Raw genomic sequence first — 91,625 nt, 5'->3', positions numbered from 1 at the left:
CGGAAACCCCGCACCGGAAACGGTGCGGGATTTTCTGCGTTCAGGGGCCTTTTCAGGGGGCCGAGGGCGGGAATGCCCCCGGCGGTCAGAGGCGGCCTGCTGTCTTCAGCTCCAAGTAGGCGTCGGCCAGTGCCGGGGCCAGTTCGTCCGGGGTCGCGTCGACGACCGTGACGCCATGTCGGCGGAGTTGGTCGGCTGTGCGCCGGCGCTCGGACTGGGCCTGTGCCGCCGCCGCTGCCTCGTAGACGGCGTCCGTGTTGCCGCGGGCCTCGGCCATGCGGGAGATGTGCGGGTCTGCCACCGACGCCACCAGGACCGTATGGCGCTGCGTCAGCTGGGGCAGGACGGGGAGGAGCCCATCCTCGATCGGTGCCGCGTCGAGTGTCGTGAACAGTACGACCAGGGAGCGGCGGGGGGCTGAGCGGAGGGCGGTGGCGGTCAGGCCGCGCGCGTCGGTCTCGACCAGTTCCGGTTCCAGGGTCGCCATCGCGTTGACCAGGGACGGAAGCACGTCGCTCGCCGGGCGACCCTGTACGAGGGAGCGTACGTGGCGGTCGTAGGCGAGGAGATCGACGCGGTCGCCCGCGCGGGAGGCGAGGGCGGCCAGGAGCAGCGCGGCGTCCATGGAGGCGTCGAGGCGGGGAGCGTCGCCCACGCGGCCGGCGGAGGTACGACCGGTGTCGAGGACGAGCAGGATGTGGCGATCGCGTTCCGGGCGCCAGGTGCGTACGGCGACGGCGGACTGGCGGGCCGTGGCGCGCCAGTCGATGGAACGGGTGTCGTCGCCCGGGACGTACTCCCGCAGGCTGTCGAACTCCGTGCCCTGGCCGCGGGTGAGCAGGCTGGTGCGGCCGTCGAGTTCGCGCAGGCGGGACAGCTTGGCGGGGAGGTGCTTGCGGCTGGCGAAGGGGGGCAGGACGCGTACCGTCCAGGGGACCCGGTGGGTGCCTTGGCGGGTGAAGAGGCCCAGAGGACCGTACGAGCGGATGGTGACGCGATCCGCCTGGCGGTCGCCGCGGCGGGTGGGGCGTAGGCGAGTGGTGACGCGTCGGCGTTCGCCCGCGGGCACCGACAGCCGGTGGCGGGAGGCCGCGGCCTCCGTGCCGGCGTGCCACGCGCTCGGCGGCCAGGCGTCGCGGAGGAGGGCGCGCAGTGGGCGGCTGGACGGGTTGGTGACCGTCAATGTGACGTCGGCGGTCTCGCCCAGACGTGTGGACGTGTCTCCGGAGCGGGTCAGGCGGAGGCGTCGTACCGGGGCGGCCAGGGCGAAGTCGCAGGCGCAGGCCGCGGCCAGCGGGCCGTTGACCGCGAGGAGGCCCGTCCAGCTGGGGTCCCAGATGCCGATGGGTACGGAGCCGATGGCCGCGAGGAGCGCGGCGCGTCCGGTGAGTGCCATCAGCGGGGGACGGGGACGTGGGCGAGGATCGCGTTGATCACGGAGTCCGTGGTGACGCCCTCCATCTCGGCCTCCGGGCGGAGCTGGACGCGATGCCGGAGGGTGGGGAGGGCCAGGGCCTTCACGTCGTCGGGGGTGACGTAGTCGCGGCCCGTGAGCCAGGCCCACGCGCGGGCTGTCGAGAGCAGTGCCGTGGCTCCGCGCGGGGAGACGCCGAGGGTGAGGGAGGGCGACTCGCGGGTGGCGCGGCAGATGTCGACGACGTAGGCCGTGATCTCCGGGGCGATGGTCGTCTTGGCGACCTCGGCGCGGGCGGCTTCCAGGTCGGCGGCGTTCGCGACGGGGCGTACGCCGGCGGCGCGCAGGTCGCGCGGATTGAACCCCGAGGCGTGCCGCGTCAGGACGTCGATCTCGTTCTGGCGGGAGGGGAGGGGGACGGTGAGCTTGAGGAGGAAGCGGTCCAGCTGGGCTTCCGGGAGGGGGTAGGTGCCCTCGTACTCCACCGGGTTCTGGGTCGCCGCGACGAGGAAGGGCTCGGGGAGCGGGCGGGGGGTGCCGTCGACCGTGACCTGGCGTTCCTCCATGGCCTCGAGGAGGGACGACTGGGTCTTCGGGGGCGTGCGGTTGATCTCGTCGGCCAGGAGCAGGTTGGTGAAGGCCGGGCCCGGCTGGAAGGAGAACTCGGCGGTGCGGGCGTCGTAGACCAGGGAGCCGGTGACGTCGCTCGGCATCAGGTCGGGGGTGAACTGGACGCGCTTGGTGTCGAGTTCCGTGGCGGCGGCGAGGGCGCGGACCAGGAGGGTCTTGGCGACGCCGGGGACGCCTTCGAGGAGGACGTGGCCGCGGCACAGGAGCGCCACGACGAGACCGGTGACGGCGGCGTCCTGGCCGACCACGGCCTTGGCGATCTCGGCGCGCAGGGCCTCCAGGGCGGCGCGGGCGTTGCCCTGGGCCCCGGTCTGCCCGGCGTTGTCAGTGGTCGGGTCCATCATGGACGACGTACCTGCCTTTCGAGGGCGTCGAGTTGGTCGGCGAGGGTGATGAGGGCCGCGTCGTCGCCGGGCGGCGGGCCGAAGAGGAGGGTGTGCAGGGGCTGTCCGCCGGCGTGTCGGCCGTTTTCGCCGGGGGTGTGGGCGGACAGGGCGGAGAGCAGCGCCTCAGGTGTGTGCGCCTGGGCGACGGGGACGCCTACGAGGGGGGCGAGGCGAGTGCGGGTGGCGGAGCGAAGAGCGGCGGCCGCGCGGTCGCGGGCGTCGGCCTTGCGGTAGAGGCGGGCGCGGCCTTCGGCGGTTTCGGAGGCGCGGATCGCCACGGGGAGCTTTTCGGGCACCAGGGGGCCGAGTCGGCGTGCCCGCCACAGGGCCGCCAGGGCCGCGGCGATGAAGAGCTGCAGGGTGCCCCACAGCCAGCCGGAGGGGAGCAGGTCGAAGAAGCCGCGCTCGTCCTCCGGAGCGGTGGTGTCGGTGAGCGAGGGGAGGTACCAGACCAGGTGGTCGCGGGAGCCGAGGAGTTGCAGGGCGAGCGAGGCGTTGCCGTGCTCGTCGAGGTGGTCGTTGTACAGGATGTCGGGCGCGCCGAGGACGACCGTGTCGCCCGGGGTGCCCTCCTGGGGTGCCGCCGAGGCGTCGGGGATGCGGAGCAGGGTGGCCAGGCGTCGGCTGGGGTAGCAGGCGTCGGCGGTGAGATGGCCGCTGCTGTAGCGGATGCCACCGGTGTCGGCGGTGCCGGCGCGGCGGGCGGCGGGCAGGTCGCACGCGGGTGCCAGCGCGGAGTCGTAGCTGAGTGCCGGGTCGGCGGTGACGCCGGGGGCGAGCCGTTCGACGGCGGGGCCGCCGGGGGCCACGAGGAAGGTCCGGCCGCCGGAGCCCTCGGTGGCGGCGTGCAGGCGGGTCTGCTGGCGTTCGGTCAGGAGGTCCGGGGCGGCGACCAGCAGGGTGGTGTCCGGACCGGTCGCGGCGCGGGCCTCGTCCAGGGTGGTGACCACCCGCGTGGACACGCCGCGGTCGGCGAGGAGTTCGGCGACGGCCCGGCTGCCGTAGGGGTCCGCGGAGCGCGGGTCGAGTTCGCCGTGCCGGGCGTCGGAGCGGACGAGGGCGATCGCGACGGCGGCGGCGAGCAGCACGGCCAGGGCGAGCGCGATGCCGCGCGTGCGGGTCCACACCTGGCGGGCGGTGGGAGAGGCCGAGGTGGTGGGGAGCGTGACCTCGGTGGTCATCGGGCGGCTCCCCGGCGGGTGGTGCGGTCCGCGTCGTCGGGGGCGCCGGCGGTCGTGGTGCTCGCCAGGTGCGGCTTGGCGCGTTCCAGGTCGTGGTCGAGTTCGGCGAGGCGCCGGTACGACTCCTCGGTGCCGGGGCGGCCGCCGTACGTGACGTCGTCGAAGTCCCGGGCGGCGGCGCGCAGCCGGTCGCGGTCGCCGGGGAGGGCGCGGCCGGCTTCGGTGGCCGCCTCGTCGGCGGTGCGTCCGGGGCGCGGGTCGAGGAGGGCGCGCTCCTCCAGGGAGCGGACCAGGGCGCGCGTGCGTTCCTGGACGGCCTGGTTCCAGTGGCCCTGGGCGGCGTGCGCCTCGGCGGCGGCACGGTGTTCGGCGGCGCTGCGGGGGCGGTCGTCGAACAGGGCGGGGGCCGAGGCCGGTCCCCGGCGCGGGGTGCCCAGGCGCCACCAGAGGGCGCCCAGCACCGCGACGACGGCCACGATGACGACGACCAGGCCGAGCGTCCCTCCGGGCGTCGCGGTGGACGCTCTGCCGAACAGTTCGTCGACCCAGTCCCAGAAGGTGTCCAGGGCACGCTGGAACCAGCTGGGGTCGTTCTCGTGGTACATCCGCTTGGACAGCTCGTCCCGGGCGGCCTCCCGCGCGGGGTCGCGCGGGATCGTCACCGGCGGTTCGTCAGCGGAGCGCGCCGACGACCGTAGGAGGACGTCGCCGGAGCCCGCCACCGCGCGTGCGGCTGCGTGTGACCACACCTCTGTGAGAACTCCCCCCGCCGGGCTCACCGCATCAGCTCCCCGGGGTGGTGCCGGGGGCGCCGGAGCCGGGGAGTCCGGCGGCACGCGCCAGTTCGAGGTCGAGGGCCTCGCGGCGGATGCGCTGGTCGATGTAGAGCAGCACGGTGACGCCCGCGGTGATCGGCAAGGTGATCATGGATCCGATCACCGAGCCGATTCCGCTGATCACGAGGAAGGTCCAGCCGAGGCTCCCGGTGCCTTCGAGGAAGCCGCTGACGCCGTCGCCGCTGAGGGCCGCGGCGAGGAAGGTGAAGGGGATGATGATGATCGACGCGACGACGTTCGCGATGATCGTCGCGAGGAGCTGGATGCCGAAGACCCGCCACCAGGAGCCGCGCACCAGCCTCATGGAGCGGCTCATCGCCTTCTTGATGCCCTGCTTCTCCAGCATCAGCGCGGGGGAGGCGAGCGAGAGGCGGACCATGAGCCACGCCGCGACGACTCCGGAGGCGAGGAAGCCGAGGACGGTCAGCGCCACCGCGGCGTCACCGCCCGCCGTGGCCGAGACGATGAGCCCCGGCGCCATGCCGACGGTGACGATGCCGGCGACGATGAGCAGCAGCAGGACGATCAGTCCGAACAGCTTCAGCACTTGGGGGCGGGCGTCCCGCCAGGCCTCGGTGGTGGTCACCGGCCTGCCCAGCACGGCGCGACTGGTGACGGCCGTCAGCAGGGCGGTGGCCAGGACGGTGCCGATCAGGGAGATCAGGAAGATGACACCCGTGTTGATGGTGGTGTCGGTCAGGGCGTCACCGAGCTCGCCCAGGGTGGCGTCGGGGTCGTTGAGGGCCTCGGAGCTGGTGTCCTCCAGGACGAGTCCCTGGAGCAGCACGACGATGATCTCCGTGAAGACCGCGACGGTCAGCGAAATGCCGAGGACCGTGCGCCAGTAGGTGCGCATGGTGGAGACCGCGCCGTCGAGGATCTCACCGACGCCGAGCGGGCGGAGCGGGATCACGCCGGGCTTGGCCGCGGGCGGGGGACCGCCCCAGCCGCCTCCCCAGCCACCTTGCCAGCCGCCGTGCCCGCCAGGGCCGCCGTAGCCGCCGGGACCTCCGGGGCCGCCGTAGCCGCCGGGGCCGCCGTAGCCGCCGCCGGGTTGGCCGGGGGGCGGGGTGCCCCAGCCCTGGTTCGGCGGCGGGGGAGGAGGGGCCTGGCCGGGGCCGGACGGGGCCGACCAATGGCCGGGGGGCGGCTGCTCCTTGGACCACTTCGTGCCGGGGCCCGTCGGTTCCGCGCCCGGCTGGTCCGCGCCCGGCTCATCCGCGGGCCGCGCGGGCTGATCGGGGCCGCCCGGGCGGTCGGCGGGGCCGGACGCGCCGGGCTCCCGCCCGTCGGACGGGGCGGATCCGGGCGAGGCCCAGCCCGGAGTGTCGTTCATCGTCGCTCCTTCACGGTGCCCGTCCGCGGTCGCGGCGGCTGGTTGGCAGCCATCGTGCCATGGGGTGCTCGGGTGCGGACCGGGCGCGGTAGGCGCTGCGCACCTTCAATTGTCCGCCCGGCACGGGGCAGACTGACCGCATGGCTGATCAGGACGCGCACAGCGGCGAGGACAAGCGGCCGACCGAGATCCCGGCACTGCGCTGGGAAGAACCACCAGAGGGCCCGGTGCTGGTCCTGCTGGACCAGACCAGGCTGCCGGCGGAGGAGGTCGAGCTGGTCTGCACGGACGCCTCCGCGCTGGTGGAGGCGATCCGCTCGCTCTCCGTGCGCGGGGCACCGCTGCTCGGCATCGCGGGCGCCTACGGCGTCGCGCTCGCCGCCGTGCGGGGCTTCGACGTGGAGGAGGCCGCGGCATCGCTCGCGGGAGCCCGCCCCACCGCGGTGAACCTCGCCGTCGGCGTACGCCGGGCCCGGGACGCCCATCAGGAGGCGCTCGCCAGGACCGGCGACACCCGCCAGGCGGCCGCGGCAGCGCTGGCCGCGGCGCGGACGCTGCACCGGGAGGACGCCGAGGCCAGCGCCAGGATGGCCGCGCACGGGCTGGCGCTGTTGGACGAGCTGCTGCCCGCGGGCGGGCACCGGGTGCTCACGCACTGCAACACCGGTGCGCTGGTGTCGGGAGGTGAGGGAACGGCCTTCGCGGTGGCGCTCGCGGCGCACCGGTCGGGCCGGCTGCGGCGCCTGTGGGTGGACGAGACGCGTCCGTTGCTGCAAGGCGCTCGCCTGACGGCGTACGAGGCGGCGCGCAACGGCATGGCGTACACCCTGCTCACCGACAACGCGGCCGGTTCGCTGTTCGCGGCGGGTGAGGTGGACGCGGTGATCATCGGTGCCGACCGCATCGCGGCCGACGGGTCCGTGGCGAACAAGGTGGGAAGCTATCCGCTCGCCGTGCTAGCGCGGTACCACCACGTGCCGTTCATCGTGGTGGCACCGGTCACGACCGTGGATCCGGACACTGCGGACGGGGCGTCCATCGAGGTCGAGCAGCGCCCGGGACATGAGGTGACCGAGGTCACAGCACCCCAGGTGCCGGTGGCGGGAGCGGGGGGCGGGATTCCGGTGGCACCCCTGGGGACCCAGGCGTACAACCCGGCGTTCGACGTGACGCCGCCCGAGCTGGTGACGGCGATCGTCACCGAGGAGGGCGTGATTTCGCCCGTGACCGCGGAGGCGCTGGCGGAATTGCGGGCCGGGTCGCGCCGGGAGGCGATCGGCTGACGGGCGCGGCGGGCGCCCCTGCCGGGGTGCCCGCTTTCCCGGCCGTGACCGCAGCCCTGCGTAGCGCGTGGTGAACGCATCGTGAGAGCGGCTCGCGGGAGAACCGCCGACGGCCCGGACCCGGGGCCTCCGGGCAGACAGTGACCGCCCGATACGACTATCGTCACAGGCCAGTGACCTCGCTCACCAGCACCTCTGTCGTCGTTATAAGAATGGGATGATGTCGTTTATGAAGGGACGAGTCCTTGTCGTCGACGACGACACCGCACTGGCCGAGATGCTCGGCATTGTGCTGCGTGGTGAGGGTTTTGAGCCGTCTTTCGTAGCCGACGGCGACAAGGCGCTGGCCGCCTTCCGGGAGACCAAGCCCGACCTGGTGCTGCTCGACCTGATGCTGCCCGGACGGGACGGCATCGAGGTGTGCCGCCTGATCCGGGCGGAGTCGGGTGTGCCGATCGTGATGCTGACGGCGAAGAGCGACACCGTCGACGTCGTGGTGGGTCTGGAGTCGGGCGCCGACGACTACATCGTGAAGCCGTTCAAGCCGAAGGAACTGGTGGCCCGGATCCGGGCCAGGCTGAGGAGGTCCGAGGAACCGGCGCCGGAGCAGCTCGCCATAGGCGACCTGGTCATCGACGTGGCCGGTCACTCCGTGAAGCGCGAGGGGCAGTCGATCGCGCTGACGCCGCTGGAGTTCGACCTGCTGGTGGCGCTGGCCCGCAAGCCGTGGCAGGTGTTCACGCGTGAGGTGCTCCTCGAGCAGGTCTGGGGCTACCGGCACGCGGCCGACACCCGGCTGGTCAACGTGCATGTGCAGCGGCTGCGCTCCAAGGTCGAGAAGGACCCGGAGAAGCCGGAGATCGTGGTGACCGTCCGCGGCGTCGGGTACAAGGCGGGACCGAGCTGACATGAGCAGGGACAGTGCCGCTTCGGCGCCCGGCCGGTCCGGGGCCCGCGCCGGACGGCCTGTCGGCCCCCCGCCCGCCGGCTCCCGCTGGAGCCGTCTGCTGGAGGGCGGGCTGCTGCACGGCGGGGTGCAGGGCAGCCCGGTGCTCCGCCTCTTCATGCGCTGGATCCGCCGGCCGCTGCTGCCCGTGATGCGGCTGTGGCGGCGCAACATCCAGCTCAAGGTCGTCGTCACCACGCTGCTGATGTCGCTGGGTGTGGTGCTGCTGCTCGGCTTCGTCGTGATCGGGCAGGTCCGCAACGGGCTGCTGGACGCCAAGGTCAAGGCGTCCCAGAGCCAGGCGACCGGCGGTTTCGCGGTGGCCAAGCAGAAGGCCGAGGAAGCGGCCAGCGTGACCGGCGACGACGGCACGCCCGTCGACGGCCGTGCCCCGCAGAACGTCATCCAGTGGATGAGTGAACTGGTGAAGTCGCTCTCCAGCGGCGGCCAGGGCGCCTTCGACGTGGTCACCCTGCCCATGGGTGGGGACAGCGGCAGCGGCCGCGGGCCGCGCGCCTCCGGCCTCGTCAACTGGTCGGCCAGCGTGCCCGAGGACCTGCGCGAGCGGATCGACGGCAGCACGGCGGCGGCACAGAGCTACACCCGCATCGTCTACGACTCCGACCAGGCGTCCCAGCCGGGGCTGGTCATCGGCAAGCAGGTCAACGACCCGAACGGCGAGCCGTACCAGCTGTACTACCTGTTCCCGCTGACGCAGGAGGAGGAGTCGCTCAACCTGGTCAGGGGCACGCTGGCGACGGCCGGGCTGTTCGTCGTCGTCCTGCTCGGGGCCATCGCCTGGCTCGTCGTGCGCCAGGTCGTCACGCCCGTACGGATGGCGGCGAGCATCGCCGAGCGGCTGTCCGCCGGCCGGCTTCAGGAACGGATGAAGGTCACCGGCGAGGACGACATCGCGCGGCTCGGCGAGGCCTTCAACAAGATGGCGCAGAACCTCCAGCTGAAGATCAGCCAGCTCGAGGACCTGTCGAGGATGCAGCGGCGGTTCGTCTCCGACGTGTCGCACGAGCTGCGGACGCCGCTGACCACCGTACGGATGGCGGCCGATGTCATCCACGACGCGCGCGTGGACTTCGATCCGGTCACCGCGCGGTCGGCGGAACTGCTCGCCGACCAGCTGGACCGGTTCGAGACGCTGCTCGCGGACCTGCTGGAGATCAGCCGCTTCGACGCGGGCGCGGCGGCCCTGGAGGCCGAGCCGATAGACCTCAGGGAGGTCGTGCGCCGGGTCGTCAGCGGCGCCGAGCCGCTCGCCGAGCGCAAGGGCACGCGGATCCGCGTCGTCGGCGACCAGCAGCCCGTCGTCGCCGAGGCGGACGCGCGGCGCGTGGAGCGCGTCCTGCGCAACCTCGTCGTCAACGCCGTCGAGCACGGCGAGGGCAACGACGTCGTCGTCAAGCTCGCCGCGGCCGGCGGCGCGGTCGCCGTCGCGGTGCGCGACTACGGCGTGGGGCTCAAGCCGGGCGAGGCCACCCGGGTCTTCAGCCGCTTCTGGCGGGCCGACCCGGCACGCGCGCGTACCACCGGCGGTACGGGGCTGGGGCTGTCGATCGCCCTGGAGGACGCGCGGCTGCACGGTGGCTGGCTCCAGGCGTGGGGCGAGCCCGGCGGCGGCTCGCAGTTCCGGCTGACGCTGCCCAGGACGGCGGACGAGCCGCTGCGGGGCTCGCCGATACCGCTGGAGCCGACGGACTCGCGGCGCAACCGCGGCCTCCACGACGCGGGCCTCGACGACGCCGGCGGGCGAGGTGCGGGCAAGGCGGCCACCGTCCCGGCGCAGGCATCGGCCGGCCAGGCACCTCCGGTGCCCGGGCGGGGCCCGATCCCGCCGAGGTCGGCAGCGGTCGCCACGGCCGATCCGACGGCGCTGCCCGGCAACGGCGCGCGCGTGGTGCCGCGGCCCGTGTCGAGCGCCCGGAGACAGGACGACGGGCCCGCGCCGGAGGCGGAGAGCCGTCCGGACGCCGGGCCGGACGACTCGAGCAGGCAAGGGGAGGCATCTCGTGGGCGCTGACCGCGAGGGGAGCGGTCGGCGGGGGCCGGCACGCGTGGTGGCGTACGCCGTCTGCGGCGTCGTACTGCTGGCGGGGTGCGCGTCCATGCCCGACAGCGGGGATCTGCGGGGCGTGGAGTCCACGCCGCGGCAGGACCCGCAGGTGCGCGTGTTCGCCATGCCGCCCCGGGAGGACGCCCCGCCCACGGAGATCGTGCAGGGCTTCCTGGAGGCGCTGACCAGCAACGACCCGCACTACGAGACGGCGCGCAAGTATCTGACCGGTGAGGCCGCGAGGACCTGGCGGCCGGAGCGGTCCACGACGGTGCTCGCGGGCGGTCCGGGGACCGAGTCCGACCACTCGGCGAGCCGTGAGGAGGTCAACGACTACTCGGTCACGCTGACCGGCACCCGGGTCGCCACGGTGGACGGGCAGCAGTCCTACGCGCCGGCGAACGGCCAGTACCGCGAACCGGTCCACCTCACGCGGGACGGCAAGAGCGGCCAGTGGCGCATCGACGTGCTGCCCCAGGGCGTCATCATGGGCAAGTCGGACTTCCAGCGCACCTACATGTCCGTCAACAAGTACTACTTCGCCTCGAACACCGAGCCCACCACCCGGGCGGGGACGAGCCGGCAGCCGGCGGCGGTCGCCGATCCCGTCTACGTACGGCGGCTCGTGGACCCCATGACCCAGGTGGTGCGGTCCCTGATCAGCGGGCCGACGAGGCTGCTGGGGCCCGTGGTCAGGTCGAGTTTCCCGACCGGTACGGCGCTGGCGAAGGACGTCGACTCGCTCACGCCCGACGACCACAACAAGCTGACGGTGCGCCTGAACGACAAGGCGGCCGGGGCCGGCCGGGACAAGTGCGACGAGATGGCGGCCCAGCTCCTGTTCACGCTGCAGAACCTCACACCGGTGGTCGACGAGGTGGAGCTGCGCGCGGGCGGTGAGCAGCTGTGCTCGCTCACCGAGGACCGGGCCGAGGCGGTCGCCACGCGCGGATCGGCCCAGCGGCCCGACTACCTGTACTTCATCGACGACGAGGACCGCCTGGTGCGCATCGCGGCGGGCAGCAACGGCACCCGGCCGGAGCCCGTCCCCGGCGCGCTGGGCGAGGGCACGGTGGCCCTGCGGTCGGTGGCGGTGTCGCGGGACGAGCACAGCGCGGGCGGGATCGGGCTCGACAACAAGTCGCTGTACGTCGGATCGCTGGTGTCGGGCGGTTCGCTCGGCGACCCCGTGCTGGTCAGCAAGGGCAAGACGGAGGCGGACCGTCTGACGCCGCCCAGCTGGGACGCGGAGGGCGACCTGTGGATCGCCGACCGCGACCCGGCCGATCCCCGGCTGCTGCTCCTCCAGGAGGGCAAGGGCGAGCCGGTCGAGGTGCGGACGCCCGGTCTGGACGGCCGGGTGCAGGCCGTGCGGGTGGCGGGCGACGGCGTGCGGATCGCGCTCATCGTGGAGAAGGACGGCAAGCGGTCGCTGCTCATCGGGCGGATCGAACGGGACGGGAAGGCCGGTGAACCGGCCACGGTCACGGTCCTCGAACTGCGCTCCGCGACCCCCGAGCTGGAGGAGGTCACGGCCATGTCCTGGGCCGGGGACAGCCGGCTCGTGGTGGTCGGGCGGGAACGCGGGGGCGTGCAGCAGATCGGGTACGTCCAGGTCGACGGCTCCACGCCGGAGGCCTCGGTGCCCGCCGCGCTGACGGGGGTCAAGGAGATCGCCGCGACCGAGGACGAGCGGCTGCCGCTGGTGGCGTACTCGGAGGACCTGATCGTGCGGCTGCCCTCCGGGTTGCAGTGGCAGAAGGTGACGGAGGGGGCGGCGCCGGTCTATCCGGGGTGAGCTGGTCCGGGCCGCCGGGGGCGTGCGGGGCGACCGGACTTGTCCACAGGGCGGTCACCGAGGTTTTCCACAGGCCTGGCCGCGTCGCGCGGGCGCGGGCACAGTGGTGCCGTGCGGGAATGGTGGCGGGACCTCATGGACCTGGTACTGCCGGCCGAGTGCGGGGGCTGCGGCAGTGCTCGCGCCGTGCTGTGCCCTCGGTGCCGTACGGCTCTGGGCGGGGCCGCGCCGCGCCGGGTGCGGCCGGTGCCCGAGCCGCCCGGGCTGCCGGTGGTGCACGCCGCCGCGCGGTACGCGGACGAGGCGCGGGCCGCGCTGCTGGCCCACAAGGAGCGCGGCGTGCTGGCTCTCGCGGCGCCGCTGGGGACGGCTCTGGCGGGGGCGGTGCGGGCGGGGCTCCGGGAGGCGCGGTCCCGCTCCACGGGGTCCGTACGGGAGCGGGGGCCGGTGCTGCTCGTGCCCGTGCCGTCGGCGCGGCGGGCGGTACGGGCACGCGGTCACGACCCGGCGCGGCGGATCGCCCTCGCCGCGGCGGGGCGGTTGCGGCGGACCGGCACGCCCGCCCGGGTGCTGGCCGTGCTGCGGCAACGGCACCCCGTGGCCGATCAGTCCGGGCTGGACGCCCGGCAGCGGCTGGACAATCTGGCCGGCGCCCTCGCGGTGGTTCCCGGCGGCGGCCGCCTGCTGTCCGGGGGCGGGGCGGTCGTCCTCGTCGACGACCTGATGACCACGGGGGCGTCGCTGGCGGAGGCCGCGCGTGCCGTGCGCGCCGCGATGTCCGGGGCGGCCCTGTCGGGGGCGGGCGATCGGACCGGCTCGGCGGTTGAGTGGAGAACGGGGCCGGACGCGTACTGGACGGCGAGATCGGCTGTGTATCCGGCGGCGGCAGGGGAAGGCAGAGAAGAACGGAAGCCAGGGACCCGAATGGCGGGTCGGAACAGAGGTGACGGTGTGGTCCTCGACGCGATCTTCGCGGCAGTGGTCGCCGCGTCACCTGAGGCCTTCGAAATAAACCGGAACTGACTGAGAAGTTGCGTCGTTGCAGGTAATGAGAGGGGTTATTCACCGGAACGGAGGTACGCCGCAGTAGAGGGTGACGACTTCCGTCCGGGCGAGATATGTTCGGTTGTGAGGCATAGCCGCAGGCCACACCTCTCACATCCGAATGCCGTGCTGTGGGTTTTACCGTCATCACCCGCACCGGTGGAGTGGAGATCCCGCCCGCGGGGGAGGAGGTGGAAGTCACCGAGTCCGAGGTTCCGGAATCGACCGGGACCTGGTGCAAAAGGGAGATGCTCCGCCGTCGCAGCGGAGCGATCCGGGAACGGAGTTCTGCGTGGACATCGTCGTCAAGGGCCGCAAGACCGAGGTGCCCGAGCGGTTCCGGAAGCACGTGGCCGAGAAGCTGAAGCTGGAGAAGATCCAGAAGCTCGATGGCAAGGTGATCAGCCTCGACGTCGAGGTGTCCAAGGAGCCGAACCCCCGGCAGGCCGACCGCTGTGACCGAGTGGAGATCACGCTCCGCTCCCGCGGTCCGGTGATTCGGGCGGAGGCAGCGGCGAGTGACCCGTACGCGGCGCTCGACCTGGCGGCGGAGAAGCTCGGTGCCCGGCTGCGCAAGCAGCACGACAAGCGTTTCTCGCGTCGCGGTGCCCGCCGGATCACGGCCGCCGAAGTCGCCGACCACGTCCCCGGCGCGGCGACGCTCAACGGGAACGGTGAAGTCGTCCCGACGGAGAAGCAGGACGGCGTACCCACCAAGAAGATCGGCTCGCTCGAGGTGCAGGGCGACGGGCCGCTCGTCGTCCGCGAGAAGACCCACGTCGCCGCACCGATGTCCCTCGACCAGGCGCTGTACGAGATGGAGCTGGTCGGGCACGACTTCTACCTGTTCGTCGACTCCGAGACCAAGGAGCCCAGCGTCGTCTACCGGCGGCACGCCTACGACTACGGCGTGATCCACCTCACGACGGACACCATGGTCACCCAGGCGCACGCTCCCGAGGCGGGCGATGCGCTCGGCGGCTGACGACGCCGGGTGACAGCCAGGACCGACAGCCGTGACCGGTGCCCCTGGAGCGCGTGTGCGCCCCCAGGGGCACCGGTGTGCGACGGTGCGCGTGGGCGTGCGACCCCTCGTGCCCCGCTCGGTCACCTCGGTGTCGGCCAGGCATGGAATCATGGCGGTAACGGCCCAACCGGTGGGCCGTTGCTCTGGGTTGGCGATGGCTCAGGACCAGGGGCCACAGCCTTCAGGGGGAGGAACGATGGCGGACAGTTTCGGACCGATGCGGGGCGAGGGCGTCGACGACGGGATCCACGAAGGGACCCGCGACGGTGTCGCCGGCATGGGCCCGGACGGGGGCTCCGCGCGCGAGGAACCGATCAGGGTGCTGGTCGTGGACGACCACGCCCTGTTCCGCCGCGGCCTGGAGATCGTGCTCGCGGCCGAGGAGGACATCCAGGTCGTCGGGGAGGCCGGTGACGGCGCCGAGGCCGTGGAGAAGGCCGCCGACCTGCTGCCGGACATCGTCCTGATGGACGTGCGCATGCCGAAGCGGGGCGGGATCGAGGCCTGCACCTCCATCAAGGAGGTGGCCCCCAGCGCGAAGATCATCATGCTGACGATCAGCGACGAGGAGGCCGACCTCTACGACGCGATCAAGGCGGGGGCGACCGGTTATCTCCTCAAGGAGATCTCTACGGACGAGGTTGCCACCGCCATTCGCGCGGTGGCGGACGGGCAGTCGCAGATCAGTCCGTCCATGGCGTCGAAACTGCTCACCGAGTTCAAGTCGATGATCCAGCGCACCGACGAACGCCGGCTGGTGCCCGCGCCCCGGCTCACCGATCGCGAGCTGGAGGTCCTCAAGCTGGTCGCCACGGGAATGAACAACCGGGACATCGCCAAGGAACTGTTCATTTCCGAGAACACCGTGAAGAACCACGTGCGCAACATCCTGGAGAAATTGCAGCTGCACTCCAGGATGGAGGCCGTGGTGTACGCGATGCGGGAGAAGATCCTCGAGATCCGGTGACGGTGGAAGGCCGTCGGCCGACGGCTGTGGGCCGGCGGCCGGCGCGGGTCAGGCGAGCAGGCGGGCCAGCTCCGTCGTGAGGGGTTCGCGCAGCTCTGGTCCGTCCACCCGTTCCACGCGTACGTCCGTACAGCCCACCCAGCCGGCCGCCTCGACCAGGGCCTGAGCCGCCGCGGGGACCGCCCTGGGACCGTCCAGCGTGATCTGCCGGGCGACCAGGGTGCGACCCTCGCGCGCCGGGTCCACGCGGCCGACGAGCCGACCGCCGGCCAGCACCGGCATCGCGAAGTAGCCGTGCACCCGCTTCTGCTTCGGCACGTAGGCTTCCAGCCGGTGGGTGAAGCCGAAGATCCGCTCCGTGCGCGCACGCTCCCAGATCAGGGAGTCGAAGGGGGAGAGCAGCGTCGTGCGGTGACGGCCGCGCGGGGGCGTGCGCAGGGCCGCGGGGTCCGCCCAGGCCGGTTTGCCCCAGCCCTCCACCGAGACCGGGACCAGTCCCGAGTCGGCGATCACGGCGTCGACCTGCTCGCCCCTCAGGCGGTGGTAGTCCGCGATGTCCGCGCGCGTGCCGACGCCCAGGGACTGGCCGGCCAGGCGGACCAGGCGGCGCAGGCATTCGGTGTCGTCCAGGTCGTCGTGCAGCAGCGGGGCCGGGACCGCGCGCTCGGCCAGGTCGTAGACCCGCTTCCAGCCGCGGCGCTCGACGCACACCACCTCGCCGTACATGAGCGCACGCTCGACGGCGACCTTCGTGCCCGACCAGTCCCACCACTCGCTGGTCTTCTTCGCCCCGCCCAGGTCCGTGGCCGTGAGCGGGCCCTCGGCGCGGAGCTGCTTGACGACCTGGTCGTAGACGCCTTCGGGGAGGTCGTGGTGCCAGTGCGGGCGGCCGCGGTAGGCGCGGCGGCGGAACGCGAAGTGGGGCCACTCCTCGATGGGGAGGATGCAGGCGGCGTGGGACCAGTACTCGAAGGCGTGGGGTCGAGCGGGAGGTGTGCCGGTGGAGGCGGGGGTCCAGTAGGCGTTCTCGACCGTGGTGCGGCCCACCGCGCCGAGACGGGCGTACGGGATGAGTTCGTGGGAGCGGGCGAGGACCGAGATGGTGTCGAGTTGCACCGCGCCGAGGTGACGGAGGACGCCGCGGACGCCTGCGCGGCGGTCGGGGGCGCCGAGGAAGCCCTGGGCGCGGAGGGCGAGGCGGCGGGCCTCGTCCGCGGACAGTTCCGTTTCGGGGGGCGGGAGGGTCGTCATACGTCCGCACGATAGGGGGTGGGTGTGACAGTGGGGGTGGGGTCGGGGGCCGGGGGTTGGGCGGGCGCCGGGAGGTACGGGGACGTGGACGGGAGGGAGAGGTCGGAGGGGAGGAGGGAGCCGATCCAGCAGTCGCGGCGTACGCCCTTGTTGTTGATCGCGGAGCGCAACGTGCCCTCCATGGTGAAGCCCGCGCGCTGGGCCACCGCGCGGGAGGCGGTGTTGCCGACCTCGGCGCGCCACTCCAGGCGGTCGATCGCCCGGTCGGTGAAGGCCCAGCGGGAGACGGCTGCGGCGGCCTCGGTGACGTAGCCGCGGCCGCGGTGCTCCTTCGTGCCCCAGAACCCGATCTCGCCGACGCCCAGGGAGACCATCGTGACGCCGAGCATTCCCACCAGGTCGCCGGCGGGGAGGAAGAGGCCGAAGGTGAACATCGAGCCGTTCGCCCAGCCGTCGGGGACCATCCGCTCCGTGAAGCCCCGCGCGTGCTCGGGGAGGTAGGGCGAGGGGATCGTCGTCCAGCGCTGGATGTCGGGATCCTGTGCGGCGGCGTACACGGCGTCGGTGTCCTGGGGGCCGACCGTGCGCAGGACGAGGCGTTCGGTGGTGAGCGTGAGGGGTTCCATCGGCCGATTCTGCTCGGGGGCCGTCCGTGGACGCCATCTTTTTGCCCTGCGTGAACACGCGGTCACTTATCGCTCGATTCGCCGGTGGGCGCGGCACCATCGGCGGGGCCCGGACGTTGAACCCATGACGGCGGACCGGAAGCTGGATGAAGGAGCGCACGGTCCCGATACGCAGGCTCCCGGGGCGGCGGGGTCCTCGCATACGATGGCCGTTGCTCAGTACGTCACAGGAAAACGACCGTCCCAGGCCCGACCGGCAAGGAGACCAACCCCCGTGTCCGTCCTCTCGAAGATCATGCGTGCAGGCGAAGGCAAGATCCTGCGCAAGCTGCACCGCATCGCGGACCAGGTCAACTCCATCGAAGAGGACTTCGTCGACCTCTCCGACGCCGAGCTGCGGGCCCTCACCGATGAGTACAAGCAGCGGTACGCCGACGGTGAGAGCCTGGACGACCTGCTTCCCGAAGCCTTCGCCACCGTCCGGGAGGCCGCCAAGCGCGTCCTGGGCCAGCGGCACTACGACGTGCAGATCATGGGTGGCGCGGCCCTGCACATGGGCTACGTGGCCGAGATGAAGACCGGTGAGGGCAAGACCCTCGTCGGCACGCTGCCCGCCTACCTCAACGCCCTGTCCGGCGAGGGCGTGCACATCGTCACGGTCAACGACTACCTGGCCGAGCGCGACTCCGAGATGATGGGCCGCGTCCACAAGTTCCTCGGGTTGAACGTCGGCTGCATCCTCGCCAATCAGACGCCGGCCCAGCGCCGCGAGATGTACGGCTGCGACATCACCTACGGCACGAACAACGAGTTCGGCTTCGACTACCTGCGCGACAACATGGCGTGGTCCAAGGACGAACTCGTCCAGCGCGGTCACAACTTCGCCATCGTCGACGAGGTCGACTCCATCCTCGTGGACGAGGCCCGTACGCCGCTGATCATCTCCGGCCCGGCCGACCAGGCCACCAAGTGGTACGGCGACTTCGCCAAGCTGGTCACCCGCCTGAAGAAGGGCGAGGCGGGCAACACCCTCAAGGGCATCGAGGAGACCGGCGACTACGAGGTCGACGAGAAGAAGCGCACCGTCGCCATCCACGAGTCCGGCGTCGCCAAGGTCGAGGACTGGCTGGGCATCGACAACCTCTACGAGTCGGTGAACACGCCGCTGGTCGGCTACCTGAACAACGCCATCAAGGCCAAGGAACTCTTCAAGAAGGACAAGGACTACGTCGTCATCGACGGCGAAGTCATGATCGTCGACGAGCACACCGGACGTATCCTCGCCGGCCGCCGTTACAACGAGGGCATGCACCAGGCCATCGAGGCGAAGGAAGGGGTGGACATCAAGGACGAGAACCAGACCCTCGCCACGATCACGCTCCAGAACTTCTTCCGCCTCTACAAGCGCCACGACCACGAGGGCAAGGAACTGCCCGGCCTGTCCGGCATGACCGGTACGGCGATGACCGAGGCCGCCGAGTTCCACCAGATCTACAAGCTCGGCGTGGTGCCCATCCCGACCAACCGGCCGATGGTCCGCAAGGACCAGTCGGACCTGATCTACCGCACCGAGGTCGCGAAGTTCGAGGCGGTCGTCGACGACATCGAGGAGAAGCACCGCAAGGGCCAGCCGATCCTCGTCGGCACCACCTCCGTCGAGAAGTCCGAGTACCTCTCGCAGCAGCTCAGCAAGCGCGGTGTGCAGCACGAGGTGCTCAACGCCAAGCAGCACGACCGTGAGGCGACGATCGTCGCCCAGGCGGGCCGTAAGGGGGCCGTGACGGTGGCCACCAACATGGCCGGCCGTGGTACGGACATCAAGCTCGGCGGCAACCCCGAGGACCTCGCCGAGGCGGAGCTGCGCCAGCGCGGCCTCGACCCCGAGGAGCACATCGAGGAGTGGGCCGCGGCGCTGCCCGCCGCCCTCGAGCGTGCCGAGCAGGCGGTCAAGGCGGAGTTCGAAGAGGTCAAGGAGCTCGGCGGCCTCTACGTGCTGGGCACCGAACGGCACGAGTCGCGGCGTATCGACAACCAGCTGCGCGGTCGCAGCGGCCGCCAGGGCGACCCCGGCGAGTCCCGCTTCTACCTCTCGCTGGGCGACGACCTGATGCGGCTGTTCAAGGCCCAGATGGTCGAGCGCGTCATGTCGATGGCGAACGTCCCGGACGACGTGCCGATCGAGAACAAGATGGTCACGCGCGCGATCGCGTCCGCCCAGTCGCAGGTCGAGACGCAGAACTTCGAGACGCGCAAGAACGTGCTGAAGTACGACGAGGTCCTCAACCGGCAGCGCGAGGTCATCTACGGCGAGCGGCGCCGTGTGCTGGAGGGCGAGGACCTGCAGGAGCAGATCCAGCACTTCATGAACGACACGATCGACGCCTACGTGCAGGCCGAGACCGCCGAGGGCTTCCCGGAGGACTGGGACCTCGACCGGCTGTGGGGTGCCTTCAAGCAGCTCTATCCGGTGAAGGTCACCGTCGAGGAGCTGGAGGAGGCGGCCGGCGACCGGGCCGGACTGACCGCCGACTACATCGCGGAGTCCATCAAGGACGACATCCAGGAGCAGTACGAGGCACGCGAGGCGCAGCTCGGCTCCGAGATCATGCGCGAGCTGGAGCGCCGGGTCGTGCTGTCGGTCCTGGACCGCAAGTGGCGCGAGCACCTCTACGAGATGGACTACCTCCAGGAGGGCATCGGCCTGCGCGCGATGGCGCAGAAGGACCCGCTGGTCGAGTACCAGCGCGAGGGCTTCGACATGTTCCAGGCCATGATGGACGGCATCAAGGAGGAGTCCGTCGGCTACCTGTTCAACCTGGAGGTCCAGGTCGAGCAGCAGGTCGAGGAGGTTCCGGTCGAGGACAAGGCGCCGTCGCTGGAGAAGGGCCCGCAGGACGCCGTGCCGGCCCAGACGGGCGCCCGTCCGGAGATCCGGGCCAAGGGTCTCGACGCGCCGCAGCGCCGGGGCCTGCACTTCTCCGCACCGACCGTGGACGGCGAGGGCGGTGTCGTCGAGGGTGACTTCACCACCGACGAGGAGCCCGCGCGGTCCCAGTCCGACGGGCTCACGCGCGCGGAGCGCCGCAAGCAGGCCAAGGGCGGACGCCGCCGCAAGAAGTGACGGTGCGGTGCCCGCGGGCACCGTGGCGGTGGAAGGGCCGGACGCCTGCGGGTGTCCGGCCCTTCGGCCTGTCCCGGCCCCGGCCCGGGGGTACCGGGGCCGGGGTCCCGGGGCGGTCAGTCCTCGTCCGTGTGCGGCCTGCGGGGCCCGCCCAGTTCCACGGCGGTGCAGCGCCAGCGGAGGTCCCGCCACTGCTCCAGCCGGAAGGCCATGGCCCGCACCTGGTCACCGGCGCCGATGCGGGCGAAGACCTCCAGGGCGCCGGGGCGCGGCTCGAAGTAGCCGATGTCGCGGACCACGGGGAGGGCGCCGCGGGTGCGCAGGGGGCTGCGTTCGGCGAGGCGGGCCAGCTCGTCGTAGGCCCGGCCGGCGGTGTGGCGGAGCATGGAGTGGACGGGACGCCGGCCGCTGAGCACGTGCAGGAGCAGCTCGGCGAAGTGGTCGGTGGGGTGGAACCGCGGTACGGGGCGGCGCGGGGTCTGGGCGGGGACGACAGGCGCTGCCGGGCTCTGGGCGGCCCGGTGCGCGGCCGGTACGGCGGGGCCCGTCACAGGGGCGCCCACCACCGTGCGCGGGCCCGTCCTGGTGGAGCGGCCCGGACCGGACGCGGGAGGGCGGGTGTCCGCCGGCCTCGTGCGGGCCCGCGCGGACCTGCCCGGGGAACCCGGCGGCCGGCCTCCGGGCGCCGCGGCCCGCCCTGCCGCTCCGCCGGGTCCGCGGGGCGGCGCACCGCCGGGAGAGGCGGGGCGGGAGGTGGGGAGGGCGCCGACCGGCCCGAGGGGCGGGGCGGAGTGGGGCGTGCTGGGCGGTCGGAGCTGGGTCCTGGTCATGACCTTGCGCATCGATGGCTCCCCGTGCGGCGGCCCGGACGATACCGGGCAGTAACTTCGTGGTCGGTGATCTTGTACGGGGTGCCGGGGCGGGGAGGCAAGGAGCGGGGCGGCCCGGGCGAGGGGGTCGCCGGGTTCACCTATCAGAGGGACCGGGAGGGCCGGAGGGCCCGGGACGGAGCGGGCGTACCGGGTGAGTTCCGGGGCCGGGAGTGGACGCTCCGGGGGTCGGGGAGGGGGCCCCGAAAGGGGACACCACACGTATCCTGAAAGCCACCACCGGCCACCACCGGCCACCACCGGCCCCCGGGCCACCACGGCCCTTCACGGGCCACCACAGCCGACCAAAGCCACCACAGGCCACCCCGGTCCCCCCGGACCGCGGCGGAACCCGACCACGAAAGCGGCAGCCCCATGCGCGTCTACGTCCCCCTGACCCTTCCCGGTCTCGCCGAGGCGCACAGGACGGGACAGCTGGGGACCGGACCGCTCGTCGCCTACGCCGTCACGCCGGCCCTGCGCGAGTGGTACGTCTCGGACGACATCGAGGAGCTGGAGTACGCCGCCCTGAACCGGGCCGCGCTGGCCTCGCTGCGGCTGCTCGCGGCGGATGCCGGTGCGGCGCGCCGCCGGGTCGTGGTCGCCGCCGACGTGTCCGACGGCGCGGCCTCGGCCGATCCCGGCCGGGGGCTCGATCCGGCGGCACTGGGAGAGGTCCGCCTCGCCGGGCCGCTGCGGCTGCCCAAGGCGGCCTCGGTGCACGTCGACTCCGCCGACGCCGAGGCGGACGTGACCGCCGCCGTCGAGGCGCTCGCGGCGGCGGACGGCGGTGACGACGACGCCCAGTTCGTCGTGGACGGGGCGGAGGACCACGAGCTGCTGTGGTTCGCGACGCAGGAGATCCCGAACCTGGTGGCGGCCGACGGCTGACGCCCCCGGTCGGGCCGTCCGTCGTGATTGTCAGTGGCGGCGGGTACGTTTTCCGGCATGGGGATGCAGACAGGGGCGCACATCGTCTGGGACTGGAACGGGACGCTGTTCCACGACAACGACGCGGTCATCGGCGCGACGAACGCGGCCTTCGCCGAGCTGGGGCTGACGCCCATCACGCTGGAGCAGTACCGGTCGCTGTACTGCGTGCCGGTGCCGAAGTTCTACGAGCGGCTGCTGGGGCGGCTGCCCACGGACGCCGAGTGGGAGGTCATGGACGCGGCCTTCCACCGCCACTACACCGAGCACCGGGTGCGGTGCGGGCTGGCCGAGGGCGTGGCGGAGCTGCTCGCGGGCTGGCGGTCGGCGGGGCACAGTCAGTCGATCCTCAGCATGTACGGCCATGACGAGCTGGTTCCGCTGGTCAGAGGGTTCGGGATCGAGACGCACTTCATACGGGTGGACGGGCGGACCGGGCCGTCCGGGGGGAGCAAGGCCGAGCACATGGTGCGGCACATCGCCGAGCTGGCGGGCGCGTCCCGGGTGGATCCCGCCCGGACGGTGGTGATCGGGGACGCCGCGGACGACGCGGTGGCCGCGGCTCATGTGGGCGCGCGGGCGGTGCTGTACACCGGGGGGTCGCACAGCCGGGCCAGTCTTGAGGGGGTCGGGGCACCGGTGGTGGACACGCTGGCGGAGGCCGTGGCCGAGGCGGAGCGGCTGGCCGGGGCCAGGTAGAGGGTCGGTGCGGTGCGGGTGCCCTCGGCCGGATCGGGCGCCGGGGGAGACGCGACTGCCCGCGGCCCCGGCGGGTGTCTCTGTGCAGAACGTCAAAGTTTCGCCCCCGGTTTTGTACACATACGGCTCGTGACGAGGGCCCCGCGAGGAGCGATAGCCTTGTGGCGTGATCAGCGCGATAGCTCGCGGAGGCACCGGTGCCTCCGCCCTGCGCCCGGTACGCACGGACGACATCCGTGTCCGGGCGGCGGTCGCTGGTCTTCGCGGGCGGGACGGGGCATCGAAGGCCCCCGGTACGGCGCCGCGTACTCCCCGGACGGCGACGGCGAGAGCGACGTCACACGGGGCGAACGCGGCGACATTGGCTGATATGCCCCCGCTCCTCTCACCTTGCGGCATAGCGTCTGAACAGACCGGACACCCCGCGTCTCGACGTCACGCCGGAAGGCAGGAGACCGTACTTCCTTCTACGTCACGCAACGGCGCGCGACAGGAGCCAGAGGACAATGCAGACCAAGCTGGACGAAGCAAAGGCCGAGCTGCTCGAAAGGGCTGCGCGGGTAGCTGAGAACAGCCCGGTCGGGGGGCACCTACCGACTGGGACGACGGACGAGGGCACCCCGGAGACCCCGGGCACCCCGGCCCCGGACCACGCATCCGTGTTCGCGTTCCTGAGGCGCTACTACCGGCACACCGCCCCGGAGGACCTGGCCGACCGCGACCCGGTCGACGTCTTCGGAGCCGCCGTCTCGCACTACCGGCTGGCCGAGAACCGCCCGCAGGGCACGGCGAACGTCCGGGTGCACACCCCGACCGTCGAGGAGAACGGCTGGACGTGCAGCCACTCCGTCGTCGAGGTGGTCACGGACGACATGCCCTTCCTCGTCGACTCCGTCACCAACGAGCTGACCCGGCAGGGCCGCGGCATCCACGTCGTCGTCCACCCGCTGATCGTGGTGCGGCGCGACGTCACCGGCAAGCTCGTCGAGGTGCTCACCGGCCCGCCCACCGGCGACCTGCCACACGACGCGCACGTCGAGTCCTGGATCCACGTCGAGATCGACCGCGAGACCGACCGGGGCGACCTGAAGCAGATCACCGCCGACCTGCTGCGCGTCCTCAACGACGTCCGCGAGACCGTCGAGGACTGGGGCAAGATGCGCGACGCGGCCGTCCGCATCGCCGAGGAGCTGCCCGCGGAGCCGACCCCCGGCGACCTGCCCCCGCGGGAGCTGGACGAGGCGCGCGAGCTGCTGCGCTGGCTGGCCGACGACCACTTCACCTTCCTCGGCTACCGCGAGTACGAGCTGCGCGGCGACGACTCCCTCGCCGCCGTCCCGGGCACGGGCCTCGGCATCCTGCGCGCCGACCCGCACCACGCCACCGACGAGAGCCACCCCGTCAGCCCCTCCTTCGAGCGGCTGCCCGCCGACGCCCGGGCCAAGGCCCGCGAGCACCGGCTGCTGGTGCTGACCAAGGCCAACAGCCGGGCGACCGTGCACCGGCCGTCGTACCTGGACTACATCGGCGTCAAGAAGTTCGACGAGCAGGGCAACGTCGTCGGTGAGCGGCGCTTCCTCGGCCTGTTCTCCTCCGCCGCCTACACCGAGTCCGTCCGCCGGGTGCCGGTGGTCCGGCGCAAGGTGGAGGAGGTGCTGGAGCGGGCCGGGTTCTCGCCCAACAGCCACGACGGGCGGGACCTGCTCCAGATCCTGGAGACCTACCCGCGCGACGAGATGTTCCAGATGCCGGTCGAGGAGCTGGAGCCGATCGTCACCTCGGTGCTCTACCTCCAGGAGCGGCGCCGTCTGCGGCTCTACCTGCGCCAGGACGAGTACGGGCGCTACTACTCCGCCCTCGTCTACCTCCCTCGCGACCGCTACACCACCGGGGTCCGGCTGCGGATCATCGACATCCTCAAGGAGGAGCTCGGCGGCACCAGCGTCGATTTCACCGCCTGGAACACCGAGTCGATCCTGTCCCGGCTGCACTTCGTGGTCCGGGTCCCGCAGGGCACCGAGCTGCCGCAGCTCTCCGACGCCGACAAGGAGCGCATCGAGGCCCGCCTCGTCGAGGCCGCCCGCTCCTGGGCCGACGGCTTCGGGGAGGCGCTGACCGCCGAGGTCGGCGAGGAGCGGTCCGCGGAACTGCTGCGCCGCTACGGAAACGCCTTCCCCGAGGGCTACAAGGCCGACCACGGACCGCGCTCCGCCGTCGCCGACCTGGGGCACCTGGAGCGGCTCGACACGGAGAAGACCTTCGCGCTCAGCCTGTACGAGCCGGTCGGTGCGGCGCCCGAGGAACGCCGCTTCAAGATCTACCAGAAGGGCGGCTCGGTCTCCCTGTCCGCCGTCCTGCCGGTGCTCAGCCGGCTCGGCGTCGAGGTCACCGACGAGCGGCCCTACGAACTGCGCTGCTCGGACCGCACGACGGCCTGGATCTACGACTTCGGCCTGCGCATGCCGAAGTCGGTGGCCGGCGGCGCCGACTACCTCGGCGACGACGCGCGCGAGCGCTTCCAGGACGCCTTCGCCGCGACCTGGACCGGCCAGGCGGAGAACGACGGCTTCAACGCCCTGGTGCTCAGCGCCGGGCTGACCTGGCGGCAGGCCATGGTGCTGCGGGCGTACGCCAAGTACCTGCGGCAGGCCGGGTCGACGTTCAGCCAGGACTACATGGAGGACACCCTCCGCAACAACGTCCACACCACCCGCCTGCTCGTCTCCCTGTTCGAGGCGCGGATGGCGCCCGCGCGCCAGCGTGCCGGGCGGGAGATCGTCGACGCGCTGCTCGAAGAGGTCGACGCGGCCCTCGACCAGGTGGCGAGCCTCGACGAGGACCGCATCCTGCGGTCCTTCCTCACCGTCATCAAGGCGACGCTGCGGACCAACTTCTTCCAGGAGGCGGCGGGCGGCAAGCCGCACGAGTACGTCTCCATGAAGTTCGACCCGCAGGCCATCCCCGACCTCCCGGCGCCGCGCCCGGCGTTCGAGATCTGGGTGTACTCGCCGCGCGTCGAGGGCGTGCACCTGCGCTTCGGCAAGGTCGCGCGCGGTGGTCTGCGCTGGTCGGACCGCCGGGAGGACTTCCGCACCGAGATCCTCGGCCTGGTCAAGGCGCAGATGGTGAAGAACACCGTCATCGTGCCGGTCGGCGCCAAGGGCGGCTTCGTCGCCAAGCAGCTGCCCGACCCGAACGCCGACCGCGACGCCTGGATGGCCGAGGGCATCGCCAGCTACCGCACCTTCATCTCGGCGCTGCTCGACATCACCGACAACATGGTGGCCGGCGAGGTCGTGCCCCCGGCGGACGTCGTGCGGCACGACGAGGACGACACCTACCTGGTCGTCGCCGCCGACAAGGGCACCGCGAAGTTCTCGGACATCGCCAACGAGGTCGCCGAGTCCTACAACTTCTGGCTCGGTGACGCCTTCGCCTCCGGCGGCTCGGCGGGCTACGACCACAAGGGCATGGGCATCACCGCCCGCGGCGCCTGGGAGTCCGTCAAGCGGCACTTCCGGGAGCTGGGCGTGGACACCCAGACGCAGGACTTCACGGTCGTCGGCATCGGCGACATGTCCGGCGACGTGTTCGGCAACGGCATGCTGCTCAGCGAGCACATCCGCCTGGTCGCCGCCTTCGACCACCGGCACATCTTCATCGACCCGGCCCCGGACGCGGCCACCTCGTACGCCGAGCGCCGCCGCCTGTTCGACCTGCCGCGCTCCTCGTGGGAGGACTACGACACCGCGCTGATCTCGGCGGGCGGCGGGATCTTCCCGCGCACGGCGAAGTCGATCCCGGTCAACGCCCACATGCGCGAGGCCCTCGGCATCGAGGCCGGCATCACCAAGATGACCCCGGCCGAGCTGATGAAGGCGATCCTCACCTCCCCGGTGGACCTGCTGTGGAACGGCGGCATCGGCACCTACGTCAAGGCGTCCACCGAGTCCAACGGCGACGTCGGCGACAAGGCCAACGACGCCATCCGCGTCGACGGCAAGGACCTGCGGGTCCAGGTCGTCGGCGAGGGCGGCAACCTGGGCCTGACCCAGCTCGGCCGGATCGAGTTCGCGCTGCACGGCGGCCGGATCAACACCGACGCCATCGACAACAGCGCGGGCGTGGACACCTCCGACCACGAGGTGAACATCAAGATCCTGCTCAACGGTCTCGTCAAGGACGGCGACATGACCGTCAAGCAGCGCAACAAGCTGCTCGCCGAGATGACCGACGAGGTCGGCGCGCTGGTCCTGCGCAACAACTACGCGCAGAACACGGCGATCGCCAACGCCCTGGCCCAGTCCAAGGACATGCTCCACGCCCAGCAGCGCTTCATGCGCCACCTGGTGCGGGAGGGCCACCTCAACCGGGCCCTGGAGTTCCTGCCCACCGACCGCCAGATCCGCGAGCGCCTCGGTGCCGCACAGGGCCTGACCGGCCCGGAGACGGCCGTGCTGCTGGCGTACACGAAGATCACGGTCGCCGAGGAGCTGCTGCACACCTCGCTGCCCGACGACCCGTACCTCAAGGGCCTGCTGCACGCCTACTTCCCGACGGCGCTGCGCGAGCAGTTCCTCGACCGGATCGACGGCCACCCGCTGCGCCGCGAGATCACGACGACCGTCCTGGTCAACGACACGGTCAACACGGGCGGTACGACGTATCTGCACCGCATGCGCGAGGAGACCGGCGCGTCGCTGGAGGAGATCGTGCGGGCGCAGACCGCGGCCCGGGCGATCTTCCGCTCCTCCCCGGTGTGGGACGCGGTGGAGGCCCTGGACACCAAGGTCGAGGCCGCCGTGCAGACGCGCATCCGTTTGCACTCGCGCCGCCTCGTCGAGCGCGGCACGCGGTGGCTGCTCAACAACCGGCCGCAGCCGCTGGAGCTGGCCGAGACGGTCGAGTTCTTCGCCGAGCGCGTCGAGCAGGTCTGGTCGCAGCTGCCGAAGCTGCTGCGCGGGGCCGACGCCGAGTGGTACCAGCACATCTACGACGAGCTGACCGCCGCCGGCGTGCCGGACGAGCCGGCCACGCGGGTGGCCGGGTTCTCCTCGGCCTTCCCGACGCTGGACATCGTGTCGGTGGCCGACCGCATGGGCAAGGAGCCGCTGGACGTCGCCGAGGTGTACTACGACCTCGCCGACCGGCTCGGCGTCACCCAGCTGATGGACCGCATCAGCGACCTGCCGCGCACCGACCGCTGGCAGTCCATGGCCCGCGCGGCGATCCGCGAGGACCTGTACGCGGCGCACGCGGCGCTCACCGCGGACGTGCTGGCGGCGGGCAACGGCACGTCGACGCCCGAGCAGCGGTTCAAGGCGTGGGAGCAGAAGAACGCGGCGATCCTCGGCCGGGCGCGCACCACGCTGGAGGAGATCCGGAACTCGGAGGAGTTCGACCTGTCCAACCTGTCGGTGGCGATGCGGACGATGCGGACCCTGCTGCGGACGCATTCGTGACGTCGTAGGGGCGGCCTAGCCGTATGAGGTGCCCGGGTCGTACGGCCCGGGCACCTTTATGTCCGGGTTGCCGGAATGGCCCGTATACAGTGGCCGGGTGACTGGGCGTCTTAGGACGACACGCGTCGCCGCGCTCGTCCTCCTGCTGCTTCTTCTCCTGCTCCTCCTGCTCCTCCTGGTCGTCGTACGGCTGCCCTGGGCCGGTGACCTCGGCATTCACGCGGCCACCGTCGAACGCCTCCGGCACAGCCTGCTCGACCCCGGGAACCCGCTGGTCGACGCGGACACGCCGAGCCCGTACTACTCGCCGTGGACGGTGCTGCTCGGGTGCGTCGCCAAGGTGACCGGGTGGTCCGTCTTCGTCGTGCTGCGGGCCGGGGCGCTGGTGGCGCTCGGGGTGCTGGTGACGGGGGTGTGGCGCTTCGTGCGGGTGCTGAGCGCGCGGCCGGCGGCGCCCGCGCTCGCGCTGTTGTGCCTGGTGCTGCTGTGGGGCACGGCTCCGTTCAGCTGGAGCGGCTTCCTCGGGCTCCACTCCCTCGCGCTGACGATCGCGTATCCCAGTGTGCTCGCGCTCGGGCTCGCGTTTCACCTGTGGGCGTGGCTGGGGCGGGCGGTGCGCGAGGGTGGTGGGTGGCCGGGTGGGTCGTCGGGTGAGTGGTGGGGTGGGTGGTGGGGGTGGCTCGGGTGCGGGGTGTTGTGGGCGGTGGTACTGCTCGTCCATCAGTTCTCCGGCGTGGTGGCCTCGTTGGGGGCGCTCGCCGTCATGGTCTCGGCGCGGGCCGGGCGGCGGGTGTGGGGGCGGCTCGGGGCGGGGGTGGCGCTGGGGGTCGGGGTGCTGTGGGTCTGGCCGTACTACGACTTCTTCGCGCTGCTCGGTGCGGGGGACGGGATGGACGCGGTGCACCGGTCGCTGTACCGGGATCTTCTCGGGCGGTACTGGCTGGTGCTGGTGGGGGTGGTGGCGCTGGGGGTGCGGTGGTGGCGGGACCGGTGGGACGTGCTGGTGCTGTTCTTCGTCCTGGGCGCGGTGGTGTTCGCGGCGGGCGGGGTCAGCGGGCACTGGTCGTGGGGGCGGGTGCTGCCCGCCGCGCTGATTCCGGCGCAGCTCGCGGTGGCGCTGGAGGCGGCGGACCGCGGGGGGCGCGTGGTGCGGGCCTGGCGGGCGGGGGCCTGGCGGCCGCGGGCCGGGTGGGGGTGGGTGCTGGGGGTGGCCCTGGTGGTGGGGGCGTGGGCGCAGGCGGGGGTGCTCGGGTACGTGGTCGAGCGGGGGGTGCTGCCGGGGGTGGTCGAGGCGAAGTACCGGGAGCCGTGGGCGGGGTACCACTGGATCACGCCGTGGGTGGCGTACGGGGACGTGGTCATGGCGCGGGAGTTTCCCTCGCGGCGGATTCCGGCGTACGGGGCGTACACCGTGGCTCCTGGGTATCCCGACTTCTTTCTGCGGGACGAGGAGGCTCGGGGGGTGGCGGTGCGGCGGTACTTCTCGGAGGGGGCGGTGGGGAGTGTGCGGGCGGGGATCGTGCGGGAGTACGGGGTGCGGTGGGTGGTGGACCGGGGGGAGCTGCTGCGGCGGGGGGTCGAGGGGTTGCGGGTGGTGGCTCGGGGGCCCGGTGGGGAGGTGCTGTACGCGGTGGTGGGGGATGGGGCGCGGTGAGGGGTGGGGCGCGGTGAGCGGTGCCTCGTGAGGGCCGGGGTGTCGGGGCGGGCCGGGGGTGGGTCGCGCGGCCCGGCGCTCCGGGGTGCCGCTGCGCCCACCCGTGCCGCCCCAGCGGCACGACTGCCCGCAGCTGCGGGAGGGCGGCGGGGTGCCGGTGCGGTCAGGTGCGACTGCCTGCGGCTGTGGGAGGGCGGCGGGTGCTGGTGCGGTCAGGTGCGACTGCCTGCGGCTGTGGGAGGGCGGCGGGTGCTGGTGCGGTCAGGTGCGACTGCCTGCGGTTGCGGGAGGGCGGCGGGTGCTGGTGCGGTCAGGTGCGACTGCCTGCGGTTGCGGGAGGGCGGCGGGTGCTGGTGCGGTCAGGTGCGACTGCCTGCGGCTGCGGGAGGGCGTGGAGGGGTGGCGGCACGACTGCCCGTGGCCGAGGAGTTCAGCGCAGGAGCGCTGCCGCCATGCGGGTCGCTCGTCTGACCCGGGGGGTGGCCAGGCGGCGGGCCAGGGGGCGGATCACGGTGGCCGTCGGGCCCACCGGCTGCCAGCGGAGCTGGAGGCGGCCCGGGTTGTGGCCCTCCGGTTCCAGCGTGACCCGGTGAGGGGTGACGTCGGCGCGGTAGGGGACGCGGGCGGTGAGCGGTGGGAAGGACAGGGGGGCCAGGAGGAGGCCCGTGTGGGTCTGGCCCTGGTGGCGCAGGCGGAGCACGGGATGGCGGACGCCCTCGAAGCCGTGGAGGGGGAGCGGGGCCGCCGCCACGTCCAGGCGCACGCGGCCCTCGAAGACGCCGGGGCGGACGGGGCAGAGGCGGAAGGGCACCGTGAGGCGGCGACGGCCGGGGGAGAGGTGCAGGGTGGCGCGTTGCGGGCCGACGGGGAGACGGAGGGCCGGGTCGTAGGTGCGGACGGTGAGGTCGACCGACGCGCCGGGGCCCCGCGCGATCCCGGTGATCTCGTGGCGCAGGAGGGCGCTGAAGAACGGGCGGGTGTCCAGGTCCAGGTCCGTCAGGTCCAGCTCGCGGCGCGCCGGTCCGGAGTCCGGGAGGTGATCGCCCCAGTAGGTGCGGCCGTCCGTCGTGTCCGGTGTGACGGCGCGCGGGGCGACATCGTGGCCGAGACCCCGGGCGGCGACGCGCAGGTCGGACAGGCGGCGGTCGCGGACCAGCTGGAGCACGACCCGCTCCGGGCGGGGGAGGCGGGCGTAGGCGCCCGGGGCGAGGCTGTCGAGGTACGGGGTCATGATGTCCGCGAAGGACGCGAGCCAGGCGTCGTCCCGGTAGGGGAGGTCGCCGGCGTACATGCGGAAGTCGTGCTTGAGGAACTTGAAGTCCTTGTCCTCACGCAGCGACTCGTGCCCGCTCTCGGCCAGGAACGCGTCGATGAGGCGCTGCACGTGGACGCGGTCGCGGACGTTGGTCAGCAGGTGCCGCTGGTTGGAGATGGAGGCCGCCTCGGAGGCGGCGTACGGGGCGACGTACCAGCGGTAGACCGGCTCGGGGACGACGGTGAACGTCTTGGCCAGGCAGTACGCCTGCGCCGAGAAGAGCTGGTCCTCGTAGTGGATGCCCTCGGGGAAGCGCAGGCCGTGCCGGTCGAGGAAGGCGCGGGCGTACATCTTGCTGGTCGACAGGTGCTCGAAGAACAGGCGCGGGTCGGCCTCGATGCCGTCGAGGGTGCGGCGCTCGGCGACCAGGTGCGGCATCCACGTCGTCCGGCGTCCGCCGTCCACGCGGACGCGGTGCACGGCGCCCATCGCGAAGTCGAGGTCGCGTGCGCGGTGGGCGGCGAGCAGGACCTCGACGGCGCGCTCGGGGAGTTCGTCGTCGCTGTCCAGGAACATCAGGTACGGCGCCCGCGCGATCTCCAGGGCGCGGTTGCGCGGGGCGCTGCACCCGCCGCTGTTCTCGGGCAGCCGGAGGTACACGACGCGGGGGTCCCGGGCGGCCAGCTCACGGGCCACGTCGGGGGTCGCGTCCGTCGAGTGGTCGTCGCTGATGACGACCTCGATGTTCGGGTGGGTCTGGCGCAGGACGGACGCGACCGCGCGGGGGAGGCGTTCGGCGTCGTTGTAGACGATGACGGTGACGGTGACGTCGGGGGTGCCGGTCGCCTGAGCGGTGGTCATGACGCGGTCGCCTCCTCGGGGCTCGGGGCCGGCGTGCGCTCCTCGATCGGCAGCACGGGGGGCAGGGTCCGCTCGTCCTCGCCGAGGAAGACCCGGCGGACGACGCGTTCGGCGGCGCGGCCGTCGTCGTACTCGCAGAACCGGCGCCGGAAGGCGGCCCGCGCCTTGGCCGCTCGTTCGTCGCGCCAGGCGTCGGTGGTGAGGATCTCCGTCAGTTCCGCCTGGTCGCGGGCGACCGGGCCCGGTGCCTCGGCCATCAGGTCGAAGTAGACGCCCCGGGTGGTGCGGTACGTCTCCCAGTCGTCGGCGTGGATGACGATCGGGCGGTCGAGGTTGGCGTAGTCGAACATGATCGACGAGTAGTCCGTGACCAGCGCGTCGGCGGCCAGGCACAGCTCCTCGACCGGGTCGTAGGAGGAGACGTCGATGATCCGGCCGGTGCGGCGCAGGCCGGTCAGCGGGGAGGACGGGGAGGCGGCGGTCTCGTAGAAGTAGTGGGCGCGCACCAGCAGAACCGTTTCTTCACCGAGCCGGTCGGCGAGGGCGGCGAGGTCGAGGCGCGGGGTCCAGCCGGCCTCGTAGTCGCGGTGGGTGGGCGCGTACAGGACCGCCCGGCGGCCGGGCGCGACGCCGAGGCGGTCACGGACCGCGCGGACCTCGGCGGCGCCCGCGGTGTAGAAGACGTCGTTGCGCGGATAGCCGTGGTCCAGGGAGGTGTGGCGGGAGGGGTACGCCCGCTGCCACATGCGGGTGGAGTGGCTGTTGGCGGAGACGCTGTAGTCCCACTTGTCCACGCGCTCCAGCAGCGCCTGGAAGTCCAGGCCCCGGGCGGCGGCGGGGTAGGGCATCTGGTCCAGGCCCATGCGCTTGAGCGGGGTGCCGTGGTGGGTCTGGAGGTGGACGGTGCCGGGGCGTTTGACCACCGCGTCGGGGAAGTTGACGTTGTTGACGAGGTACTTGGCGCGGGCCAGCACCTCCCAGTAGCGGCGGGTGCCGGGGACGACGTGGTCGGTGCCGGGCGGCAGCAGGGCCGCGTTCGCGGCGGTGACCACCCACACCGGGCGCACGCTCGGGGCGAGTTCGGCGAGCTTCGCGGCGATGGCGGCCGGGTTGCAGGCCACGCCGCGTGCCCAGTACGCCGAGAAGACCGCGAGGTGCGGGTCGACCGGCTCGGCCAGGGCCCGGCGGTACTGCAGGGAGCGCAGCCGCGTGCCGGCGCGGTGCCGGCCGGTGCGCACCGCCGACCGCACCTTGCGGCGCGTGCGGTTGGCGGCCTGGAGGGCGCGGTACCGGGTGCGGGCGTCCTCCTCCAGCAGCGACCGGCGTACGCCCTCGAAGCCGGACGCGCGCCGGTGGCCGTCGGGGCGGTGGTGCCGGGCGGCCAGGGACGCGCGGTGGAAGAACTCGCGCGCCACGTCGTCCGGCATGCCCGCACGGGCGAAGGTGCGCAGGCAGTCGCGGACCATCAGGTCGTACAGGGCGGCGTGGACGGCCGGGCGGCCGGTGGCCAGGTCGAGGAGGGTCTCGTAGCGCTCGACCTGGGCGTAGCGCCGCTCCGGCGCGACCGGCGGCAGGCTCTGCGGGCGCAGGCGCCGGTCCTCGTACGCCGGGTGGGGCAGGCAGGCGACGCGGTCGGCGAGCAGCAGGGCGGCGTACGCGGCGAACGGCTCGTCGTCGGTGGTGAGGAGGCGCTCGTGGGCCCGCCAGAACGCGGCGCGCACGGCTCGGTTGCCGAGCAGCGGGGTCAGCCCGAGCAGCGCCGGGCGGTCGTCGAGGGCGAGGGGGGCGCGGCCCGCGCGGGCGAGGCGGGGGCCGTCGGGGGAGGGGAGGCCGGAGGTGCGCCAGGTGCTGCGGACGTGGTCGAGGAGCAGGACGTCCACGGTGCCGTTCGAGACGCGGTCCGGGCCGCCGTCCGCGGGCCCGCCCGCTGGGGCGTCCCTCCTGCCGTGCGCGGCCCCCGGCAGGCTCGCCACGTGCTCGGCGATCGTGTGCGGGGCGCCGGGAGGCAGCCCGTCCTTGGCGTGGACGAAGTGCAGCCAGCGGCCGGACGCCCGGGCCGCCCCGGCCGCGCGGGCCGCCGCGTCACCGGCGCCCTCCGGCAGGGGCAGGACGGTGAACGCGGGGGCGTGCCGCTCGCCGGTCTCCCGTGCCCAGTCCCCCACGGCGGCGACGATCACCTCGATACCGGCGAGGGGGTGGGCGTCGAGGGAGTCGAGGAGCGCGGGCAGGTGGTCCTGGACGTTGGGGCCGTGGACGATGACGCTGAGTTCGGGGATCTCGGACATCGCGGGGACTCCTTCGCCGTCGGCGCTCCCGGCACACTCCTGTTCGTTCGTCCGGCCATAGTGGCACTAATCAGGCAAAAGGGTTAACCGCACGTACGCCTTCCGGGCGGGTCGGCCCTCAGGGTGACCCTCCGTAGCCCTCCGTGGCCCTCCGCGAGGGGCTAGGCGGCGGCCTTCGTCTTGGGCGCGGGCTTGGGTTTCGCCGCCTTGTCCGGGCCGCCGGTGAACTTCTCGTACTCCCGCAGGACCTCCTCCGTCGGCCCGTCCATGCGCAGCTCGCCCCGCTCCAGCCACAGCACCCGGTCGCAGGTGTCGCGGATGGACTTGTTGCTGTGGCTGACCAGGAACACCGTGCCCGCGTGCTTGCGCAGCTCCCGGATGCGTTCCTCGGAGCGCTTCTGGAAGGAGCGGTCGCCGGTGGCCAGGGCCTCGTCGACGAGGAGGACGTCGTGGTCCTTGGCGGCGGCGATGGAGAAGCGCAGCCGGGCCGCCATGCCGGAGGAGTACGTGCGCATCGGCAGGGTGATGAAGTCGCCCTTGTCGTTGATCCCCGAGAAGTCGACGATCTCCTGGTACCGCTCCTTGATCTGGGCGCGGGACATGCCCATCGCGAGGCCGCCGAGGTGGACGTTGCGCTCGCCGGTGAGGTCGTTCATCAGGGCGGCGTTGACGCCGAGCAGGGAGGGCTGGCCGTCGGTGTAGATGCGGCCGTTCTCCACCGGGAGCAGGCCGGCGACCGCCTTGAGCAGCGTCGACTTGCCGGAGCCGTTGGTGCCGATCAGGCCGATCGCCTCGCCCCGGTACGCCACGAAGGACACGTTCTTGACGGCGTGCACCCGGCGCACGCCCGCCGCCTTCTCGCTCTTGCGCCGGCGCAGGATGCGGTTGAGGGCGGCGGTCGCGGAGCCCCGGCCCGCGCCGGTGCCGTTGACCCGGTAGACGATGTCGACGCCGTCGGCGATGACGGTGGGGACGCGCTCGCCCTCCTGCTTGCTGTGGGTGTTCTCAGCCACGACCGTACGTCTCCTCGGCCTTCCAGAAGTAGATGAAGCCGCCGATGCCCGCGACCAGCGCCCATCCCACCGCGAGCGCCCACACGTGGGGCGGCAGCTGGCTCCCTTGGAAGGTGTCGATCAGGGCGAAGCGCATCAGGTCGATGTAGACGACGGCGGGGTTGAGCTGGAGCACGGTGCCGACCCAGGACGGCAGACCGCTGTCCGGGCCGGTCATGTGGTCGATGCTGAACATGACCCCGGAGGCGTACATCCAGGTGCGCAGCAGGAACGGCATCAGCTGGGCGGCGTCGGGGATCTTGGAGCCCACCCGGGCCATGAGCAGCGACACACCGGTGTTGAAGGTGAACTGGAGGACCAGGGCCGGGACGGCCAGCACCCAGGACGCGGCCGGCGGCACGCCGAAGGCGAGCAGGATGACCAGCAGGGCGGCCATCGAGAACAGCAGCTGCTGGAGCTGCTGGAGGCAGAAGGAGACCGGCAGCGCGGCCCGCGGGAAGTGCAGGGCGCGGACGAGGCCGAGGTTGCCGGAGATGGCCTTGGTGCCCGCCATGATCGAACTCTGCGTGAACGTCCACACGAACACGCCGGTGACCAGGAACGGGACGAAGTCCTCCACGCCCCGGCTGGTGTTCATCAGCATGCCGAAGATGAAGTAGTACACCGCGGCGTTGAGCAGGGGCGTCATCACCTGCCAGACCTGGCCCAGCTTGGCCTGGCTGTACTGGGCGGTGAGCTTGGCGGTGGCGAAGGCGCCGATGAAGTGCCGGCGCGCCCACAACTGCCGGACGTACTCGGGCAGGGAGGGGCGGGCGCCGCTGACCGACAGGCCGTGACGGGCGGCGAGGGCCGCGAGGTCGTGATCGTCGGCGGTGGCCGCTGTCGGGGGCGGTGTGTGGAGGACCTGACTCACATCCGCTGCTTTCGTTCGGGGGGTGGGGGCGACGCCCGTCGTTCACCCGGGCGACCGGATGCGTTCACTCACGTCGGGACGGGACCGTATCGTCGTAACGTGAGCGTAGGGCGTGGCGACGCCGGAACGCAACCGTTCCGTCGTCACGCCCCTATGCTTGGCTCGCATGACGACCAACGCCGACGAGCCGCAGCCGCGCCCGCGCCGCCGGGCTCCCGCCGGGGCGGCGGTGCTCCGCGAGGACGTGACGGAGGCCATCCGGGCGGCGGTCTTCGAGGAACTCGCGGCGGTCGGCTACGCGCGGATGTCCATCGAGGGCATCGCGCGCCGCGCGGGCGTCGGCAAGACGGCCGTCTACCGGCGCTGGCGCTCGAAGCTCCACCTCGTGCTCGACGTGGTCTCCGCGCTCGCGGTGCAGGGTCTGCCGGCGCCCGACACCGGGTCCCTGGAGGGCGACCTGCGGCTGCTGTACGAGGTGACGTCCCGCGCCCTGCGCCACCCGGTGGCCTCGCAGATCATCCCCGACCTCCAGGCCGAGGCGGCCCGCAATCCCGACATCGCCGAGGCCATGCGGAAGACGCTGCGGGAGGGGCAGGACGGCGTCGCGAGCAAGATCCTCACGGCGGCGGCGGAGCGCGGTGAGCTGAGCCCCGCCCTCGACACCGACCTGGCCCTGGACCTCATCTCGGGCCCGCTCTACTGGCGCGCGGTGGTCGTCCGCAGCCCGAAGCTGCCCAAGGGTTACCTGGGGGCGCTGGCGCGGGCCACGGCGGAGGGCTTGAAGGCGTTGTGAGCGCGGGGCGCCGCGGGGCAGGTGGCCGCGACGCCGCGGGGGCGGGCCGTGGGTACGCGGAGACCGGGGGCGTGCGAAGGGCCGGGGACGTGCGAAGGGCCGGGGACCGACGACTTCGGCCGCCCGGCTCCCCGGGCCCTGGCCCCCGGGCCTGGCCCACGGGCCCCGGGCCTGGCCCACGGGCCCCGGGCCACAGCCCCCTGCCCACAGCCCCCTGCCCACAGCCCCCGGCCCACAGGCATTGGCCCCCGGGCCCCGGCCCCTGCCCCCCGGCCCGGACCCTCGGCCCCGCCCCGGGATGAATCGCCCGGCGGCTCAGTCCCGCGCCGCCTCCGGGTGGAGCCGCACCCATCCGGCCCAGGCCGAGGTGATCATGTCCTCGACGTCGTACTTGGCCTTCCAGCCCAGTTCGGCGGCGGCGCGGTCGGCCGAGGCGACGACGCGGGCCGGGTCACCGGGGCGGCGGGGGGTGACCGTCGGGGGGTGGGCGTGGCCGGTGAGGGCGTTGATGCGGTCGATCATCTCGCGGACGGACACGCCCTCGCCCCGGCCGATGTTGAGGGTGAGGGTCCGGCCCGGCGAGGAGCCGAGGGCGCGGGCGGCGGCGACGTGGGCCTCGGCCAGGTCGACCACGTGGATGTAGTCGCGCACGCAGGTGCCGTCCGGCGTGGCGTAGTCGTCGCCGAAGACGCGCGGGGCGGTGCCCTCGGTGAGCTTCTCGAAGACCATCGGGACGAGGTTGTGGACGCCGGTGTCGGCCAGCTCCGGACTCGCCGCGCCCGCCACGTTGAAGTACCGCAGGGACGCGGTCGACAGGCCGGACGCGCGGCCGGTGGCGCGCACCAGCCACTCGCCGGCCAGCTTGGTCTCGCCGTACGGCGACATCGGCGCGCACGGCGTCTCCTCCGTCACCAGGTCGACGTCGGGCATGCCGTACACCGCGGCGGAGGACGAGAAGACGAAGGACGCGACCCCGGCCGCGGTGACCGCCTCCAGCAGGACGCGCAGGCCCTCCACGTTCTCCCGGTAGTAGTGCAGCGGGAGGTCCACGGACTCGCCGACCTGCTTCTTGGCGGCCAGGTGCACCACGCCGGTGACGGCGTGGTCGGCCAGGGCGCGCGCGACCCGCTCGCCGTCCAGGACCGAGCCCACGACCAGGGGGACGCCGTCGGGCACGCGCTCGGCGACGCCGGTGGACAGGTCGTCGTAGACCACCGCCTCCTCGCCCGCCTCGGTCATCGCCCGTACGACGTGCGCCCCGATGTATCCGGCGCCGCCGGTGATCAGCCAGGTCATGTGCGGCCGTCCCCTCGTCAGTGGTCCTCGTGAGCCATGATCCGTCATCCCGGCGCCCGGCGGGCACCGCACCGGTCAGGGCGCGGCGGGGGCGGCCGCGGTGCCGTACGTGTCCAGGGCGGCGGTGAGGCGGTCGAGGCGGGAGCGCAGGTCCTGGACCTCCGCGAGGTCCAGGCCGGTCGCCGCGGCGATCCGGCGCGGCACTTCGGCGGCCCGCTCGCGCAGCGCCACGCCCTCCCCGGTCGGCCGGACCTCCACGGACCGCTCGTCGCGCGCGCTGCGCTCCCGGCGGACCAGGCCGGCCGTCTCCAGCCGCTTGAGCAGGGGCGAGAGCGTGCCGGAGTCGAGGCGCAGGTGCTCGCCGAGCCGCTTCACCGGCAGCTCCCCGTGCTCCCACAGCACCAGCATCACCAGGTACTGCGGGTAGGTGAGGCCGAGGTCCTTGAGGACCACCCGGTAGACGCCGTTGAAGGCGCGGGAGGCCGCGTTCAGGGAGAAGCAGATCTGCTGGTCCAGGCGGAGCCAGTCCGAGTCCGGGGCGGGCGTGGTCATGGCCCCAGGGTAGCCGACGGGCGTCTTGTCCGCGATTCAGTTGTGCGCAATTGAATTGCGTGCTCTACTTGTGGTCGTCAGGCGTCGCCACGACGCTCTCCCCGTATCGAGAGGGACGGTTCCCCATGGACGCGCTCTACACCGCCGCCGCCACCGCCACCCACGGCCGCGACGGCCGCACGGTCAGCTCCGACGGCACGCTCGACCTCGCGCTCGGCGTCCCCGTCGAGATGGGCGGCAACGGACAGGGCACCAACCCCGAGCAGCTCTTCGCCGCCGGGTACGCCGCCTGCTTCGGCAGCGCCCTCGGTCTCGTCGGCCGGCAGGCCAAGGTCGACGTCAGCGACGCCGCGGTGACCGCCGAGGTCGGCATCGGCAAGCAGGGCGAGGGCTTCGCGCTCGCCGTCACCCTCCGGGTCGAGCTGCCCGAGGGCGTGGACGAGGAGACCGGCCGCAAGCTGGTCGAGCAGGCCCACCAGGTCTGCCCGTACTCCAACGCCACCCGCGGCAACATCCCGGTCGACCTCGTCATCGAGTAGCCGACCCCGTGGCGCCCACCCGCGCCAGCACCTCACCCGTCCGCTCGCTCCACGCCACCACCACCGCCTCCTCGGGCACCGGGTGCCACCGGGTCAGCAGCAGCCAGCGGACGCCGTAGCGGCGGACGACTCCGGCGCGCTCGGCGCGGGTGGAGTCCGGCGCGAGGTACCTCTCGACGTCGGCCACCCGCCGCCCGCGCTCCCGTTCGTCCAGCGACGGGTCCGGCCAGGCGGGGGCCGCGAGGTTCGGTCCGTACCCGGCGATGGCGTGCCCGGCGTAGTAGCCGTCGGTGATCACGACCTCGCCGGGGCCGATGTGCCGGGCCGCCCACTCGTACGTCGGCCAGTCGGGCGGCTGCTCGAAGCCGACCGGGTCCAGCGTGCGCGGGACCACCGCCCCCGCCTGGACCGTGAGGAAGCCCAGCAGCGCCCCCGCGGCCGCCGCCCCGCCCAGCGCTCTGCGCCACCACCCCCACGGCCGGGGCGCGGCCAGCTCCACGGCCAGGGCGAACTGCAGCGGCACCAGGGTCAGCCCGAGGATGCGCCCGTAGGTGTAGTGGCCGCTGAACCAGCCGTACGCCACCACCGCGCAGTCCAGTACCAACATCAGCACCAGCGGATCGCGTACCGATGCCCGCCCGCGCCGCCACAGCGCCGGCAGCCCGAGCAGCGCAAGCCAGAACTGCCCGGGCAGGTCCAGGTACAGGACCCGGTGCATCCCGTCCACGCTGTCGTCCCCGGCCAGCGCGAACACGTCGAAGTACGGCCACACCGCCGCCGACGCCGTCGCGACGCCGCCCGTCAGCGCCCACCGCCCGGCGACCGCCCCGCGCCACCCGCGCTGCCACCCGGCCACCAGCGCCACCGCGCCCAGCGCCGCCGCCACCGCGGTGATCGGGTGGACGAGGAGCACCAGGCCGTACAGGAGGCCGAGCCCGGCGTATCCGGGCAGGCCGCGCAGACCGCTCGGGCCGACGTACCGGACCCGGCGCGCGTCCCGCGCCCGCGCGCCCGTCAGGGCCCACGCCCAGAACGTGAGCCCGATCGCGAAGGCGGACGGGTAGCCGAGGTTGCCCGTCATCGACAGCAGTCCGAGGTACCCGCTCCACCAGGCCCGCTCGGTGCCCCACAGCAGCGTCATCGCGCCCAGCGCCAGCACCGGCGCCCAGGGTCGCGGGGTCAGCACCCGCACGAAGCGGCCGAGGCCGGTCAGCAGCACCAGCAGGTTCACCGGCCCGGCGAGCCGTACCACCTCCCAGCCGCCCCAACCGGTCAGCCGTGCGAACAGGCCCTGCGCCACCGCGTACGGCGAGTAGTAGGCGCTGCCCGCGCCCGGCAGGTCGGCCATCGGGTGGCGGGGGTCCAGGAGGTCGGCCTTCAGGCGTTCCACGACGGCCGCGTGCTGGCCGGCGTCGCAGCACAGCGGCACCGCCCAGTACGCCAGCGACATCACCAGGAAGAACAGGAAACCGGCCGCCTGGTACGGGGTGGGGCGCCAGGCGCGGCCGCCGCGCAGTGCCGTGGCACCGCGCACGGACTGCCGGACGAGGACGCCGGCGCTCACGGAAGGGATGAAGAAGGGGACATTCGGGGCATTTGCCGTATGTTCCCGTTGGCGTCAACGGCGTGACCCCATGTCACCTCATCGGGTGATGCTCAGTTCGTCGCGCGGGCCCGGTCGGCCTGTCCCTGCGCCGGCAGCGCCACCCGGTCCCGCGCCACCGGCTCCAGCAGCAGCGGGATCCCCACCACCGGCAGCAGCCACGCCAGCACGATCAGCCGCTCGCCCCAGATGTTGATGTCCGGATGCCCCGCCTGGGTGAGGATGCCGGTGAACGCCGCCGCGACCAGGAAGGCACCGGTCGCGCCCCCGCGCCGCAGCGCGCCCCACGCACCGGCGGCCAGGGCCGCGACGAACAGCGGCTCCCACGCCTGCCGGCGCAGCCACTCCACCCAGAAGTTGCCCTGCAACTGCCAGAACTCCGGCCACGGATCCTCCCGGTCCGGCCGGGCGAAGTGGCCGGTCAGCAGGTCCTGGAGGCTGTCGGACTCGGACGGGTAGTGCAGCAGCCGCGCCAGCGCCATCGTGAGGACGGCCCCGGCCAGCCCGACCGCCGTGAGCGCGAGCACGTCCCGGCCCGGCGGACGGCCCCGCCGACGGCGCCGCAGCGCGACCAGCGCGCCCGCCGCCGCCAGGCACACCCCGAGGAACAGCGCCTGGGAGTGCTTGACGGCGAACAGCGCGAGCAGCGACCCGGCGACCAGGGCGAGCCCGGCCCGCTCGCGCCCCGCCCGCAGCACCAGCGCACAACCCCACACGGCCGCCAGGGTCAGCGCCATCAGCAGCCCCTCGGTCATGGGGCGCATCGCGGTCGTCCCGGAGGGCAGCACGTAGTAGAGCGCCTGCCCGGTCAGCGCGAGCGGCACCGGCACGGACAGGGTGCGCAGGATCAGGAAGACGAGGACGCCGCCCGCGCACGCGATGACGACGCCCGCCGCCCACAGCCCCCACGTCACCCCGAAGGCCAGGACGAACGGCACCAGGACCACCGGATAGCCGGGCCGCGCCTCGAAGATCCGCATGAAGCGTTCCTCCATGTACGGCACGGTGTGCCCGCCGGTCTGCCCGGCCGCCAGCCGCGGCTCCACGTGCCGCCACTCCCGCTCCCGGCACTCGGCCGTGACCCGGGTGGTGGGGTCCGGGCGGTGGAAGCGCACCACGTGCACGCTCTGGTCGCGGCGGGCCTTCGACGCCTGGCTCGCGCACACGTAGTCGATGGTGGCCGCCGCCACCCCGCGCTTGCTCTCCCCGGTCAGGCTCAGCGCGTACGACAGGTAGTTCTTGGTGTCGGGGGTGTCCCGGCCGGTGACGTTCGCCAGCTGGAGCACGGCGAAGACCGCGGCCAGCAGCAGCACCCAGGAGCGCGCCCTCACGACGAGGCCAGCAGGTCGTGGCCGGCCGGGACGGCGCGGGCCCCGGGCACGCCCGAGGGCTCCGGAGCGGGCATCGGCTCGCCCAGCATCAGCGTCCGCACGACCCGCTCGGCGGCCCGGCCGTCGTCGTACTCGCAGAACCGCGCCCGGAACGCCGACCTGAGCCGCGCCGCCTCCTCGTCGCCCCACGCGCCGGAGGCCAGCAGCCACGCCAGCTCCCGGTAGGAGCGCGAGACGTGGCCCGGGGCCTCGGCGGTGATGTCGAAGTACGCGCCCCGGCTCGCCGTGTAGGCGCCCCAGTCGTCGGCGTGGATCACCACCGGCCGGTCCAGGAGGACGTAGTCGAACATCAGGGCGGAGTAGTCGGTGATCAGCAGGTCGGAGGCGAGCATCAGGTCCTCGACGTGCGGTTCGTCCGTCGCGTCGACCAGGACGCCCCGCCGGTGCAGCTCCGACAGGCCGAGGCCGCGCGCCGGTCCGGTGGCCAGGGACGGGTGCAGCCGGACCACCAGGGTGTGCCCGTCGCCGAGGTCGGCGGCGAGGCGGGCCGGGTCGATCCGCTCGACGTGCCCGCCCCGCCGGTACTCGCGGCGGGTCGGCGCGTACAGCACGACGGTGTCCCCGGCGGGGATCCCCAGCCTCTCGCGCACCCGGCGGCCGTCCTCGGGGCCCGCGTTCACCAGGACGTCGTTGCGCGGGCTGCCGGTGCGCGCGGACGCGAAGTGGCAGGGGTAGGCCCGCTCCCACACCCGCTCCGCGTACCGGCCCGCGACCAGGCTGTGGTCCCAGCGGTCGGCCCGGCGCAGCATCTGCGGCACGTCCACGCCGTACCGGGCACCGGGCCGCCCCAGCAGGTCGGCGCCCATGTACTTCAGCGGGGTGCCCTGGTGGGTGTGGATGTGGACGCTGCCGGGTCGCTTGGCCACGGCGCCGGGCCAGTTGACGTTGTTGACGAAGAACGTGGCCCGCTCGGTCACCCGGCGGTAGGCGGCGCTGCCCAGGACCACGTGCTCGGTGTCCGGCGGCAGCGCGGCCGCGCACTCCTCGTCGCGCACCACCCACACCCCGCGCAGGTGCGGGGCGATCTCGCGGGCCTTGGCGTGGACGGCGGCCGGGTCGCCCAGCACGCCCCGGTGGGAGAACGCCGAGTACACGGCGAGGTCCGGGTCCAGCGGGCGGCGGGCGCGCACCGCGGTCCGCACCCGCCCCAGCCGCCCGGCGACCGCCCCGCGCGTCTGCCGGGCCCGCCGCTCCAGCTCCCGGGCGGCCCGCCCGGACCCGCGGCGCAGCCGGTAGGCGGCGTACCCGCCCTCCAGGACGCGCAGTTCGGCCGGGACCTCGGCGCCCTCGGGCCGGTACGCGCGGAACATCCCGGCGGTGCGGCGGAAGAACTCGGCCTTGTCCGCGGGCGGCAGCCGGTCCGGCTTGGACAGGATGTCCAGGCAGTGCTCACCCATCTTGGCGTGCAGGAACGGCCGCCAGCGGGCCAGCTCCGGGCGGGCGTCGAGGAACGCGAAGACCCGCTCGTACTGCCCGTGCACGTCGAAGTGCTTGCGGCTGGTGGTGGACAGGATGTTGCCCTGGCGGCGCTGCCGGTAGTTCAGGCAGATGCGGTCCAGGGTGGCGATCCGCCCGGCGCTGAACATCACCGGGAACGTCCAGGGCGTGTCCTCGTAGTAGCCCGGCGGGAAGGTGAAGCCCTCCCGCTCGACGAAGTCGCGCCGGTAGACCTTGTTCCACACCACCATCAGCAGGTCGAGGATCTCGGGCCGCTCGGCGGCGGTGAACGTCTCCTCGGTCTGTGCCAGCACGTGGGCGAGGACGTTGCGCCGGGTGCCGCCCCACCAGTAGGTGCGCGCGTAGTCGAAGACGAGGACGTCCGGGTCGCCGGACTCCGCGAGCCGGTCGGCCATCGCGCGCAGGGCGCCCGGGGTGAGGGTGTCGTCGCTGTCGAGGAAGAAGAGGTAGTCGCCGGTGGCGTGCGGCAGACCCGCGTTGCGGGCCCGGCCGAGGCCGACGTTCTCCTCCAGGTGCAGCACGCGCACCCGGTCGTCGCGGGCGGCGTACTCGTCGAGGATGGCGCCGCAGCCGTCCGGCGAGCAGTCGTCCACCGCGACGACCTCGAGGTCCCGGTAGGACTGGTCCAGCACCGAGTCGAGGCACTCGCGCAGGAAGCCCTGCACCTTGAAGCAGGGGATGATGACGCTGAAGCGGGGCACGGCGGGTCAGCTCCTCACGAGGGTGGCGGCGGGGGCGGGAACGCGCCGCGCGAGCGGGATCACGGGCGGCAGCGCCTCGGGCGGCTCGCCCAGCAGCACCCGGCGCACGACGCGCTCGGCGGCCCGGCCGTCGTCGAACTCGCAGAACCGCTCCCGGAAGGCCGCCCGCAGCGCCGCGGACCCGGGGCCCGCGTACGTGCCGTCGCGGAAGACGCGGGCCAGCTCGTCCGGCGTCCGCGCCACCGGTCCGGGCGGCGCCGCCATCAGGTCGAAGTACACGCCCCGGGTCTCCCGGTACACGTCCCAGTCGTCGGCGTACACGACGATCGGCCGGTCCAGGTTGGCGTAGTCGAACATGATCGACGAGTAGTCGGTGACCAGCGCGTCGGCGGCCAGGCAGACGTCCTCGGCCGAGCGGTGCGAGGTCACGTCGATGATCCGGCCGCTGCCCCGCCTGCCGCCCCGGTCGTAGAAGTAGTGGGCGCGCAGCAGCACCACCACGTCGTCCCCGGCCGCCTCGCAGAACGCCTCCAGGTCCAGGCCGCCGGTGTCGAAGCCGGTCGCCCAGTCCCGGTGCGTGGGCGCGTACAGGACGGCCGTCTTTCCCTCCGGCACGCCCAGTTCGCGCCGGATCCGGGCGACGTCGTCGGCGGTCGCCGAGCAGTAGACGTCGTTGCGCGGATAGCCGTACTCCAGGTGCTCGTAGGAGCCGGGGAAGGCCCGCTCCCACATCTGGGTGGAGTGGCGGTTGGCGGAGAGGTTGAAGTCCCAGCGGTCCACGCGGCCCAGCAGCTTGGTGAAGCTGCCGCTCGCCGCCGCCACCACCGGGTACGTCGACTGGTCCACGCCCATGGTCTTCAGCGGGGTGCCGTGCTGCGTCTGCAGGTGCACGCTGCCGGGGCGCTTGACGACGCCCTCGGCGAAGTTGGCGTTGTTGACCAGGTACGTGGCGCGGGCCAGCACCTCCCAGTAGCGCCGGCTGCCGATGACGGCGTGCTCGACGCCCTCGGGGACGGTGTGCGCCTGGTCCGGCTCGACCAGGAACACCGCGCGCAGATGCGGGGCGAGTTCGCGGGCCTTGGCGTGGATCGCGGCCGGGTTGCAGGTGTAGCCGCGGCCCCAGTACGCGCAGTACACGACGAGGTTCGGATCCAGCGGGCGGCGCAGGTGGCGCCGGTACAGCAGGCGGGTGCGCAGGCCCCGGGGGCGCGGCAGACGCCCCAGCAGCCCGGTCGCCGCCCGGTTGGCGGCGCGCAGGGCGCGGAAGCCGGCGTACGAGCCGGACGCCAGCAGCCGGTGCTGCACGCCGAGCCTGCCGCCCGGCGGGCGGAACCCGGCGGGGCGGTGGCGCCGGTAGAGGCGGCTCGCGCGGCGGAAGAAGGCGCGGCGTCCCCGGCGGGTCAGGCGCCGCGGATGCGTGGCCGTCTTCAGGATCGCGGCGAAGAGCTGCTCGAACAGCGGCCCGCACCGCTCGGCCGGCAGCCCCCGCTCGGCGGCGTGCGCGAGCGCCAGCTCCGCCTGGTCCAGCAGTTCCGCGTGGTGCTCGCCGGGCAGGTTCAGCCGGTTGCCCTGCCGCCGTACCCGGTGCCGTACGACGACGGAGCGCAGCACCGCCATCCGCTCGGCGCGCGCCGCGACCAGGGCGCCGAAGCCGACGTCCGTGAAGTGCCCGTCGGGGAACTCCAGCCCCCGCTCGGCGAGGAAGGCGCGGCGGTGGACCGCGCTCCACGCGGGCAGCAGCACACCGGTCAGGTGCGGGGCGCGCTCGGGGGCGAAGGCGCCGTCGGGGGTCCTCGCCAGCAGCGGGGCGGCCGGGTTGGCCGGCTCGCCCTCCCACCAGGGCACCCGCTCGTGCTCGAAGTAGAGGACGTCCACGCCGCCGGTGTCCGCCAGCCGCGCGTCCAGCGCCGCCAGGGCGCCGGGGACGAGGACGTCGTCGCCGTCGAGGAACAGCAGGTACGCGCCGGTCGCCGCCCGCATCCCGGCGTTGCGGGCCCCGGCCAGCCCGGCCGACGGCGGCGCGTGCACGGGCGCCACCCGGGAGTCCCGGTCGGCGCGCTCCCCGACGACGTCCGCCGCGGCGCGGTCCGGGGCGTCGTGGACGGGGATCAGCTCGAAGTCGCCGAAGGACTGGGCGAGGACCGAATCCAGCGACTGGGACAGCCGCCCCGCGACCCCATGGGACGGGACGATGATGCTGAAGCGGGGCATACTGCTCTTTCTCTCGTTGTCCTGATCCGACGGGAGCCGCCTGTCCGGCGGTCCGGCCGCCCCGTCGGCCGCCAGGTGGGCGGCCGGGTCGGAGTGGGCCGCGACGAACTGCGGGGCATGCGAACTCCCAGAGGACAAACGGCGATCAGAGGCTGTCGGTGACGGTGCGGGGGCCGGCGGGTTGCGGCACGGTGGCCAGCGGGGGGCGGGGCAGCGCGGAGGCGGCCGAGGGCGCGGGCCGGCGCTCGGCGAGCGGCACGACGGGCGGCAGGTCGCTCTGTCCGAGCACCACGCGGCGTACGACGCGTTCGGCGGCGCGGCCGTCGTCCCACGGGCAGAACCGCTCCCGGAAAGCGGCCCTGAGCTGCGCGGACCGTGAGCCGCGCCAGTGTCCGCCGGCGAAGATGTCGATCAGCTCGTCCTCGTCCCGCGCGATCGCGCCAGGCGGGAGGGAACGGAGGTCGAAGTAGGTGCCGCGGGCCGCCTCGAAGGCCTCCGGCTCGTCGGCGTGGATCACGATCGGGCGGTCCAGACCCGCGTAGTCGAACATCAGTGCCGAGTAGTCGGTGACGAGGGCGTCCGAGGCCAGGCAGAGCGACTCGACGCTCGGGTGGCCGCTCACGTCGAGGACCCGGCCCCGCGATTCGGCGAGCGGGCCGCCGTGCCGGGGGTGGGCGCGGGCCAGCACCATGAAGCGGGGGCCGAGCCGGGTGAGGACCCGCTCCAGGTCCAGGGCGGCGCGCTGGGTCCGCCGGTAGTCGCGGTGGGTGGGCGCGTACAGGATCGCGACCGTGCCCTCGGGGATGCCGAGGCTCTCCCGCAGCCGGGCCACGTCCGCGGGCGTCGCCCGCTGGAGGACGTCGGTGCGGGGCTGGCCGTACTCCAGGGTGGTGTGGCCGCCGGGGTGGACGCGTTCCCAGGTCAGGGTGGAGTGGCGGTTGGCGGAGACCACGTAGTCCCAGGAGTCGGCCTCGCGCAGCAGCCGGGCGACGTCGGTGCCGCGTGCGGCGGCCGGGCGTTCTTGGAGGTCCAGGCCCATGTGCTTGAGCGGCGTCCCGGCCCGCGTCTGGATCAGGATCTGGCCCTCGCGCTTGACCAGGCCGGCGTCGAAGGAGCCGTTGTGCACCAGGTACCGGGAGCGGGCCAGCGCCGTCCAGCAGGCGGCCGTGCCGGGCGTGAGGCGGCGCGTGCCCGTCGGGACCGTGTGGTGGTGCGCGGGATCGGCGGCCCACGCCGTGCGCACGTGCGGCGCGAAGGTGCGGAACGCCTCCTCCAGCGCGCCCGGGTTGCAGCCGTACCCCAGGTCGCCGTCGACGGCGAAGACGGCACGGTCGGCGCGCAGGGGGAGGCGGCGCTGGACGCGGTAGTGGGCGCGCAGGGCGGCCGAGCGCGCGACGCGCAGCAGCCCGGCGCCGCCCGCCACCGTCCGGCGGCGCAGGGCCGACGCCAGCCGCAGGGCCTCGTAGGTGCGGCGCAGGCCGAGGCGGAGCAGGGCGTGGCGCAGGCGCACGGGCAGCGGGGCGGGGGCGCCGGGGACCCGGTGGCGGCGGCAGTGGGCGCGGGCCCGGCGCGCGAACTCGGCGCGCAGGGAGCGCGGGAGGCGGTCGGGGCGGGTGAACACCGTGGTGAGGTGGTCGGCCATGCGGCGGTACAGCACCGGCCGCCAGCGGGCCAGCTCCGGGTCCGCATCGAGGAACGCGAAGACGCGGTCGTACTGCGCGAAGACGTCGAGGTGCCGCTCGCTCGGCGTGCCCAGGATGCTGCCCCGCCGGCGCTGCCGGTAGTGGACGCAGACCCGGTCCAGGGTGGCGATGGACCCGGCCGTCATCAGGAGCGGGTACGTCCACGGCGTGTCCTCGTAGTAGCCGGGCGGGAAGGTGAGGCCCGCCCGCTCGGCGAACTCGCGCCGCACCGCCTTGTTCCAGGCCACCATCAGCAGCTTCAGCAGCCCCGGCCGGTCGGTGAGCCGGAACGGCGCCGGGCCCCGCTCGGTGAGGTGCCGGGCGGCCTGGTTGCGGACCGTCTCGCCCGTCAGGTACGTCCGCGCGTAGTCGTAGACCAGGACGTCCGGGTCGCCGGTCTCCTTGATCCGGTCGGCGATCGCGCGCAGCGCGTGGGGGGCGAGGGTGTCGTCGCCGTCGAGGAAGACCAGGTAGTCGCCGTCCGCCCGCTCCATCCCGGCGTTGCGGGCGGGGCCGAGGCCCGCGTTCTCGGGCAGGCGCACCACGCGTACGCGCGGGTCGCGGGCCGCGAACTCGTCGGCGATCGCGCCGCACGCGTCCGGCGAGCAGTCGTCGACCACGATCAGTTCGAGGTCCGGGTACGACTGGGACAGCACCGACTCCAGACACGCGTGCAGATACGCCTGCACCTGGTACGCGGGGACGATGACACTGAACCTGGGCACGGGGGACATCCATGGGTCGGCGGGCGGTCGGCGCGGGCGTTCGGCCCGGGAACGGCCGACGCAGCGACTTGGTTACGGCCGCCGGGGCATTCGGGGGACCGCGCGCACGTGGATGCCCTCGTACGAAGGAAGGGGCGGGCCCGTGTGCGGCCCGCCCCCTCAAGGGTGATGTGGGGTGCGCTACTTGACGGCGCCCGCCATCACGCCGGAGACGAACTGCCGCTGGAACGCGAAGAACACGGCCAGCGGGATCACCATGGAGATGAACGCCCCCGGTGCCAGGACGTCGATGTTGTTGCCGAACTGCCTCACCTGCGTCTGGAGGGCGACCGTGATCGGCTGGCTCCCGGAGTCCGAGAAGATCAGCGCGACCAGCATGTCGTTCCACACCCACAGGAACTGGAAGATGCCGAGGCTCGCGATCGCGGGCCCGCCCAGCGGCATCACGACCCGCAGGAACAGCCGCAGTTCACCCGCGCCGTCCAGCCGGGCCGCCTCCAGCAGCTCCCGCGGGATCTCGGCGAAGAAGTTCCGCAGCAGGAACACCGCGAAGGGCAGGCCGAAGCCGACGTGGAACAGGATGACGCCGACCACCGAGCCGAACAGGCCGATCTTGCCGAAGAGTTCGGCGATCGGGATCAGCGCCACCTGGACGGGTACGACCAGCAGCCCGACCACGGCCAGGAACCACCAGTCGCGGCCCGGGAAGTCCATCCACGCGAACGCGTAACCGGCGAGCGCGCCGATGACCACCACCAGGACCGTCGCCGGGACCGTGATCATCGCGGTGTTGAGGAGGGAGGAGGTGATGTCGCCGTTCTTCAGCAGCTCCTCGTAGCTCTGGAAGGTGAGCTGGGACGGCTTGGTGAAGACCTCCCACCAGCCGCCCGCCGCCATGTCCCGGGGCGTGCGCAGCGAGGACAGCAGCAGGCCGATCGTCGGGACCAGCCAGAACAGGCCCACGACGATCAGGAACACCTGGACCAGCCCGCCGCTGACGCGCTCGGCCAGCCGCGACCCCAGAGACCGCCTCGGCTCGACGGCGGCCCCGGGCGGCCGGGCGGCGCCCCCGGCCGCCTCGGCCGCTCCGGTGAGGGAACCCGCGTCCGCGGTCATCGCCGCACCTCCCGCCGCAGTCGTCGTACGTTGAACCACATCACCGGGATGACCAGCAGCAGCAGGAACACCGCGATGGCGCTGGCGATGCCCGGCTGGTCGGAGGCGAAGCCCTTGCGGTACAGCTCCAGGGCGAGCACGTTCGCGTCGTCCTGGGAGGAGCCGGGGGCGATGATGAACACCAGGTCGAAGACCTTCAGCACGTTGATCATCAGGGTGACGACGACGACCGCGAGCACCGGTGCCAGCAGCGGGACCGTGACCCGTCTGAACACCTGCCACTCGTTGGCGCCGTCGACCCGGGCCGCTTCGAGCAGCTCCCGGGGGACACCGGCCAGCCCCGCCGCGATCAGCACCATCGCGAAGCCCGCCCACATCCACACGTACGACCCGATGATGGCCGGGGTGACGAGCGAGGGACCGAGCCAGTCCAGGCCGTTGTACGGCTCCTTGAAATTGTCGGCGGGGAGCCTGAGCAGCGCCCCGTCGGCCGCTGCGGGCAGCGTGAAGGTGCCGTCGCCGGCCGCCTTCGTCGAGGCGACCACCTCGCCGTCCTTCACCGCCTCGATCTTCATCCCGGCATAGCCCAGCTCGGCCCCGTCGACGCCGTTGAGCTTCCCGACGCCCTTGCCGCGGGTGAAGTCCTGCCAGGTGGTGCCGGTGATCTTCCCGTCCTCCGGCTGGGCGGGCACGGCCTTCGCCGCGCCCTCCGGCATCAGGTCGGGGGCGACGCCGACGAGGGGGAGGACGACCGTCCCGCCCGCGCTCACCGGCTGCTTGGTGATGAACGCGCCGCCGCCGGCCGGTTCCAGCGGCGACTCCCGGCCCGGGTGCGCCTTCGGGAACGCCGACGACTCGGCGAACGTGTCGTGCACCCCGACCCACACCGCGTTCGCGACGCCCTTGTCCGGGTCCTGGTCGTACACCAGGCGGAAGATGATGCCCGCCGCGAGCATGGAGATCGCCATCGGCATGAAGACGACCAGCTTGAACGCCGTGCCCCAGCGCACCCGTTCGGTCAGCACCGCGAAGATCAGGCCGAGCGCGGTGGCGACCGTCGGCGCGAACACCACCCAGATGACGTTGTTCTTCAGGGCGGTGCGGATGCCGTCGTCGGTGAACAGCGCCTGGTAGTTGTCGAATCCGGCGAAGGAGTCGCCGGACTGGTCGTAGAAGCTGCGGATCAGCGAGTACCCGATCGGGTAGACCACGAGCGCGCCGAGCAGCACCAGGGCGGGCAGCAGGAACAGGACCGCCACGGTTCTGCGGGTGCCGGTCACGCTCTTGCGCGTCCTGGGTGCCTTGGGAGCGGCGGGACCCGATGAGGTCCCCGCCGCCGTGGCCGACGCCATCGCGTCAGTCTCCGTAGGCGGCGGCCGCGTCCGCCTCCAGCCGCCGCTGCGCGCCCGCGACGTCCTTCGGGTTCTTCAGGAAGTCCTGGAGCGCCTTCCACTCGCCCTTGCCGGGCGTGCCGCCGAAGGCCTGCGGGGCCTGGTCCGACATGTCGAAGCGGAAGTCGTCACCGGCCGCGACCAGCGCCTCGGCGATCTTCCTCTGCACGTCGTTCGGGTACGCCGCCATGTCCAGGTTCTTGTTCGGCGAGAGGTAGCCGCCGAGCTTCGCGTGGATCGCCGCCGCGTCCGGGGAGGCCAGCCAGGTGGCCAGCGCCTGCGCCGCCTTCGAGTCCTCCAGGATCACCGCCGCGTCACCGCCCGAGACCACCGGCGCGGTGTCGCCGACCGCCGGGAACGGGAACACCTTCGCGTCGGTGCCGACCTCCGCGTCCGTCTCGCCGATGTTGACCTGCGCGAAGTCGCCCTCGTAGACCATGCCGGCCTTGGGCTGGTCGCCGCCGGTGAAGGTCTGCGTCACCGAGGCCGGGAAGTCGGTCTGGAGCGCGCCGGTCGCGCCGCCCGCCACGTAGTCCTTCTTGCCCCAGATCGCGGCGAGGGTGGTCAGCGCCTCCTTCACGGACGGGTCCGTCCACTTGATCTCGTGCTTGGCCAGCTGGTCGTACTTCTCCGGTCCGGCCTGGGAGAGGTAGACGTTCTCGAACCAGTCGGTGAGGGTCCAGCCCTCCGCGCCGCCGACGGAGAACGGCGTGACTCCCGAGTCGTAGACCGTCTGGGCGGTGGTGAGCAGCTCGTCCCAGGTCTTGGGCTCGGCCGCTCCCGCGTTCTCGAAGACCTGCGCGTTGTACCAGATCAGCGACTTGTTGGCGGCCTTGTAGTAGACGCCGTACTGCTTGCCGCCGACCTTGCCGATGTCCTGCCAGCCCTGCGAGTAGTTCTCCGCCAGCTCCTTGCCGGCCTCCGCGCCCAGCGGCTTGGCCCAGCCCTTGTCCACGGCCTGCTTGATGGCGCCGGGCTGCGGGAGCATCGCCACGTCGGGCGGGGCGCCGCCGGCGATCTTCGAGCCGAGGAAGTTGATGATCGGGTCCTGGGCGGGGACGAAGGTCACCTCGGCGCCGGTGCGCTTCTCGAACTCTTCGAGGACCTTCGTGAAGTTCTCCTGCTCGGCTCCGGTCCAGACGGCGGCGACCTCCAGGCTCTGGCCGTCCAGCTTGGGGAGGGTGACGGTGGCGGCCGTCCCCTTGTCCTTGCCGCCCTGGCTTCCGTTGTCGCCGCCCTTGTCGTCGTCCCCGCCGCACGCGGTGAGCGAGAGCGCGAGCGCTCCCGCGGCGAGGGCGGCGGCGGCCCGGGTGGTCCGGGTGGCCCCCCTTGAGCCTCTGCCCGTGGCCCTGTCGGCGGCCTTGCTGACGGCCCTGCGTGTCCCGATGGTGCTGCTCGTGCGCATCACTGCCCCGTTCTTCGTTCCTCGTCGAACGTCCGGCGCTGTCCCGTGCGCTCTGGTGTACGCCAGGGGGGTGAGGGCGGCAAGGGCGCCTCCGGGGCCGAGCGGAAGATCGTGACCGCGTCGTGACGTGGCCTCGCGGCGCCGGGCTGCCCGCCCCACGCCGAGGAGCGCCGCCGGTGGCTACAGCAGCGACGGCACCTGTGCCGCCGACACCTCCCGCGCCGCCCGCTCCAACGCGCTGGCCAGCAGCGCCAGATCGGTCGGCCCGTTGCCCAACTCGCGCACCGGGCGCCGGGCGGGCGGGTCGCCCATGCGGTGCCACTCCAGCGGGACCACCGTGGGACGCAGGGTCGCCGTGCGCGGGATGCGCCCCGTGACCCGGCCGCCCTGGAACGCCACGGTCCGCCCGTCCGGGTACGTCAACCGCCCGCGCCCCGGCGCCGGTTCGTCCGGCCCCGGTGCCGGGGGGTCGAGGGTGACGCGCAGCGTGGCCCGCAGGGACGGCTCCGTCTGGGCCGTACGGCCGCCGGGTGCCGTGGCGGCCACGAGGTGCACGCCGAGCCGCTCGCCCTCCCGCGCGACGGCCTCCAGCGCCCGCATCACCGATCCGGCGGCGGGGCGGCCGGGCGAACCGAGCGGGGGAGTGACGAGGGCGTCGAGGTCGTCCACGACCACGACGAGGCGGGGCAGCGGCGGCGCGGCCTGGGCCCGGCGCCGGGCCGCGCCCGGGCGCAGCCGCAGCGTGGAACTGGGCGGGGAGTCGACGTCCCCGGTGTCGGAGACGGTCAGAGGGCCGGCGCCGGTGCCGGTGCCGGTGCCCGGCCCGGGGGTGGTGCCCGGGCCGGGGGTGGTGCCCGGTGGCGTGCGCTGGGCGACCAGCCGGCCCGACAGCTCGCGTCCGGTGTGCCACTCGGCGAAGTCCGACCGCCCGAGCAGCTCGGCGCGCCGCTTCAGCTCGGCGCTCAGGGACTGCGCGAACTCCCGCATGCGGACGGGATCGTTGGCGGTGAGATGGGTGGTGACGTGCGGTACGTCCGTGCAGACGCCCAGTCCTTCGCCGGAGCCGCCGCCCGCCCCCACGCTGTCGCGGCCGTCCACCAGGACGATGCCGAGGCGGTCGGGGCGTTCGGCGGAGGCTAGCGAGGCGACGAGGGCCCGCAGCAGCTCGGTGCGGCCGCTGCCGGGCGGGCCCTCGACCAGCAGGTGCGGCCCGTCGGCGGTGAGGTCGGCCGCGACCGGGCCCCGGGGGCCGGCGCCCAGCACGCCCTGCGCGCGTCCGCCCAGCGCCTCGGTGTCGTCGGCGGCGTCCGCCCACCGGGCCATCAGGGAGGCCGGGGTGGCCCGGGCGAGGCCCAGCTCGTCCAGGAGCCGGGCCGCCTGGGGCAGCGGCGCCGACACGCGCGCGTGCCGCTCCCCGGCCGCGCCGTCGGTGCGCAGCGGGGCCAGGGCGCGCGCGAACCGCTCGGCCCAGGCGGGGGAGACGGCGTCGACCGTGCCGAGGGTGCCGTGCCCGACCGGGCCGGCGGGGGCGGCCGGACCGCCCTGGGCGCCCGTGGCGGTCCGCGCGACCCGCAGCAGCCGCACGGCCGTCGCCACGTCGCCGCTGAGCAGCGCCACGGCGCCGCACTCCCGGAAGACCGGCGACACCGCGCAGGCCGCCTCGTACGTCTCCGTGACCGGGGACGTCGGGGAGGCGGCGGCCGTCTCGGCGAGGCACACGACGTGGATGCCGGCCCGGGGCCCCTCCACGGCCAGCCGCGCCACCGTCCCGCGCAGGTCGGCGCCGCCCGGGTCGCCGTCCACGACGACCACCGTGTACGGCCCCGCGAAGCCGCCGGCCGGGCCGGTGCCGTCGTCGGACCGCGCCCAGGAGGGCTGCTGCCGGGCGGTGCCCGGGGCCGCCCCCGGGCCGGTCTGCCGCGTGTCCCGCGCGTCCTGGGCGTCCCGCGCGGGGGCCGTGGGCTGGGCCGGGATCGCGCCGCCGGGTGTGGCGGGGGTGGTGGGGGTGGGTGCGGTGGGTGCGGCGCCGGTCCGGAGGTCCGAGAGGTGGTCCTCCAGACGGCGCAGGAGTTCCTGGACGCGGGCCGTGGCCTGTTCGCGGTCGTGGGCGAGGAGCAGGCGGCAGTCCTGGCCGTGTCCGGGGCGCAGGTGCGGCAGCCAGCCGAGCCAGGACCACTCGGCGGTCCGCTCCGCGAGCGGACGGGAGCGGTCCGCGCTGAGCAGGACGATCTCCAGGACGTCGGCGGAGTGCAGCGCGGCGAGCTGGGCCACCACCGCGCGGGCCAGCCCGGTGAGCCGCTCGCGGGGGCCCGCCAGCCCGAGCGTCCCGACCTCGCGCAGCCCGACGGTCACGGGGACCGCGGGCAGCGGCGCGTCACCGCCGGGTGCCACCCGGTCGGCCGTACCGAGCCGTACGGCGAGCGCCTCCGGGTGGCCCGGGCCTCGCTCCCACAGCCGGGGGCCCGGCCCGAGCGCCGTCAGCAGCAGCGCGGCGGGGTCCGGCCAGGTCTCCGGCGCGCCGGTACCGGGGGTGCCGAGGACGCCGAGGGGTGCGGAGGCGGCGGTCGGTGCGGGGCCGGTCGTTTCGCCGTCGTCCGCGCGCGTGCCGGGCCCGGCGGCGTCCTGCGGGGCGCCGCGTCCGCCGGTCAGCCGCCGCGCCCATGCGCCGATGCCGCCGCGCCTGCGCACACCCTGGGGCAGGTCGGTGCCCCGCAGCGGCGTGCCCTTGCGCCGGGTGCCGCCGTCGGGGGCGGGCGGATCGGCGGGGCGGGCGGTCGCGCCGGTTCCGTGGGAGGCGGTTCCGCCGGGGGCGGCGGGTCCGTGGGGATGCGTGCCGGGCGCGTCCGCGCCGGGGGTGCGCGGGTCGTGCGCGCCCGGTGCGTACGCGCCCGTACCGGACGGGCCGCCGTACGTGTCCCCGTACGTGTCCGCGCCGGACGCTTCGCCGTACGTGCCCGCGCCGGACGCGCCGCCGTGGGTCCCGTCACCGGCGGGGGCCGGGCGGGGCTCGCCCGCCGTGGGCCCGGAGTCGCGGCTTTCGATGCGGGGGGCGCCGCCCTGACCGGGCACCTGGGGAGGCTCGGCCGGTGTCCCGCCGGTGCCGTGTCCCGCCGTGCCGTGGGTGTGGTGGGTGCGGCCGGCCGGGGCGCTCGTGGCCCCGGGGCCGGTGACGCGCGCCGTGCCGGGGGGCGTGTGCGCGGGGTGGGCGGGCCCCCGGTTGGCCCCGGGCGTGCGCGAGAGGCCGTCCCCGGCACCGCCGGCGGTGCCGGGGCGGTCGTCGGTGCGCCGGGCCGGGTGGCCCTCCGCCCCGTCCGCCACGCGCGCGTGGGCCACCTCGTCGCCGCCGGGCGACGGCGACGCCGGTGCCCCGGACAGCCGTACGCGGCCCTCCCCGTCCGGTGTCGTCGCCACCCGGGCCGGTGTCCCGCCGGGCACCGGCACGAGCCGCAGGGCCGACTCGCCGATCCGCAGCAGCGCGCCCGGGGAGAAGCGGACCGGGCGGGTGCCCACGCGGGTGCCGTCCAGGGTGGTGCCGTTGGTGGAGCCGAGGTCGGCGACCGAGACGCGGCCGTCGGGGGCCACGGTCACCGCGCAGTGCGTCCGGGAGACGTCCGGGTCGTCGAGCGCGACGTCGGCGTCGGCGGAGCGGCCGAGCCGGACCTGCCCGCCGTGCAGCAGGTGGACGCCGCCCGCGTCGGGGCCGGCGACCACGTGGAGCTGGGCCGGGACGTCGGCCGGTTCGGTGTGCGGGTCGGGCTCGCCCGGAGCGCCGAGGCAGAGCACGGCGCCGTCGGTCAGCGGGGGCTCGCCCAGGGTGCTGCGCTGGGCGTCGAGCCGCTGCGCACCGGCGTAGAGCACCACCTGGCCGGAGCCCGGGCCCTCGCCGCCGGGGAGCTGCGCGGCCAGCGCGGAGGCGACCGCGGCCAGTGCCGTGCCGGCCGGGGCGGTGACCAGCACGTCTCGGCGCGCGGCGCGGCCCTCCACCGGATCCTGCGGGCCCAGCGGGTCTACGACGGTCAGCCGGATCTGCATCGCCGTCAGCGGTCCCTTCGCGCGGGCGCCCGCGCGCCGGGGGACAGAAGCCGTTCACCACGGTCCCCCACCGCGGACTTCCCCCACCGCCACACGAGCACGTCGGCCAGTACTGCAGGCATCCTCGCACCTGCCACTGACAACGCGCCCGTCACCGGTCGTCAAATGATCTTGATTGGCCGCCTCTGCCCGCAAAAGTGCCTGACAGGTGCCGGATCGTTGATCGAGTGACGCCTGCTTGAGATCGGTCACGTCCGGGTCCGGCAACCAAGGGACCGGGTCGAGCGTCTTTCCTTCGAACATGTGCCTGGTCGGGCACCGGAAGCGGAACGTAAGACGTACCCGCGGACCAATGGGACCCACAGAACGAGGACAGCCCGGTGCCGGGACCACGGCACTACAGTGGGTCGGAACAGCCAGCAAGCAACAGGGAGCGCATGACGTGCGGCCGGTAGGCAGCAAGTACCTCCTCGAGGAGCCCCTCGGTCGCGGCGCGACGGGCACCGTGTGGCGGGCCCGCCAGCGGGAGACCGCGGGCGCCGAGGCGGCCGTGGCCGGTCAGCCCGGCGAGACCGTCGCGATCAAGGTCCTGAAGGAGGAGCTCGCGAGCGATCCCGACATCGTGATGCGCTTCCTGCGGGAGCGCTCCGTCCTGCTCCGGCTGACCCACCCCAACATCGTCCGGGTCCGCGACCTGGTCGTCGAGGGCGAACTGCTGGCGCTGGTCATGGACCTCGTCGAGGGCCCCGACCTGCACCGCTACCTGCGCGAGAACGGGCCGTTCACCCCGGTCGCCGCCGCCCTGCTCACCGCCCAGATCGCCGACGCCCTCGCCGCCAGCCACGCCGACGGCGTCGTCCACCGCGACCTGAAGCCGGCCAACGTCCTGCTGCGGCAGACCGGCGGCGAGATGCACCCGATGCTCACCGACTTCGGCATCGCGCGCCTCGCCGACTCACCGGGCCTCACCCGCACCCACGAGTTCGTCGGCACGCCCGCCTACGTCGCGCCGGAGTCCGCCGAGGGCCGCCCCCAGACCTCCGCCGTCGACGTCTACGGCGCCGGCATCCTGCTGTACGAGCTGGTCACCGGCCGGCCCCCGTTCGGCGGGGGCTCCGCCCTGGAGGTGCTGCACCAGCACCTGAGCGCCGAGCCGCGCCGCCCGTCCACCGTCCCGGACCCGCTGTGGACGGTCATCGAGCGCTGCCTGCGCAAGAACCCCGACGAGCGCCCCAGCGCCGAGAACCTCGCGCGCGGCCTGCGCGTCGTCGCCGACGGCATCGGCGTGCACGCGACCACCGCGCAGATCGGCGCCGCCGAGAACGTCGGCGCGCTCCTCGCCCCCGACCCGGAGCCCGCGCCGGTCCCGGGCGTCCCCGGCGCCGCCGACCCGACCCAGGTCCTCCCGCACCACGCGCAGAACCCGAACGGCGCCCACGACCCCAACGGCGCCACCAGCGTCCTGCCGCAGACCGGCAACCAGTCGGGCGCCGCCGACCCCACCGCCGTACTCCCGAACCGCGGGGCGGCCGACCCGACCGCCGTCATGCCGCCGGTGCCGCCCGGGCAGCCGGGCGGGCCGGGGCAGGGCGGGCAGCCCGGCGGCCCCGAGGACCCGCACCCCTGGCAGAACCAGCTCCGCGCCGCCCGCGACCGCAACGAGCAGACGCAGGTCCAGTACCTCGACCCGAACCAGGACCCGCTGCGCCGCCGCCCCCAGCGGCAGGTCGCCCGCCCGCAGCAGCCGCCCCGCCAGGCCCCGCAGGGCCCCCCGCCCGGCTACGGCTATCCGCAGCAGCAGCCGCAGCGGTACACCAACCCGCAGCCCCAGCAGCCCCAGCAGGCACCCCGGCGCGAGCCGCAGCGTTACGCCCCGCCGCCCGCGCCCGAGCCGCGCACGCCCCGGCGCGAACCCCGGCCGCCCCGGCAGCGCAGCGCCAACCCCATGCGGATCCCCGGGCTCGGCTGCCTCAAGGGATGCCTGTTCACCCTCGTCATCCTGGTAGTGGCCGGCTGGCTGATCTGGGAGCTGAGCCCGCTGCAGGACTGGATCGGCACCGGCAAGGGCTACTGGGAGCAGCTCAGCGACTGGTTCACCACGGTGACCGACTGGTTCGGCGAACTGGGCGGCGGCAGCGGCTCCGGCGGCGGGACCTCGACCGGCGGCTGAGCCGACGGACGGACGGCGCCGCCCTCATCGGGAGGCGCCGTTCACCCCCGCCGAGAGGCGATGTCGGAGATTTGTCGACACCCAGCGGGTGATTTCGGCCTCCCCCGTGAAGGCCGGCTCCTCGGACGCGTACTTTTAAGCGCAACACGCGTCGGTAGGAGCAGTCTTGGCACGGAAGATCGGCAGCCGGTACACCGCCCACCAGATCCTCGGGCGGGGCAGTGCCGGCACGGTGTGGCTGGGCGAGGGTCCCGAGGGACCCGTCGCGATCAAGCTGCTGCGCGAGGACCTGGCGTCCGACCAGGAGCTGGTCTCCCGCTTCGTGCAGGAGCGCACCGCCCTGCTCGGCCTGGAGCACCCGCACGTCGTCTCCGTGCGCGACCTGGTGGTCGACGGCAACGACCTCGCGCTGGTCATGGACCTGGTGCGCGGCACGGACCTGCGCACCCGCCTCGACCGGGAGCGGCGCATGGCCCCCGAGGCCGCTGTGGCCGTCGTCGCCGACGTCGCCGACGGCCTGGCCGCCGCGCACGCCGCCGGGGTCGTGCACCGCGACGTCAAGCCCGAGAACGTACTGCTCGACATGCAGGGCCCGCTCGGCCCCGGCGGCGCGCACCCGGCCCTGCTGACGGACTTCGGGGTCGCCAAGCTCATCGACACCCCGCGCCGCACCCGCGCCACGAAGATCATCGGCACGCCCGACTACCTGGCCCCCGAGATCGTCGAGGGCCTGCCCCCGCGCGCGTCGGTCGACATCTACGCCCTGGCCACGGTGCTGTACGAGCTGCTCGCCGGCTTCACACCCTTCGGCGGCGGCCACCCCGGCGCAGTCCTGCGCCGCCACGTCACCGAGACGGTCGTCCCCCTGCCCGGCATCCCCGACGAGCTGTGGCAGCTGCTCGTGCAGTGCCTCGCCAAGGCGCCGGCCTCCCGGCTGCGCGCCTCCGAGCTGGGCGCCCGGCTGCGCGAGCTGCTGCCGATGCTGGCCGGCATGGGCCCGCTCGACGTGGACGAGCCCGACGCCGAGCAGGACCAGGACGCGCCCGAGGAGCCCGCGGCGTCCGCCGCGTCCGGCGGGGAGGCGGTGCCGCGCCGGGGAGCGGTCCCGCTGGTGCCGGGGGCGAAGCCGGCCGACTCCAACCGCGACACGCACACCTCGATGCGCGTCCCCGCCCCCGACGAGCTGGCTGGCGGCGCCCGCGGCACCGCCCGCGCGCCGCGCGCGTCCGGCGCCCCGCGCCCCGGCTCGGCCCGCAACCGCGCCGCCGCGCGGCGCCGCCGGATCGCGGTGGGCGCGGGCGCGGTCGCCCTGGTGGCGGCGGTCGGTGCCGGTACGTGGCTGGCCACGGGCGGCGACGAGGGCGGCACGGGGCCCCAGGACACGCGGAACTCGGCACCGGCCTCCCCGTGAGGCCCCGGGCGGCGCGGCGGGCGCCGCCCGTGACGGCCCGGCGAATGCCGGTGGACGGAGCCGTTACGCTGGATGCGTGGCAGTCGTCGATGTATCCGAAGAGCTGAAGTCCCTCTCCTCGACCATGGAGTCGATCGAGGCCGTCCTGGACCTCGACAGGCTGAGGGCAGACATCGCCGTGCTCGAGGAGCAGGCGGCCGCGCCGTCCCTCTGGGACGACCCGGAGGCGGCGCAGAAGATCACCAGCAAGCTCTCCCACCTCCAGGCCGAGGTCAGGAAGGCCGAGGCCCTGCGCGGCCGGATCGACGATCTCGGCGTGCTCTTCGAGATGGCCGAGGAGGAGGACGACCCGGACACCCGCGCGGAGGCCGAGTCCGAGCTGACGGCGGTCAAGAAGGCGCTGGACGAGATGGAGGTCCGCACGCTCCTCTCGGGCGAGTACGACTCCCGTGAGGCGCTCGTCAACATCCGCGCCGAGGCCGGTGGCGTGGACGCCGCCGACTTCACCGAGAAGCTCCAGCGGATGTACCTGCGCTGGGCCGAGCAGCGGGGCTACAAGACCGAGGTCTACGAGACGTCGTACGCGGAGGAGGCCGGCATCAAGTCGACCACCTTCGCCGTGCAGGCGCCGTACGCCTACGGCACCCTCTCCGTCGAGCAGGGCACCCACCGCCTGGTGCGCATCTCGCCCTTCGACAACCAGGGGCGCCGCCAGACCTCCTTCGCGGGCGTCGAGATCCTCCCCGTGGTCGAGCAGACCGACCACATCGAGATCGACGAGTCCGAGCTGCGGGTGGACGTGTACCGCTCCTCCGGCCCCGGCGGCCAGGGCGTGAACACCACCGACTCTGCGGTGCGGCTCACCCACCTCCCCACCGGCATCGTGGTCTCCTGCCAGAACGAGCGCTCGCAGATCCAGAACAAGGCCACCGCCATGAACGTCCTCCAGGCCAAGCTGCTGGAGCGGCGCCGCCAGGAGGAGCAGGCCAAGATGGACGCCCTCAAGGGCGACGGCGGCAACTCCTGGGGCAACCAGATGCGTTCGTACGTCCTGCACCCCTACCAGATGGTCAAGGACCTGCGCACCGAGCACGAAGTGGGCAACCCCGAGGCCGTGTTCAACGGCGAGATCGACGGTTTCCTGGAGGCCGGAATTCGCTGGCGCAAGCAGCAGGAGAAGTAGCGCGAAGCGCAGACGCCGCTTTGTCGACAAGGCAACTGCCGCCCTTCCGGCGGCGGTTGCCTTTTGTCTGCCCGCTGTTCGCCGGTGATGTCTGGGTTTTACATCACACTCACACCCTTTGTGTCCGGCATACGTCCCTTACCTGGACATCGCGTACGCAATGGCCTTGACGTTGCTTTGAACATTCGTAAGGGTGAGGCGCGGCATGCGTATTTCTGGGGCGCATGTGAACCGGGGGACTTCAGTACGCAGCGACCTCCCGTCGATCACGGCCCCCGAGTGCGGCCTCACTGACTAATCGGCTACTGGGGGTAGCAACTACATGACGAAGAAGACGCGCATTCGTGTCGCGCGCATAGCGGCCGGCGCCGTGATCGCGGCCGGTGCCTCCCTGACCGCCGCGGGTGCCGCCTCGGCGCTCGACATCGGTGTGGGCGTGGGTGTCGGCGACACCAACGTCGGCGTCGGCGTGAGCGTCGGCGACGACGCGGGCGACACCGAGGGCACCACGGAAGGCACGACCGAGGGCACGACCGAGGGCACCAACGTCGGCGTGACCGAGGGCACCACGGAGGGCACCACCGAGGGCACCACGGTGGGGACGACCGAGGGCACCACGGAAGGTACCTCCGAGGGCACCACGGAGGGGACGACCGAGGGCACCACGGAAGGCACCACCGAGGGCACCACGGAGGGGACCTCCGAGGGCACCACCGAAGGTACGTCCGAGGGCACCACCGAAGGCGGCGACAACGGCGGCTCCGGCAACAACGGCGGTTCCGGCAACAACGGCGGTTCCGGCAACAACGGCGGCTCGGGCAACAACGGTGGTTCCGGCAACACCGGCGGCTCCACCGGCGGCAACGGCGGCTCGGACACCACCGGCGGCAACTCCGGCGGCAACGGCGGTGGCTCCACCGGCGGTGACACCACCGGCGGTACCGGTGGCGGCGACAACACCACCCCCGACGGCGGCAGCAACGACAACGTCGCCCAGGAAGAGGGCTCCTCGGCCCTGACCGACACCGGCGAAGAGGCTCCGGCCTCCGACACCGCCGCCCAGGGCAGCGGTGACGAGCTGGCCGAGACCGGTGCCGCGGAGACCACGTTCCTGCTGGTCGGCGCCGCCACGATGATCGCCGGCGGCATCGGCTTCCGCATGCTGCCGCGTCTGATGAACGGCCGCGGCGCGGCTGCCTGACGGTAGCCGTCCGCGTACGCACCGCGTACGCGACCCGCACGCACGCGAAGGGGCCCGGAGCGCGACGCTCCGGGCCCCTTCGGTGTCTTTCCGTGTCCGGGAGCCCCGCAGGGGCCCTCCAGGGGTGTCAGACGGTCTGGTGGGCCGCCAGCAGGGCCACCGCCGCGATCAGCACCACGAGCAGCGCGATCAGCGTCGTCGGATTCAGCCCCGCAAGGAAACTGTCCTGCTGCAGCCGCTCGCGGTTCGCCCGGCACACCGGGCACCGGCCCTCACTCACGGGCGCCGCGCAGTTCGCGCACACCAACCGGTCGTACGTCATGCGCTCGCCCTCCTTGCAACCGGTTCCGTAGGGACAACGCCCACACGGCCGCGAGCGTTCCCCTTCCACTGTGCCAGGTTCCGGAGGACCCCGCGCGCCCTCCCCCCCAAGGACAAAACGCGCAACTGATGCACAACCCCGACCGGTGACTGCGGTCCGCTCCCCGCTTCGCGTATGGTCACGCACATCTACCCCCGGCGACCCGTGGTGCATCCGTGATCCGATTCGACAACGTCTCCAAGGTCTACCCCAAACAGAGCCACCCAGCCCTCAGGGACGTCTCCCTGGAAATCGAGAAGGGCGAGTTCGTCTTCCTCGTCGGGTCCTCCGGCTCCGGAAAGTCCACCTTCCTGCGGCTGATCCTCCGCGAGGAGCGGTGCAGCCACGGACAGGTGCACGTCCTGGGCAAGGACCTCGCCCGCCTGTCCAACTGGAAGGTGCCGCAGATGCGCCGCCAGCTGGGCACGGTGTTCCAGGACTTCCGCCTGCTGCCGAACAAGACGGTCGGCGAGAACGTCGCCTTCGCCCAGGAGGTCATCGGCAAGTCCCGCGGCGAGATCCGCAAGTCCGTGCCGCAGGTGCTCGACCTCGTCGGGCTCGGCGGCAAGGAGGACCGCAGGCCCGGTGAGCTGTCCGGCGGTGAGCAGCAGCGCGTCGCCATCGCGCGCGCCTTCGTCAACCGGCCCAAGCTGCTGATCGCCGACGAGCCCACCGGCAACCTGGACCCGCAGACGTCCGTCGGCATCATGAAGCTGCTCGACCGCATCAACCGGACGGGCACCACCGTGATCATGGCGACCCACGACCAGAACATCGTGGACCAGATGCGCAAGCGCGTCATCGAGCTGGAGAAGGGCCGCCTCGTCCGCGACCAGGCACGCGGCGTCTACGGCTACCAGCACTGACGAGGAACGGAAAGGCTTAACGAGACGCCATGCGCGCCCAGTTCGTGCTCTCGGAGATCGGTGTCGGTCTTCGACGCAACCTGACGATGACCTTCGCGGTCATCGTGTCCGTCGCCCTGTCCCTGGCCCTGTTCGGCGGTTCGCTGCTGATGAGCGACCAGGTCAGCACCATGAAGGGCTACTGGTACGACAAGGTCAACGTCTCGGTCTTCCTCTGCAACAAGAGCGACGCCGAGTCCGACCCCAACTGCGCCAAGGGCGCGGTGACCGAGGACCAGAAGAAGCAGATCATGTCCGACCTCGACGCCATGACGGTCGTCGACAAGGTCGTGTACGAGTCGCAGGACGAGGCGTACAAGCACTACAAGGAGCAGTTCGGCGACTCGCCGCTGGCCAGCTCGCTCACGCCGGACCAGATGCAGGAGTCGTACCGGATCAAGCTGAAGGACCCGGAGAAGTACCAGGTCATCGCGACCGCCTTCGACGGGCGGGACGGCGTGCAGTCCGTGCAGGACCAGAAGGGCATCCTGGACAACCTCTTCGAGCTCCTCAACGGCATGAACTGGGCCGCCCGCGCGGTGATGGCGCTCATGCTGGTCGTGGCGCTGATGCTGATCGTCAACACCGTGCGCGTCTCGGCGTTCAGCCGGCGCCGCGAGACCGGCATCATGCGGCTGGTCGGCGCCTCGGGCTTCTACATCCAGGCGCCGTTCATCATGGAGGCGGCGGTCGCCGGGCTCATCGGCGGTGGTGTCGCCTGCGCCTTCCTGGTGATCGCCAGGTACTTCATCATCGATCACGGACTCGCCCTGTCCGAGAAGTTGAACCTGATCAACTTCATCGGCTGGGACGCCGTGCTGACGAAGCTGCCGCTCATCCTGGCGACCAGCCTGCTGATGCCCGCGTTGGCCGCGTTCTTCGCGTTGCGCAAGTACCTGAAGGTGTGACACATGCCAAGAGGGCCGAACGGTCAAGCGACCGTGCGGCCCTCTCGCGTTGTCCTAGACTCACCGGCATGTCAGGTCGTGACCTGTTCTGTCAGCCCCGCCGCGCACGCCACGGGGCCGCCCTGACCTTGCTGTTCGCGAGCGTGCTCGTCGCGGGCGCGGCGACCGGTTCGCTCCCCGGGGCCGACCCGGAGCGGCCCTCCGAACCGGCCCGTCCGGCCGCTCCCGCCGGACGGCACGAGGAGGTCGCCCGGGCGGCGGCCGAGGCGATGGCCGACGGCAAGTCCCCCGTGGAGGCCGCCGAACGCGCCGTCAGCCGCAGCGGGGACCGCTGGGGCGCCGTCTACTCCCGGGGCGAGTACGAGGAGTTGGAGGAGGCCCTCGACGGCCGGTACACCGGCGTCGGGCTCTCCGCGCGCCGCGAGCGCGACGGCCGTATCGAGGTGACCGGGGTGCGCTCCGGCTCGCCCGCCGCCGACGCCGGGATCCGCCCGGGCGACCGGCTGCGCAGCGTGGACGGCGAGCGGGTCGACGGGCGCCCCGTCACCGAGGTCGTCTCGATACTGCGCGGCGACGCCGGTGCCGAGCCCGCGGGCAGCGCCGTCCGGCTCGGTCTGGAACGCGGCACGCGCGCGTGGACCGAGACCGTCCGCCGGGCCCGGCTGTCCACGGACCCCGTGACCGTGCGCACGCTCGCCGACGGGGTCACCGTCGTGAAGGTCGTCTCGTTCACCAAGGGCGTCGGCGAGCGGGTGCGCGCCGCCGTGGAGCGGGTGCCGGCCGGGGCCGGAGTCGTCCTCGACCTGCGCGGCAACTCCGGCGGTCTGGTCGGCGAGGCCCAGGCCGCCGCCTCCGCCTTCCTCGACGGCGGCCTGGTCGCCACGTACGACGTCGACGGCGAGCAGCGGGCCCTGCACGCCGGCCCCGGCGGCGACACCACCAGGCCCCTGGTCGCCCTCGTCGACGGCGGCACGATGAGCGCGGCCGAACTCCTCGCCGGGGCCCTCCAGGACCGCGGGCGGGCGGTCGTCCTGGGCTCCCGCACCTTCGGCAAGGGCTCGGTGCAGCTGCCGGGCAGGCTCCCCGGCGGCTCGGTGGCCGAGCTGACCGTGGGGCACTACCGCACCCCCTCCGGCCGCGGCGTCGACGGCACCGGCATCACACCCGACCTGGAGGTCGAGCCGACGGAGCCGGACGCCCTGGAGCGGGCGCGGACGGTGCTGAGCGGGCTGGGACCGGCCGCTTAATCGGCTTTCCCCGGGGCCCCTGTGTAGTGCCAAAATGGCTGCACTATGGCTAAGGAAAAAGGGCGCAAGCTGATCGCGCAGAACAAGAAGGCGCGGCACGACTACCAGATCCTCGACACCTACGAGGCAGGGCTGGTCCTGTCCGGGACCGAGGTGAAGTCGCTGCGCCAGGGGCGGGCCTCGCTGGCCGACGGCTTCGTGCAGCTGGACGGACACGAGGCGTGGCTGCACAACGTGCACGTGCCGGAGTACAGCCAGGGCACCTGGACCAACCACAGCGCCCGGCGCAAGCGGAAGCTGCTGCTGCACCGCGTGGAGATCGACAAGCTGGAGGCGAAGTCCCAGGAGACCGGTCACACGATCGTGCCCCTGGCGCTGTACTTCAAGGACGGCCGGGCCAAGGTCGAGATCGCGCTGGCGCGCGGCAAGAAGGAGTACGACAAGCGGCAGACGCTCCGCGAGAAGCAGGACCGCCGCGAGGCGGAGCGGACGATCTCCGCGATCCGGCGCAAGCAGCGGGCCTGACCGCCGGCGCCCGACCGCCGGGAATAGGCTGGCACCGTCGCGCGTTGGTCACGTACGATGGCAACTGCACCCCACGGCGGGTGCGCGCCCTCCTCGGAGGGATTGAAAAATCAACATGGGGATGATCGGTTTCGACAGCGGCTGTCGAAGCAGGGGAAGCGTGTCGAGGAAGCGGCCATGATCTCGTAAACCACAGGCCGAAAAAAATAATCGCCAACACCAAGCGCGATTCCTCCCAGCAGGCCTTCGCCCTCGCTGCCTGATCTCAGGTAGCGAAGCGAGCCTCCTACTACGGGAGTGTCAGCCCGGGGCTGTTCCCGACCCGGATCCTGGCATCAGCTAGGGGACTAAACCTTGATCCCGGTCACGGGGTGAAGAGGGAAACCAAACAGTGACTGAGCCCGTCGGAGACTTGTCCGCGTGATCTCCGGGGCTGAGAAAATCGAAGCGGACTGCACACGGAGAAGCCCTGATTCCGCACCGTTGGACGCGGGTTCGATTCCCGCCATCTCCACAGTTCCCATGTGGGCCGAGGCCCCGCCGCTCCAGAGCGGCGGGGCCTTCGTCATGCCCGCCGCCGGTCCGCAGGCCGTACGTCCCGGGCCGGGACCAGGGCCAGGGCGAGCAGCAGGGCCGCCGCGGACGCCGTGACCGGTATGCCGTAGCCCGCCGTGGGCGAGGCGTGCTCCACCGTCCAGCCGCCCAGCGCGCTGCCGCCGGCGATGCCGCCGAGCAGGCCGGTCACCGCGAGCGTCATCCCCTCGTTCAGGCGGCCCTGGGGGGTGCGGCTCTGGACCAGCGTCATGGTGGTGACCATGGTCGGCGCGGTCGCCATCCCGGCGACCAGCAGCGCGAGCGCCAGCAGCGGCAGCGAGCCGGTGAGCGACGCCGCCAGCAGCGGCAGCGTCAGCAGGGCCGTCATCGCGGCCACGCACCAGGGCAGGCGGTGCTCGGCGGGCCCGGCCGGTTTCAGGGCGCCGTACAGCAGGCCCGCCGCGCAGGAACCGGCCGCCTGGAGCGCGAGCACCACACCGGCGGCGGCGCGGTGACCCTGTGCGTCCGCGAACGCGATCGTGACGACCTCCAGGGCGCCGAACACCCCGCCCACCGCCAGGCACACGGCCAGCAGCGGCGGGATGCCCGGTACGCGCAGGGGCGCCTTCGCCGTCGGGTGCGGCCGGGCCGGCGGCTCGGTGGAGCGCTGGGCGGTGAACAGCAGCATCCCGCTCACCAGCAGCACCACGCCGACGAGGGTGCCCGCCTCCGGGAACAGCGCCGTGCACAGGAACGCGGCGAGGACCGGCCCGAGCATGTAGCACAGCTCGTCCGCGGCCTGCTCGAAGGAGTTCGCGGTGTGCAGGGCGCCGACGGCGTCCTTCCGGTCCTTCAGCAGGTGGGCCCAGCGGGCGCGGGCCATGCCGCCGGTGTTGGGCGTCGTCGCGGTGGCGGCGTACGCGGCGAACAGGGTCCAGGCGGGCGCCTCGTACCGGACGCACAGCAGCAGGGCGAGCGAGCCCAGGGCGGCGACCAGGGTCGCGGGGACGGCCACCCTCGCCTGTCCGTGCCGGTCCACGAGCCGCGCGGTCCACGGCGCGACGAGCGCCGTCGCCGCCAGGCCCGTCGCGGTGACGGCGCCGGCGAGGGCGTACGAACCGCGGGTGCCGGCGATCATCACGACCGCGCTCACACTGAACATCCCCATGGGCAGCCGGGCCGTGAGGTTCCCGATCGTGAAGGCTCGGGCGCCGGGCAGGGCGAGCAGGCGCCGGTACGGGCCGGGCGGCCGGTACCGGGTGCGCGGCCGGAAGTCGGCGGCGACGAGGCTGTCCGCCGTGACGGCCAGGAAGGGGGCGGACGAGGGCGGGGAGAGGCGTGCGGAGGTCGGTCGCGGCATGGACCCACCGTCGCCCGGAGGTGATCAAGGGGTCCAACACCTTCTCCGCACCCATTCACGCACTCCTGTTGTAAATTCGCCGGATGGCCGCTCCCGCCCACCTCGACCCCCGCCTCCTGCGCGCCTTCGTCACCGTCGCGGAGGACCTGCACTTCACCCGTGCCGCCGCCCGTCTGTACGTCGCCCAGCAGGCGCTGAGCAGGGACGTGCGGCGCCTGGAGCGGGAACTGGGCGCCGAGTTGTTCGTCCGGACCACCCGGCAGGTGACCCTGACGGCCGACGGCGAGCGGCTGCTGCCGTACGCCCGCCGCGCGCTCCAGGCGCAGGACGACCTCCTGGCCGCCTTCGGACAGGCGCGCCCGCTGCTGGTCGACCTCAACTCCCCGGGGCTCGTCACCGGCCGGCTGGTCCTCGAACGGGCCCGCGCGCTGGCGCCCGAGCAGGAGCTGATGGCGCGTTACGAGAGCGGCCTGACGGGCGCCGCCGCCGAACTGCTCGCCGGGCGCCTCGACGCCTCCTTCGGGCGGTTCGCCGGCCTGCCCCCGGCGTTGCGGGCCGGGCTCGGCCACCAGCCGGTGCGCTACGAGCCCATGGCGGTGCTGCTGCCCGAGGACCACCCGCTGGCCGGGCTGCCGGAGGTGCCGCTCGCCGCGCTGGCGGGCGAGACCGTGTACGCCGGGGCCGGCAATCCGCGGACGCCCGAGTGGACCGACCTCGCGCGCCTGCTCTTCGAGGGGCGCGGCATCGAGACGGCCCCGCCCGCCCCGCTGGCCGTCGGGGTCGAGGAGTTCCGGCGGATCATGGAAAAGGAGGGCAATCCGATCCTGGCCGTGGAGAGCTTTCCGGCCATCGGAGCGACCGTGGTGCGTCCGCTCGTCGACCCCGTGCCGCTGTCGCCGGTCTCCCTGGTGTGGCGGAAGGGGCTGGTGCACCCGGCGTTCGACGCGCTGCGCGGTGCGGCGCGGCAGGTCGCGGCGGAGGAAGGCTGGCTCCGCGTGCCCGCCGGCGCCTGGGTCCCGGCCCCCGACGCCGCTGTGATGTCCGTCCACAACTAGGCACGCGGCCACCACGCCTCCTCCGCGTGCGCTACATTCTTGGCCTGAGCACGGTGTGGTACAGGGGGCGCTCGAACCTGGTGGGGGCCGGTTCGGCCGACGGGTGCTCAGAGTCGTACGCGCACCCGGAACTGTCCCGTGGGGGGAAGTGCGTGCGCGTGAAGAATTGGCAAAAAGACGCTCAACCGGAGGGGCCCGAGGCCGTGTCCGGAACGCGTGATCTCCCAGAGGCTGGACAGGATGCTGACCCCATCGACGTGTTTCCGGCGACCCGGGCGTTGCCGGTGAACGGGGAGTCCCCGGCGGCCGGCGCGGCGTCCGGACCCGCGGGCTCGCCCGACGGCCCGGCCGCGTCCGGGTGGTTCGGGAACGCCGGCGACGCCGCGGTCCGTCCCGGCGCGAGCCGTTCCGACGCGACGGAGATCCTCGGTTCCCGAATAGGCGGGGGTCAGGGCCGAATAGGCCGGAATCCGGGTCCGGGCTTCGATCCGTCACGTCAGGGGCGGATAACCTGGGGCACCACTGACCAGGCCGGACAGACCGGACGGAACGAACAGACCAGACATGCCGGGATCGGCCCGGCACACGCGCGTCCGGCGGGTGCCCGTCCGGCAGGTGCCCGTCCGGGCGGCACGGAGCCCGGCGCCGCCGTCCGGACCGGAGCCGACCGCGCCGGAGCGGACCCGTACGACGACAGGACGGACGTCCTGCCCCCGTTCGGCCTCGGCACCGAAGGCCCCCACGGGACCGAAGGCACCCACGGGACTCACGGCGCCGGCGACGCCGACAGGACGGACGTCCTCCCCCCGGTCGCATCAGCCGCCCCGGCCGCCCCCACGCGAGCGTTCCCCGCGGGCACGACCGCCCCCGTTCCCGTCACCGCCGCCCTCCGCGACCCCTGGCAGGAAACCCCGGACGCCGACGCCGACGCCGGTTCCGGCGCCGCCGGCCACGCGCACGACCCGCACGAGGTGACCGTCCAGCTCGACGCCGTCCAGCTCGGTGACGGGACGATCCGCCGGGCGGACAGTGGGCAGCACCGCAAGCGCGGCCCCGAGGGCTCCGACGGACCGGTCTTCGTCGACGCCTCGGGACGCCGCAGCCGCCTGTACCGCCGTATCGGCATCGCGTTCGGCATGGCCTGCGCCGTCTACGCCGTCGTCATCGTCTCCACGCTGCTGTCCGGCAACTCCAACGCGCCCTGGCTGCCCGTGGAGGGCCAGCAGGAGGGCAAGCCGGCCGGCAGGGTCGACACCACCCCGCTGCCCTCCGAGTCGGCGGAGCCCTCCGGCACCGGCGGCGCGGCCCCGGGCACCAGCCCCTCGGCCGGCGCCGGCGTGACCACGGCCCCGGACGCCGACGCCCCCGCGCCCGGCACGTCCGCCACCGCGCGGCAGCCCGGCGCCGGCACCGACCCCGGCCCCTCCCGGAGCGGGGCGGACACGCAGCCGGGCGGTGGCGGCGCGACCGCCCCGGACCCGGCGCAGTCGTCGCAGGCACCGCCCCCCGTCACCACGAACCCGTCGACCCCGGCGGGCGGCGGCGGCGACCCCACGGTCCTCCCGACGCAGCCCACCGGCGGCACCACCACCGACCCCGGTGACGACACGACCGCCAACGGCGCGAGCGATCCGCTCGCCGCCGCCCGTACGTCCTCTTCCCTGTTCCCGGAGAACACCCTCTGATGGCATCCCGCACCCGCCGTCACGGGCCGGCCAGCCGCGCCCGTGACGGCGCCCGGCGCCGCCGCCTGCCCCTGCGCCTGCTGCTCCCGCTGCTCGTCCTGGTCGCCCTGGCGGCGATGCTCATGCTGCGCGGATACGTGCACAGCGAGATCCTCGCCGACCACCGCGTCCAGCCGCCCGCCGCCACCGACCGGGTGCCGGAGAAGATCCTCGAGGGCGGCCCGGTCATCGACGCCCGCGGCGGCCGCACCGAGAGCCTGAGCGTGCCCGACCACCGTCTGGTCCTCACGTTCGACGACGGCCCGGACCCGACCTGGACGCCGAGGGTGCTGGACGTGCTGAAGAAGCACGACGCGCACGGCGTGTTCTTCGTCACCGGCACCATGGCCTCCCGCTACCCCGACCTGGTCGAGCGCATGGTCGACGAGGGCCACGAGCTCGGGCTGCACACGTTCAACCACCCCGACCTCTCCTTCCAGTCCAAGAAGCGCATCGACTGGGAGCTGTCGCAGAACCAGCTGGCGATCACCGGCGCGGCCGGTGTCCGCACCTCGCTGTTCCGCCCGCCCTACTCCTCCTTCGCCGACGCCATGGACAACAAGTCCTGGCCGGTCACCGAGTACATCGGCAGCCGCGGCTACATCACCGTCGTCAACAACACCGACAGCGAGGACTGGAAGCGGCCCGGCGCCGACGAGATCATCCGCCGGGCGACGCCGAAGAACGGCGAGGGCGCCATCGTCCTGATGCACGACTCCGGCGGCGACCGCAGCCAGACCGTCGAGGCGCTGGACCGGTTCCTGCCCGACCTGCAGAAGCAGGGCTACGAGTTCGACAACCTCACCGAGGCCCTGGGCGCGCCCAGCGCGATGACCCCGGTGAGCGGCGCCGAACTGTGGAAGGGCAAGGCGTGGGTCTTCCTGGTCCAGGCGTCGGAGAAGATCACCGACGCTCTGGTGGTGGGCCTCGCCGTCATCGGCACGCTGGTCATCGGCCGCTTCGGGCTGATGCTGCTGCTCTCCGGCGTCCACGCCCGCCGCGTCCGCAGCAAGAACTTCCGCTGGGGCCCGCCGGTGACCGAACCGGTGACGGTGCTGGTCCCGGCGTACAACGAGGCCAAGTGCATCGAGAACACCGTGCTGTCCCTGATGGCCAGTGACCATCCGATCGAGGTCATCGTCGTCGACGACGGCTCCACCGACGGCACGGCCCGCCTCGTCGAGGCGATGGGCCTGCCGGGCGTGCGGGTGATCCGCCAGCTCAACGCGGGCAAGCCGGCCGCGCTCAACCGGGGCCTGGCCAACGCCAGCCACGACATCGTCGTCATGATGGACGGCGACACGGTCTTCGAGCCGTCCACCGTCCGCGAACTCGTCCAGCCCTTCGGCGACCCGAAGGTCGGCGCGGTGGCCGGCAACGCGAAGGTCGGCAACAAGGACAGCCTCATCGGCGCCTGGCAGCACATCGAGTACGTGATGGGCTTCAACCTGGACCGCCGGATGTACGACGTGCTGCGCTGCATGCCGACCATCCCCGGTGCCGTGGGCGCCTTCCGCCGCTCCGCGCTCGCCCCCATCGGCGGCATGAGCGACGACACCCTCGCCGAGGACACCGACGTCACCATGGCGCTGCACCGCGCCGGCTGGCGCGTGGTCTACGCCGAGAACGCCCGCGCCTGGACCGAGGCCCCGGAGACCGTCCAGCAGCTGTGGTCCCAGCGCTACCGCTGGTCGTACGGCACCATGCAGGCCATCTGGAAGCACCGCCGCGCGGTGATCGAGAAGGGCCCCTCGGGCCGCTTCGGCCGGGTCGGTCTGCCCTTCGTCTCCCTGTTCATGGTCCTCGCCCCGCTGCTCGCGCCGCTGATCGACGTCTTCCTGCTCTACGGCATCGTCTTCGGCCCGACCCAGAAGACGATCATGGCGTGGCTGGGCGTCCTGGCCATCCAGGCGGTCTGCGCGGCGTACGCCTTCCGGCTCGACCGCGAACGCATGACCCATCTGATCTCGCTGCCACTGCAGCAGATCCTCTACCGCCAGCTCATGTACGTCGTGCTGCTCCAGTCCTGGATCACCGCGCTGACCGGCGGCCGGCTGCGCTGGCAGAAGCTCCGGCGCACCGGTGTCGTCGAGGCGCCCGGCGGCTCCGTGCCGAACCGGCGTGTGCAGAGCCAGGACGATCGGAGGCCGGTGGCATGACCCACGGACACACGACCGGTACGGGCATGAACCCGGAGCCGGCCGGCCCGTACAGCACCGGATACGGCACGCCCCACCCGGGCGCGCCGTACGCGGACCCGACCGCGGGCGCCCCGTACGCCGTCCCGCGCCAGCGCACGACGGAGCCCGCGCCCACCCTCGCGCCCGAGGCCGCCGCGTCGCCCGCCGTCCCGGCCGCCAAGAAGCCGGGCCGCGACCGGTACCTGGACCTGCTGCGCTCCATCGCCCTGGTCCGCGTCGTGGTCTACCACCTCTTCGGCTGGGCCTGGCTGACCGTGCTGTTCCCCTCCATGGGCGTGATGTTCGCGCTGGCGGGCTCGCTGATGGCGCGTTCGCTGAAGCGACCGGCGCTGGGCGTGATCCGCGGACGCGTGCGCCGGCTCCTGCCGCCGATGTGGGCGTTCGCCGTCGTCGTGCTGACGATGATGTTCGTCAACGGCTGGAACCCGGCCGAGGACCCCGACCGCGGCGGCACCTGGGGCCTGATCGAGCTGTTCAACTACCTCGTCCCGATCGGCGCCCCGCCCTACCCCTGGCACGTCGGCTCACCGTCCGGCCTGCTGGAGGACACCTGGGCGGTGCAGGCCGCGGGCCCGCTGTGGTACCTGCGCGCCTACCTCTGGTTCGTCCTGGCCTCCCCGCTGCTGCTCTGGCTGTTCCGCAAGGCGCCCTGGCCGACGCTGCTCGCGCCGCTCGGCCTCACGGCGGTCGTCGGCACGGGCCTGGTGAAGATCCCGGGGGAGACCGGCAACGCCGTCACCGACTTCGCGGTCTACGGCGGCTGCTGGATCCTGGGCTTCGCCCACCACGAGGGCCTGCTGAAGCAGATCCCGCGCTACGTGTCCGTCTCCTGCGCGTCCCTGATCATGGCCTTCGGCCTGTGGTGGGCCTCGAACCACCTGGGTCCCGACGGCTGGGACCTCAACGACATCCCACTGGCCCAGGCCACCTGGTCGTTCGGGTTCGTGGTGATCCTGCTCCAGTACTCCCCGTCCTGGCAGGAACTCCCCGGGCGCCTGGCCAGGTGGGACAAGCTGGTGACCCTCTCCAACAACCGCGCGGTCACCATCTACCTGTGGCACAACCTGCTGATCATGGCCACGGTCCCGATCATCGACCTCGCCTACAAGCTCCCCTTCATGCAGAGCGAGCGCGCGGTCGGTGCGCTCGACGGCGCCTACACCATCTGGATGTTCGCCCTCGTCTGGCCGCTCATCGGCCTGATGGTCGTCGCCGTCGGCTGGGTCGAGGACCTCGCGGCCAAGCGCAGGCCGAGACTGTGGCCGAACGGCACCAAGCGCACCCCCTCCCGCGCCAGGGCGGCCCACCGGAGCTGACGGCGACCTCTCATCCCGTCCCGGTGCCGGGTGAGAGCAACGTTCCCTTCCGGTCATCCACAGCCCCACAGGCCCGAAACGCGCCCTGCCTAGGTTCGGTGCAACCGAGCTGTGGAGCACCGTGGAGGCGTCATGACAGTCCCTGGCCGCCGCTGGATCCAGCACTGGGATCCGGAGGACGAGACGTTCTGGAAGGAGACGGGAGAGCGGGTCGCCCGGCGGAACCTGTTCTTCTCCGTCCTCTCCGAGCACATCGGGTTCTCGGTCTGGACGCTGTGGTCCGTGCTGGTCCTCTTCATGGGGCCGGAGTACGGGCTGACACCGGCCGACAAGTTCCTGCTGACGTCCGTGGTGACGCTGGTCGGGGCCGTCGTGCGGGTGCCGTACACGTTCGCGGTCGCGGTCTTCGGCGGGCGGAACTGGACGATCATCTCCGCCGGGCTGCTCCTCGTGCCGACCGTGGCGGCGTTCGCGGTCATGGAACCGGGCACGTCCTTCTCGACGTTCCTGCTGGTCGGCCTGCTGGCCGGCATCGGCGGCGGCAACTTCGCCTCCTCCATGACCAACATCAACGCCTTCTTCCCGCTGCGCAAGAAGGGCTGGGCCCTCGGCCTCAACGCGGGCGGCGGGAACATCGGCGTGCCGGTGATCCAGCTGGCCGCGCTCGCCATCATCGGGGCGAGCGGCGGGCCGCGGGTGCTGCTCGGCATCTACATCCCGCTGATCGTGGTGGCCGCCGTCCTCGCCGCCTGCTTCATGGACAACCTCGCCTCCGTGAAGAACGACACCGGGGCCGCCAAGGACGCCGTGCGCGAGGCGCACACCTGGATCATGGCGGTGCTGTACATCGGCACGTTCGGGTCGTTCATCGGCTACAGCTTCGCCTTCGGGCAGGTGCTCCAGACCCAGTTCGGGCGGACCCCGCTCCAGGCCGCGTACCTGACCTTCATCGGCCCGCTGCTCGGCTCCCTGATCCGGCCGCTGGGCGGCAGGCTCGCCGACCGGTACGGCGGCGCGAAGATCACGCTGTGGAACTTCGTCGCCATGGCCGCCGCCACCGCCGTACTCGTCGCGGCCAGCATGGCGAAGTCGCTCGGGCTGTTCGTCGCCGTGTTCGTGGTGCTGTTCGTGCTCAGCGGGCTCGGCAACGGCTCGACGTTCAAGATGATCCCCGGCATCTTCCAGAACAAGGCGCTCGCCCAGGGGCTGACGGGGGAGGAGGCCGTGGCGTACGGGCGGCGGCTCTCCGGTGCCTCCATGGGGCTGATCGGCGCGGTCGGCGCGCTCGGCGGCGTCGCCATCAACCTCGCCTTCCGACAGTCGTTCCTGTCCGTCGGCTCGGGCACCGGCGCGTTCGTCGCGTTCCTCGCCTACTACGCCGTCTGCTTCGCCGTCACCTGGGCGGTATACCTTCGCCGCCCGGCCGTACGGACGCCGGTCGGCCCGGCGGACCCGGCGCAGGTCAGGGAGCGGCCCAGCTACGCCGAGGTATGACGTAACACTGGTGACATGAAGCGGAACCGAGCCTGTCACGCACCGTTGACAGGCTCGGTCGCCGTGCAGCCAGTACGACGACCGGGACGAGAGTGATGGACGACGAACAGCAGCCCTCCCGCCACGGCCCCCTCGCCGGATTCACCGTGGGCGTGACCGCCGCCCGCCGGGCCGACGAACTGGGCGCGCTGCTCCAGCGGCGCGGCGCTGCCGTCCTGCACGCCCCGGCGCTCCGGATCGTGCCGCTCGCCGACGACAGCGAGCTGCTGGCCGCGACCAAGCAGCTCATCGACCAGGCGCCGGACGTCGTCGTGGCCACCACCGCCATCGGCTTCCGGGGCTGGGTCGAGGCCGCCGACGGCTGGGGACTCGGCGACGCCCTGCTTCAGCGGCTGCGCGCGGTGGAACTGCTCGCGCGCGGTCCCAAGGTCAAGGGCGCGGTGCGGGCCGCCGGGCTCACGGAGGAGTGGTCGCCGGCCTCCGAGTCCATGGCCGAGGTGCTGGACCGGCTGCTGGAGGAGGGCGTCGACGGCCGCCGGATCGCCGTACAGCTGCACGGCGAGCCCCTGCCGGGGTTCGTGGAGGCGCTGAAGGAGGGCGGCGCCGAGGTCGTGGGCGTGCCCGTCTACCGGTGGCTGCCGCCGGAGGACATCGGGCCCGTGGACCGGCTGCTGGACGCCGCCGTGACGCGCGGGCTGGACGCCGTGACGTTCACCAGCGCGCCCGCCGCCGCCTCCCTCCTGTCCCGCGCCGAGGAGCGCGGCCTGCTGCCCGAGCTGCTCGCCGCCCTCGGCCACGACGTGCTCCCGGCCTGCGTCGGCCCGGTCACCGCCGTGCCGCTCCAGGCGCACGGCCTCGACACCGTCCAGCCCGAACGCTTCCGGCTCGGCCCGCTCGTCCAGCTGCTCTGCCAGGAGCTGCCGTCCCGCGCCCGAGCCCTGCCGGTCGCCGGGCACCGGCTGGAGATCCGCGGGCACGCGGTGCTCGTCGACGGGGACCTCAGGACCGTGCCGCCCGCCGGGATGTCCCTGCTGCGGGCGCTGTCCCGGCGGCCGGGCTGGGTCGTGCCCCGCGCGGACCTGCTGCGCGCCCTGCCGGGCACCGGCCGCGACGAACACGCCGTGGAGACGGCGATGGCCCGCCTGCGCACCTCCCTCGGCGCCCCGAAGCTCATCCAGACGGTGGTGAAACGCGGCTACCGCCTGGCCCTGGACCCGGCCACGGACGCCAAGTACACGGACGGCTGAGGCGCGCGGGCGTCCGGGCGGCGGTACGGGGGGTTCCGGGCGCGGCGGCGGGCAGGCACTGTAGAGGGAGCGCTCACCGCGCGGTGAGCGCCACCTGCTCCCCTCTCCGGCCCGCCCCACCGGGCACCCCTAGGCGGTGACAGGAACATGGCACTGGGTACGGCCACGGACCCGTACGAGCTGCGGTTCGACACCGGGCGGATCTGCCTGGACCTCCTCGCCACCAGCCACCCCGTGGAACGGCTCGAGTCCGTCGAGGTGCTGCGCGCCTGGATCGCCGGCTCCGGCCTCGTGCCGCCCGGCACCCCGCTGGACCACGCCGACGCCTCCTGGCTCACCGGCTTCCGCGAACTGCGGCGGGAGACGGCGCGGTTGGTCCGCGCCCGTACCGCGCCCGGCGTCCACCCGCCCGACCTCGCGCTCGCCCGCGTCAACGCCCTCGCCGTCGCCGCGCCCCCGGCTCCCCGCGCGGTGCGCGCCGAGGACGGCGTCCTCGTACGGGAGTTGACCGGGCCGCCGCAGTGCGCCGCGCTGCTCGGCGCCCTCGCCCGGGACGTGGTGGAACTGCTCACCGACCCCGTCGCCCGGGCGAGCCTCAGGCAGTGCGCGGGCGACAACTGCCCGATCGTGTACGTCGACACCTCACGCGGCCGCCGCCGGCGCTGGTGCTCCAGCGAGGTCTGCGGCAACCGCGAGCGCGTCGCCCGGCACCGCCGCCGCGCCGCCCTCGCCCGATAGGTGCGGCTGTGCCCCGTTCTCGGCACCGTCTCCGATAAAACTGTCAGCTCGCTTTGAACACCGCGCACTTCGCGTCCGTACCGGATGGGCGAGCGACCGACTGGGGGAACCCCCGGACATCGGAGGTGGGCGTGCGCAAGGATTCCGTCGTGGCCGGTGAACGTGGTGCGAGGGCCCGACATCGCATGTCCCAGGCGTCCTCGGAACCCGACGAGGAGCTGATGCGCGCCCTGTACCGGGAGCACGCGGGCCCCTTGCTGGCGTACGTACTGCGGCTGGTCGCGGGGGACCGGCAGCGGGCCGAGGACGTCGTCCAGGAGACGCTCATCCGTGCCTGGAAGAACGCCGGTCAGCTCAACCGTGCGACCGGATCGGTACGCCCCTGGCTGGTGACGGTCGCCCGGCGCATCGTCATCGACGGCCACCGCAGCCGGCAGGCCCGGCCGCAGGAGGTCGATCCGTCGCCGCTGGAGGTCATCCCCGCGGAGGACGAGATCGACAAGGCGCTGTGGCTGATGACGCTGTCGGACGCGCTCGACGACCTGACCCCGGCCCACCGGGAGGTCCTCGTCGAGACGTACTTCAAGGGGCGTACCGTCAATGAGGCGGCGCAGACACTGGGCATACCCAGCGGCACCGTTCGCTCCCGGGTGTTCTACGCCCTGCGTTCGATGAAGCTGGCTCTGGAGGAGCGGGGGGTGACGGCGTGATGAGCGGGTACGGGGGAGTTCAGGGGTTCGGCGGGGGATACGGCCCGGGTGATCCGGGTAATTCTGCCCCCATGCAGGGATCACCGGCGCCGAACGAGCACGAGACCGTCGGCGCCTACGCGCTCGGCATCCTCGACGACGCCGAGGCGACCGCCTTCGAGGCCCACCTCGCCGGCTGCGAGTGGTGCGCCCAGCAACTCGACGAGCTGGCCGGGATGGAGCCGATGATGGCCGCGCTCGCCGACCTGCCGGGCACCGGCACGCCCGCCATCGCCGAGTCGCTGACGGCCAAGCCCGGCCCGCGGCTGGCGGAGAAGCTCGTCGACGAGGTCGCCGAGCGCCGGGCGGCCAAACGCCGCCGCAACTTCTACCTGGTGGGCACCGCCGCCGCGCTGATCATCGGTGGCCCGTTCGCCGCCGTGGCCACCACGGGCGGTGACGGTGACGACGGCGGCGGCAGGAAGACCGAGGCCGCCCAGCCGACCGCCGGCCCCGCCGAGTCCGCCTTCGCGGCGATGCCCGACCGGGTCACGGCCACCGACCCCGCCACGCGGGTCAGCGCGACCGTGGCCCTGGAGAAGAAGGCCTGGGGCACCCACGCGGTCCTGGAGCTGAAGAACGTCGAGGGCCCCGAGAAGTGCTCCTTGATCGCCGTCGGCAAGAACGGCGAACGAGAGACGGTCACCTCCTGGGCGGTCCCCGACTGGGGCTACGGCCTGCCGGACGCCACCACCGAGAAGGCGAGGAAACCGCTGTACGTGCACGGCGGCGCCGCCTTCGAACCCAACCAGATCGATCACTTCGAGGTCATGACCTTCGACGGCGAGCGGCTGGTGGAGGTGGACGCGTAACCCCGTCCACCGGACCGGCCGTGGCTTCCGGAGCCCCCTTCGCGTACCTTTGACGGCTGCCCAGCACGTCAGAAGGGGGCCCGGTGGCCGCACAGGCGCAACAGGACTCAGCGGTCGACTCGGCGCACCACGCGCACGACGCCGTACGGCAGGACTCCGCGCGGGAGGACTCCGTACGCGACCGGGAGATCAGCGTGGAACAGGCGCACCTGGACCGGGTGTACCGCCGCCTCGAGGAGAAGATCGACGAGGCCGAGTTCCTCATGCACGACGCCGCGCAGCGCGGCCACGTCGGCACCCCCGGCGCGCTGGCCGAGCGCGACGCGCAGGTCTTCCGCGCGGGCATCCACCTCAACCGGCTGAACAACGAGTTCGAGGACTTCCTGTTCGGCCGGATCGACCTGCTGCTGGGCAAGGACGGCAAGAAGGGCCCGGACGGCGCGTACACGGCCGTCGAGCCCGCCGAGGGCGCCCTCAGGCCCGACCACACCGCCGACATCGCCGAGACCCTGCATATCGGCCGCATCGGCGTCCTCGACCAGGACTACGCCCCGCTGGTCATCGACTGGCGGGCGCCCGCCGCCGCCCCGTTCTACCGGTCCACGCCGGTCGACCCGGGCCGGGTCGTGCGCCGCCGGGTGATCCGCTCCAAGGGGCGGCGCGTCCTCGGCGTCGAGGACGACCTGATGCGGCCCGAGGTCAAGGCCCGCCTGGACGGCGAGGAGCTGGCCGTCGTCGGCGACGGCGCCCTGATGGCGGCCCTGGGCCAGGCCCGTACGCACTCCATGCGGGACATCGTGGCCTCCATCCAGGCCGAGCAGGACCTGGTGATCCGCGCCCCCGCCGCCTCCGTGACCTACGTCGAGGGCGGCCCCGGCACCGGCAAGACCGCCGTCGCCCTGCACCGCGCGGCCTACCTGCTCTACCAGGACCGGCGCCGGTACGCGGGCGGCATCCTGATCGTCTCGCCGACGCCGCTGCTGGTGGCGTACACCGAGGGCGTGCTGCCCTCGCTCGGCGAGGAGGGGCAGGTCGCCATCCGCGCGATCGGCTCGCTCGTCGACGGCGCCGAGGCCACGCTGTACGACTCCCCGTCCACCGCCCGCGCCAAGGGCTCCTCCCGCATGCTCAGGGTGCTGCGCCGGGCCGCGCGCGGCGCGCTGGAGCCGGAGGGTTCGCCGACGCTGCTGCGGGTCGTCGCCTTCGGCCGCCGCCTCGAACTGGAGGGCGAGGAGCTGGCCGGCATCCGCCGCACCGTCCTAGGCGGCACCGCGCCCGTCAACCTGCTGCGCCCCCGCGCCCGCCGGCTGCTCCTGGACGCGCTGTGGGCCAAGTCGGGTGCCGGCACCCGGCACAGCGACCCCGAGCTGGCCGCCGAGCTGCGCTCCTCCTTCGACGAGGACGTCAGCTCCGAGGACTCCTTCCTCGCCTTCCTCGACGCCTGGTGGCCGGAGCTGACGCCGGGCGCCGTCCTGGCGGCCATGGCGGACGAGCGGCGCCTGGGCCGCTGGGCCCGGCGCGTCCTGAACCCGGGCGAGGTCCGCAAGGTGGCCCGTTCGCTGCGGCGCGAGGGGCACTCCGTGCACGACATCGCCCTGCTCGACGAGCTGCAGGCGATCGTCGGCACCCCGGCCCGCCCCCGCAAGCGGCGCGAGCTGGACCCGCTGGACCAGCTCACCGGCCTGGAGGAGCTGATGCCGCAGCGCGAGGAGACGCAGTGGGAGCGCGCCGAGCGGCTGGCGGCGGAGCGCACCGAGTACGCGCACGTCATCGTGGACGAGGCCCAGGACCTCACCCCCATGCAGTGGCGGATGGTGGGCCGCCGCGGCCGGCACGCCACGTGGACGGTCGTCGGTGACCCGGCCCAGTCCTCCTGGTCCGACCCCGACGAGGCGGCGGCGGCCCGGGACGAGGCCCTGGGCAGCCGTCCGCGGCGCCGTTTCCAGCTCACCGTGAACTACCGCAACCCGGCCGAGATCGCCGAGCTGGCGGCCAGGGTGCTCGCCCTCGCCATGCCGGGCTCCGAGTCCCCGACGGCCGTCCGCTCGACGGGCGTGCGGCCGCGTTTCGCGGTGGTGGGGGACACCCTCGCCCAGACGGTCCGGGCGGAGGCGGCCCGGCTGCTGGACCTCGTCGACGGCACCGTCGGCGTCGTGGTCGCCATGAACCGGCGCGAGGAGGCCCGGCGCTGGCTGGCCGGGCTCGGCGACCGCGTGGTGGCGCTGGGCAGCCTGGAGGCCAAGGGCCTGGAGTACGACGCCACGGTCGTCGTCTCCCCGGCCGAGATCGCCGACGAGTCGCCCGCCGGGCTGCGGGTGCTGTACGTCGCCCTCACCCGGGCCACCCAGCAGCTGACGGTCGTCTCCGGCGAGCGGGACGAGCCGGACGCCGCGGGCGTGCCGGACCTGCTGCGGGACTGAGTGGCGTACGGACGTGCGAGAGGCCCGTGCCGTCGGACGGCGCGGGCCTCTCGTCTTCCTCGTTCAAGTGGCACCGACCCGCCATGCTCGCCTCGCGGCAAGTGGTCGCTCGTAGCGACGAAGGTTGGGCCCGGGGGCTTGGATCGAGCCGGTGCCACGTCCAAGGTAACAAACGATCCCCGCAAGGCAATTCCCGTCCCGCCCGGTTCTTCGCCGGACCCGTGCGCCGCTTGCGGAACCCCCCTTCCGTCGACGCCTCACTTCTCGTATGGTGGAAGTCGTTTTCCGAAAGTGACCGGAAGGGACACCCCTCCCGGGGAACGGCGCGCGAACAAAAAGTTCGCAATCCGGGGCGGCTACCACGTACTCGGTGGTAGGTGCGACGATCGGACGGCACAACGCAGCTACACGGTGAAAGCAGAGGAAGTCGGCCATGGCAACGGCGCCCAGCGTCTCCTACTCGATGACGGTCCGACTGGAGGTGCCCGCGGGCGGTACCGCCGTCTCGCAGCTCACCACGGCGGTGGAGTCCGCCGGGGGCTCCGTCACCGGCCTCGACGTCACGGCCTCCGGCCACGACAAGCTCCGGATCGACGTCACCATCGCCGCCGGCTCCACCTCGCACGCCGACGAGATCGTCGAGCAGCTGCGCGGCATCGAGGGCGTCAGCCTGGGCAAGGTCTCCGACCGTACCTTCCTCATGCACCTCGGCGGCAAGATCGAGATGGCGTCGAAGCACCCCATCCGCAACCGCGACGACCTGTCCATGATCTACACGCCGGGCGTGGCCCGCGTCTGCATGGCGATCGCCGAGAACCCCGAGGACGCCCGCCGCCTGACCATCAAGCGCAACTCCGTTGCGGTCGTGACGGACGGCTCGGCGGTGCTGGGCCTGGGCAACATCGGCCCCAAGGCCGCGCTGCCGGTCATGGAGGGCAAGGCGGCCCTCTTCAAGCGGTTCGCCGGCATCGACGCCTGGCCGCTCTGCCTGGACACGCAGGACACCGACGCGATCGTCGAGATCGTCAAGGCCATCGCCCCGGGCTTCGCCGGCATCAACCTGGAGGACATCTCCGCGCCGCGCTGCTTCGAGATCGAGGCCCGGCTGCGCGAGGCCCTCGACATCCCGGTCTTCCACGACGACCAGCACGGCACCGCGATCGTCGTCCTCGCGGCCCTGACCAACGCCCTGCGCGTGGTCGACAAGCCGATCGAGAACGTCCGGGTCGTCATGTCCGGCGCCGGCGCCGCCGGTACGGCCATCCTCAAGCTGCTGCTGGCCGCCGGTGTGAAGAACGCCGTCGTCGCCGACATCCACGGCGTCGTGCACGCCGGCCGCGCCGACCTGGTCGACGCCGCCCCGGAGTCGGCGCTGCGCTGGATCGCCGACAACACCAACCCCGAGGGCCTCACCGGCACCCTGAAGGAGGCCGTGCACGGCGCGGACGTCTTCATCGGCGTCTCGGCCCCGAACGTCCTGGACGGCGACGACGTGGCCGCCATGGCGGACGGCGCGATCGTGTTCGCGCTCGCGAACCCCGACCCCGAGGTCGACCCGGCGATCGCCCGCCAGACCGCGGCGGTCGTCGCCACGGGCCGCTCGGACTTCCCGAACCAGATCAACAACGTGCTGGTCTTCCCGGGCGTGTTCCGCGGCCTGCTGGACGCCCAGTCCCGCACCGTCAACACCGAGATGATGCTCGCCGCCGCGCACGCCCTCGCGGACGTGGTGACCGAGGACGAGATCAACCCGAACTACATCATCCCCAGCGTCTTCAACGACAAGGTCGCCGGCGCGGTCGCGGGCGCCGTGCGGGAGGCGGCGAAGGCCGCCGGGGTGGTGGCGTAGCTTCCTTTGGCGGGGGAAGGCGGCCTGTGGCGTGGTGGTGAGGATCACCACGGCGGGCCGCCCCACCGGCGCGTCGCGGGACGACGGGCCCCGGCGTGCCCTCTAGGGTGGCGCAAGGCTCAGGCCCTCTTCGGCGTGTGACTCCCAAGGGTGTTCTCACGACTCCTGGGGGTGCCGGATTGGCTTTACCGCCGCAGGTGGAGGCAGGATGCGTCCCTGGGCGCGAGGGTCTGACGACCGACCCGGGTCCGGGGAGTGTCCGAGGCCCCTGGCAGCATCGGCATCGCTGTGCCCATCATGCGGCTCCGCCGCGTGGCACGCCTCAACGGCAAGAAGAACACGGGAGTAACAACATGAACCGCAGTGAGCTGGTGGCCGCGCTGGCCGACCGCGCCGAGGTGACCCGCAAGGACGCCGACGCCGTGCTGGCCGCGTTCGCCGACGTCGTCGGCGACATCGTCTCCAAGGGCGACGAGAAGGTCACCATCCCCGGCTTCCTGACCTTCGAGCGCACCCACCGTGCCGCTCGCACCGCCCGCAACCCGCAGACCGGCGAGCCGATCCAGATCCCGGCCGGCTACAGCGTCAAGGTCTCCGCGGGCTCCAAGCTCAAGGAAGCCGCCAAGGGCAAGTGACCCCGAGTGGGCAGTGAAAGGGGCGGCCACCTCCGGGTGGCCGCCCCTTTCGTGTCCGTGCGCACGTGTCCGTGCGCCGCCGGCGTCAGCCCAGCGCCTTGCCCGGCAGCTCCACCTTCGCGCCCAGCTCCACGAGCTTCTCCATGAAGTTCTCGTAGCCCCGGTTGATCAGGTCGATGCCGTGGACCCGGGACGTGCCCTGGGCCGCGAGGGCGGCGATGAGGTACGAGAAGCCGCCGCGCAGGTCGGGGATGACCAGGTCGGCGCCCTCCAGCTTGGTCGGTCCCGACACGACGGCCGAGTGCAGGAAGTTGCGCTGGCCGAAGCGGCAGTGCGAGCCGCCGAGGCACTCGCGGTAGAGCTGGATGTGCGCGCCCATCTGGTTGAGCGCGGAGGTGAACCCGAGACGGGACTCGTAGACCGTCTCGTGGACGATGGACAGGCCCGTGGCCTGCGTCAGGGCGACCACCAGGGGCTGCTGCCAGTCCGTCTGGAAGCCGGGGTGCACGTCCGTCTCCAGGGCGATGGACTTGAGCTGCCCGCCCGGGTGCCAGAAGCGGATGCCCTCGTCGTCGATCTCGAAGGCGCCGCCCACCTTCCGGTAGGTGTTCAGGAACGTCATCATCGAGCGCTGCTGGGCGCCCCGCACGTAGACGTTGCCCTCGGTCGCCAGCGCCGCGGACGCCCAGGAGGCGGCCTCCAGGCGGTCCGAGAGGGCGCGGTGGGTGTAGCCGCCCAGCTCGTCCACGCCGGTGATGCGGATCGTGCGGTCGGTGTCCATCGCGATGATCGCGCCCATTTTCTGCAGGACGCAGATCAGGTCCTCGATCTCCGGCTCCACGGCGGCGTTGGACAGCTCCGTGACGCCCTCGGCGAGCACGGCCGTCAGCAGCACCTGCTCGGTCGCGCCGACGGACGGGTACGGCAGCCGGATCTTCGTGCCGCGCAGCCGCTGCGGGGCCTCCAGGTACTGGCCGTCCGCGCGCTTCTCGATCTTCGCGCCGAACTGCCGCAGCACCTCGAAGTGGAAGTCGATGGGCCGGCCGCCGATGTCGCAGCCGCCCAGGCCCGGGATGAAGGCGTGCCCGAGGCGGTGCAGCAGCGGGCCGCAGAACAGGATCGGGATGCGCGACGAGCCCGCGTGGGCATCGATGTCGGCGACGTTCGCGCTCTCCACGTGGGAGGGGTCGAGCACCAGCTCGCCGGGCTCCTCACCCGGACGGACGGTCACCCCGTGCAGCTGCAGCAGTCCGCGTACGACCCGCACGTCGCGGATGTCCGGCACATTGCGCAGCCGGCTCGGCGCACTGCCCAGCAGGGCGGCCACCATGGCCTTCGGCACGAGGTTCTTCGCACCGCGGACCCGGAGCTCGCCCTCCAGCGGGGTTCCGCCGTGGACAAGCAGTACGTCATCAGCGCCGTTGACGGTCATGAATCTCGCGTTCCGTGGGTTCGGGCAGGGGGCAGAAGGGAAAGGGTAATCGCCTTGTACCCCCGTTCACTAAGCCTGTGCACGGTCGGGGGACGTCATGGGTTTGTCACAACACGAACGGTTCCACGGCGGGCACGTGCGGTCACGACGGCGGCGCGCGCGCCGCGCCCGTTCACCCCCGTGCCCCCGATTGCCTCCCCGCGGGAGGGGAACATGCGGGATCATGTCAGGCATGACCGAGGTGTCCTCGCTCACAGGGCGGCTGCTCGTGGCCACGCCCGCCCTGGCGGACCCGAACTTCGAGCGTGCCGTGGTGCTCCTGCTCGACCACGACGAGGAGGGCTCCCTCGGTGTCGTCCTCAACCGCCCCACGCCGGTCGGCGTGGGCGACATCCTGGAGGGCTGGGCGGACCTGGCGGGCGAGCCGGGCGTCGTCTTCCAGGGCGGCCCGGTGTCGCTCGACTCGGCGCTCGGCGTCGCCGTCGTCCCCGGCGGGGAGTCCGGCGAGCGGGCGCCGCTGGGCTGGCGCCGGGTGCACGGCGCGATCGGCCTGGTGGACCTGGAGGCACCGCCGGAGCTGCTGGCACCGGCCGTGGGGGCGCTGCGGATCTTCGCCGGGTACGCGGGCTGGGGCCCCGGCCAGCTGGAGGACGAGCTGACGGAGGGCGCCTGGTACGTGGTGGAGTCCGAGCCCGGCGACGTGTCCTGCCCGGTCCCCGAGCGGCTCTGGCGCGAGGTGCTGCGCCGCCAGCGGGGCGACCTGGCGATGGTGGCGACGTATCCGGACGACCCGTCGCTCAACTGAAGCGGGTGCGCTTCAGTACCCTTGGCGGTTATGAGCACTCTCGAGCCCGAGCGCGGGACTGGTACGGGGACCCTCGTAGAGCCGACGCCGCAGGTGTCCCACGGCGACGGTGACCACGAGCGCTTCGCCCATTACGTCCAGAAGGACAAGATCATGGCGAGCGCCCTCGACGGCACCCCCGTCGTGGCGCTGTGCGGCAAGGTCTGGGTGCCGGGCCGCGACCCCAAGAAGTACCCGGTCTGCCCCATGTGCAAGGAGATCTACGAGTCCATGAGCGGCGGCGGGGACGAGGGCAAGGACGGCGGCAAGAAGTAGCCGCTCTGCCCCTGTAGACCTCCCGAAGGCCCCCGGAGTGTGCCCGCGCGCACTCCGGGGGCCTTCGTGTTGTCACGAAGTGGTCGAGACCTCTTGTGGACATGTTCATGTACTCCATAACCTCCTGGGTGTTGTGCAGAGCGAAACCGTCATTGCATATGTTGCAACGCACGCCCGGAGGATCACTCCATGAAGCTCGCCCCCCGCCTGGCCGTCCTGCTGGCCGCCGTCGCGGTCACCGCGACCGCCTGCGCCCCCCAGACGTCCGACAACTCCTCCTCCGGCGAGGACGAGAAGAGCGGCACGCTACGGGTCTGGCTCTTCCAGGAGGTCAACAACAAGCCGAAGGAGAAGGCCGTCGACGCCGTCCTGGCCGGCTTCGAGAAGGCCCACGAGGACACGAAGGTCACCGTCGAGTACATCCCCGTCGAGACCCGCGCCCAGCGCATCAAGGCCGCCTTCAACGACCCCGGCAGCGCCCCCGACGTCATCGAGTACGGCAACACCGACACCGCCGGCTACGTGAAGGACGGCGGACTCCTGGACGTCACCGAGGAGTTCGGGGACTGGGACGAGGCGAAGGACGCCGACCCCACCGCCCGGCAGTCGGTCACCGTGGACGGCAAGGTCTACGGCGCCCCCTACTTCGTCGGCGTCCGCGCCCTGTACTACCGGACCGACGTATTCCGCGAACTCGGCCTGAAGCCCCCGAAGACGCTCGACGAACTGGCGTCCACCGCGAGGAAGATCCGCGCCGCCAGGCCCGACCTCTACGGCATCGCCGTCGGCGGCGCCTACACCTACGGCGCGATGCCGTTCATCTGGGCGAACGGCGGGGAACTCGCCACCGGCAAGGGCGGTTCGTACGCCTCGGCGATCGACAGCGCCGCCGCGCGCGAGGGCATCACGGCGTACACGTCCCTCTTCGGGGACGACAACTGCCCCGCCGCCAAGTGCGCCGGCATGGGCGGCAACGACACCGTCACCGCCTTCGCCTCCGGCAAGGCCGGCATGGCGATCGGCGGCGACTTCAGCCACCAGGCCGTGGAGGCCGGGACGGTGAAGGGCGAGTACGCGGTCGTGCCGCTGCCGGGCGTGAAGCCCGGCTCGATCGCCCCCGCCTTCGCGGGCGGCAACAACGTCGGCGTCCTCAAGAGCACCTCGCACCGCACCCTCGCCGTCGACCTGATGAAGCGGCTCGCGTCGAAGGAGGCGCAGGGCGACCTGTTCGGCGCGATGGGTTTCCTGCCGACCTTCACGGACGTACGGCAGCGGGTCGCGGCCGAGGAGCCGTTCGTGAAGCCGTTCGTCGACACGCTCGCCGCGGGCACGAAGTTCGTGCCGGCCTCGGCGGCCTGGGCGACGATCGACTCGTCCCAGGTGCTGCCGACGATGTTCCAGGAGGTGGTCAGCGGCAAGCAGGACGTGGACGCCGCCGCCCGGGACGCGGCTCGGAAGATGGACGACGCGTTCGGCTCCGCCGGATGAGTGGGGTGCCTTCCGGCTCGGGGGGTGCGGTTCGTGGGCGGGTGCGGGTTGTTCGTGGCTGGTCGCGCCCGCGCGGCGGTGGCCGCAGATCCAACACGGCCCCGCGCCCCTTGCGGGGCGCTTCTCGTACCCCCTGGTTGTATCTCGCCCCTGCTCTTGTCGTCCTCGGTGGGCTGCTCGTCTACCCCGTCTATCAGCTCGGGCTGATCTCGTTCCTGGAGTACACGCAGGCCCAGGTCAGTGGTGGTGAACCGACCACCTTCCAGGGCTTCGGGAACTACGCCGAGCTGTTCGGGGACGCGGAGTTCTGGCAGGTGCTGGTCGCCACCGTGGTGTTCGCGGCGGCCTGTGTGGTCTCGACGCTGGCCGTCGGGTGCGCGCTCGCCGTGCTGCTCACCCGGGTGCGTGCCCTGCCGCGGCTCGTGCTGATGCTGGCCGCGCTGGGCGCCTGGGCGACCCCCGCGGTCACCGGGTCGACGGTCTGGCTGCTGCTGTTCGACCCGGACTTCGGGCCCGTCAACCGGATGCTGGGCCTCGGCGACCACTCCTGGACGTACGGGCGCTACAGCGCCTTCGCCCTCGTGCTGCTCGAAGTGGTCTGGTGCTCCTTCCCGTTCGTCATGGTCACCGTCTACGCCGGCATCCGCGCGGTGCCGGGCGAGGTGCTGGAGGCCGCCGCGCTCGACGGCGCCTCGCAGTGGCGGATCTGGCGGTCCGTGCTGGCACCGATGCTGCGGCCGATCCTGGTGGTCGTCACCATCCAGTCGGTCATCTGGGACTTCAAGGTCTTCACCCAGATCTACGTCATGACGGGCGGCGGCGGCATCGCCGGCCAGAACCTCGTCCTCAACGTCTACGCCTACCAGAAGGCGTTCGCGTCCTCGCAGTACAGCCTCGGCTCGGCGATCGGCGTCGTGATGCTGCTGATCCTGCTCGCGGTGACGCTGGTCTACCTGCGGCTGCTGCGCCGCCAGGGGGAGGAACTGTGAATCTTCCGCTGCGCCTTCCGCGCGCGCGGGTGCGCCGTCCGTGGCGGCTGGCCGCCGAGGTGTCGGCCCTGCTGATCGCCGTGGTGGTGGCCTTCCCGCTGTACTGGATGGTGCTGAGCGCCTTCAAACCGGCCGGGGAGATCGAGTCGTCCGAGCCGCGGCCGTGGACCCTGGAGCCCACGCTGGACTCCTTCCGGCGGGTCTTCGGGCAGCAGGAGTTCGGCCGGTACTTCCTCAACAGCCTGCTCGTGGCGGGCACCGTCGTGATCGCCTCGGCGCTGATCGCGTTCCTCGCCGCGACCGCGGTGACGCGCTTCCGGTTCCGCTTCCGGACCACCCTGCTGATCATGTTCCTGGTGGCCCAGATGGTGCCCGTGGAGGCGCTCACCATCCCGCTGTTCTTCGTCATGCGGGACTTCGGCCAGCTGAACACGCTGGGGTCGCTGATCCTGCCCCACATCGCCTTCTCGCTGCCGTTCGCGATCTGGATGCTGCGGGGCTTCGTGAAGGCCGTCCCGGAAGCCCTGGAGGAGGCCGCCTACATCGACGGGGCGAGCCGGGCGCGCTTCCTGTGGCAGATCCTCTTCCCGCTGGTCCTCCCGGGACTGGTGGCCACCAGCGTCTTCTCCTTCATCTCGACCTGGAACGACTTCCTGTTCGCCAAGTCGTTCATCATCAGCGACACCTCCCAGTCGACGCTGCCGATGGCGCTGCTGGTCTTCTACAAGCCGGACGATCCCGACTGGGGCGGCGTGATGGCCGGGTCCACGGTGATGACGATTCCGGTGCTGGTCTTCTTCGTACTCGTACAACGACGACTCGTCTCCGGACTCGGCGGAGCGGTGAAGGACTGACGTGACGGATCTGATTCCCCACCCCCGGCGAGTGACGGCCCACGAGGAGGAGTTCCTCGACCTCGGCCCGGACACCACCATCGCGGCGGCCGACGGCACGCGGGGCACCGAACGCTGGCTGCGCGCCACCCTGGGCGCGGCCACCGGTCTGCCGCTGGCACCGGGGGAGGGCGACGAGAACGTCGTCCGCCTGTCCCTCGACGGCGAACTGGACGCCGAGGGCTACCGGCTCCACGTCACGCCGCGCGGCGCGCACCTCACCGGCGGCGGCCCGGCCGGCCTGTTCTGGGGCGCCCAGACGCTCCGGCAGCTCCTCGGCCCGAACGCCTTCCGGCGCGCACCGCTGCCCGGCCGCCGGTGGCGGCTGCCCCTGGTCCGGATCGAGGACGCGCCCCGCTTCCGCTGGCGCGGCACGATGCTCGACGTCGCCCGGCACTTCACGCCCAAGGAAGGCGTCCTGCGCCACCTGGACCTGATGGCGGCCCACAAACTCAACGTCCTGCACCTCCACCTGACCGACGACCAGGGCTGGCGCGTCGAGATCAGGCGCCACCCGAAGCTCACCGGGACCGGCTCCTGGCGGGCGCGCACCAAGTACGGCCACCGCGCCTCGCCGCTGTGGGAGGACAAACCCCACGGCGGCTACTACACCCAGGACGACCTCCGCGAGATCGTCGCCTACGCCGCCGAACGGCACATCACCGTCGTCCCCGAGATCGACGTACCCGGGCACTCGCAGGCCGCCATCGCCGCGTATCCGGAACTCGGCAACACGGACGTCGTCGACACCGCCGCGCTCGCCGTCTGGGACACCTGGGGGATCTCCGAGAACGTGCTCGCCCCCACCGACCACACCCTGCGCTTCTACGAGGGGGTGTTCGAGGAGGTCCTGGAGCTGTTCCCGTCGGAGTTCGTCCACATCGGCGGCGACGAGTGCCCCAAGGACCAGT

Annotated in this window: 66 protein-coding genes and 1 other RNA gene (1 of these 67 running past the window's edge); 41 read left to right on the top strand and 26 right to left on the bottom strand. The window is 73.0% G+C overall.

Annotation, left to right across the window (positions count from 1 at the left end):
- Positions 1–85: 85 nt before the first annotated feature.
- Genes ACFIF2_RS03930 through ACFIF2_RS03910 form a run of 5 tightly spaced genes read right to left on the bottom strand, consistent with a single transcriptional unit; the run spans position 86 to position 5,783 of the window.
- Positions 86–1,396, bottom strand: a complete 1,311-nt coding sequence (locus ACFIF2_RS03930; RefSeq protein ID WP_395571028.1) for a DUF58 domain-containing protein — start codon at positions 1,394–1,396, stop codon at positions 86–88.
- Complete coding sequence (locus ACFIF2_RS03925) at positions 1,396–2,385, bottom strand: AAA family ATPase (protein ID WP_395571048.1); 990 nt, start codon at positions 2,383–2,385, stop codon at positions 1,396–1,398. Before ACFIF2_RS03925 ends, ACFIF2_RS03930 begins: the two co-directional genes overlap by 1 nt.
- Positions 2,385–3,611, bottom strand: a complete 1,227-nt coding sequence (locus tag ACFIF2_RS03920) for a DUF4350 domain-containing protein (protein ID WP_395571027.1) — start codon at positions 3,609–3,611, stop codon at positions 2,385–2,387. The genes ACFIF2_RS03925 and ACFIF2_RS03920 overlap by 1 nt, the downstream gene beginning before the upstream one ends.
- Entirely contained in the window at positions 3,608–4,390 is a 783-nt protein-coding gene (locus ACFIF2_RS03915) for a DUF4129 domain-containing protein (protein ID WP_395571026.1), read from the bottom strand. The genes ACFIF2_RS03920 and ACFIF2_RS03915 overlap by 4 nt, the downstream gene beginning before the upstream one ends.
- A gap of 4 nt (positions 4,391–4,394) precedes the next feature.
- Positions 4,395–5,783 carry a glycerophosphoryl diester phosphodiesterase membrane domain-containing protein gene (locus ACFIF2_RS03910; RefSeq protein WP_395571025.1) on the bottom strand — a complete coding sequence of 463 codons (1,389 nt, stop codon included), beginning with the start codon at positions 5,781–5,783 and terminating at the stop codon, positions 4,395–4,397.
- 140 nt (positions 5,784–5,923) lie between these two features.
- Here ACFIF2_RS03910 and mtnA point away from each other — a divergent pair, with 140 nt between their 5' ends.
- The 7 genes from mtnA to ACFIF2_RS03875 all read left to right on the top strand — a co-directional run bounded on the left by mtnA (position 5,924) and on the right by ACFIF2_RS03875 (position 14,913).
- On the top strand, positions 5,924–7,066 hold the full coding sequence (gene mtnA, locus ACFIF2_RS03905) for an S-methyl-5-thioribose-1-phosphate isomerase (RefSeq protein WP_395571024.1): 1,143 nt from the start codon (positions 5,924–5,926) through the stop codon (positions 7,064–7,066).
- Positions 7,067–7,283: 217 nt separating this feature from the next.
- The gene (gene mtrA, locus ACFIF2_RS03900) at positions 7,284–7,973 is read left to right on the top strand and encodes a two-component system response regulator MtrA (protein WP_193776289.1); all 690 of its coding nucleotides are present in this window, start codon (positions 7,284–7,286) and stop codon (positions 7,971–7,973) included.
- 1 nt (position 7,974) lies between these two features.
- On the top strand, positions 7,975–10,044 hold the full coding sequence (gene mtrB, locus ACFIF2_RS03895) for an MtrAB system histidine kinase MtrB (protein WP_395571023.1): 2,070 nt from the start codon (positions 7,975–7,977) through the stop codon (positions 10,042–10,044).
- A complete protein-coding gene (locus tag ACFIF2_RS03890) occupies positions 10,034–11,875 on the top strand; it encodes an LpqB family beta-propeller domain-containing protein (RefSeq protein ID WP_395571022.1) in 1,842 nt (613 codons plus the stop codon). Before mtrB ends, ACFIF2_RS03890 begins: the two co-directional genes overlap by 11 nt.
- 135 nt (positions 11,876–12,010) lie before the next feature.
- Positions 12,011–12,898 carry a ComF family protein gene (locus tag ACFIF2_RS03885; RefSeq protein WP_395571021.1) on the top strand — a complete coding sequence of 296 codons (888 nt, stop codon included), beginning with the start codon at positions 12,011–12,013 and terminating at the stop codon, positions 12,896–12,898.
- A 313-nt stretch (positions 12,899–13,211) separates the two neighbouring features.
- On the top strand, positions 13,212–13,904 hold the full coding sequence (hpf, locus tag ACFIF2_RS03880) for a ribosome hibernation-promoting factor, HPF/YfiA family (RefSeq protein WP_395571020.1): 693 nt from the start codon (positions 13,212–13,214) through the stop codon (positions 13,902–13,904).
- A 238-nt stretch (positions 13,905–14,142) separates the two neighbouring features.
- Entirely contained in the window at positions 14,143–14,913 is a 771-nt protein-coding gene (locus ACFIF2_RS03875) for a response regulator (protein ID WP_395571019.1), read from the top strand.
- 48 nt (positions 14,914–14,961) lie between these two features.
- Here the strand turns inward: ACFIF2_RS03875 and ACFIF2_RS03870 are convergent, their stop codons facing one another.
- Both ACFIF2_RS03870 and ACFIF2_RS03865 read right to left on the bottom strand, forming a co-directional pair.
- Positions 14,962–16,164: a winged helix-turn-helix domain-containing protein gene (locus ACFIF2_RS03870; RefSeq protein WP_395571018.1), complete on the bottom strand. Its 1,203-nt coding sequence runs from the start codon at positions 16,162–16,164 to the stop codon at positions 14,962–14,964.
- Positions 16,161–16,790, bottom strand: coding sequence for a GNAT family N-acetyltransferase (locus ACFIF2_RS03865; RefSeq protein ID WP_395571017.1), 630 nt, complete (start codon positions 16,788–16,790; stop codon positions 16,161–16,163). The genes ACFIF2_RS03870 and ACFIF2_RS03865 overlap by 4 nt, the downstream gene beginning before the upstream one ends.
- Positions 16,791–17,064: 274 nt before the next feature.
- Between ACFIF2_RS03865 and secA the strand changes: the two genes are divergently transcribed.
- Positions 17,065–19,911, top strand: a complete 2,847-nt coding sequence (gene secA / locus ACFIF2_RS03860; RefSeq protein ID WP_395571016.1) for a preprotein translocase subunit SecA — start codon at positions 17,065–17,067, stop codon at positions 19,909–19,911.
- Positions 19,912–20,027: 116 nt separating this feature from the next.
- Here the strand turns inward: secA and ACFIF2_RS03855 are convergent, their stop codons facing one another.
- Positions 20,028–20,753 (bottom strand): Rv3235 family protein, encoded by a 726-nt coding sequence (locus tag ACFIF2_RS03855; RefSeq protein ID WP_395571015.1) that lies wholly within the window; start codon positions 20,751–20,753, stop codon positions 20,028–20,030.
- Positions 20,754–21,155: 402 nt separating this feature from the next.
- Here ACFIF2_RS03855 and ACFIF2_RS03850 point away from each other — a divergent pair, with 402 nt between their 5' ends.
- From ACFIF2_RS03850 to ACFIF2_RS03835, 4 genes are all read left to right on the top strand, one after another.
- Positions 21,156–21,671, top strand: a complete 516-nt coding sequence (locus ACFIF2_RS03850) for a DUF6912 family protein (RefSeq protein ID WP_395571014.1) — start codon at positions 21,156–21,158, stop codon at positions 21,669–21,671.
- Between the two features lie 57 nt (positions 21,672–21,728).
- Positions 21,729–22,409: an HAD family hydrolase gene (locus ACFIF2_RS03845; RefSeq protein WP_395571013.1), complete on the top strand. Its 681-nt coding sequence runs from the start codon at positions 21,729–21,731 to the stop codon at positions 22,407–22,409.
- Between the two features lie 506 nt (positions 22,410–22,915).
- Complete coding sequence (locus ACFIF2_RS03840) at positions 22,916–27,871, top strand: NAD-glutamate dehydrogenase (protein ID WP_395571012.1); 4,956 nt, start codon at positions 22,916–22,918, stop codon at positions 27,869–27,871.
- A gap of 58 nt (positions 27,872–27,929) precedes the next feature.
- Positions 27,930–29,525, top strand: coding sequence for a hypothetical protein (locus ACFIF2_RS03835; RefSeq protein WP_395571011.1), 1,596 nt, complete (start codon positions 27,930–27,932; stop codon positions 29,523–29,525).
- 430 nt (positions 29,526–29,955) lie between these two features.
- Here ACFIF2_RS03835 and ACFIF2_RS03830 read toward each other — a convergent pair whose 3' ends face one another.
- The 4 genes from ACFIF2_RS03830 to ACFIF2_RS03815 all read right to left on the bottom strand — a co-directional run bounded on the left by ACFIF2_RS03830 (position 29,956) and on the right by ACFIF2_RS03815 (position 35,852).
- Entirely contained in the window at positions 29,956–31,641 is a 1,686-nt protein-coding gene (locus tag ACFIF2_RS03830) for a glycosyltransferase (RefSeq protein WP_395571010.1), read from the bottom strand.
- Entirely contained in the window at positions 31,638–33,917 is a 2,280-nt protein-coding gene (locus ACFIF2_RS03825) for a CDP-glycerol glycerophosphotransferase family protein (protein WP_395571047.1), read from the bottom strand. Before ACFIF2_RS03825 ends, ACFIF2_RS03830 begins: the two co-directional genes overlap by 4 nt.
- A gap of 170 nt (positions 33,918–34,087) precedes the next feature.
- A complete protein-coding gene (locus tag ACFIF2_RS03820) occupies positions 34,088–34,939 on the bottom strand; it encodes an ABC transporter ATP-binding protein (RefSeq protein ID WP_395571009.1) in 852 nt (283 codons plus the stop codon).
- Positions 34,932–35,852, bottom strand: coding sequence for an ABC transporter permease (locus tag ACFIF2_RS03815; protein ID WP_395571008.1), 921 nt, complete (start codon positions 35,850–35,852; stop codon positions 34,932–34,934). The genes ACFIF2_RS03820 and ACFIF2_RS03815 overlap by 8 nt, the downstream gene beginning before the upstream one ends.
- Positions 35,853–36,018: 166 nt before the next feature.
- Between ACFIF2_RS03815 and ACFIF2_RS03810 the strand changes: the two genes are divergently transcribed.
- On the top strand, positions 36,019–36,645 hold the full coding sequence (locus ACFIF2_RS03810; RefSeq protein WP_395571007.1) for a TetR/AcrR family transcriptional regulator: 627 nt from the start codon (positions 36,019–36,021) through the stop codon (positions 36,643–36,645).
- Positions 36,646–36,960: 315 nt separating this feature from the next.
- Here the strand turns inward: ACFIF2_RS03810 and galE are convergent, their stop codons facing one another.
- Positions 36,961–37,941, bottom strand: coding sequence for a UDP-glucose 4-epimerase GalE (gene galE, locus ACFIF2_RS03805; RefSeq protein ID WP_395571006.1), 981 nt, complete (start codon positions 37,939–37,941; stop codon positions 36,961–36,963).
- A gap of 75 nt (positions 37,942–38,016) precedes the next feature.
- On the bottom strand, positions 38,017–38,493 hold the full coding sequence (locus tag ACFIF2_RS03800) for a MarR family winged helix-turn-helix transcriptional regulator (RefSeq protein ID WP_395571005.1): 477 nt from the start codon (positions 38,491–38,493) through the stop codon (positions 38,017–38,019).
- A gap of 125 nt (positions 38,494–38,618) precedes the next feature.
- Here ACFIF2_RS03800 and ACFIF2_RS03795 point away from each other — a divergent pair, with 125 nt between their 5' ends.
- Positions 38,619–39,032, top strand: coding sequence for an organic hydroperoxide resistance protein (locus ACFIF2_RS03795; protein ID WP_395571004.1), 414 nt, complete (start codon positions 38,619–38,621; stop codon positions 39,030–39,032).
- Here ACFIF2_RS03795 and ACFIF2_RS03790 read toward each other — a convergent pair.
- The 9 genes from ACFIF2_RS03790 to ACFIF2_RS03750 all read right to left on the bottom strand — a co-directional run bounded on the left by ACFIF2_RS03790 (position 39,022) and on the right by ACFIF2_RS03750 (position 56,747).
- Positions 39,022–40,596, bottom strand: coding sequence for a hypothetical protein (locus ACFIF2_RS03790; protein WP_395571003.1), 1,575 nt, complete (start codon positions 40,594–40,596; stop codon positions 39,022–39,024). The genes ACFIF2_RS03795 and ACFIF2_RS03790 overlap by 11 nt on opposite strands.
- 92 nt (positions 40,597–40,688) lie before the next feature.
- Positions 40,689–41,966: a hypothetical protein gene (locus ACFIF2_RS03785; protein WP_395571002.1), complete on the bottom strand. Its 1,278-nt coding sequence runs from the start codon at positions 41,964–41,966 to the stop codon at positions 40,689–40,691.
- Positions 41,963–44,185 (bottom strand): CDP-glycerol glycerophosphotransferase family protein, encoded by a 2,223-nt coding sequence (locus ACFIF2_RS03780; RefSeq protein ID WP_395571001.1) that lies wholly within the window; start codon positions 44,183–44,185, stop codon positions 41,963–41,965. Before ACFIF2_RS03780 ends, ACFIF2_RS03785 begins: the two co-directional genes overlap by 4 nt.
- A gap of 6 nt (positions 44,186–44,191) precedes the next feature.
- Positions 44,192–46,396 (bottom strand): CDP-glycerol glycerophosphotransferase family protein, encoded by a 2,205-nt coding sequence (locus ACFIF2_RS03775; protein ID WP_395571000.1) that lies wholly within the window; start codon positions 46,394–46,396, stop codon positions 44,192–44,194.
- Between the two features lie 145 nt (positions 46,397–46,541).
- A complete protein-coding gene (locus ACFIF2_RS03770; RefSeq protein WP_395570999.1) occupies positions 46,542–48,803 on the bottom strand; it encodes a CDP-glycerol glycerophosphotransferase family protein in 2,262 nt (753 codons plus the stop codon).
- Positions 48,804–48,983: 180 nt separating this feature from the next.
- Positions 48,984–49,919 carry a carbohydrate ABC transporter permease gene (locus tag ACFIF2_RS03765; RefSeq protein WP_395570998.1) on the bottom strand — a complete coding sequence of 312 codons (936 nt, stop codon included), beginning with the start codon at positions 49,917–49,919 and terminating at the stop codon, positions 48,984–48,986.
- The gene (locus ACFIF2_RS03760) at positions 49,916–51,271 is read right to left on the bottom strand and encodes a carbohydrate ABC transporter permease (RefSeq protein ID WP_395570997.1); all 1,356 of its coding nucleotides are present in this window, start codon (positions 51,269–51,271) and stop codon (positions 49,916–49,918) included. Before ACFIF2_RS03760 ends, ACFIF2_RS03765 begins: the two co-directional genes overlap by 4 nt.
- A gap of 4 nt (positions 51,272–51,275) precedes the next feature.
- Positions 51,276–52,715, bottom strand: a complete 1,440-nt coding sequence (locus tag ACFIF2_RS03755) for an ABC transporter substrate-binding protein (RefSeq protein WP_395570996.1) — start codon at positions 52,713–52,715, stop codon at positions 51,276–51,278.
- Positions 52,716–52,895: 180 nt separating this feature from the next.
- Entirely contained in the window at positions 52,896–56,747 is a 3,852-nt protein-coding gene (locus tag ACFIF2_RS03750) for an FHA domain-containing protein (protein WP_395570995.1), read from the bottom strand.
- Positions 56,748–57,189: 442 nt separating this feature from the next.
- Here ACFIF2_RS03750 and ACFIF2_RS03745 point away from each other — a divergent pair, with 442 nt between their 5' ends.
- From ACFIF2_RS03745 to ACFIF2_RS03730, 4 genes are all read left to right on the top strand, one after another.
- Positions 57,190–58,917, top strand: coding sequence for a serine/threonine-protein kinase (locus ACFIF2_RS03745; protein WP_395570994.1), 1,728 nt, complete (start codon positions 57,190–57,192; stop codon positions 58,915–58,917).
- Between the two features lie 166 nt (positions 58,918–59,083).
- Positions 59,084–60,328, top strand: coding sequence for a serine/threonine-protein kinase (locus tag ACFIF2_RS03740; protein WP_395570993.1), 1,245 nt, complete (start codon positions 59,084–59,086; stop codon positions 60,326–60,328).
- A 76-nt stretch (positions 60,329–60,404) separates the two neighbouring features.
- On the top strand, positions 60,405–61,511 hold the full coding sequence (gene prfB / locus ACFIF2_RS03735) for a peptide chain release factor 2 (RefSeq protein ID WP_395570992.1): 1,107 nt from the start codon (positions 60,405–60,407) through the stop codon (positions 61,509–61,511).
- Between the two features lie 322 nt (positions 61,512–61,833).
- Positions 61,834–62,712 carry a hypothetical protein gene (locus ACFIF2_RS03730; RefSeq protein WP_395570991.1) on the top strand — a complete coding sequence of 293 codons (879 nt, stop codon included), beginning with the start codon at positions 61,834–61,836 and terminating at the stop codon, positions 62,710–62,712.
- A 127-nt stretch (positions 62,713–62,839) separates the two neighbouring features.
- Here ACFIF2_RS03730 and ACFIF2_RS03725 read toward each other — a convergent pair whose 3' ends face one another.
- Positions 62,840–63,034 (bottom strand): hypothetical protein, encoded by a 195-nt coding sequence (locus ACFIF2_RS03725; RefSeq protein WP_395570990.1) that lies wholly within the window; start codon positions 63,032–63,034, stop codon positions 62,840–62,842.
- Positions 63,035–63,249: 215 nt separating this feature from the next.
- Between ACFIF2_RS03725 and ftsE the strand changes: the two genes are divergently transcribed.
- The 5 genes from ftsE (at position 63,250) to ssrA (ending at position 67,175) form a co-directional block, all read left to right on the top strand.
- Positions 63,250–63,939: a cell division ATP-binding protein FtsE gene (ftsE, locus tag ACFIF2_RS03720; RefSeq protein ID WP_395570989.1), complete on the top strand. Its 690-nt coding sequence runs from the start codon at positions 63,250–63,252 to the stop codon at positions 63,937–63,939.
- A gap of 29 nt (positions 63,940–63,968) precedes the next feature.
- The gene (gene ftsX, locus ACFIF2_RS03715) at positions 63,969–64,886 is read left to right on the top strand and encodes a permease-like cell division protein FtsX (protein WP_395570988.1); all 918 of its coding nucleotides are present in this window, start codon (positions 63,969–63,971) and stop codon (positions 64,884–64,886) included.
- Between the two features lie 68 nt (positions 64,887–64,954).
- Positions 64,955–66,133, top strand: coding sequence for a S41 family peptidase (locus ACFIF2_RS03710; protein ID WP_395570987.1), 1,179 nt, complete (start codon positions 64,955–64,957; stop codon positions 66,131–66,133).
- A 45-nt stretch (positions 66,134–66,178) separates the two neighbouring features.
- Positions 66,179–66,658, top strand: a complete 480-nt coding sequence (smpB, locus tag ACFIF2_RS03705) for an SsrA-binding protein SmpB (RefSeq protein ID WP_073723717.1) — start codon at positions 66,179–66,181, stop codon at positions 66,656–66,658.
- A gap of 117 nt (positions 66,659–66,775) precedes the next feature.
- Positions 66,776–67,175, top strand: a transfer-messenger RNA (tmRNA) gene (gene ssrA, locus ACFIF2_RS03700).
- Between the two features lie 48 nt (positions 67,176–67,223).
- On the opposite strand, the gene ACFIF2_RS03695 is transcribed toward ssrA, so the two are convergent.
- On the bottom strand, positions 67,224–68,552 hold the full coding sequence (locus ACFIF2_RS03695) for an MFS transporter (RefSeq protein WP_395570986.1): 1,329 nt from the start codon (positions 68,550–68,552) through the stop codon (positions 67,224–67,226).
- Positions 68,553–68,635: 83 nt separating this feature from the next.
- Here ACFIF2_RS03695 and ACFIF2_RS03690 point away from each other — a divergent pair, with 83 nt between their 5' ends.
- The 12 genes from ACFIF2_RS03690 (at position 68,636) to ACFIF2_RS03635 (ending at position 84,792) form a co-directional block, all read left to right on the top strand.
- Positions 68,636–69,607, top strand: coding sequence for a LysR family transcriptional regulator (locus ACFIF2_RS03690; RefSeq protein ID WP_395570985.1), 972 nt, complete (start codon positions 68,636–68,638; stop codon positions 69,605–69,607).
- Between the two features lie 284 nt (positions 69,608–69,891).
- On the top strand, positions 69,892–71,292 hold the full coding sequence (locus ACFIF2_RS03685; RefSeq protein WP_395570984.1) for a hypothetical protein: 1,401 nt from the start codon (positions 69,892–69,894) through the stop codon (positions 71,290–71,292).
- On the top strand, positions 71,292–73,490 hold the full coding sequence (locus tag ACFIF2_RS03680) for a polysaccharide deacetylase family protein (RefSeq protein ID WP_395570983.1): 2,199 nt from the start codon (positions 71,292–71,294) through the stop codon (positions 73,488–73,490). The genes ACFIF2_RS03685 and ACFIF2_RS03680 overlap by 1 nt, the downstream gene beginning before the upstream one ends.
- Entirely contained in the window at positions 73,487–74,848 is a 1,362-nt protein-coding gene (locus ACFIF2_RS03675; RefSeq protein ID WP_395570982.1) for an acyltransferase, read from the top strand. The genes ACFIF2_RS03680 and ACFIF2_RS03675 overlap by 4 nt, the downstream gene beginning before the upstream one ends.
- A gap of 132 nt (positions 74,849–74,980) precedes the next feature.
- A complete protein-coding gene (locus ACFIF2_RS03670; RefSeq protein ID WP_395570981.1) occupies positions 74,981–76,342 on the top strand; it encodes a nitrate/nitrite transporter in 1,362 nt (453 codons plus the stop codon).
- Positions 76,343–76,437: 95 nt separating this feature from the next.
- Positions 76,438–77,589: a uroporphyrinogen-III synthase gene (locus ACFIF2_RS03665; RefSeq protein ID WP_395570980.1), complete on the top strand. Its 1,152-nt coding sequence runs from the start codon at positions 76,438–76,440 to the stop codon at positions 77,587–77,589.
- Between the two features lie 147 nt (positions 77,590–77,736).
- Complete coding sequence (locus ACFIF2_RS03660; protein ID WP_395570979.1) at positions 77,737–78,327, top strand: CGNR zinc finger domain-containing protein; 591 nt, start codon at positions 77,737–77,739, stop codon at positions 78,325–78,327.
- Between the two features lie 185 nt (positions 78,328–78,512).
- The gene (locus ACFIF2_RS03655; RefSeq protein ID WP_279559696.1) at positions 78,513–79,037 is read left to right on the top strand and encodes a sigma-70 family RNA polymerase sigma factor; all 525 of its coding nucleotides are present in this window, start codon (positions 78,513–78,515) and stop codon (positions 79,035–79,037) included.
- A 71-nt stretch (positions 79,038–79,108) separates the two neighbouring features.
- Positions 79,109–79,888, top strand: a complete 780-nt coding sequence (locus ACFIF2_RS03650) for a zf-HC2 domain-containing protein (RefSeq protein ID WP_395570978.1) — start codon at positions 79,109–79,111, stop codon at positions 79,886–79,888.
- Between the two features lie 83 nt (positions 79,889–79,971).
- Complete coding sequence (locus ACFIF2_RS03645; protein WP_395570977.1) at positions 79,972–82,308, top strand: HelD family protein; 2,337 nt, start codon at positions 79,972–79,974, stop codon at positions 82,306–82,308.
- A gap of 433 nt (positions 82,309–82,741) precedes the next feature.
- Positions 82,742–84,157 carry an NAD-dependent malic enzyme gene (locus ACFIF2_RS03640; RefSeq protein ID WP_395570976.1) on the top strand — a complete coding sequence of 472 codons (1,416 nt, stop codon included), beginning with the start codon at positions 82,742–82,744 and terminating at the stop codon, positions 84,155–84,157.
- Positions 84,158–84,510: 353 nt separating this feature from the next.
- Positions 84,511–84,792, top strand: coding sequence for an HU family DNA-binding protein (locus ACFIF2_RS03635; protein ID WP_003990598.1), 282 nt, complete (start codon positions 84,511–84,513; stop codon positions 84,790–84,792).
- Between the two features lie 85 nt (positions 84,793–84,877).
- Here the strand turns inward: ACFIF2_RS03635 and murA are convergent, their stop codons facing one another.
- A complete protein-coding gene (gene murA, locus ACFIF2_RS03630; RefSeq protein WP_395570975.1) occupies positions 84,878–86,224 on the bottom strand; it encodes a UDP-N-acetylglucosamine 1-carboxyvinyltransferase in 1,347 nt (448 codons plus the stop codon).
- Between the two features lie 232 nt (positions 86,225–86,456).
- Here murA and ACFIF2_RS03625 point away from each other — a divergent pair, with 232 nt between their 5' ends.
- The 6 genes from ACFIF2_RS03625 to ACFIF2_RS03600 form a co-directional block, all read left to right on the top strand.
- Complete coding sequence (locus tag ACFIF2_RS03625; RefSeq protein ID WP_395570974.1) at positions 86,457–87,029, top strand: YqgE/AlgH family protein; 573 nt, start codon at positions 86,457–86,459, stop codon at positions 87,027–87,029.
- 30 nt (positions 87,030–87,059) lie between these two features.
- Complete coding sequence (locus ACFIF2_RS03620; protein WP_071528725.1) at positions 87,060–87,344, top strand: DUF3039 domain-containing protein; 285 nt, start codon at positions 87,060–87,062, stop codon at positions 87,342–87,344.
- A 189-nt stretch (positions 87,345–87,533) separates the two neighbouring features.
- The gene (locus tag ACFIF2_RS03615; RefSeq protein ID WP_395570973.1) at positions 87,534–88,832 is read left to right on the top strand and encodes an extracellular solute-binding protein; all 1,299 of its coding nucleotides are present in this window, start codon (positions 87,534–87,536) and stop codon (positions 88,830–88,832) included.
- Positions 88,829–89,821, top strand: a complete 993-nt coding sequence (locus ACFIF2_RS03610) for a carbohydrate ABC transporter permease (RefSeq protein ID WP_395570972.1) — start codon at positions 88,829–88,831, stop codon at positions 89,819–89,821. The genes ACFIF2_RS03615 and ACFIF2_RS03610 overlap by 4 nt, the downstream gene beginning before the upstream one ends.
- Positions 89,818–90,675: a carbohydrate ABC transporter permease gene (locus ACFIF2_RS03605; protein ID WP_395570971.1), complete on the top strand. Its 858-nt coding sequence runs from the start codon at positions 89,818–89,820 to the stop codon at positions 90,673–90,675. Before ACFIF2_RS03610 ends, ACFIF2_RS03605 begins: the two co-directional genes overlap by 4 nt.
- A 1-nt stretch (position 90,676) precedes the next feature.
- Positions 90,677–91,625, top strand: the 5' portion of a protein-coding gene (locus tag ACFIF2_RS03600) for a beta-N-acetylhexosaminidase (RefSeq protein ID WP_395570970.1). Its footprint extends 665 nt past the window's final position; only the first 949 of its 1,614 coding nucleotides appear in the window; it begins with the start codon at positions 90,677–90,679; its stop codon lies off the right edge, out of view.

Source organism: Streptomyces sp. BK79, assembly GCF_044142145.1.
Taxonomy (GTDB): Bacteria; Actinomycetota; Actinomycetes; order Streptomycetales; family Streptomycetaceae; genus Streptomyces.
Note: the sequence above shows the minus strand (reverse complement) of the source record. Positions and strands in the feature narration are given on the sequence as shown.

Coding starts and splice junctions, on each gene's coding strand:
- ACFIF2_RS03610 (WP_395570972.1), top strand. CDS start 88,829: ATGAGTGGGGTGCCTTCCGGCTCGGGGGGTGCGGTTCGTGGGCGGGTG.
- ACFIF2_RS03750 (WP_395570995.1), bottom strand. CDS start 56,747: ATGCAGATCCGGCTGACCGTCGTAGACCCGCTGGGCCCGCAGGATCCG.
- galE (WP_395571006.1), bottom strand. CDS start 37,941: ATGACCTGGCTGATCACCGGCGGCGCCGGATACATCGGGGCGCACGTC.
- ACFIF2_RS03835 (WP_395571011.1), top strand. CDS start 27,930: ATGTCCGGGTTGCCGGAATGGCCCGTATACAGTGGCCGGGTGACTGGG.
- ACFIF2_RS03925 (WP_395571048.1), bottom strand. CDS start 2,385: ATGGACCCGACCACTGACAACGCCGGGCAGACCGGGGCCCAGGGCAAC.
- ACFIF2_RS03795 (WP_395571004.1), top strand. CDS start 38,619: ATGGACGCGCTCTACACCGCCGCCGCCACCGCCACCCACGGCCGCGAC.
- ACFIF2_RS03650 (WP_395570978.1), top strand. CDS start 79,109: ATGCAGGGATCACCGGCGCCGAACGAGCACGAGACCGTCGGCGCCTAC.
- ACFIF2_RS03680 (WP_395570983.1), top strand. CDS start 71,292: ATGGCATCCCGCACCCGCCGTCACGGGCCGGCCAGCCGCGCCCGTGAC.
- ACFIF2_RS03755 (WP_395570996.1), bottom strand. CDS start 52,715: ATGCGCACGAGCAGCACCATCGGGACACGCAGGGCCGTCAGCAAGGCC.
- ACFIF2_RS03830 (WP_395571010.1), bottom strand. CDS start 31,641: ATGACCACCGCTCAGGCGACCGGCACCCCCGACGTCACCGTCACCGTC.
- ACFIF2_RS03675 (WP_395570982.1), top strand. CDS start 73,487: ATGACCCACGGACACACGACCGGTACGGGCATGAACCCGGAGCCGGCC.
- ACFIF2_RS03615 (WP_395570973.1), top strand. CDS start 87,534: ATGAAGCTCGCCCCCCGCCTGGCCGTCCTGCTGGCCGCCGTCGCGGTC.
- ACFIF2_RS03670 (WP_395570981.1), top strand. CDS start 74,981: ATGACAGTCCCTGGCCGCCGCTGGATCCAGCACTGGGATCCGGAGGAC.
- ACFIF2_RS03920 (WP_395571027.1), bottom strand. CDS start 3,611: ATGACCACCGAGGTCACGCTCCCCACCACCTCGGCCTCTCCCACCGCC.
- ACFIF2_RS03725 (WP_395570990.1), bottom strand. CDS start 63,034: ATGACGTACGACCGGTTGGTGTGCGCGAACTGCGCGGCGCCCGTGAGT.
- murA (WP_395570975.1), bottom strand. CDS start 86,224: ATGACCGTCAACGGCGCTGATGACGTACTGCTTGTCCACGGCGGAACC.
- ACFIF2_RS03640 (WP_395570976.1), top strand. CDS start 82,742: ATGGCAACGGCGCCCAGCGTCTCCTACTCGATGACGGTCCGACTGGAG.
- ACFIF2_RS03870 (WP_395571018.1), bottom strand. CDS start 16,164: ATGACGACCCTCCCGCCCCCCGAAACGGAACTGTCCGCGGACGAGGCC.
- mtrA (WP_193776289.1), top strand. CDS start 7,284: ATGATGTCGTTTATGAAGGGACGAGTCCTTGTCGTCGACGACGACACC.
- ACFIF2_RS03665 (WP_395570980.1), top strand. CDS start 76,438: ATGGACGACGAACAGCAGCCCTCCCGCCACGGCCCCCTCGCCGGATTC.
- ACFIF2_RS03810 (WP_395571007.1), top strand. CDS start 36,019: ATGACGACCAACGCCGACGAGCCGCAGCCGCGCCCGCGCCGCCGGGCT.
- ACFIF2_RS03775 (WP_395571000.1), bottom strand. CDS start 46,396: ATGCCCCGCTTCAGCATCATCGTCCCGTCCCATGGGGTCGCGGGGCGG.
- ACFIF2_RS03800 (WP_395571005.1), bottom strand. CDS start 38,493: ATGACCACGCCCGCCCCGGACTCGGACTGGCTCCGCCTGGACCAGCAG.
- ACFIF2_RS03710 (WP_395570987.1), top strand. CDS start 64,955: ATGTCAGGTCGTGACCTGTTCTGTCAGCCCCGCCGCGCACGCCACGGG.
- smpB (WP_073723717.1), top strand. CDS start 66,179: ATGGCTAAGGAAAAAGGGCGCAAGCTGATCGCGCAGAACAAGAAGGCG.
- ACFIF2_RS03765 (WP_395570998.1), bottom strand. CDS start 49,919: ATGACCGCGGACGCGGGTTCCCTCACCGGAGCGGCCGAGGCGGCCGGG.
- ACFIF2_RS03845 (WP_395571013.1), top strand. CDS start 21,729: ATGGGGATGCAGACAGGGGCGCACATCGTCTGGGACTGGAACGGGACG.
- ACFIF2_RS03690 (WP_395570985.1), top strand. CDS start 68,636: ATGGCCGCTCCCGCCCACCTCGACCCCCGCCTCCTGCGCGCCTTCGTC.
- mtrB (WP_395571023.1), top strand. CDS start 7,975: ATGAGCAGGGACAGTGCCGCTTCGGCGCCCGGCCGGTCCGGGGCCCGC.
- ACFIF2_RS03635 (WP_003990598.1), top strand. CDS start 84,511: ATGAACCGCAGTGAGCTGGTGGCCGCGCTGGCCGACCGCGCCGAGGTG.
- ACFIF2_RS03865 (WP_395571017.1), bottom strand. CDS start 16,790: ATGGAACCCCTCACGCTCACCACCGAACGCCTCGTCCTGCGCACGGTC.
- ACFIF2_RS03875 (WP_395571019.1), top strand. CDS start 14,143: ATGGCGGACAGTTTCGGACCGATGCGGGGCGAGGGCGTCGACGACGGG.
- ACFIF2_RS03930 (WP_395571028.1), bottom strand. CDS start 1,396: ATGGCACTCACCGGACGCGCCGCGCTCCTCGCGGCCATCGGCTCCGTA.
- ACFIF2_RS03660 (WP_395570979.1), top strand. CDS start 77,737: ATGGCACTGGGTACGGCCACGGACCCGTACGAGCTGCGGTTCGACACC.
- ACFIF2_RS03840 (WP_395571012.1), top strand. CDS start 22,916: ATGCAGACCAAGCTGGACGAAGCAAAGGCCGAGCTGCTCGAAAGGGCT.
- ACFIF2_RS03655 (WP_279559696.1), top strand. CDS start 78,513: ATGTCCCAGGCGTCCTCGGAACCCGACGAGGAGCTGATGCGCGCCCTG.
- ACFIF2_RS03855 (WP_395571015.1), bottom strand. CDS start 20,753: ATGCGCAAGGTCATGACCAGGACCCAGCTCCGACCGCCCAGCACGCCC.
- mtnA (WP_395571024.1), top strand. CDS start 5,924: ATGGCTGATCAGGACGCGCACAGCGGCGAGGACAAGCGGCCGACCGAG.
- ACFIF2_RS03760 (WP_395570997.1), bottom strand. CDS start 51,271: ATGGCGTCGGCCACGGCGGCGGGGACCTCATCGGGTCCCGCCGCTCCC.
- ACFIF2_RS03730 (WP_395570991.1), top strand. CDS start 61,834: ATGACGAAGAAGACGCGCATTCGTGTCGCGCGCATAGCGGCCGGCGCC.
- ACFIF2_RS03910 (WP_395571025.1), bottom strand. CDS start 5,783: ATGAACGACACTCCGGGCTGGGCCTCGCCCGGATCCGCCCCGTCCGAC.
- ACFIF2_RS03885 (WP_395571021.1), top strand. CDS start 12,011: ATGGACCTGGTACTGCCGGCCGAGTGCGGGGGCTGCGGCAGTGCTCGC.
- ACFIF2_RS03695 (WP_395570986.1), bottom strand. CDS start 68,552: ATGCCGCGACCGACCTCCGCACGCCTCTCCCCGCCCTCGTCCGCCCCC.
- ACFIF2_RS03850 (WP_395571014.1), top strand. CDS start 21,156: ATGCGCGTCTACGTCCCCCTGACCCTTCCCGGTCTCGCCGAGGCGCAC.
- ACFIF2_RS03620 (WP_071528725.1), top strand. CDS start 87,060: ATGAGCACTCTCGAGCCCGAGCGCGGGACTGGTACGGGGACCCTCGTA.
- ftsX (WP_395570988.1), top strand. CDS start 63,969: ATGCGCGCCCAGTTCGTGCTCTCGGAGATCGGTGTCGGTCTTCGACGC.
- ACFIF2_RS03625 (WP_395570974.1), top strand. CDS start 86,457: ATGACCGAGGTGTCCTCGCTCACAGGGCGGCTGCTCGTGGCCACGCCC.